101 protein-coding genes, 2 tRNA genes and 6 pseudogenes (1 of these 109 cut by a window edge) are annotated in these 112393 nt (G+C 70.3%); 49 read left to right on the top strand and 60 right to left on the bottom strand.

The window, feature by feature from the left end; all coding sequences use genetic code 11:
* The 8 genes and pseudogenes from ACIBQ1_RS37820 to ACIBQ1_RS37785 all read right to left on the bottom strand — a co-directional run.
* Positions 1–2877 carry the 5' portion of a S8 family serine peptidase gene (locus ACIBQ1_RS37820; protein ID WP_397284423.1) on the bottom strand. It extends 339 nt beyond the left edge of the window, so the window shows 2877 of its 3216 coding nt (coding positions 1–2877); the start codon lies at positions 2875–2877; its stop codon lies beyond the left edge, outside the window.
* A 341-nt stretch (positions 2878–3218) separates the two neighbouring features.
* Positions 3219–4544, bottom strand: a complete 1326-nt coding sequence (locus ACIBQ1_RS37815) for a cytochrome P450 (RefSeq protein ID WP_397284421.1) — start codon at positions 4542–4544, stop codon at positions 3219–3221.
* Positions 4541–5119, bottom strand: a complete 579-nt coding sequence (locus ACIBQ1_RS37810; protein ID WP_397284419.1) for a GTP-binding protein — start codon at positions 5117–5119, stop codon at positions 4541–4543. Before ACIBQ1_RS37810 ends, ACIBQ1_RS37815 begins: the two co-directional genes overlap by 4 nt.
* A complete protein-coding gene (locus ACIBQ1_RS37805; protein ID WP_397284417.1) occupies positions 5100–5450 on the bottom strand; it encodes a DUF742 domain-containing protein in 351 nt (116 codons plus the stop codon). The genes ACIBQ1_RS37810 and ACIBQ1_RS37805 overlap by 20 nt, the downstream gene beginning before the upstream one ends.
* Entirely contained in the window at positions 5447–5854 is a 408-nt protein-coding gene (locus ACIBQ1_RS37800; protein WP_397284415.1) for a roadblock/LC7 domain-containing protein, read from the bottom strand. The genes ACIBQ1_RS37805 and ACIBQ1_RS37800 overlap by 4 nt, the downstream gene beginning before the upstream one ends.
* A gap of 55 nt (positions 5855–5909) precedes the next feature.
* Positions 5910–7445 carry a hypothetical protein gene (locus ACIBQ1_RS37795; protein ID WP_397284413.1) on the bottom strand — a complete coding sequence of 512 codons (1536 nt, stop codon included), beginning with the start codon at positions 7443–7445 and terminating at the stop codon, positions 5910–5912.
* A 570-nt stretch (positions 7446–8015) separates the two neighbouring features.
* Positions 8016–8411 (bottom strand): hypothetical protein, encoded by a 396-nt coding sequence (locus ACIBQ1_RS37790; protein ID WP_397284638.1) that lies wholly within the window; start codon positions 8409–8411, stop codon positions 8016–8018.
* Positions 8412–8435: 24 nt separating this feature from the next.
* Positions 8436–8516 (bottom strand): annotated as a pseudogene (locus ACIBQ1_RS37785) (hypothetical protein); the annotation flags it as partial.
* Between ACIBQ1_RS37785 and ACIBQ1_RS37780 the strand changes: the two are divergent.
* A complete protein-coding gene (locus tag ACIBQ1_RS37780; protein ID WP_397284411.1) occupies positions 8481–9269 on the top strand; it encodes an aldo/keto reductase in 789 nt (262 codons plus the stop codon). The pseudogene ACIBQ1_RS37785 and the gene ACIBQ1_RS37780 overlap by 36 nt on opposite strands.
* 270 nt (positions 9270–9539) lie before the next feature.
* Here the strand turns inward: ACIBQ1_RS37780 and ACIBQ1_RS37775 are convergent, their stop codons facing one another.
* Complete coding sequence (locus ACIBQ1_RS37775) at positions 9540–9956, bottom strand: nitroreductase family deazaflavin-dependent oxidoreductase (RefSeq protein WP_397284409.1); 417 nt, start codon at positions 9954–9956, stop codon at positions 9540–9542.
* Between the two features lie 118 nt (positions 9957–10074).
* On the opposite strand from ACIBQ1_RS37775, the gene ACIBQ1_RS37770 reads away from it, so the two are divergent.
* Positions 10075–10725 carry a TetR/AcrR family transcriptional regulator gene (locus ACIBQ1_RS37770; RefSeq protein ID WP_397284407.1) on the top strand — a complete coding sequence of 217 codons (651 nt, stop codon included), beginning with the start codon at positions 10075–10077 and terminating at the stop codon, positions 10723–10725.
* A 16-nt stretch (positions 10726–10741) separates the two neighbouring features.
* Here ACIBQ1_RS37770 and ACIBQ1_RS37765 read toward each other — a convergent pair whose 3' ends face one another.
* Positions 10742–11605, bottom strand: a complete 864-nt coding sequence (locus ACIBQ1_RS37765) for a LysR family transcriptional regulator (protein ID WP_397284405.1) — start codon at positions 11603–11605, stop codon at positions 10742–10744.
* 139 nt (positions 11606–11744) lie between these two features.
* On the opposite strand from ACIBQ1_RS37765, the gene ACIBQ1_RS37760 reads away from it, so the two are divergent.
* A complete protein-coding gene (locus ACIBQ1_RS37760; protein ID WP_397284403.1) occupies positions 11745–12623 on the top strand; it encodes an MBL fold metallo-hydrolase in 879 nt (292 codons plus the stop codon).
* 142 nt (positions 12624–12765) lie between these two features.
* Here the strand turns inward: ACIBQ1_RS37760 and ACIBQ1_RS37755 are convergent, their stop codons facing one another.
* The 6 genes from ACIBQ1_RS37755 to ACIBQ1_RS37730 are packed head-to-tail and all read right to left on the bottom strand — an operon-like array spanning position 12766 to position 21380.
* Entirely contained in the window at positions 12766–14874 is a 2109-nt protein-coding gene (locus ACIBQ1_RS37755; RefSeq protein ID WP_397284401.1) for a dipeptide ABC transporter ATP-binding protein, read from the bottom strand.
* Positions 14871–15752: an ABC transporter permease gene (locus ACIBQ1_RS37750; protein ID WP_397284399.1), complete on the bottom strand. Its 882-nt coding sequence runs from the start codon at positions 15750–15752 to the stop codon at positions 14871–14873. The genes ACIBQ1_RS37755 and ACIBQ1_RS37750 overlap by 4 nt, the downstream gene beginning before the upstream one ends.
* Before the next feature lie 4 nt (positions 15753–15756).
* On the bottom strand, positions 15757–16704 hold the full coding sequence (locus ACIBQ1_RS37745; protein ID WP_397284397.1) for an ABC transporter permease: 948 nt from the start codon (positions 16702–16704) through the stop codon (positions 15757–15759).
* A 12-nt stretch (positions 16705–16716) separates the two neighbouring features.
* Positions 16717–18300 carry an ABC transporter substrate-binding protein gene (locus tag ACIBQ1_RS37740; RefSeq protein ID WP_397284395.1) on the bottom strand — a complete coding sequence of 528 codons (1584 nt, stop codon included), beginning with the start codon at positions 18298–18300 and terminating at the stop codon, positions 16717–16719.
* A gap of 51 nt (positions 18301–18351) precedes the next feature.
* Positions 18352–20790 (bottom strand): beta-glucosidase, encoded by a 2439-nt coding sequence (locus tag ACIBQ1_RS37735; protein WP_397284393.1) that lies wholly within the window; start codon positions 20788–20790, stop codon positions 18352–18354.
* The gene (locus ACIBQ1_RS37730) at positions 20787–21380 is read right to left on the bottom strand and encodes a TetR/AcrR family transcriptional regulator (RefSeq protein WP_397284636.1); all 594 of its coding nucleotides are present in this window, start codon (positions 21378–21380) and stop codon (positions 20787–20789) included. Before ACIBQ1_RS37730 ends, ACIBQ1_RS37735 begins: the two co-directional genes overlap by 4 nt.
* Before the next feature lie 100 nt (positions 21381–21480).
* Here ACIBQ1_RS37730 and ACIBQ1_RS37725 point away from each other — a divergent pair, with 100 nt between their 5' ends.
* The 7 genes from ACIBQ1_RS37725 to ACIBQ1_RS37695 all read left to right on the top strand — a co-directional run bounded on the left by ACIBQ1_RS37725 (position 21481) and on the right by ACIBQ1_RS37695 (position 30436).
* Complete coding sequence (locus ACIBQ1_RS37725; RefSeq protein ID WP_397284391.1) at positions 21481–23016, top strand: sulfatase-like hydrolase/transferase; 1536 nt, start codon at positions 21481–21483, stop codon at positions 23014–23016.
* Between the two features lie 145 nt (positions 23017–23161).
* Positions 23162–24946 carry a DUF5605 domain-containing protein gene (locus ACIBQ1_RS37720; protein WP_397284389.1) on the top strand — a complete coding sequence of 595 codons (1785 nt, stop codon included), beginning with the start codon at positions 23162–23164 and terminating at the stop codon, positions 24944–24946.
* A 487-nt stretch (positions 24947–25433) separates the two neighbouring features.
* The gene (locus tag ACIBQ1_RS37715) at positions 25434–26462 is read left to right on the top strand and encodes an LLM class flavin-dependent oxidoreductase (protein ID WP_397284387.1); all 1029 of its coding nucleotides are present in this window, start codon (positions 25434–25436) and stop codon (positions 26460–26462) included.
* A gap of 359 nt (positions 26463–26821) precedes the next feature.
* Positions 26822–27595 carry a DeoR/GlpR family DNA-binding transcription regulator gene (locus ACIBQ1_RS37710; RefSeq protein WP_397284386.1) on the top strand — a complete coding sequence of 258 codons (774 nt, stop codon included), beginning with the start codon at positions 26822–26824 and terminating at the stop codon, positions 27593–27595.
* Complete coding sequence (locus tag ACIBQ1_RS37705; protein WP_397284384.1) at positions 27592–28764, top strand: MFS transporter; 1173 nt, start codon at positions 27592–27594, stop codon at positions 28762–28764. Before ACIBQ1_RS37710 ends, ACIBQ1_RS37705 begins: the two co-directional genes overlap by 4 nt.
* A 300-nt stretch (positions 28765–29064) precedes the next feature.
* Positions 29065–29313 carry a hypothetical protein gene (locus ACIBQ1_RS37700; RefSeq protein ID WP_397284382.1) on the top strand — a complete coding sequence of 83 codons (249 nt, stop codon included), beginning with the start codon at positions 29065–29067 and terminating at the stop codon, positions 29311–29313.
* Positions 29314–29446: 133 nt separating this feature from the next.
* Entirely contained in the window at positions 29447–30436 is a 990-nt protein-coding gene (locus ACIBQ1_RS37695) for an aldo/keto reductase family protein (protein ID WP_397284380.1), read from the top strand.
* 51 nt (positions 30437–30487) lie between these two features.
* On the opposite strand, the gene ACIBQ1_RS37690 is transcribed toward ACIBQ1_RS37695, so the two are convergent.
* Positions 30488–31105: a TetR/AcrR family transcriptional regulator gene (locus ACIBQ1_RS37690; protein ID WP_397284378.1), complete on the bottom strand. Its 618-nt coding sequence runs from the start codon at positions 31103–31105 to the stop codon at positions 30488–30490.
* A gap of 95 nt (positions 31106–31200) precedes the next feature.
* Between ACIBQ1_RS37690 and ACIBQ1_RS37685 the strand changes: the two genes are divergently transcribed.
* The 3 genes from ACIBQ1_RS37685 (at position 31201) to ACIBQ1_RS37675 (ending at position 34501) form a co-directional block, all read left to right on the top strand.
* A complete protein-coding gene (locus tag ACIBQ1_RS37685; protein WP_397284376.1) occupies positions 31201–32157 on the top strand; it encodes an oxidoreductase in 957 nt (318 codons plus the stop codon).
* Between the two features lie 654 nt (positions 32158–32811).
* Positions 32812–33381: a hypothetical protein gene (locus tag ACIBQ1_RS37680; protein ID WP_397284374.1), complete on the top strand. Its 570-nt coding sequence runs from the start codon at positions 32812–32814 to the stop codon at positions 33379–33381.
* Between the two features lie 121 nt (positions 33382–33502).
* Positions 33503–34501, top strand: a complete 999-nt coding sequence (locus ACIBQ1_RS37675) for a hypothetical protein (protein WP_397284373.1) — start codon at positions 33503–33505, stop codon at positions 34499–34501.
* Positions 34502–34558: 57 nt separating this feature from the next.
* On the opposite strand, the pseudogene ACIBQ1_RS37670 reads toward ACIBQ1_RS37675, so the two are convergent.
* Positions 34559–34822 (bottom strand): annotated as a pseudogene (locus tag ACIBQ1_RS37670) (transposase); the annotation flags it as partial.
* Between the two features lie 126 nt (positions 34823–34948).
* Here ACIBQ1_RS37670 and ACIBQ1_RS37665 point away from each other — a divergent pair.
* Together ACIBQ1_RS37665 and ACIBQ1_RS37660 are read left to right on the top strand one after the other, a co-directional pair.
* Positions 34949–35107, top strand: a complete 159-nt coding sequence (locus ACIBQ1_RS37665; RefSeq protein ID WP_397284371.1) for a hypothetical protein — start codon at positions 34949–34951, stop codon at positions 35105–35107.
* 630 nt (positions 35108–35737) lie between these two features.
* Complete coding sequence (locus ACIBQ1_RS37660) at positions 35738–36778, top strand: hypothetical protein (RefSeq protein ID WP_397284640.1); 1041 nt, start codon at positions 35738–35740, stop codon at positions 36776–36778.
* 111 nt (positions 36779–36889) lie between these two features.
* Here the strand turns inward: ACIBQ1_RS37660 and ACIBQ1_RS37655 are convergent.
* Positions 36890–37228 (bottom strand): annotated as a pseudogene (locus ACIBQ1_RS37655) (dihydrofolate reductase family protein); the annotation flags it as partial.
* A gap of 747 nt (positions 37229–37975) precedes the next feature.
* Between ACIBQ1_RS37655 and ACIBQ1_RS37650 the strand changes: the two are divergent.
* Both ACIBQ1_RS37650 and ACIBQ1_RS37645 read left to right on the top strand, forming a co-directional pair.
* Complete coding sequence (locus ACIBQ1_RS37650) at positions 37976–38767, top strand: MerR family transcriptional regulator (protein WP_397284369.1); 792 nt, start codon at positions 37976–37978, stop codon at positions 38765–38767.
* A gap of 595 nt (positions 38768–39362) precedes the next feature.
* Positions 39363–39944 carry a hypothetical protein gene (locus ACIBQ1_RS37645; RefSeq protein ID WP_397284367.1) on the top strand — a complete coding sequence of 194 codons (582 nt, stop codon included), beginning with the start codon at positions 39363–39365 and terminating at the stop codon, positions 39942–39944.
* Between the two features lie 43 nt (positions 39945–39987).
* Here the strand turns inward: ACIBQ1_RS37645 and ACIBQ1_RS37640 are convergent, their stop codons facing one another.
* Positions 39988–40767, bottom strand: a complete 780-nt coding sequence (locus tag ACIBQ1_RS37640) for a maleylpyruvate isomerase family mycothiol-dependent enzyme (protein WP_397284365.1) — start codon at positions 40765–40767, stop codon at positions 39988–39990.
* A gap of 877 nt (positions 40768–41644) precedes the next feature.
* Between ACIBQ1_RS37640 and ACIBQ1_RS37635 the strand changes: the two genes are divergently transcribed.
* Complete coding sequence (locus ACIBQ1_RS37635; protein ID WP_397284363.1) at positions 41645–42100, top strand: hypothetical protein; 456 nt, start codon at positions 41645–41647, stop codon at positions 42098–42100.
* Positions 42101–42590: 490 nt separating this feature from the next.
* Here the strand turns inward: ACIBQ1_RS37635 and ACIBQ1_RS37630 are convergent, their stop codons facing one another.
* Positions 42591–43007: a hypothetical protein gene (locus ACIBQ1_RS37630; protein WP_397284361.1), complete on the bottom strand. Its 417-nt coding sequence runs from the start codon at positions 43005–43007 to the stop codon at positions 42591–42593.
* Between the two features lie 46 nt (positions 43008–43053).
* Between ACIBQ1_RS37630 and ACIBQ1_RS37625 the strand changes: the two genes are divergently transcribed.
* Positions 43054–43506: a hypothetical protein gene (locus tag ACIBQ1_RS37625; protein WP_397284360.1), complete on the top strand. Its 453-nt coding sequence runs from the start codon at positions 43054–43056 to the stop codon at positions 43504–43506.
* Positions 43507–44041: 535 nt separating this feature from the next.
* Here ACIBQ1_RS37625 and ACIBQ1_RS37620 read toward each other — a convergent pair.
* The gene (locus tag ACIBQ1_RS37620) at positions 44042–44419 is read right to left on the bottom strand and encodes a hypothetical protein (RefSeq protein WP_397284358.1); all 378 of its coding nucleotides are present in this window, start codon (positions 44417–44419) and stop codon (positions 44042–44044) included.
* 223 nt (positions 44420–44642) lie between these two features.
* On the opposite strand from ACIBQ1_RS37620, the gene ACIBQ1_RS37615 reads away from it, so the two are divergent.
* The 5 genes from ACIBQ1_RS37615 (at position 44643) to ACIBQ1_RS37595 (ending at position 48375) form a co-directional block, all read left to right on the top strand.
* Complete coding sequence (locus ACIBQ1_RS37615) at positions 44643–44984, top strand: YbaB/EbfC family nucleoid-associated protein (protein ID WP_397284356.1); 342 nt, start codon at positions 44643–44645, stop codon at positions 44982–44984.
* Complete coding sequence (locus ACIBQ1_RS37610; protein WP_397284354.1) at positions 44981–45292, top strand: hypothetical protein; 312 nt, start codon at positions 44981–44983, stop codon at positions 45290–45292. The genes ACIBQ1_RS37615 and ACIBQ1_RS37610 overlap by 4 nt, the downstream gene beginning before the upstream one ends.
* On the top strand, positions 45289–46251 hold the full coding sequence (locus ACIBQ1_RS37605; RefSeq protein WP_397284352.1) for a hypothetical protein: 963 nt from the start codon (positions 45289–45291) through the stop codon (positions 46249–46251). The genes ACIBQ1_RS37610 and ACIBQ1_RS37605 overlap by 4 nt, the downstream gene beginning before the upstream one ends.
* A 182-nt stretch (positions 46252–46433) precedes the next feature.
* On the top strand, positions 46434–47057 hold the full coding sequence (locus ACIBQ1_RS37600; protein ID WP_397284350.1) for a hypothetical protein: 624 nt from the start codon (positions 46434–46436) through the stop codon (positions 47055–47057).
* A 190-nt stretch (positions 47058–47247) separates the two neighbouring features.
* Positions 47248–48375, top strand: a complete 1128-nt coding sequence (locus ACIBQ1_RS37595) for an amidohydrolase family protein (protein ID WP_397284348.1) — start codon at positions 47248–47250, stop codon at positions 48373–48375.
* Between the two features lie 330 nt (positions 48376–48705).
* Here ACIBQ1_RS37595 and ACIBQ1_RS37590 read toward each other — a convergent pair whose 3' ends face one another.
* Entirely contained in the window at positions 48706–48918 is a 213-nt protein-coding gene (locus tag ACIBQ1_RS37590) for a hypothetical protein (RefSeq protein WP_397284346.1), read from the bottom strand.
* 260 nt (positions 48919–49178) lie between these two features.
* Between ACIBQ1_RS37590 and ACIBQ1_RS37585 the strand changes: the two genes are divergently transcribed.
* Complete coding sequence (locus ACIBQ1_RS37585; RefSeq protein WP_397284344.1) at positions 49179–49325, top strand: hypothetical protein; 147 nt, start codon at positions 49179–49181, stop codon at positions 49323–49325.
* Here ACIBQ1_RS37585 and ACIBQ1_RS37580 read toward each other — a convergent pair.
* From ACIBQ1_RS37580 to ACIBQ1_RS37570, 3 genes are all read right to left on the bottom strand, one after another.
* Positions 49294–49695, bottom strand: a complete 402-nt coding sequence (locus ACIBQ1_RS37580) for a hypothetical protein (RefSeq protein WP_397284342.1) — start codon at positions 49693–49695, stop codon at positions 49294–49296. The genes ACIBQ1_RS37585 and ACIBQ1_RS37580 overlap by 32 nt on opposite strands.
* A 102-nt stretch (positions 49696–49797) precedes the next feature.
* Entirely contained in the window at positions 49798–50715 is a 918-nt protein-coding gene (locus ACIBQ1_RS37575; RefSeq protein ID WP_397284340.1) for an aminoglycoside phosphotransferase family protein, read from the bottom strand.
* 98 nt (positions 50716–50813) lie between these two features.
* On the bottom strand, positions 50814–51104 hold the full coding sequence (locus tag ACIBQ1_RS37570) for an ArsR/SmtB family transcription factor (protein ID WP_397284338.1): 291 nt from the start codon (positions 51102–51104) through the stop codon (positions 50814–50816).
* Between the two features lie 59 nt (positions 51105–51163).
* Here ACIBQ1_RS37570 and ACIBQ1_RS37565 point away from each other — a divergent pair, with 59 nt between their 5' ends.
* Both ACIBQ1_RS37565 and ACIBQ1_RS37560 read left to right on the top strand, forming a co-directional pair.
* Positions 51164–51526: a putative quinol monooxygenase gene (locus ACIBQ1_RS37565; RefSeq protein ID WP_397284336.1), complete on the top strand. Its 363-nt coding sequence runs from the start codon at positions 51164–51166 to the stop codon at positions 51524–51526.
* Positions 51514–51663, top strand: a pseudogene (locus tag ACIBQ1_RS37560) (maleylpyruvate isomerase N-terminal domain-containing protein); the annotation flags it as partial. The gene ACIBQ1_RS37565 and the pseudogene ACIBQ1_RS37560, both read left to right, overlap by 13 nt.
* Before the next feature lie 98 nt (positions 51664–51761).
* On the opposite strand, the gene ACIBQ1_RS37555 reads toward ACIBQ1_RS37560, so the two are convergent.
* From ACIBQ1_RS37555 to ACIBQ1_RS37540, 4 genes and pseudogenes are all read right to left on the bottom strand, one after another.
* Positions 51762–51833 (bottom strand) — tRNA-Pro (locus ACIBQ1_RS37555).
* A gap of 7 nt (positions 51834–51840) precedes the next feature.
* Positions 51841–51916: transfer RNA gene (locus ACIBQ1_RS37550), tRNA-Lys, on the bottom strand.
* A gap of 42 nt (positions 51917–51958) precedes the next feature.
* A complete protein-coding gene (locus ACIBQ1_RS37545; protein WP_397284335.1) occupies positions 51959–53329 on the bottom strand; it encodes a hypothetical protein in 1371 nt (456 codons plus the stop codon).
* A 301-nt stretch (positions 53330–53630) separates the two neighbouring features.
* A pseudogene (locus ACIBQ1_RS37540) lies at positions 53631–53984 on the bottom strand (cytochrome P450); the annotation flags it as partial.
* A 249-nt stretch (positions 53985–54233) separates the two neighbouring features.
* Here ACIBQ1_RS37540 and ACIBQ1_RS37535 point away from each other — a divergent pair.
* Entirely contained in the window at positions 54234–54650 is a 417-nt protein-coding gene (locus ACIBQ1_RS37535; RefSeq protein WP_397284333.1) for an NUDIX domain-containing protein, read from the top strand.
* A 497-nt stretch (positions 54651–55147) separates the two neighbouring features.
* Positions 55148–56086: a cyclase family protein gene (locus ACIBQ1_RS37530; protein ID WP_397284331.1), complete on the top strand. Its 939-nt coding sequence runs from the start codon at positions 55148–55150 to the stop codon at positions 56084–56086.
* Positions 56087–56230: 144 nt separating this feature from the next.
* On the opposite strand, the gene ACIBQ1_RS37525 is transcribed toward ACIBQ1_RS37530, so the two are convergent.
* A complete protein-coding gene (locus ACIBQ1_RS37525; RefSeq protein ID WP_397284328.1) occupies positions 56231–57007 on the bottom strand; it encodes a (4Fe-4S)-binding protein in 777 nt (258 codons plus the stop codon).
* Between the two features lie 816 nt (positions 57008–57823).
* Between ACIBQ1_RS37525 and ACIBQ1_RS37520 the strand changes: the two genes are divergently transcribed.
* Entirely contained in the window at positions 57824–58612 is a 789-nt protein-coding gene (locus tag ACIBQ1_RS37520; protein ID WP_397284326.1) for a MerR family transcriptional regulator, read from the top strand.
* Between the two features lie 811 nt (positions 58613–59423).
* Here the strand turns inward: ACIBQ1_RS37520 and ACIBQ1_RS37515 are convergent.
* Positions 59424–59999, bottom strand: coding sequence for a hypothetical protein (locus ACIBQ1_RS37515; protein WP_397284324.1), 576 nt, complete (start codon positions 59997–59999; stop codon positions 59424–59426).
* Between the two features lie 254 nt (positions 60000–60253).
* A complete protein-coding gene (locus ACIBQ1_RS37510) occupies positions 60254–61126 on the bottom strand; it encodes an alpha/beta fold hydrolase (RefSeq protein ID WP_397284323.1) in 873 nt (290 codons plus the stop codon).
* Between the two features lie 46 nt (positions 61127–61172).
* On the opposite strand from ACIBQ1_RS37510, the pseudogene ACIBQ1_RS37505 reads away from it, so the two are divergent.
* Positions 61173–61280 (top strand): annotated as a pseudogene (locus ACIBQ1_RS37505) (Tn3 family transposase); the annotation flags it as partial.
* Between the two features lie 2 nt (positions 61281–61282).
* Here ACIBQ1_RS37505 and ACIBQ1_RS37500 read toward each other — a convergent pair.
* The 3 genes from ACIBQ1_RS37500 to ACIBQ1_RS37490 are packed head-to-tail and all read right to left on the bottom strand — an operon-like array spanning position 61283 to position 63684.
* Entirely contained in the window at positions 61283–62035 is a 753-nt protein-coding gene (locus ACIBQ1_RS37500) for a MerR family transcriptional regulator (protein WP_397284320.1), read from the bottom strand.
* Between the two features lie 30 nt (positions 62036–62065).
* Positions 62066–63064 (bottom strand): lysostaphin resistance A-like protein, encoded by a 999-nt coding sequence (locus ACIBQ1_RS37495; RefSeq protein WP_397284318.1) that lies wholly within the window; start codon positions 63062–63064, stop codon positions 62066–62068.
* Between the two features lie 56 nt (positions 63065–63120).
* Positions 63121–63684, bottom strand: a complete 564-nt coding sequence (locus ACIBQ1_RS37490; protein ID WP_397284315.1) for an integrase core domain-containing protein — start codon at positions 63682–63684, stop codon at positions 63121–63123.
* Between the two features lie 150 nt (positions 63685–63834).
* On the opposite strand from ACIBQ1_RS37490, the gene ACIBQ1_RS37485 reads away from it, so the two are divergent.
* The 6 genes from ACIBQ1_RS37485 to ACIBQ1_RS37460 all read left to right on the top strand — a co-directional run bounded on the left by ACIBQ1_RS37485 (position 63835) and on the right by ACIBQ1_RS37460 (position 71105).
* A complete protein-coding gene (locus ACIBQ1_RS37485; protein WP_397284313.1) occupies positions 63835–65145 on the top strand; it encodes an extracellular solute-binding protein in 1311 nt (436 codons plus the stop codon).
* A complete protein-coding gene (locus ACIBQ1_RS37480) occupies positions 65145–66074 on the top strand; it encodes a carbohydrate ABC transporter permease (RefSeq protein ID WP_397284309.1) in 930 nt (309 codons plus the stop codon). The genes ACIBQ1_RS37485 and ACIBQ1_RS37480 overlap by 1 nt, the downstream gene beginning before the upstream one ends.
* Before the next feature lie 29 nt (positions 66075–66103).
* The gene (locus tag ACIBQ1_RS37475; RefSeq protein ID WP_397284307.1) at positions 66104–66964 is read left to right on the top strand and encodes a carbohydrate ABC transporter permease; all 861 of its coding nucleotides are present in this window, start codon (positions 66104–66106) and stop codon (positions 66962–66964) included.
* 3 nt (positions 66965–66967) lie between these two features.
* Positions 66968–68566 (top strand): hypothetical protein, encoded by a 1599-nt coding sequence (locus tag ACIBQ1_RS37470; RefSeq protein ID WP_397284305.1) that lies wholly within the window; start codon positions 66968–66970, stop codon positions 68564–68566.
* Positions 68559–69809, top strand: a complete 1251-nt coding sequence (locus ACIBQ1_RS37465) for an alpha-L-fucosidase (protein WP_397284302.1) — start codon at positions 68559–68561, stop codon at positions 69807–69809. Before ACIBQ1_RS37470 ends, ACIBQ1_RS37465 begins: the two co-directional genes overlap by 8 nt.
* Before the next feature lie 306 nt (positions 69810–70115).
* Entirely contained in the window at positions 70116–71105 is a 990-nt protein-coding gene (locus ACIBQ1_RS37460; RefSeq protein WP_397284634.1) for a LacI family DNA-binding transcriptional regulator, read from the top strand.
* Positions 71106–71243: 138 nt separating this feature from the next.
* Here the strand turns inward: ACIBQ1_RS37460 and ACIBQ1_RS37455 are convergent, their stop codons facing one another.
* Positions 71244–72020, bottom strand: a complete 777-nt coding sequence (locus ACIBQ1_RS37455; protein ID WP_397284299.1) for an IclR family transcriptional regulator — start codon at positions 72018–72020, stop codon at positions 71244–71246.
* 132 nt (positions 72021–72152) lie between these two features.
* Between ACIBQ1_RS37455 and ACIBQ1_RS37450 the strand changes: the two genes are divergently transcribed.
* A complete protein-coding gene (locus ACIBQ1_RS37450) occupies positions 72153–73082 on the top strand; it encodes a U32 family peptidase (RefSeq protein WP_397284296.1) in 930 nt (309 codons plus the stop codon).
* Here ACIBQ1_RS37450 and ACIBQ1_RS37445 read toward each other — a convergent pair.
* Together ACIBQ1_RS37445 and ACIBQ1_RS37440 are read right to left on the bottom strand one after the other, a co-directional pair.
* Complete coding sequence (locus tag ACIBQ1_RS37445) at positions 73072–73200, bottom strand: hypothetical protein (protein ID WP_397284294.1); 129 nt, start codon at positions 73198–73200, stop codon at positions 73072–73074. The two genes, ACIBQ1_RS37450 and ACIBQ1_RS37445, sit on opposite strands and share 11 nt — an antisense overlap.
* 10 nt (positions 73201–73210) lie before the next feature.
* Entirely contained in the window at positions 73211–74092 is an 882-nt protein-coding gene (locus ACIBQ1_RS37440) for a helix-turn-helix domain-containing protein (protein ID WP_397284292.1), read from the bottom strand.
* A 140-nt stretch (positions 74093–74232) separates the two neighbouring features.
* Between ACIBQ1_RS37440 and ACIBQ1_RS37435 the strand changes: the two genes are divergently transcribed.
* Positions 74233–76617: a beta-galactosidase gene (locus ACIBQ1_RS37435; protein WP_397284290.1), complete on the top strand. Its 2385-nt coding sequence runs from the start codon at positions 74233–74235 to the stop codon at positions 76615–76617.
* Positions 76618–76706: 89 nt separating this feature from the next.
* On the opposite strand, the gene ACIBQ1_RS37430 is transcribed toward ACIBQ1_RS37435, so the two are convergent.
* A complete protein-coding gene (locus ACIBQ1_RS37430) occupies positions 76707–77621 on the bottom strand; it encodes a DMT family transporter (protein WP_397284288.1) in 915 nt (304 codons plus the stop codon).
* Between the two features lie 135 nt (positions 77622–77756).
* On the opposite strand from ACIBQ1_RS37430, the gene ACIBQ1_RS37425 reads away from it, so the two are divergent.
* Positions 77757–78215, top strand: coding sequence for an Lrp/AsnC family transcriptional regulator (locus ACIBQ1_RS37425; RefSeq protein ID WP_397284285.1), 459 nt, complete (start codon positions 77757–77759; stop codon positions 78213–78215).
* A gap of 163 nt (positions 78216–78378) precedes the next feature.
* Here ACIBQ1_RS37425 and ACIBQ1_RS37420 read toward each other — a convergent pair whose 3' ends face one another.
* The 9 genes from ACIBQ1_RS37420 to ACIBQ1_RS37380 all read right to left on the bottom strand — a co-directional run bounded on the left by ACIBQ1_RS37420 (position 78379) and on the right by ACIBQ1_RS37380 (position 91750).
* The gene (locus ACIBQ1_RS37420; RefSeq protein ID WP_397284283.1) at positions 78379–79776 is read right to left on the bottom strand and encodes an FAD-dependent oxidoreductase; all 1398 of its coding nucleotides are present in this window, start codon (positions 79774–79776) and stop codon (positions 78379–78381) included.
* A 312-nt stretch (positions 79777–80088) separates the two neighbouring features.
* Positions 80089–82080, bottom strand: coding sequence for an FHA domain-containing protein (locus ACIBQ1_RS37415; RefSeq protein ID WP_397284281.1), 1992 nt, complete (start codon positions 82078–82080; stop codon positions 80089–80091).
* 175 nt (positions 82081–82255) lie between these two features.
* Positions 82256–83086 (bottom strand): NAD-dependent epimerase/dehydratase family protein, encoded by an 831-nt coding sequence (locus tag ACIBQ1_RS37410; protein WP_397284278.1) that lies wholly within the window; start codon positions 83084–83086, stop codon positions 82256–82258.
* A gap of 4 nt (positions 83087–83090) precedes the next feature.
* Positions 83091–85283 (bottom strand): FAD-dependent oxidoreductase, encoded by a 2193-nt coding sequence (locus ACIBQ1_RS37405; RefSeq protein WP_397284276.1) that lies wholly within the window; start codon positions 85281–85283, stop codon positions 83091–83093.
* Positions 85280–87520, bottom strand: a complete 2241-nt coding sequence (locus ACIBQ1_RS37400; protein WP_397284274.1) for a hypothetical protein — start codon at positions 87518–87520, stop codon at positions 85280–85282. The genes ACIBQ1_RS37405 and ACIBQ1_RS37400 overlap by 4 nt, the downstream gene beginning before the upstream one ends.
* A gap of 21 nt (positions 87521–87541) precedes the next feature.
* Entirely contained in the window at positions 87542–88393 is an 852-nt protein-coding gene (locus tag ACIBQ1_RS37395; protein WP_397284272.1) for a carbohydrate ABC transporter permease, read from the bottom strand.
* Positions 88390–89316 (bottom strand): carbohydrate ABC transporter permease, encoded by a 927-nt coding sequence (locus tag ACIBQ1_RS37390; protein ID WP_397284270.1) that lies wholly within the window; start codon positions 89314–89316, stop codon positions 88390–88392. Before ACIBQ1_RS37390 ends, ACIBQ1_RS37395 begins: the two co-directional genes overlap by 4 nt.
* Complete coding sequence (locus ACIBQ1_RS37385) at positions 89313–90680, bottom strand: ABC transporter substrate-binding protein (RefSeq protein ID WP_397284268.1); 1368 nt, start codon at positions 90678–90680, stop codon at positions 89313–89315. Before ACIBQ1_RS37385 ends, ACIBQ1_RS37390 begins: the two co-directional genes overlap by 4 nt.
* Before the next feature lie 98 nt (positions 90681–90778).
* Complete coding sequence (locus ACIBQ1_RS37380; RefSeq protein ID WP_397284266.1) at positions 90779–91750, bottom strand: LacI family DNA-binding transcriptional regulator; 972 nt, start codon at positions 91748–91750, stop codon at positions 90779–90781.
* Positions 91751–91919: 169 nt separating this feature from the next.
* Between ACIBQ1_RS37380 and ACIBQ1_RS37375 the strand changes: the two genes are divergently transcribed.
* Entirely contained in the window at positions 91920–93056 is a 1137-nt protein-coding gene (locus tag ACIBQ1_RS37375) for a mandelate racemase/muconate lactonizing enzyme family protein (RefSeq protein ID WP_397284264.1), read from the top strand.
* 64 nt (positions 93057–93120) lie between these two features.
* Here ACIBQ1_RS37375 and ACIBQ1_RS37370 read toward each other — a convergent pair whose 3' ends face one another.
* The 5 genes from ACIBQ1_RS37370 to ACIBQ1_RS37350 all read right to left on the bottom strand — a co-directional run bounded on the left by ACIBQ1_RS37370 (position 93121) and on the right by ACIBQ1_RS37350 (position 98469).
* Positions 93121–95265, bottom strand: coding sequence for an FtsX-like permease family protein (locus ACIBQ1_RS37370; RefSeq protein ID WP_397284262.1), 2145 nt, complete (start codon positions 95263–95265; stop codon positions 93121–93123).
* Positions 95265–95951, bottom strand: coding sequence for an ABC transporter ATP-binding protein (locus ACIBQ1_RS37365; protein WP_397284260.1), 687 nt, complete (start codon positions 95949–95951; stop codon positions 95265–95267). Before ACIBQ1_RS37365 ends, ACIBQ1_RS37370 begins: the two co-directional genes overlap by 1 nt.
* Complete coding sequence (locus tag ACIBQ1_RS37360; protein ID WP_397284258.1) at positions 95951–96475, bottom strand: PadR family transcriptional regulator; 525 nt, start codon at positions 96473–96475, stop codon at positions 95951–95953. Before ACIBQ1_RS37360 ends, ACIBQ1_RS37365 begins: the two co-directional genes overlap by 1 nt.
* A gap of 71 nt (positions 96476–96546) precedes the next feature.
* On the bottom strand, positions 96547–97266 hold the full coding sequence (locus ACIBQ1_RS37355; protein ID WP_397284256.1) for a hypothetical protein: 720 nt from the start codon (positions 97264–97266) through the stop codon (positions 96547–96549).
* Between the two features lie 57 nt (positions 97267–97323).
* Complete coding sequence (locus ACIBQ1_RS37350; RefSeq protein ID WP_397284254.1) at positions 97324–98469, bottom strand: FAD-dependent oxidoreductase; 1146 nt, start codon at positions 98467–98469, stop codon at positions 97324–97326.
* A gap of 85 nt (positions 98470–98554) precedes the next feature.
* On the opposite strand from ACIBQ1_RS37350, the gene ACIBQ1_RS37345 reads away from it, so the two are divergent.
* Positions 98555–99091, top strand: a complete 537-nt coding sequence (locus ACIBQ1_RS37345; RefSeq protein WP_397284253.1) for a TetR family transcriptional regulator — start codon at positions 98555–98557, stop codon at positions 99089–99091.
* 190 nt (positions 99092–99281) lie between these two features.
* Here the strand turns inward: ACIBQ1_RS37345 and ACIBQ1_RS37340 are convergent, their stop codons facing one another.
* The 4 genes from ACIBQ1_RS37340 to ACIBQ1_RS37325 form a co-directional block, all read right to left on the bottom strand.
* Complete coding sequence (locus ACIBQ1_RS37340) at positions 99282–99854, bottom strand: rhodanese-like domain-containing protein (RefSeq protein ID WP_397284251.1); 573 nt, start codon at positions 99852–99854, stop codon at positions 99282–99284.
* A gap of 28 nt (positions 99855–99882) precedes the next feature.
* On the bottom strand, positions 99883–101217 hold the full coding sequence (locus ACIBQ1_RS37335) for an MBL fold metallo-hydrolase (protein ID WP_397284249.1): 1335 nt from the start codon (positions 101215–101217) through the stop codon (positions 99883–99885).
* Positions 101218–101294: 77 nt separating this feature from the next.
* Entirely contained in the window at positions 101295–101564 is a 270-nt protein-coding gene (locus tag ACIBQ1_RS37330; RefSeq protein WP_397284247.1) for a metal-sensitive transcriptional regulator, read from the bottom strand.
* A 120-nt stretch (positions 101565–101684) separates the two neighbouring features.
* Positions 101685–102788 carry an epoxide hydrolase family protein gene (locus ACIBQ1_RS37325; protein WP_397284245.1) on the bottom strand — a complete coding sequence of 368 codons (1104 nt, stop codon included), beginning with the start codon at positions 102786–102788 and terminating at the stop codon, positions 101685–101687.
* A gap of 85 nt (positions 102789–102873) precedes the next feature.
* On the opposite strand from ACIBQ1_RS37325, the gene ACIBQ1_RS37320 reads away from it, so the two are divergent.
* Complete coding sequence (locus ACIBQ1_RS37320) at positions 102874–103824, top strand: helix-turn-helix transcriptional regulator (RefSeq protein ID WP_397284243.1); 951 nt, start codon at positions 102874–102876, stop codon at positions 103822–103824.
* Between the two features lie 55 nt (positions 103825–103879).
* Here ACIBQ1_RS37320 and ACIBQ1_RS37315 read toward each other — a convergent pair whose 3' ends face one another.
* Entirely contained in the window at positions 103880–104680 is an 801-nt protein-coding gene (locus ACIBQ1_RS37315; RefSeq protein WP_397284241.1) for an NPP1 family protein, read from the bottom strand.
* A gap of 244 nt (positions 104681–104924) precedes the next feature.
* A complete protein-coding gene (locus ACIBQ1_RS37310) occupies positions 104925–105293 on the bottom strand; it encodes a hypothetical protein (RefSeq protein ID WP_397284239.1) in 369 nt (122 codons plus the stop codon).
* A 228-nt stretch (positions 105294–105521) separates the two neighbouring features.
* On the opposite strand from ACIBQ1_RS37310, the gene ACIBQ1_RS37305 reads away from it, so the two are divergent.
* The 6 genes from ACIBQ1_RS37305 to ACIBQ1_RS37280 all read left to right on the top strand — a co-directional run bounded on the left by ACIBQ1_RS37305 (position 105522) and on the right by ACIBQ1_RS37280 (position 112210).
* Entirely contained in the window at positions 105522–106685 is a 1164-nt protein-coding gene (locus ACIBQ1_RS37305; RefSeq protein WP_397284237.1) for an ROK family protein, read from the top strand.
* A gap of 72 nt (positions 106686–106757) precedes the next feature.
* Positions 106758–108080, top strand: coding sequence for an ABC transporter substrate-binding protein (locus ACIBQ1_RS37300; protein ID WP_397284235.1), 1323 nt, complete (start codon positions 106758–106760; stop codon positions 108078–108080).
* Between the two features lie 5 nt (positions 108081–108085).
* The gene (locus ACIBQ1_RS37295) at positions 108086–109060 is read left to right on the top strand and encodes a carbohydrate ABC transporter permease (RefSeq protein WP_397284233.1); all 975 of its coding nucleotides are present in this window, start codon (positions 108086–108088) and stop codon (positions 109058–109060) included.
* Entirely contained in the window at positions 109060–109956 is an 897-nt protein-coding gene (locus tag ACIBQ1_RS37290) for a carbohydrate ABC transporter permease (RefSeq protein WP_397284231.1), read from the top strand. The genes ACIBQ1_RS37295 and ACIBQ1_RS37290 overlap by 1 nt, the downstream gene beginning before the upstream one ends.
* Entirely contained in the window at positions 109953–111215 is a 1263-nt protein-coding gene (locus ACIBQ1_RS37285) for a 6-phospho-beta-glucosidase (RefSeq protein ID WP_397284229.1), read from the top strand. Before ACIBQ1_RS37290 ends, ACIBQ1_RS37285 begins: the two co-directional genes overlap by 4 nt.
* Entirely contained in the window at positions 111200–112210 is a 1011-nt protein-coding gene (locus tag ACIBQ1_RS37280; RefSeq protein WP_397284227.1) for an N-acetylglucosamine kinase, read from the top strand. The genes ACIBQ1_RS37285 and ACIBQ1_RS37280 overlap by 16 nt, the downstream gene beginning before the upstream one ends.
* Positions 112211–112393 lie beyond the last annotated feature (183 nt).

Below are 112393 nucleotides of genomic sequence, written 5' to 3'. Positions count from 1 at the left end.
CTCGGAGCGGAATGTCCAGGCGGCCGAGTTGCGGGTCGTCAGGGTGGCGGGTGCGCCCCGCTCGGTCTCCACGACCAGCCGGTAGTTCGCTGCGCCCGGTGGGACGCGGAACCCCTTTCCTCCCAGTTCGGAGTGTTCGGCGACCAAGACGCCGTCGCGGTAGAGCGCGACGCGCGCCCGGGTGGTAACCGACCAGCCGGCGTGACCGGCGCCGTCGCCGTACATGGGCACATTCGCCCGGATGGAGTCCCCGGAGCGGGTGAGCACGCCGGGGTCCTCGCCCCTCGCCAGGACGGGAGAGAAGACGCCCAGGTTCCACGATTCCCGGTAGGCGCGACCGGGTGTGTAGCCGGTGAGGCGTGACTCGAAGGCGGTCTCACCGCTCTCGGTGTCCTCCCAGAAGTAGCGGCGCCACTTCGCTCCGCCGTCGACGTTGACGTACTCGGTGCGTGTGGACGGCGTGGTGAACGTCGTCCCGGTCAGAAGGTCGGAGATCGGGCCGCCGGGCGGCTGGGCGGCGACGGCGGCGCGGCCCCTGCCGCCGGTCAGGTGGGCGGCATAGGTGGTGTGGACGGCCGCCAGATCACGGCGGGCTACCTCGCGGCGGAACCCGGTGACCATGCCGCCCTTGTGAAACCACGCGAGCCGGTAGATGCGGGAGCCGCCGCGCAGCGCCCACGTCCCGGTGATCTGGGTCAGCGACCCGTCGTAGGCCCGGTCGGGGCCGAGCTGCGCGGTCGCCAGGTTCTCGAACCTGTCCGACGCGAGGGGATAGGAGGCCTTCCCGTCGCTGAAAGTGACCTGGGCGCCGACCGGCCCGGCCGACGGGTCGGGCACGGTGACCGAGATCGGCTTGCCCAGGCGGGCGTCCAGGTCGAGGGTCTGGTTCTCGGCAAGGTCGAGGCCGGGGTGGATCAGCTGGGTGGCGTGGTCGCCGTCGAACAGGGTGCTCCTGATCATCCAGCCGCCCTTGGGCAGGCGGAGCGTGACGGTGCCGTCGCCGGGGTCTTGCACGGTGATTTCTTTGACGATGCCGGAGAGGTCGGTCCGGTGCAGCGTGGTGAGGAAGTCGGCGGCCGGGGTGCCGTCGCGGCCGGTGTGCTTGAGCGTCAGCGCGTAGGTCTCCTTCTCGTTCTCCAACGCCAGCGGCGTGCTGACCCGAACGTCACCGTCGGTGGCGACGAGGTAGCCGCCGAGGTGGCCCACCGGGGCCGCCGCGGTTTCGGCGGTGACCGAGACGTCGGCTTGCCCGCCCGCGGGCACCGTCACGGTCGTGGGATTCACGGTGAACGGCTTCGCGTCGCCCTGGTTCTCCACGGACAGCTCCAGCGTCACCGGTGCGGCACCGTGGTTGCGGTAAGTGACCTGGCGCGTGAGGGGCTCGTCGTCGTCGTGCGGCCACTGCTGCACGCCGAAGCCGACGCCGCCGGGCTCGGCGGTGACCGCCTGGGCTGTGGCCCGCCCCACGTCGACCCGGCCGGTGCCCTGGTCGAAGACGCCCGCTGCCGGGTTGGGCGATGCCGATCCCATCAGCGCCGCCTTAAGCGTGCCCGCGCTCCAGTCCGGATGCTGCCCGGCCAGGATCGCGGCGGCCCCGACGACGTGCGGGGTGGACATCGAGGTGCCGGACATCGCGACGTAGGAGCCCTCGCCGAACGGCGCGTCCTTGGCGCGGGCGGCGAGGATGTCCACGCCAGGCGCGGTGATCTCAGGTTTGAGCGCCGAGTCGGCGGCGCGCGGCCCCTTGCTTGAGAATTCGGCCAGCTCGTCGGACTTGGTGACGGCCCCCACAGCCAGGGCCGCATCGGCGCTGGCCGGCGACTCCACCGAGCGCTCGTTGCCGCTGTTGCCCGCGGCGACCACGAAGAGCATGCCGTAGCGCTGGGTGAGCGTCGCCACCGCTGACTCCAGCGGATCGATCTCGGGGGTGTCGGTGCCGCCCAGGCTCAGGTTGACCATCTTCGCGCCCTGCTCGCCCGCCCACTGCATGCCCGCCAGGATCGCCGACTCCTCGCAGAAGCTCACGCAGACCTTCCCGGCCAGGATGCTGACCCCGGGTGCGACCCCCTTGTACGTCCCTCCAGAGGCGGCGCCGCTGCCGGCGATGGTGGAGGCGATGTGGGTGCCATGCCCGTTGCGGTCGACGGCGTCGGAGGATCCGGTGAAGTCGGCCTGCGCGCTCACCCGACCGGCCAGGTCGGGGTGCGTGGCGTCCACACCGGTGTCGAGCACCGCCACCTTCACCCCGGCGCCGGTGTATCCCCGCTCCCATGCGACGGGTGCGCCGATCTGCTTGACACTGGTGTCCAGCGTCGGCTTGCGCAGGCCGTCCAGCCAGATCTTCGTCGCTCCGCCGGACAGAGCCCGCCCGCCGCCGACGACGCCTTGCCAGAACCGGGCCCGGTCCTGCGTCGCGGCCCGTACGGCCAGGCCGGACACCGCGCCCAGCTCCCGCGTAACGCGGGCGCCGTTCTCAGCCATCGCCGAGCGTAGCCCACCCGCGAGCGCCGGGCCGGAGCCGGTCACGATGAGCGGCAAGTCCTCGCGGCGGTCGTCGTAGCCGAACGCCACGAGCGTCGCCACGTCGAACAGTCGCGGATCGAGCCGTCCCCGGCGCACCAACGCGGCGGCGTCGCTGGGTAAGACCCGCAGCCGCCCATCCCGCTCATCGATGGCGAAGGAGACCCCGGTACGGCCCGCACCCCGCTCGACCAGGACGCCACCACCCGGGCCGCTCAGCGTCACCCGGTCGCCGGTGATCAGCGTGACCGTGACAGGAGCGGCGGCCGGCGCGGGCCCGTCCTCGGCCATCGCCGCCCCCGGCGCGGTGAGCGCCAGCACCATGGCCCCCGCCAGTAGCGAAAATCTGCTTCTCATATCCTCTTCCAGCCGGTGTCCCTGTGATCCGCCTCGAATGACGGATCACCTGTACTCCACCGGTAGCGGCGGTGACTTTCACGGGCCGTGAAAGCGGAACGCCTCATCGGTTGAGTAGGGGATGTGACTGCCAATTTCCACGGGGGACGATCAGCGATGAGGCTCTGGTGGAGCTGTCGCGCCGGACACCTGAACGGTTCGGTGAGATCTACGACCGGTACGCCTCCAGGGCAGGGGGCGTGTCAGTTGCCGTTTGTCCTTGCTCACCTGCGGATCGAGGATCAGCTGCTTGAGCAGAGCGTGCCGGGTGACGGCCCAGGCCGGGATGCCTCCAGCGAGCTCTACGAGGACCAGGGGGCCGAGGTCACGTAGCCGGCGGACCTCGCCGGGGAGGTCGGCGCCGACGGGGTCGAGGGCGACGGGGGCTGCGTTGCCCACGGGGATTCTCCTGGCCGATCAGGGCGAATGGGGGTGTAACGCACCGGCAGGTGTGCCAGCGCGCGGTGGAACGGGCCGGGCCGCCAGGGCAGTTCCTCCCGTGGCACGGTGAGTTCGAGGTCGCACAGGTGAGAGGTCAGGCGTTCGATCGCGGTCATGGCGATGAGCACGGCCGGGTCGCTGGCCGGGCAGCGGTGCGGCCCGGCGCCGAAGCCCAGGTACGCGCCGCCGTCGGAGCGCAGCTCCTCGGGAACGTTGGTGGGCTCGGTGTTGGCCGCGGCGTAGGAGACGAGGACCAGCTCGGCCGGCTGGATCCAGGTGCCGTGGAAGTGCACGGGCTGGCGCACGAAGTAGGGGCCGTAGTTCGACATGGCGGGCTCGGCGCGCAGGGCCTCCATCAGGGCGTCGTACGTGCTGAGCGCGCCGTTGGTCAGCGAGCTGTAGTAGCGGTCGTCGCTGACCATCCGGGAGATCGTGTTGGAGATCAGGTTGGCCGTGGGCTCGTAGCTGGCGGCCATCACCAGCACGATGTTCTGCGCCAGCTCGTCGGGGTTCAGCGCGGCCGGATGGTCGATGAACCAGGAGGTCAGGTCGTCGCCCCGCTGGGCGTACTTGGCCTGGATCAGCTCGCCGATGTAGCGGCTGAACGCGTCGCTGCCCCGCGCGGCCGTCTCGCCGTCGGCCTCCATCAGGTCCGCCAGGGCCCTGATCAGGCCGGCGCTGTCGGAGTCGGGCCGCCCGAAGAGCAGGTTGAAGACGCGCGCCGGGATGAGCTGGGAGAACTCGGCCACCAGGTCGGCCTCGCCCTTCGCGGCGAACCGGCTGATGAGCGAGTCCGACACCTCGATCACCAGCTGGCGCAGCTTGTGCGGCTGGACCAGCTGGAAGCAGTCGGAGATCACCTTCCGGTAGCGGGCGTGGTCGGCCCCGTCGGAGAACAGCGCGTTCGGCCGGTGGCCGAGCATGGCGATCGCCCCTGCGGCCTCCGGGGTTTCGGGGAGCCGCGTCTGCCAGGCGCTGGGGTTCTTGCGCCAGACGCCGCCGGCGTTGGTGAGCACGTCCACGGCGGCCTGGTAGCCGATCACCAGGTGGGCCTCGATGCCGGGGGCGATCTCCACTGGCGCGACCGCGCCGTGCCGCCGGCGCAGCTCCGCGTAGATCGCCTGCGGGTCCCTGGCGTACTCGGGCCCGTACAGGCGCCCGGCGTCGGGCAGGTAGCGCATGGTCATGACAGCACCAGCTCTCGGATGTGCTCCACCAGCGCGATCAGCGAGGCGCGGGCGGAGGCGGGGTCGCGGGCGTCGCACACCACCAGCGGCGTGCGCGGGTCCAGGTCGAGCGCTTCGCGCACGGACTCCAGCGGGTAGTCCGGGGAGTCGGGGAAGTGGTTGACGGCCACCGCGTAGCGGATGCCGGCGTTCTCCACCAGGTCGAGGACGGCGAAACTCTCGTCGATGCGGCGGGTGTCGGCCAGTACCAGAACCCCGAGCGCGCCGCGCACCAGCTCGTTCCACAGGACCTGGAACCGGGTCTGTCCCGGTGCCCCGAACAGGTAGAGCACGACCCCTGGCAGGGTGAGGCGGCCGAAGTCGATCGCGGTGGTCGTGGTCGTCTTCTCGTTCACGCCGGTGAGGTCGTCGACCAGCGTGCCCGCCTGGGTGAGCACCTCTTCGGTGTTGAGGGGCTTGATCTCCGAGAGCGCACCCACGATGGTCGTCTTGCCCACGCCGAAGGGCCCTGCGATGACCAGCTTGACCGGGATGTGCTCGGTACTGATACGGCTGTCAGAGAGCGCGGAGGCCACTGAGCACCAACTCCAAGATCTCGATGTCGGGCAGGTCGGCGGCCGGCGGATCGCGGGTCAGCAGCGTTCCGCCGCCGACCAGCCCGGCGACCAGCAACCGCACCACGCAGTACGGCAGGCCCAGGTGCGCGGCGCACTCGTACACCGATAACGGCCCGTCCTGCAGCAGGGCCAGCAGATGTGACCCCGGCGGGTCCAGCCCGTCGGTGGCGGCGTCGGGCGTGATGTAGACCAGGGTCGTGCGCTCGACGCTGATGTGCTCGGGCACGGTCAACCTCGCGGCGGCCATGTAGTCCGGGACGACCCGCCGCCGTTGCCGTCCGGAGGTCATGTCCGGACGCCCGGCACCCTGGCCGCGCTGGCCTCGTCGAGAGCCTTGATCAGCTTCTGCACCTGCAGCTGCACCTCGTAGGCCAGCGCGCCGATGTTGACCGCCGCGGTGGCGGCGACGACGATGGCGGCGCGGTCGCCGGCCGGCGCGACGTAGTAGTAGCCGCTGCCCGCGGAGATGACGATGTCCACCACCTCGCCGTCGGCACCGTTGCTGAGGCCGTCGCACAGGGCGCGGGCGGCCCCCAGTACGGAGCTCGTCATGGCGGCGGCACGCTCACCGCTCTCGGTCGTCACATCGGCGGAGCCGCCGAGGATGAGCCCGTCACGGCTCAGCACCACGCCACGGGCGACCCCGGGCAGGGCCAGGAGGGGCGACAGGACCCAGGACACGTCGAGGGACAACGGGCGACCCTTGTTTTGAACACGGCCTGAAGCGCTGTGAGTGTCCATGGAACGGTCAATTCCCTTCGGTGATGTCGTGCTGCTCGGTCGGGAGCGCTTCGCGGCGGCCCGCTTCGGCTCCGACCTGGAAGTCTCCCCACCGCTTCTGGGCCTCCTCCGGGGTGGTGAGCAACCTGCTGTCAGGGCCCTGAGAGCCGCCTCCGGCGGGCCTGGCGCGCGGCGTCGGCGGCGCCTGGCGGCGGCGTTGCGGCAGCGGCGCCAGATCCTCCCCCGACCGCTGCTGGGGCGCCGTCGCGGGCTCGGCCCGTACGGGCTCCGGACGGGGAGCCGCTGCCACGGGCTGGACGGGCGCGGTGGTCTGCGCGGTGGTCTGCGCGGCGGCGGTCGGCGCGGCGGCCACGGGCTCCGGCCGGAGGGTCGTGCCCGCCGACGGGACGGCGGCGCGGACCGGCTCGGGCGCCAGTACCGACGGCCGGCTGTCCTCCGGCATCTCCACCAGCAGGGCGGTGGGGATGTTCAGGACGGCCTGCACGCCGCCGAAAGCGCTCTTCTTGACCGTGACCTGCATGCCGTATTGCGCGACCTGGCGGCCGATCGCGGCCCAGCCGGTGTGGGGCGGGTTGCCGAGGTCGACCAGGCGGACCTGCTGGGCGCCGCCCAGCAGGCGCGTGGCGCGGGCGTACTGGTCCTCGTTGAGGCCGACACCGGCGTCGTCGATGACGATGGCGGCGCCGCTGTTGGTCTCGTGCACGGCGATGGTCACCTTGAGCGTGCCGTGGGAGTGGTGCACCGCGTTGACCAGCAGTTCGGCGGTGATGAACAGGATCGACTCCGCGGCGCGGGCGGCGACCCCGATCCGGCGGCGCAGGTGGTTGGCCGGGCCCTCGATGCGCAGCTCGAAGTTCTCGACCCGGGAGATGGCGCCCACCACCAGGTCCACCAGATAGGTGTCGTCACGCGACAGGCCGGTCGTGGCGCCGCAGGCGATGCCGGTGACCTGCACGCGACGGATGATGAGTTCGTTGAACATGTCGAGTCCCAACACCTCGCGCAGGAGCGCCGTGTGCTCGTCGCCGCTGTAGCGCTGTTGCACGCCGGCGAGCAGGTCCTGGGCACGCAGCGCCTGGGTCTGCACGCGGGACATCGCGCCCCTGATGACGGACTGGGCCGCCTCGTCGATGCGCTCGCCCTCCTCGCGGACGCCGCGGGTGAGCGCGTCGAGGAGGGCGCGGTGCTGCCTGTCGACGTCCGTGCCGGCCAGCGCCGGGTTCTGCACGCCGGGCACGATCACGTGCGGGGCGCGCAGGTGGGACAGCAGGGCGGGAATCCGCTTCGAGATCAGGTGCTCGGTCTCGGCGCGTACGTGGTCGTGCTGGGCACGGGCTTCGCGCAGCAGCTCCGTGCTCTCCTGGGCCTGGCGCTCCGCCTGCACCAGGCGCTGGTTCCTGGCGCTGGTCTCGCGCGTGACGTGCTCCTGCGCCTGACGGGCCTGGGCGAGCTGCCCCTGGGCCTGGGCGAGATTGCGGCGTACGCGCGTGTGGAGGATCAGGACGCCCACGAGGGCGAGGGCGAGAACTACGGCAACGATCACTATCGGGACGCTGAAGGAGTCTGGCGGCATGGCAAGTCCTGGGGTCGAGGAGAGCCGGCGGGGGAGTGTCGACCGCCGAAGAGCCCGCTAGCGACGCGGGTCGGTCTCGCGCAGCGGCCGGCGTGGACCGCGTCGGCGTGGCGCGCGCCCTTCCGCGACGTCGGCACGGTTGCGTGCCTGGTGCGGCTCTGCCTGAGGCATGGCGAGGCCAAGCGACATGGGCATCCTCGGTCTGAGTGGAGCGACGGCCAAACGGGAAAACCAGTATTCCCGTTTAGTCACGATAGTCAACCGTGCGTAAGGTCGTCGGCGCGCTCAGCTGTCATGAATTGTCCGCTTTGTCTGGATTGGTGGGCGTGTGGCTGCTGAGGCTCTGCCCGGGAGGCCGGCGCATCGCCGACGCCTGCGACGTCGAGGTGCCAGCCGTGGACTACCGGCGCGCCCGAGCATCCCTGCCCCGCGGCGGTCGAGGACGTGGCCGCGGTGCTTCGCTGGGCCCGTCCGGCGGCGGTGGCCGGAGATCGCGCGCCCGCGAGCCCGCTGCTCGCGCCGGACCTGGCGGGCATGCCGCTACCGGCCCGGCTTGGGCCGCAGGGCGTCGATGAGCAGGTCGAGGAGCCGGCCGGTCTGCTCGTGGGTGTCGTAGGCCGCGGTGGCGAGGAAGATCCCGACGAGCATCGTGGCGACGTCGTGGGGATCGACGTCCGCGCGCAGTGAGCCCGTGTCGGCTCCCCTGGCGAGGATCGTCATGATCGCGGCGGTGATGCGTTCCCTGGTGGTGGAGGTCGGTATGCGGCCGGAGGCGTGGCCGGCGCGCAGCGCGTCGGCCATGCCGCGTTTCATCGCGATGAACGCCGCGTAGCGGTCCATCCAGGCGCGCAGTGCGATCTCGGGTGGGAACTGTTCGAGCAAGGCCGGGGCGCTCGTGGTGATGGCGTCGAGCTCGGCGGCGTAGACCGCCTCCACGAGCGCTTCGCGGGTGGGGAAATGGCGATAGAGGGTGCCGATCCCGACGCCCGCCTCGCGGGCGATGCGGTGCTGCGCCGGGCGATCGACCTCGGCGTCGACCACATCGACACCGCCCAGTTCTACGGCGACGGCTTCGCCAACGAGCTCCTGCGCGAGGCGATCCGGCAGCATGACGACGTCATGGTCGTCACCAAGGTCGGTGCCACCCCCGACCCCGGCGGCCCGATCCCGCTGCGGCTCGCGCATCGGCCCGAAGAACTCCGCGCCGATGTCGAGGACAACCTCATCAGCCTCGGTCTGGAGCGGATCCCGGTCGTGAACCTGCGCCGCCCGGACTCCGGCCCCGGGATACGGGCCGAAGGCGAGCAGGTGGTCGACATCGACGACCAGCTCGCCGTGCTGACGGCGATGCGCGACGAGGGCAAGATCGGCGCGATCGGGCTGAGCAGCGTCACCCTCGACGGGCTGCGCCGGGCGCTCCCCGCCGGCATCGCCTGCGTGCAGAACGCCTACAGCCTCGTCGCCCGCGACGACGAAGCCCTGCTCCAGCTGTGCCGGGCCGAGGACATCGCCTGGGTGCCGTTCTTCCCCCTCGGCGGCTCCTTTCCCCGGATGCCGAAGGTGGCCGACGAGGCGGCCGTCCTCGACGCGGCGGCCTCCCTCGGCCGCACGCCCGCGCAGATCGGCCTCGCCTGGCTGCTGCACCACGCCCCCAACACCCTGCTCATCCCCGGCACCTCCAGCATCGAGCACCTCGAGGAGAACGTCGCCGCCGGTGCCATCGCCTTCGACCGCGCCATGCTCGACACGCTCGACGCCGTCCCCTCCCGCTCGGCCGAGGTCCCGCTCGGCTGATTCCTCGGTGGCGGAGGTCCCGGTTACGGGCGGAGCAGCACTTCGATCGCGCGGCGTTCGTCCATGGCGGCGTAGGCGGCGGCGACGTCGGTCAGGGGCAGCGCTGATGCCCGCCGGCAGGGCGGCCTCCTCCCGGCGCAGCCCCTTCACCCTGCGCCGCGGGTCGTGCCCGGGGATGCCGACGTCGCCGGGAGCCACGCGGGCGCGAGGAGTCACCAGGAAATCGCGGATCCGGGCGCGAATCTCCCTGTCGTCAGCCATATCTCCAGGCTATGAGCGTGGAAGGCCCGGCTGGGAGTCCCTGTCGGTGCTCCTCACCGCGGCGAGATCCATGCGGAGGAACTCGGTGATGCGGAGCAGCCTCGGCGGGCGCGCCACCTCGTCGGGGAGGGCCTGGAACGCCTCGTCCTCCCCGACGAGGCGTGGGGCGGCGAGTTCCACCTCCTGCCCGTCGACCCGAAGCCGCGCGCCGTCGGCCGCCAGGACGTTCCGCACCCAGTCCGAGCGCGATCCGTACACCAGAACGAACAGGTAGCCGCCGTCGACGGGGTACGCGTCGAGCGGGGTGCGGTACGTCGCGCCGGAAACGCGACCGACGTGAACCAGCACCGGCCATTTCCCGCCCGAGATCGCGCGCGGGTTGAACACCCTCTTGTTCACGTGCCCCCACCATTTCGGCATCGGCATGGGAATCTCCCTCTCCCGCCCCGGCGGGGCGCGTCTTGGATCGAGCGTCGCGGACTTACAGTCGTAAGGCTGTCTTACGCTTGTAAGACTGTCAACCCGCCTACACTCCGGAGCCGTCGTGTCGCCACCACCGCAACCGCTGAGCCGAGGTCTCGTCCTGGAAGCCGCGATCCGGGTCGCGGATCGCGGCGGCGCGGAGGCGATCACCATGCGACGGGTGGCCCAGGAGCTGGGCGTGGAGGCGATGTCGCTCTACCACCACGTGCCGAACAAGGACGCGATCCTCGACGGCGTGATCGACACGGTGTTCGCGGCGATCGAGCTCCCCGGTGCCGGGTGCGACGAGTGGCGCGACGCGATCCGTGCCCGCGCCTCCTCCGCGCGTGCGGTCCTGTCGCGGCACAGCTGGGCTCTCGGCCTCATGGACTCCCGCCGCAACCCGGGGCCGGCGACGCTACGCCACCACGACGCCGTCCTCGGCGTCCTCCGGGAGGCGGGGTTCACGCTGCCGATGGCGGCGCACGCGGTCTCGCTCATCGACAGCTACGTCGGCGGGTTCGTCCTCCAGGAGGCGAACCTGCCGATGGCGACGCGGGACGATGTCGAGGAGGTGGCCGGCGGCATCCTCGAACGCCTGCCGGCGGACGAGTTGCCGTACCTCACGGAGATGATCGTCGACCACGCCCTGCGGCCGGGCTACGACCACCTGAGCGAGTTCGCGTACGGCCTGGACCTGATTCTGGACGCGCTCGAAGCTCGCCGCGGGTAGAGCCCCGGCTCGCGCGTCAACGGGCCGGGGCGTAGGCGGCCGCGGCGATCTGGACGAACGAGCGGACGAGCGGGCTGCGGTTGGCGGCGGGCCAGGCGACGACGAGAGGGCTGGGCGGCATGTCGATCAGGGGGACCGACGTGAGGCCGTCGGGGAGGGGGTGGGCGAGCGGGGCCACGCCGACGGAGCCGTTCCAGAGGACCGCCTGCAGGCACTCGTGGACGGTTCGCACGACGGTGCGCTCGCGCTGGTGATCGCCCGGCCCGCTCCAGTACGCCCGCCAGATCGGGTCGGTGCCCTCCGGCAGCTGGAACCACGGGCGATCGGCGAGCTCGCTCGAGTGCAGGCCGGCGCGGCCGGCCAGGGGGTCGTCGGCGCGGAGGACGACACCGACCGGGTCGGTACGCAGGACCTGCACGGCGATGCCCGTGTCGTCGAACGGTGCCCGGGTGAGGGCTACGTCGACCAGCCCGGAGCGCAGCCCCGTCGTCGGATCGGTCAGGTCGGCCTCACGGATGCGGATGTGCACCTCGGGATGGCGCTGGCGAAAGACGGTGGCCAGCCGGGCGCCGGCCTGCTCGGCCCTTTCGGCGAGGGTGCCGACGGTGATGGTGGCCGCGCCGGCCGCGGCGGCCACCCTGGCGCGAGCCTGATCGGCCTGTGCGAGCAGCGTGCGCGCCTCGTCGTAGAGCGTGGCCCCGGCGGGGGTGAGGGCCACCCCGCTGGGTGAGCGGTGCAGCAAGGAGTAGCCGAGATCCGTTTCGAGCTGCTTCATGGCCCTGCTCAGCGGCGGCTGGGTCATGTGCAGCCGGGCGGCGGCCCGGCCGAAGTGGAGCTCCTCGGCGACCGCCACGAAGTAGCGCAGCTCGCGTAAGTCCATCACCAGCGATGATACCGGGGCGGTATCGGGGTTGCGGAATCGGGCTTGGACGCCCCGGACCGCCCCGCGATGAACTGGACCCACCATGATCCGCAACGCACGGCACGACGCCGGCCGGGCCCAGCTCGAAGGAGCCACCATGACCGAACCCCTTGTGCAGATCACGGGTGTTCGAGAGCTCGCCCACGACCTGGTGGTCATCCCCGACCGGCGCGTGCAACTCGTCCCGAACATCGGCGTCGTCGGCGGGCGGCACTCCGTTCTCGTCGTCGAGACGGGGTTGGGGCCCCGCAACGCCGAGACCGTGCTGAACTTCGCCACCGAGTACGCCCGAGGACGCAAGCTGTACCTGACCACGACGCATTTCCACCCCGAGCACGCCTTCGGCGCGCAGGTGTTCGCCGGCGAGGCGACCTTCCTGGTCAACCGCGACCAGGCCGAGGACCTGAAGTCGAAGGGGCCCGGCTACCTCGAGATGTTCAAGGGCCTCGGCGAGGCGGTCGCGCGCGAGCTCGAAGGCGTCGAGCTCGCCCGGCCGGACATCGTCTACGACCGGGAGTACGACCTGGACCTGGGCGGGCGGGTGGTGCGGCTGCGCGCCGCCGGCCGGGCGCACAGCAGGGGCGACCAGGTGGTCCGGGTGCCGGACGCGGACGTGCTGTTCGCGGGGGACCTCGTGGAAGCCGCCCAGTTCGCCATCTTCCCGTGGTTCCCGCCGCACGACACCGACGTCTCGGGCACCCGCTGGCTCGCGGTGATGCAGCGCCTCGCCGCGGAGGGCGCGCGGACGGTCGTGCCCGGCCACGGCGACGTCGGTGACGCGCGACTGCTCGCCGACGTACGCGACTACCTCCAGCTGCTGCGCGACGAGACGTGGGCGCGCCGCGATTCGGCGATGAGCGAGGAGACGATCGTCGAGGAGATCTCGGCGTTGATGATCGAACGGCACCCGGACTGGGCCGGCCGGGAATGGATCGAGAAGGGCGTCGGCTGCCTGTGCTCCGAGCACCCCGCATGATGACCCCGGCACTCACGAAGCCGGTCTGGCCGCGCGTCCGTACCACCAGGTCAGGATGGCCGCGGCCGCGGTGAGCACGGCCGCCGGCGGCGGGAGGAGCGCGGCGCCGAGCCGCAGCACCGCGGCTCGGCGCCGATGAGCGTCAGAGCGGACTGCCCTCCTGTCCCTGTCCGCCGGTCGCCACCAGCTCGCCGGCGAAGTGGCACGCGGCCAGCTGCCCACCCGGGGTCTCGGCGAGCTGCGGCTCCTGCTCGGCGCAGATCGTGCGCTCCGGACGGGCCAGCGGGCCGATGGGGCAGCGCGTACGGAAACGGCACCCCGAGGGCGGGCTCTTCGGGCTGGGCAGGTCGCCGGAGAGCACGATGCGTTCGCGGCCGCGCACCGTGGTGTCGGGCACCGGCGAGGACGACATGAGCGCGACCGTGTAGGGATGCTGCGGGGCCGCGTAGACCGCCTCGACGGGGCCGATCTCCACGATCTTGCCGAGGTACATGACGGCGACCCGGTCGGACAGGTGCCGCACGACCGAGAGATCGTGCGCGATGAACAGGTACCCGAGGCCGAGCTCGTCGCGCAGCGACTCCAGCAGGTTGATGATCTGCGCCTGGATCGACACGTCCAACGCCGACACCGGCTCGTCGCAGATCAGCACCTGCGGCTCGACGGCCAGCGCGCGGGCGATGCCGATGCGCTGCCGCTGCCCGCCGGAGAAGGCGTGCGGATAGCGGTCCAGGTGCGACTCGTTCAGGCCGACCCGGCGGATGAGCGCGTTCGCCTCCGCGGCCCGCTCGGCGATCGGCACGCCACGCATGTCGAGCGCCTCGTCGAGCGACTGCCTGATCGTGCGGCGCGGGTTGAGCGACGCGTACGGGTCCTGGAACACGTACTGCACCGTGGAACGCAGCGCCTTGGCGCCGGCGGGGGAGAACGCGTCGACGCCCGCGGACCCGACGCGGACCACGCCCCCGGCCGGCCGGTTGATCCCGACGACCGTCCTGGCCAGCGTCGACTTGCCGCATCCGGACTCGCCGACCAGGCCCAGCGTCTCTCCGCCGGCGACCGTCAGGCTCACCCCGTCCACGGCGTACACCGGCTCCGACCGCCCGAACAGGCTTCTGCGGCCGGAGGCGACGTCGACCCGGAGGTTCTCCACGGTCAGCAGCGGGGTCCGGGCCTGTTCGGCCCGCGCGCCCGGGTCGCCGGGGACCAGCGTGAGCGGGGGGATGGGCGCGCCCTGGTGGGTCACCCAGCACGCGGCGGCGTGCCCCGCCGTGGCCAGGGGCAGCAGCTCGGGGACCTCGGTGCGGCAGCGATCCTCGGCCAGCCGGCAGCGCGGGTGGAAGGCGCAGCCGGGCGGCAGCGCGGCGGGGTCCGGCGGGGCGCCGGGGATCGCCGGCAGCCGGTTCCCGCCCGCGGCGTCCATCCGCGGCATGGCCTTGAGCAGGTCGGCGGTGTACGGGTGCTCCTGACGCGCGAAGATCGTCTCGACCGGTCCCCGCTCCACGACCCGGCCGCCGTACATGACGACGACGTCGTCGCACATCTCGGCGACCACGCCCATGTCATGGGTGATCATGAGTACGGCGATGCCCAGCTCGTCGCGCAGCTGCGTGAGCAGGCGCAGGATCTGCGCCTGGATGGTGACGTCCAGAGCCGTGGTCGGCTCGTCGGCGATCAGCAGCGACGGCGAGCTCGCCAGCGCGATGGCGATCACGGCGCGCTGCCGCATGCCTCCGGAGAACTGGTGCGGATAGTCGTCGATCCTGCGAGCGGCGTCCGGGATCCCGACCTGCCGGAGCAGTTCGAGCGCCCGAGCGCGGGCCGCGCGCTTGCCCGTGCCGTGCACGGTGAGGGCCTCGACGATCTGGGCGCCCACGGTCAGGACGGGGTTGAGCGCCGACTGCGGGTCCTGGAACACCATCGCGATCTCGGCGCCGCGGATGCGGCGCATCTCCTCCTCGGACAGGCCGAGCAGGTCGCGGCCGCCGAAGCGGATCTCGCCGGCGGCGATCCGGCCGGGCTCGGGCACCATCCGCAGGATCGAGCGGGCGGTCACCGACTTGCCCGAGCCGGACTCGCCGACCACGCCGAGGATCTGGCCGGGTCGCAGGGTGAGGCTGACGTCGTTGACGGCGTGGACGACGCCCGCAGCGGTCGCGAACTCGGTGCGCAGCCCGCGGACCTCGAGCAGCGCGCCGGCGTCGTGCGGCGCCGGGGCCGCCGGCGCGACGCCATGGGGATGGGTGGTCATTTCCGCAGCACCGCCTTGTTGAGCGCGTTGGACAGCAGGGTGAACGCCAACGCGAGGAGCAGCAGCACCAGGCCGGGCCCGAGCACGTACGCGGGGTGCACCTCGATGTAGCGGGCACCGACATTGAGCATCGCGCCCAGCGACGGGACGGGCGGCTTGATGCCGAGACCCACGATGCTCAGGCCGGACACGATGAAGATCGCGACCACCATGTAGACGGCGGCGCCGACGACGATCGGGTCCATGATGTTCGGCAGCACGTGCCGCACCAGAACGGTGCGCTTGCGCACGCCGAGCACCTTGGCGGCCAGCACGTACTCGCGCTCCTGCTCGACCTGGAGCCCGGCCCTCGACAGCCGCCCGAACCCGGGCAGGCCGCTGATCAGCACGGCCACGAACAACGAGAGCCAGCCCGTGCCGAGCACGAGGACGACGCTCATGCCGAGCACCAGCCCCGGGAAGCCGAGGATGATGTCGAGCGCGCGCTGCATCGCGGCGCCGAGCAACCGCGAGACCACGCCGCACAGGCCCATGAGCGTCCCGACGGCGGCGCTCACCGGCACCGCGGTCAGGATCAGGCTCAGATCAGTACGAAGGCCGTAGACCGTGCGGGCGAGGATGTCGCGGCCCAGCTCGTCGGTGCCCATCCAGTGCGCGGCCGAGGGACCGGCCAGCGAGTCGCTGCCCTGGTGGTCGTAGCCGCCGGGGAACAGGACCGGTGCCAGCAGGGACAGCGCGACGAGGGCCAGCAGCAGCCCCGCGCCGAACGCTCCGCGCGGGGTGCGCAGCGCGGTGAGGTACTGCCGCAGCGCCCCGCCGCCGGCCCGGCGCGGCACCGCCGGCCGGGGTGCCGCGGGTGCGGTGGACGTGGTGGTCATGGTTTCACGCTCCCAACCTGACGCGGGGATCCAGGACCGCCATGGCGATCTCCGTGAGCAGTTGCACGACCACGGCGATCAGCACCGTGCCGACGATGATCACCTGTACGACGTTGTAGTCCGCGTTCAGCACGCCCGACACCGCGAGCTGCCCGATCCCGTTCCGCGCGAAGATCATCTCGATCACGACGGCACCGGCGAGCATGTCGCCGAACCGCATGCCGATCGTGACGGCGGCGGGTCCAAGGCTGTTGCGGACGACGTGGCGCAGGGTGATCAACCTTCGCGGCACGCCCTTGGCCACGGCGAGGTCGACGTAGTCCTGCCGCCACGCGTTCTCCATCGAGGACTGGACGAGCATGGCGACGTGGCCGCCCATCGGCACCGCCATCGCCACCGCGGGCAGTATCAGGTACTGCAGGCCGATCACCGGGTCGTCCAGCACCGCGACCTCCCCGCTGATCGGCAGCAGGCGGAACACCACCCCGAACAGGATGATCAGCAGCAGGCCGGCGAGGAAGGGCGGCATCGCCAGCAGCACCGTGTTGCTCGCGTCGGCGGTGAACCGGGACAGCCGGGAACGCGCCGACCCGGCGAAGATTCCGAGCCCGAGCGAGACCAGGACCAGGAGGATCGTGGACGCGACGGTCAGCTCGACCGTGCTCTCCACCCTGCTGGCGATCAGCTCGGAGACCGGGCGGTGGAACTGCAGCGACTGGCCCAGATCCCCGGTGAGCAGCCCGCCCATCCAGTGGACGTACTGCTCGACCATGGGACGGTCCAGCCCCATCTCGACGCGGATCGCCGCGACCTGCTCCGCCGTGGCCTCCGGCCCCGCCGCGATGGCGGCCGGGTCACCGGGAGCCAGGCGGGGGAGCAGGAAGGCGATGGCGGTCGTCGCCACCAGGACGAGCAGGACCGACGGCAGGCGCCGGACCAGAAAATGGATCATGTACGGCCCCGTTCACCGGGTGAGGTAGGCGGCACGCATGGAGCGGCCGTAGCGGCTGACCAGGATGTCCCGCGCGGTGCTCGCGCGCACGACCGTGGCCGGCACGATGGCGATGGTCTGGAGGAACGCGGCGTCGATCAGGTACTGCGAGAGCTCCTTCAGCCGCTGCGTCGTTTCGCTCTCGTCGGCGCTGTCGATCAGCGCCTGCGCGCGCTCGCGGTAACCGTCGTCGTCGTAGTTCGAGGTGTTCTTGGCCGGGCGCAGGTCCGGGTATCCGAACAGCGAGAGCGCCGGCGGCATCTTGGCCACCGCGGTCCAGGTCAGGAACGCGGGGCCCAGCTTGCCGGCGATCCGGCGCGGCTCGAACTCCGCCTGGGGCAGTTCGAGCGGCGACGGCTGGAGCCCGACGTCCGTCAGGTTGCGGGCCACGATCTCGATCACGTTGCGCGGCACCGGCAGCGCGTGCATGGCGATCTCGAAGCGGGCCCCGGCCGCCCCGGCGGCCTGGATCATCTGCTTCGCGCGGTCCGGCTGGTAGGAGTAGGTGGCGGCGAGCTCCGCGGGGTAGCCGGTCGCGTCGTCGCTCCATGGCAGGCTGGTCGTCGTCCCGACCCCGCCGAAGACCTGCTGGTTGATGCGCTGGCGGTCGATGGCGTAGCCGATGGCCCGGCGCACCTCGGGCTTGTCGAAGGGCGCCTTGGTGACGTCGAAGCCCAGCGCGTACACGAGCCCGTGGTTGAGGTCGAGGTGGAACTTCTTGTCGTCCACCACCGTCTTGGCGTCCTGGATGGTGAGCCCGTTCGCCAGGTGCGCCCGGCCCGACCGCAGCGCCGCCAGCTGGGCGGTGGAGTCGCCGATGACCGTGAGCTCGATGCCGTCGAGGTAGGGCAGCCCCTGCTCCCAGTACGCGTCGTTACGCGTCATCTTGATCTCCGTGCCGGCCTTGTAGCCCGACCACAGGAACGGTCCCGTGCCGATGACCTTCGACCCGTCCGCGATCCCCTTGTAGCTCTCGCGGTCGATGATCGGCGTCGAGTCGAGGATGTCCAGCACCACTTCCTGGAGCGGCCGCGGCGAGGTGATCGTGACCTCGTGCTGGCCGGTGGCGCTCGCCTTCCAGCCCTTCATCGCGCCGGTGAGCGTGGCCAGGCCGTCGCCGGCCAGCTCGCGTTCGAGGGTGAACACGACGTCGTCCGCGGTGAAGGCGCGGCCGCTGTGGAACTTGACGCCCTCGCGCAGCGACAGCACCAACGTCCGGTTGTCGTCCCGCAGCTCCCACTTCGTCGCCAGCAGGGGCTGAGGCTTGTTGTCCTGGTCGAGCATGACCAGCGTCTCCAGGACGTTGCGGTTCCAGAAGATGTTGCCGGGGCGGCCGGTGAAGTAGGCCGCGGGGTCCGGCGCCGCGGCGACCGTGGCGACCATGGTCCCGCCGCGGGCCGGGCCGCCGGCCGCAGCGGCTGTCTTGCTCTCGTTCACCGCGGAGCGGCAGCCGGTCAGGCCGGCCGCACCGAGGGCGGCCAGGCCGCCGAGGAGCGTCCGGCGCGACAGGGCCGACGCGCCGGGGATGGAATCGACATGGCGATTGCTGGGGTACATCGCTGCACCACCTCACTTACTTTCTCTCGGGCCGGGGGGAGACCCGGTTGATCACTCCTCGTGCACTTTGATCGAGGTCGTGCCACGGATGTCCGCGCAGGAGAATCCGATGGCGACTTCGAACGTTCCAGGCTCGACCGCCCAGTCGTGCCGTTCCGCGTCCCAGTGCTGGAAGGACCGCGGCGGCAGCGGGATCTCGGCGGTGCGGGTTTCGCCGGGTTCGCCTCGTACGACGGCGAACCCGGCCAGCCAGCGGGCGGGGCGGTCGACGCCCGATCCGGGCCGCGCCAGGTAGACCTGCAGCACCTGCTTGCCCGGCCGCGAACCGGTGTTGCGTACGGAGACCCGCACGGTCGCGTCCGGTCCGCTGTCGCTGTCGCTGTCGCCGTCAACGACGCTGTCGACGTCGACGAGCCCCCAGGACGTGTAGCCGACGCCGTGCCCGAACGGGTACGCGGGCTCGACCCCGGCGCGCAGCCACGCGCGGTAGCCGACGTGGAGTCCTTCGCCGTAGGCCAGCCGGCCGCCGGCGGGCGCCGTGTCGAGCACCGGCACGTCCTCGCCATGGGCCGGCCACGTCATCGGCAACCTGCCGCCGGGCTCGGCGTGGCCGAGGAGCACGTCCGCGAGCGCGGCGCCGGACTCCTGGCCGCCGAACCACGTCACGAGCACTGCCGCGACGTCATGGCGCCACGGCAGCAGCACGGGCGCGCCCGCGTTGACCACGACGACGGTGTTCGGGTTCGCCGCGGCGACCGCCCGTACCAGGTCGTCCTGCCCGTCGGGCAGCGACAGGTCCGCCCGGTCGAAGCCTTCGCTCTCGGTCTGCGAGCTGGTGCCGACCACGACGATCGCGACGTCCGCGGCCCTGGCCTGCTCGCGGGCCACGGCCAGTTCCTCCGCCGCGGTCCGCCGCGGCGGCCGGGAGCGGATCGAGACGGCGCAGCCGCTCTTCGGCATCCGCTGCCGCAGCAGCACGTCGACCGGCCTGCCCGCGTCGAGCGGCACGTCGAACGTGCGCACGGGCGGCGTGAGGATCTCCGCTCCCGGGCCCTCGTGCGTCGGCCGCACGTCGTCGTCGAGCAGCGTCCGGCCGCCGACGGTGAACACGATCCGGCCCGCCCCGCTGAGGCCGAGCTGCCACGTGCCCGAGACGTCGGGGACGATCCGGGTGGTCAGCTCGACGGTGGTGGCCCCCGCGGGCACGTCGGCGCCGAGCCGTACGAGGGCGGCGTTGCGGCGTTCCTCGCGCGCGACCTCGGCGTCCGCGTCGTCGAGCCAGCGGATCAGCACGGGCGAGCCGAGCATCCCGGGCGGCACCGGGGCGGGGTCGCCCTCAAGATAGCTGCCCGCGGTGTAGGTCAGCTGGACGCCAGGGGGCAGAGCGGCTTCGAGCCCGTCCAGCGGGGACACGACGTGGGTCGGCCGCACTTCGGCGCTGCCGCCGCCCTGGATGCGCGGGCTGCCGGCCAGCTCGCCGAACACCGCGACGCGGCGCAGGCGCTCCGGCGCGAGCGGCAGAAGGTCGCCGGAGTTGTGCAGCAGCACGGTTCCGTCCGCGGCGGCCGTGCGCAGCTCGCGGCGCGCGTCGACGGTGACCGGCGTGCGGGTCACCGGCACCGAGTCGAGGGCACCGAGCCGGGCGGCGAGCCGCAGGAGGTTCTTCACCTTCGCGTCCACCGCGGCCTCGCTGACCAGGCCGTCGGTGACGGCCTGCACCAGCGCGGGGCCCCACGGCCCGCCGGGGCCCGGCATGATGAGGTCGAGGCCCGCCGAGGCGGCGGCGGCCACCGAGCGGGTGGCGTACCAGTCGGACATGACGAGCCCGTCGAAGCCCCACCGCGTGCGCAGCGGGCTGTCGAGCAGGTCGTGCTCGGTCATCGCGGTCCCGTTGACCGCGTTGTACGACGCCATGACCAGCCACGGCCGCGCGTTCCGGACGATGTGCTCGAACGGGGCGAGATACACCTCGCGCAGCGTGCGCTCGTCGAGGCGAATGTCGACGGTGGCGCGTTCGGTCTCCGAGTCGTTGGCGACGTAGTGCTTCACGGTCGCCGCCACGCCGTGCCGCTGGAGCGTTCCGACCAGCGCGGCGGCCAGCCGGCCGGTCAGGACCGGGTCCTCGGACCACCACTCGAAATGCCGGCCGGCGAGCGGGCTGCGCTGGAGGTTCGCCGTGGGGGCCAGCACCACGTCGACGTCCTTGCGGGTGGCCTCCGCGGCGAGCACGCGCCCGGCCGCGGCGGCGCGGTCGACGTCCCAGCTCGCCGCGATCCCGGTCGGGCAGGGCAGGCACGCGGACGGGGAGCCGTTGTCCCACGCCGGGCCGCGCACTCCGGCGGGTCCGTCCGAGACGGTGATCGCGCGCAGTCCGACGGCCGGCTCCGCGTAGGTGCCCCAGTGGGACGCCCCGGTCAGCAGCCGCACTTTCCGCGGAAGGTCGAGCTTGCCGACCAGGGCGTCGAGGTGCTCCTCGAGTCCGCCGTTCACCGGTCCTCCTTGATGACGAGTCGTTCGAGATAGGCGGCCATGCGTCCGGGGAGGTCCATGGTGGGATCGAGCAGCCACTGGATCTGGAGCCCGTCCATCACGGCGATCATCTCGCCCGCCAGGACGTGCGGGTCGAGCGTGGCCGGCAGGCGGCGCAGCTCCTGGTCCCGGCGGATGCGCTCGGCCACGCGCTCACGGACCCGGGCGTAACGGCGCAGGAAGAACTCGCGCGCGGGGTGGCCCGGCTCGATGCTCTCCGCGGACTCCACGGCGTACAGGCGCATGGCCGTCGGGTCCTCGACGTTGTGACGGCACAGCGAGATCAGCGCGTCCGTGACCGACAGCTCCTGGAACATCGCGTCCATGTGATCCCGGCTGTCCTCGTCGCGCCGTTCGAGGGCCGCGAGCAGCAGCTCTTCCTTGTTCTTGAAGTGGTGGATCAGGCCGGGCTGGGAGATGCCGACCCGGGCCGCGATGTCGGCGAGCGAAACACCGCGGTAACCGCTGTCGCCGAACATCTCGGTGGCGACCCTCAGGATCTCCTCCCGACGCACGCCTGGCGGCCTGCGGTTACGCACCGACGGTGCCACTCCTGACAAGAGTTTCTCCTCGCTTCTCGCGGTTTCGGCAGACCTTACCGAGTACTCGGTAAGGTACGCTACCCCCCAATTAAGTAACAGGAGGATGACCATGACGTACCGCCCGAATTTCCTGGTGGTGGTCGCGGATCAGCTGAGAGCCGACGCGGTGGGCGCCTTCGGGAACTCGTCCGCGGGCACTCCGAACCTCGACCGCCTCGCCGCGGCGGGCACCGCCTTCACCAACGCCTACGCGCAGCACCCGGTGTGCTCGCCCAGCCGCGCGTCGTTCCTGTCGGGCTGGTATCCGCACACGGCCGGGCACCGTACGTTCGGGACCCCGCTGCGCGCCGACGAGCCGAACTTCCTGCGCACGCTCAAGGAGAACGGCTACCACGTGGCCTGGGCCGGGGACCGCGGCGACACCTTCGGCCCCGGCGCCACCGAGCTCGGCGTCCACGAGCACGGCTTCGGCCACCGGCCGACCAGCGGCCGGTGGGCCGGCGGCACCGGGCCGGCCACCGAGCTCCCGCCGATGGCCTCCGAGGTCGATCCGGACCTGTGGGACCGCCTGTACTACCAGGGCCGCGTGGTCGACGAGAGCGACGTCGACTTCGACGAGGCCGCCGTGCGCACCGCCGAGGAGTGGCTCGCCGACCCGCCGGAGGAGCCGTGGGTGCTGTTCGCGCCGCTGGTCGCGCCGCACTGCCCGTTCCGCGCCCCCGAACCGTGGTTCTCCCTGCACAGTCGCGACTCGGTGGGCGAACCCGTGTCGGGCAGCGGCCCGGAGCCCGCGTACCTGCAGGGGATCCGCGACTACTACGGCACTGACCGGGCGACGCCGGAGGTGTGGCGGGAGGTCCGGGCCACCTACCAGGGCATGGTCTCGCGGCTGGACGCGCACGTCGGGCGCCTGCTCGACGGCGTGCGCCGGGCGGGCGCGGCCGACCGTACCGTGACGGTGTTCTTCTCCGACCACGGCGAGTACGCCGGCGACTTCGGCGTGGTCGAGAAGTGGCCGTCGGCGCTGCACAGCTGCATCACCCGCGATCCGCTGATCATCAGCGGCGGCGGGCTGCCGGCGCACGGCGCGGTCGATGCCATGGTCGAGCTGATCGACGTCTTCCCGACCGTGCTCGATCTCGCCGAAGTGCGGGCGGCGCATCACCACTTCGGCCGCAGCCTGCTCCCGGTGCTGCGCGACCCCGCCGAGGGGCATCGCGAGTACGCGTTCAGCGAGGGCGGTTTCCTCGTCGAGGAGGAGCCGAAGTTCGAGCGCAGCGGTTTTCCGTACGACCGCAAGACGGCGCTGCAGCACGAGCGGCCGATGACCGTGGGCAAGGCCGCCGCCGTCCGCGACGGCCGCTGGACGTACGTGTGGCGCCTGTACGAGCCCGCCGAGCTCTACGACCGCTCGGCTGACCCGCACGAGGCGCACAACCTCGCCGGACGCCCCGACCTCGCCGAGGTCGAGGCCCGGCTGTCCGGCGCGCTGCTGCGCTGGCTGGTGGAGACCGCGGACACCCTGCCGGAGCAGGCGGACACCCGGATGCCCCACGTCTCCCTCCCCGCTCCGGGCACGCGTCCGCGGAAGGCCGCGTCCGATGCCGGCGTCTCCCATGGCGGGCCGGACACGAACGCGAGATGAGAGGAACACCGTTGCTCGACAGAAAGGTCCCGGCCCCGTCGCACCCCGGCGCCCGCGAGAGGGGCCAGGCGAAGCACCGGCCCCCGGGCGGAACTCCAGGCAGTGCTCTGGGCGGCACTTTGGGCGCTGGTCCGGGCGTCAGGGCATGAGCGGGCGGGGATTCGGACCGGACAGTCTGCTCGCCGACGTCCTGGACCACGCCGAGGCCCGCGGCGTCATCCGGCGCACACTGCCCGGCGTCGTGAACTCGCCCCTGCTCCTCCAACTGCGCCGGCGCACCCTCGGCAAGATCACGGCCGCCGGTCCGTACGCCCGGCTCACCCCCGAACAGCTCGACGACCTGTGGCGCGAGCTCGCCGCGCTCGATGCCGGCGACCCGGGCGTGCGCGCCGATCCGCCGGCGATCACGCCGGACCCCTGCTACGAGCCGGCCGGCACGCCGCGCGGCTCGGCCGGCGTGCTCTCCGCGCCCGCCACGGGCGAAGTGTGGGCGACCTGGGAGCTCGCCCTGGCCGGACCGAGCCATGGCAACCCGTTCGTCGACGTCGAGTTGCGCGCCCGCGCGACCGCCCCCGACGGGTCGACCCGCCGGCTCGGCGGCTTCTACGACGGCGACGGCACCTGGCGCGTCCGGCTGCTGCCCGACCAGGCCGGACGCTGGTTCGTCACGACGGAGGCGACCACGCCGTCCCTCGACGGCGTCACCGTCGAGCTCACGGCGGCGGCCGGTGCCGGTCGAGGGCCGGTCCGGGCGGCCGACGGGTACCACTTCGCGCACGCGGACGGCACGCGCCATCTGCCGCTCGGCACGACCGCGTACGCCTGGACCCACCAGAGCGAAGCGCTGCAGGAACAGACCCTGCGCACGCTTGCCGAGTCGCCGTTCACCAAGATCCGGATGGGGGTCTTCCCCAAGTCGTATCTCTTCAACGCCAACGAGCCGCCGCTCTACCCGTTCGAGCCGGACGGCGACGGCGGGTGGGACCACACCCGCTTCAACCCCGCCTACTTCCGCGCTTTCGAACGCCGGGTCGCGGAGCTCGCCGCGATCGGCGTCGAAGCCGACGTCATCCTGTTCCACGCCTACGACCGCTGGGGCTTCTCGGACATGGGCACCGCCGCGGACGACCGCTACGTCCGGTACGTGGTGCGGCGGTTGTCGGCATTGCCGAACGTCTGGTGGTCGCTCGCGAACGAGTACGACCTGCTGTTCTCGAAGACCGTCGACGACTGGGAGCGGCTGGCCGCGATCGTCGTCGAAGAGGACCCGGTCGGGCACCTGCTCTCGATCCACAACTGCTTCGGCTTCTACGACTACAGCCGGCCGTGGATCACGCACGCGAGCGTGCAGCGCATCGACGTGTACCGCACCGCCGAGAACATCGACCAGTGGCGCGACCAGTGGGGCAAACCCGTCGTCGTCGACGAATGCGCCTACGAAGGCGACATCGACCAGGGGTGGGGCAACATCACCGGCGAGGAGATGACCCGGCGGTTCTGGGAAGGCGCGGTGCGCGGCGGCTATGTCGGGCATGGGGAGACGTACCTCAACGACCGCGAAGAGCTGTGGTGGTCGAAGGGCGGAGAGCTCGTCGGCACAAGTCCGGATCGGATCGCCTTCCTCAGGCGGATCACCGAGGAGTCACCGACCGGCGTGCTCGAGCCGCTGCCGAGCGACTGGGACACCCCCTGGGGCGGCGTGGCGTCGCGTTACCTGATCGCCTACTTCGGCTTCAACCGGCCGTCGTATCGCGACGTCACGATGGAGCCCGGCACGGTCTGGACGGTCGACGTGATCGACACGTGGAACATGACCGTCGAAAGGCTGCCGGGCACCTACTCGGGCAGCTTCCGGGTCCCCTTGCCGGCGCGCCAATACATGGCGATCCGCTGCGTCGCCAGTGACGGGACCGCCGGGCATGGTGGGTGATCGACGGGCCGCAGCGGTGAGCGCTGCCTGGCGTTCCGGACGGCTGGGCTGACCGCCGGCGCTCGTACCGACGACCCCTCGCCACGCGGACGGGTCCTGTCACGCGGACGGCCTATCGCGCGGAGGGCCCCATCCTGCGGAGGGCATCCGTCGCGGTGACGGCTCCTGTCGCGCCGACGGAACCCATCGACCGGTGCACCCCGAGCCGCTCGCACCGCGCGGGGCGGCGCGGGGGGCAACGCATCCAGCACCCGCTACCTGGACCCCTGAGCGACCGCGACGCCGGCATCCGCGCCGGCCCCCAGGTACTGCCCGGCGTCGACATCGGCGCCGGGGCCGATCGCGGCCGGTGAGGTCCCGGGCCGCCGAGCCGGCCAAGTCTGTCCTGCCCCTCCGGGGATACTTCTCCCAGCCCGCGATACCGCGCTGGAGACGGATCCCTGGCACGGTGAGTCCCGCAGGCATGGCGTGACCGGAGAGGACGAGCATGCACGGGTGCCGACAGGCTGACGTACGCGTTTCGGTGCTGGACACCTCCCCGATCGTGCAAGGTTCCACACCCAGGCAGGCCCTGCACAACACGGTGGATCTCGCGATCCTGGCCGACGCGCTGGGCTACCACCGCAACTGGGTCTCCGAACATCACAGCATGCGCGGCGTCGCCGGCTCGGCCCCCGCCGTCCTCGTCGGCCACCTCGCGAACGCCACACGCCGCCTCCGCGTCGGCGCGGGCGGGGTGCTCCTGCCCAACCACGCCCCGATCGTGGTGGCCGAGCAGTTCGGCACGCTGGCCGCACTCCACCCGGGACGGATCGACCTCGGCCTCGGCCGCGCGCCGGGCGGGTCCAAGCCGGCCGCGGACGCGGTTCGTCCCGAGAAGGAGCGGACCGCGAAGCCCTTTCGCCGGCAGCTCGACGAACTCCTCGACTACCTCGACCCGCGCGACGACGCGCAGGTCAAGGCGATTCCCGTCCTCGGCGGAAACGCCCCGCCGATCTGGCTGCTCGGCTCCACGACCACCAGCGCCGAACTCGCCGCCGAACTCGGCTTGCCCTACGCCTTCGCCCACCACCTCAACGCGGAGACGGCGGTGGACGCCATGCGCACGTACCGGGAGCGGTTCCGCCCCTCAGACCACGCCGCGACACCGACGACGCTGGTCAGCGTGTCCGTCATCGCCGCCGAGGACGACGAACGCGCCGAATGGCTCGCCGGCTCCACCCGGCTGAAGGTGCTCAGCCGGGTCCGAGGGGACCGCATCCTGCTGCCCAGCCCCGAAGACGCGGCAGCGTACCCCTACACCGACGACGACCGCGCCGAAATCACCGCTCGCTCCGGCGGCGTCCTCGTCGGAAGCCCCGCCACGGTGACTGCGCTCCTGCAATCGCTGCTCGACGACACCGGCACCGGCGAGCTCCTGCTCACCACTCCGCTCTACCACCACGCGGACCGCCGCCGATCCTACGAACTGGTCGCCTCCATCGCCACCCGGCTCCACCCGAGCGCGAAACCCTAGCCCGGCCTGCGATCCCTGGCCGGCCATCCGGCGGGCAGGAAGCGGCCTGGGCATGACTGCGCACCGGCCGGCCCCTGGCGGCTGGTCGCCGCTCAGGTGGCGGAGATGTTCCAGACTCGGATGGTGCCGTCGTGGTGGCCGGTTACGACGGCGGGCTCGCCGTTGATCTCGGTGGCGGTCACGGCCGTCGGGGACGGAAAGCGGCGGCCATCCACCACGGCGGCGGCCGTCGCGCCGTTGCCCCGGGCGCGGCGCTGTCAAGATCGATGGGGTGTGCCACGCGTTCACCCGTGGTCGGATCGCAGGTCCACAGGGCGCGTCGCCGCGCCCGATAGGCTCACCCATTGAATTGCGCACATATGTCGTGTTTGTATGAACACGTGGACCGTTTGAGAGCCATCATGAACGCCTTGCGCACCAACGACAGCGTCTCGGTCGCCGAGCTGGCCGCTGAGCACGGTGTCTCGGAGATGACCATCAGGCGCGACCTGGACGAGTTGGCCCAGCAGGGCGTGGTGCGCCGGGTCAGGGGAGGGGCGCTGTCGCTGCTGCTGCGCGGCGAGGAGCCGCCGTTCGGCGTACGTGAGCGGGAGGCGGTGGAGGCCAAACAGCGCATCGGCGCGGAGGCCGCGACCCTGATCGCCGACGGGGAGGCGGTGGTGCTGGACGGCGGCACGACCGCGCTGGAGGTGGCCCGTGCCCTGCACGACCGCCGCCTGACCGTGCTGCCGCTGGCCCTGCAGTCGGTGTCGCTGCTGGCCTCCGCGCCACGCGTACGGCTGGTGCTGCCCGGCGGCGAGGTGCGCCAGGGCGAGCTGAACTTCATGGGCCCGCTGACCGAGAACTCGTTGAAGGCGTTGCGGTTCGACACGGCGGTGATCGGCTGCTGCGGCCTGTCGGCCGAGCACGGGCTGACCGCGCACGACCTGCCGGAGGTGGCGGTCAAGCAGGCGGCCATCGCCTCGGCGCGGCGGGTGATCGTGGCGTGCGACTCGGGCAAGTTCACGCGTACGGCCTTCGGCGCGGTGTGCCCGATCTCGCGGCTGGACGTGGTGGTGACGGACTCCGGCATACCGGGGGAGGAGCGCGACGCCCTGATGGCGGCCGGGGTGACGGTCAGGGAGGCCGGGTGAGCACCGCGCCCGGCGGCCGCCTCAAGCGTGAGCGTACGGCGGTCTACCTGCTCTTCTTCCTGGCCGGCACGGCCATGGGCACCTGGACGGCCCGCATCCCCGCCATCAAGGAGCACCTCGGGCTGGGAGACGGCGAGTTCAGCCTCGCCCTGCTGGCCATCGCCGGCGGGGCGATGGCCGGGATGACCGCGGTGGGCCGGCTGGTCGACCGGCACGGCAGCAGCCGCGTCATGATCCCGGCCGCACTTCTGCAGGGCGTCGTGCTCGTGCCGCCCGCCTACGCCCCGGGTCTGTGGGCGCTGGCGGGGACGCTGCTGGCGTTCGGGACCGTGCACGGGATCCTCGACGTGGCCATGAACGCCAACGCGGTGGAGGTGGAGCGGGCCTACGGGCGGCCGATCATGTCGTCGTTCCACGCGGTCTACAGCATCGGCGGGTTCGCGGGCGCCACGGCGGGCGGCCTGTTCGCGCATTTCGACCTCTCTGCCGCGGCCACGTTCGTGTCGATGGGGGTGGTGATCGCGCTGCTGGCGACCTGGGCCGCCCGCTGGGCCCTGCGCTCGGTCCCGTCCGCCGCCCAGCACCCGGCCTCGCATTCGGGTGAGGCTGACGCGCGGCCCACGGGAATCGTCTTCCTGGGCGTGCTGGCGTTCTGCTGCCTGGTGGGCGAGGGCGCCTCGGCCGACTGGAGTTCGGTCTACCTGCGCGAGGACCTGGCCGCCTCGCCGGGGTTCGCGGCCGCTGGGTATGCCGCGTTCTCCATCATGATGACGGTGGGGCGATTGATGGGCGACCGGCTGGCGGCCAGGTTCGGGGCGGTGCCGCTGGTGCGCTGCTGCGGGCTGCTGGCCGCCGCGGGGCTGGGGTTCGCGCTGCTGGGCGGGCATCCGGTGGCGGGGGTGATCGGGTTCGGCTGTTTCGGGGCCGGGCTGTCGTGCATCGTGCCGCAGGTGTTCTCGGCCGCCGGCCACCGCAATCCCGCCTTCGCGGGCCGGGCGCTGGCGCGGGTGGCCTCCATCGGGTACTTGGGGCTCCTGTCGGGGCCGGTGTTCATCGGGGCGGCGGCCCAGCTGGCCGGCCTGCCCCTCGCGCTGGTCATCCCGGCGGTGCTGGCCGCCTTCGTCGCCCTGACGGCCACAGCGCTACGCACGCGTACGCCTGTCCGCTAGCCTCGCATGGGCGTCCCACGTTCGGCCGCCTTCAGTTCCCGGGCGGAGAGCTCGGCGCTCTGCCTCGGGTACGCCGGCTCGCCAGTCGTTCACCGAGCTCTGCCCGCGCGGTCGCGATGACGGCGGCCGGGTCGTCGGCGGGGCGCAGTCCGAAGGTCCCTTCCAGCCAGGACAGGAACCTCTCGCGCCCGAGGGCGGTTCGCAGGCACGCAGGCACACCCGGGCCGCGACACACCAGATCTCGGTGTCGGTGAGCCCGGCGATCAGCTGGAGGAACTCCCGGACGTCACGGGCGACGACATGGGCGCCCGCCGTGCTCCCCAGCGCCACAACAGGCAGGTCGGCCAGGTCGGTACGGTCGTCGAGCCGCCACAGGGCGAAGAACGTGTCGGTGTCGTTGGTGGCGAAGGGCACCAGATCGCCGGTGAGCTCGGGATGGTCTTCCCACTGCTTGCGATCGCCGTACTCGCCGATCGGCCGGAAGCCGTTCGGGTGAGGCTGAACGCCTGCCGCAGCCAGGCCACACTCGGCCTCGAACCGGTCCCATGAATCCTCCGCGCGACATTTGACAGTTCCGCCGGAATATGCTCTCTTGATTTTCTCTCAGAACGCACTGAGTTGAATTTGTCAAATCGACTCGATAAAGGCTTTGGCGGTCGAAATCGAGGGTTATCGTAAACGCATGGAATTTCGTCGTCTCGGCCGTAGCGGCCTCTCCGTCAGCGCTGTCTCCTATGGGCACTGGCTCGCCTACGATGCCCCGGACCAGGAAGAACGCGCTCGGGCGTGCGTCACGGCGGCGCTGGACGCGGGCATCACCACGTTCATCACCGCGGACGCGTACGCGAACACCGCGGCCGAGTCGGTGCTCGGCCGTGCGCTGAAAGGACAGCGGCGGGAAAGCCTGGAGATATCCACGAAGGTGTTCTGGCCCACCGGGCCGGGCGGGCCCAATGACAATGGCCTTGGCCGCAAGCACATCATGGAGTCGGCGCGCGCCTCGCTGCGGCGGCTGGGCACCGACTATCTCGACGTGTACCAGGCGCATCGATTTGATCGGACGGTGCCGCTGGAGGAGACCATGTCGGCATTCGCGGACCTGGTCCGGCAGGGCCACGTGCTTTATGTCGGCGTCTCCGAATGGACGGCCGAGCAGATCACGAGGAGCGCCGCGCTCGCCCGCGACCTGCGCGTGCCGTTGGTCTCCAACGAGGCCCAGTACAGCGCGTTGTGGCGGGTGATCGAAGCCGAGGTCGTGCCGGCGTGCGAACGGGAAGGGCTCGGTCAGCTCGCCTGGTCCCCTGTCGCGCAGGGCGTGCTGACGGGCAAGTATCGGCCGGGACAGCCGCCGCCCACCGGGTCGCGCGGCGCCGACGTGAACGGTGCGGGCAGTTTCATCCAGCCCTTCCTGCGCGAGGACGTGCTGGTGCGGGTGCAGCGGCTGCGTCCCCTGGCCGATGAGGCCGGGTTGTCCCTGGGGCAGCTCGCGCTGGCGTGGGTGTTGCAGCGCCCCAACGTGGCTTCGGCGATCATCGGGGCGTCGCGGCCCGAGCAGGTGCGGGAGAACGTCATGGCGGCCGGGGTCCGGCTCGACGCCGAGCTTATGGGGCGTATCGATCAGGTGCTCGACGGCGTCGTCGAAACGGACCCGGCGCTGACGACGAGCCCGTGAAGGGCCCTTTGCCTCGGGGGACATGAGCAGGACGAGCGGAACCGCGCAGCCTCAAGAGCCGGGAACGGGTCGCCGCAGGGCGCCGGCGCGTGCGGCGGCGAGCGTGACGCGGACCGCCTGGTCGGCGGTCGTCTCGTCGACCGGTTCGGCGGTGATGAGCAGGCGCAGGTAGATCGGCGCGGCCAGGGTCTTCAGCAGCTCGGCGGGGTCGGTGCCCTGGGGAAGCTCGCCGCGCTTGATCGCGCGGGTGACCACCGGTTCGGCTCTGGCGAGCCGGTCGTCGAACACGTGGCGCCGGGCAGCGGCGATCTCCGGGAGGTGCGCGGCCCCGGTGAGCATGGCGGCGAGGATGGCCTGCCCGGTCGGGCTGGTGAACGCCTGGACGAGCGAGCGCGCCAGAGCCCGCAGGTCGCTCTCGATCGCCCCGGTGTCAGGGGCCGGGATGTCCAGCGCCATGTGTTCGGCCAGGGCGTCGGTGAGCAGGCTTTCGCGATCCTTCCACCGCCGGTACACCGTCGTCTTGTGGACTCCGGCGCGTTGGGCGACGTTCTCGACGGTCAGCGCGGCGTAGCCCTTGTCCACGAGTTCGGCGAGTGCGGCGGCGTGGACGGCGGCGCGTACTTTGGCGCCGCGGCCGACCGGTCGGGCGGAGGGCTGATCGGACTGCATTGCAACTCCAAGTTGCGATACCTGCGGGGCGGGTGACAGGATGAATGTATCGCAACTAGGAGTTGCGATCGGCTGCGTTCCTTAGGTGGCACATCATGCGCAAATCTCCTCCCTGGACCCTCCACGCCATGCCCGACCAGGCCGGTCGCGTTGCCGTGGTGACCGGAGCCAACAGCGGCATCGGCTTCATCACCGCCCGCGAACTCGCCCGCCTCGGCGCGCACGTCGTGCTGGCCTGCCGCGACCCCGAACGCGGCCAGGCCGCCCTGACCCGCATGCGCGGTGAGGTGCCCGGCGTTCACCTGGAACTGCGGCGGGTGGACCTGGGCAGCTTGACCTCCATCCGGGAGTTCGCCGCCGGATGGGACCGCGACCGGCTCGATCTGCTGGTCAACAACGCCGGGGTGGCGATGGTGCCCTACGCGCTGACCGCCGACGGGTTCGAGTCGCAGTTCGGCGTCAACCATCTGGGCACCTTCGCCCTGACCGGCCTGCTTCTTCCGCACCTGCTCGCCGCGCCCGAGCCGCGGGTGGTCACCGTCAGCAGTGAGGGGCAGCGTTTCGCCCGCTTCGACCTGGAAAACCTCAACGCCGAGCGTCGCTACCGCACGGCGTTCGCGTACGTGCAGTCCAAGCGGGCCAACCTCTACTTCGCCACGGAACTGCAGCGCCGGGCCGACGCCGCCGGGCTGAAGCTGCGCAGCATGGCCGTCGCGCCCGGGCTCACCCGCACCAACGTGCTCACCGGCGGCGCCAACAGCGGCAGGGGGCGGCTGTACACGACTCTCACGCGCCTGCTGGTGCGCGCGGCCTTCCGCCCCACCCCGGAGGGGGCGAAGACCTCCCTGTACGCGGCGACCGTACCGGACCTGCCCGGCGGCAGCTACATCGTTCCCGACGGGCCGCTGCAGTTGCGCGGTGAGCCCACGCGTCGTGCTCGCGAGCGCGCCATGCGCGACACGGACACGGCCACTCGCCTGTGGCAGCTCTCCGAACGCCTGACCGGCGTCACCTACGACCTTCCCGTCACCACCGGGACCCGCCTGCGGTGACGGGGGAGCGGTCGTCTGGCCCGCCTGGTGGGGGCCGTACCTTGCCGGTTGAGAGCCGAGGCGTGGGCTCTCCCGTCCGGACGGCGCACAGCAGCGGGCGGTCCGCGCGAAACTCGGCTTCTCCAAGCCGGCGGCCCTCCTCCAGTCCGGCACACCGCACCTGTACCACTCCAGCGACGAGGGCCGGAGGCGACCTGATCCACCTCGGTCCATACGCACGACCAGCTCGACGCCGTCGGCGCTGAATTGAACGCCAGGCCACGGAAGACGCTCGACCGGGACACCCCGGCCGAGCGTCTCGCCATGCTGCTCACCGCCGGGAACCAGGCTCGTCGATCGCGTCGGTGAAGGGCGGCAGCGTCCGCCGGGAGAGCAGGGACGTCCGGAGTACGGCGTCGTGACACCACGCCTGAACCGCGCGCCGAAGGTGATCGTTTGAGGGATATGAGATGGAGTTGGGTCGTCGCTCTGGTGTTGATACTTGCGGCGTGTAGCAGCACGGGAGTTCAAGAGAGCGGGACCATGCCGAGGCTGGAGCAGACCGGTCGGCCAGCCCCTGAGCCGGCCTCAACCGGACCTGCGCAGCGCCTTGTCGCCGAATGGCTGCGGGTGGGTGGTTTGATGGCCCCGGGCCTCCCGGCCGTGCGCCCTCCCATGCTGGCGGTCTACGCTGACGGCCGGGCCATCGCCAACGCCGCGCACGAGCTGCGCCTTTCACCCGCCGAGGTCAAAACCCTGGTCGAGGCCCTCAATCATGACCTGGCAGGGCAACCCGCCACTGCCTCGCCCCGGCCGGGAACGCCGAGGATCTATGACGCGCCTGCTACGGTCCTCGGCGTCCACAGCGGCAGCGGGATGCGCGAGGTACACGTGCCGTCTATGGAACAGGCCGCAGCCGGCTACGACGCCGAGCTCGTCACCGCCCGCGACCGCCTGGCCCGCTTGGCCGACCGCGTGACCACACAGGGCGGGAACTACTCCACCGACCGTGTACGACTGTCAGCCGAGCAGGTCACGGTTCCTGCGACGCCCGCCAAGCGCTTGCCGGGGGGCGTCCCCCTTCCGCCCGAGACACAGGCGCGCTCGGGGAGCAAGGACTACAAGGGCAACAAGGCGCGCACGATCACCCGGTTGATACCAGGTGACGGATCCTGGCACGTCTATCGCACGTCAACCGGCGAGCACATCGCGCTCTCGTGGCGTTATCTGCTCCCTCACGAGTAAGAGGTCGCGCAGATAGGCCGGTTCGGGTAGGACCAGGTACGGAACCGGCACAGACATCAGTCAGTGGTCATGAAGCCCGGACAGCGATCACGCCGGACGCTGGGCAGTATTGTGCGGCGCCATGACCGACTCCACACCGCCGCCGTGGGTTGATGATCTCTTTCCGTTTCCCACCCCGCCCGCACTCCGTACGCTGGTGGACATCGCCTGGCAGCATGCTTACGACTTTTACCTAGAGAATGAGTCCTACGATTACGGCCTGTTGGAAACCCACTACGATTTCATCTTCGACCTGGACATGTTTCCCCGCCCGCCCGATGGCTGCGACGTCGATCCGGAGTTCTTCCGGCAGCCGTCAACGCCGTTGTATGCCACGCCGGAGTTCGTACCCTTCGGTGCCCTGGGCGACGGCGGGTACGTCGGCTGGCTGGTGCCCGCGCCGGAACTCGGGCGGCTGGATCATCCGGTTGCCCTGGCCAGCGGTCATGACTACGGGGTGACCCTGATCGGGGCGGACACCCGTTCCGGTCTGGAGTTCATGTTGTCGTGGGCGTTGCGGCGGTGGCGCGAGCGGCCGACCCTGGAGCCGCCTGCGGGGCGCGATCCGGATGTGTGGCGCGCCCAGAATCAGTACCTCATCGATGCGCACGCCGAGGACAGGCGACTCCTCGATCGGCTGGCCGCCGAACTCGGCGTACAGCCGAGCCCAGATCGGACGTACCCCGGGTCGTCCTGGCACGGCTCTAGCGTCTCGCAGGACACCGAGTTCGAGATCGTGTTCGACGTACTAGAGGGGTGGCGGCACGAGCCCGGCGAGGACGGCATTGGCGTGCTCGCCCCAGCCACCACGTACGCAGATCGGAAGCCGGTGGCCGCGGAGGACCCGCTGCTCGAACGAGAGCTGATCGCCGCCGCACACTGGCTCGATGCCGGACAACCGGCGACCGCGTTGCTCGGGCTCAAGGACACATTCGTCAACGGACCGAGCTGCTACTTCGCTGACCTCAAGCCGTTGTGGGCACGCGCGTACCGAGATCTCGGCCGGCCCGAATACGCGGAGCGCCTCGACCTGATGACGCCGATGTACCAGGATTCGTGCTACTGCCGCACCCCGCACTGACAAAAGGTCAAGAGGATGGGTTGTGGATCACGGGCGTCGGTTAGGGCGCTTATCCCATTTGAGCTGCGCGAATACGCCGAGTCGGATCCACTCGTCGCGGCGGTTGCGGATCGTGCCGGCCGAACAGGTCGTGTCCGCGATCGACTGGTAGGAGCACCCGAAGCGCAGGACCTGGATGAGCTTGTCGAACACGATCCGGTCCGATATCCGCTGGCGGTGGCAGCCCAGGGGGTGGGTTGGGTCGACGGCGGGTCGGAGAGGAAGCAGCGCGGCGAACTGGTCCCACAGCGGGGTAGCCGGCCATGATGGGACAGCGGGCACAGACTCTCCAGCAATCACGAAGGCGTAAGTATCTTCATGATCACTGGCGGTGTGCGCCCGTTCCCACCTGAGTCGGCCGACGCGCGCACATTCGGCACCAATCGTGGTTCCTGATGAGCTGAGGAGATGTACCCGGCATGGGACGAGGTCGTCGACGACCTGGACGGCGACGAGGGCAGGATCGTCCAGGCCGCGTTGTACGCCTCGCCGGCGCGGGTCGCACATCCGGACATCGTCCGGGGGGCGGCCTACGCCTGGACGAGACGGTGTGGAGGACCAGTATGAGGTTCGGCCCGACCTCCTCCCGCTGGATCGGGCGGGGAAGCCCCACGGCGATCATGAAACGCGGGTGAGACATGTGGGGGGAGTACCCGGCTCCGCGGATGGTGGTGGACGACTGCGACAACAATGTGGGCGGCACAACTCCAACGGACTGTGCCTGGAAGCCGACCAATCCCTCACCTCCTTCAGGTGGGGTTTCTGTCATCGGAACAACACCTCACGCCACCGGATTATCGAAGCGGAATCCCCTCCGACCACTTCCAGGTCTATCTGACCAAGCAGCGGGTCGGCATCCGGAACGGGCAGCCAGCCCTTTACGGCCAATATGAGGCCGTCTATCCGCAGGCCCAGGCGGAGTGGTACGCCAGAAGCGTGTGATCCTCACGCGTCCGGGGGCAGGTAGACGCCACCTGGTCGATGTCGCGGAAGGTGTTTCGGCCGAAACGCTTGGTGGACTCCTGTTCAAGTCCCTCGCTGCCGCCGGCCCCGGGCTGGACTCATATCCTCCGATGCGAGGACCGGAATCGTTTCAAGCCCGTATCAGCAAAACAGCCGTACAGAATCTGTAGGGATTATGTACGGCTCTTTTCTAGGGTGCGATCACAGAGTCAAGATCCCCGGAAAGGAGCCGGCATGTTCGGTTGGTTGCAGGGTGGCGCTGGTGTGGTCCGAACGATCGCGGTCGTGACGGTCGCGACCAGCGCGCTCTCCGTAGGCGGGGTCGCGACGGCGGACGTCGCTCGCGAGGCCTGTACGTACAGTCCGACGCGTCTTCCCGGTATGCCGGGCTCCGGCAACGACATCGCCCATGTGACGTCGACGGACGGGTCGGGGCACTTCGCCGGAATGGGTTACTGGGGTCCGCCGGAGGAGCTTTCATCGCACATCGGCATGGTCTGGAAGGACGGCCAGGTGGTGGGCAACTTCGGTCCCCTCAGCACGGTCAGCGACGTCAACCGTGCCGGCACCGCCGTCGGCGGGACCGAGTCGCTGGAGCCGTTACTGCTGCACAACGGCAAGCTGAGCCAGATGGGCCGACCGCCGGGGAACACCCGGTATTTCGCCCAGGCGAGCGCCATCAACGACGCCGGTCTGATCGTCGGCGGCGCCAAGTTCGACGACGGCACCGAACACGCTGTGGCGTGGTCGGCCGACGACCCGCGCAACCCGTGGGACCTGGGCGTCACGGGCCGGCCCTGGGCACTGAAGGACATCAGCGACAGCGGCGAGCTCGCGGGCACCGTCCAGGCGGGCGCCCGGACCCGGGCGGTGACCGGCACCGTCGAGACGGGGCTGCGCCCGCTGGGCGGGGTGGATCCCGCAGCCGACAGTTCGGCGACCGACATCGCGGGCTCGTTCATCCTCGGCAAGGGGACCATTCCGGGCCGGGGCGCCGGTTGGGTGCTGTGGCGCGACGGCGTGCCGAGCCCGCTGTCCACGACGGCGACGCTCCAGGACGTGAACGGTTCCGGCGTCGTGGTCGGCTATGAGTCGACCAACGGCGTCCCCACCTCGGCCGTGGTCCTGAACGGCACCACCCGCACGGTGCTGCCCCCGCTGCCGGGGCACCGCTACGCCGACGCGTTCGCCATCACAGAGGACGGCAGCGTCGCGGGGCGGAGCCACGACGGCCAGTACTACCAGTCCACGGCGACCGTGTGGACCTGCCGCTGATCGCCCTCCCGACCGCCGGCTCCCCTGCCCGGCTTCAGACGTGGCCAGGCAGGGCCGCCTTCGCGTCCCCCTGATTTCGGCGCTTCCCGTCGTCGCGTCCGCGATGGCGGTCGCAAGGTCGTCGGACAGGACGGTGGTGCCCGGCCACGCCGGATCGGCGAGCGTGGTCGAAGCCACGTACTTGGGCCGTGTGTTCAACGCCCGCATGACGGGCTCCCAGCCAGGGACATCCTGGACCGTCCAGGACCCCCACGAGCCGGTGAACAGCTCGTAGGTCCGCCGGCCGAGCAGGAACGCGTCGGCGGGCTGGTAGCTCTGGTTGATGAACGCCTGGGTCTCGTTGTCGCCCTGCCCGCAGGCCCATCCGCCGCGCTCGAATCCGTTCCTGCGGTCCTCGTCCGACGCGCCGCCGTTTCCCTGCGTCACTCCATCGATGGTGACCTGAGTCATGGTCGTCAGCTTCATGATCGCGGTGCCTTTACCTCGGCGCCGCGCCCTTACGGGCGGCCTCACCCCTGCTACGGAGACCACCGCCCCGATCCGACAGCACGACAGTTTCGCGGCGACTGCGCTCCACTTCGTCGAGCGCGCCGGTGCGGACAAGCTCTTGGACCAGATCGATCGCGGAGTTCCTTCAGCTTCGTCGTCGTCGGCACCCGCCACCCCAGATACTGCGCCGCCAGCCGAAGATGTTCCGCGCGGGTCTTCGCCCGGCGCCCGTACGAGCGGGGGCTGAGACATGTGGATCTCCGAAGTGGCCGGAGACCCAGGTGTCAACGATGATCGTCAGTTCGGGACGCGCGCGGTGGCCTGAACCGCGAAGCACAGTCGGCCGACAAGAACGAGCGCCAGGACGACGGCTGACGGCGAATTGCCTTGGGGCTGAGGTTGGCCGATCGGCAGACTTCGGTTCCCGCCGGATCGGCTCTTCGGCCGGTCCCCGCCGCCGCCCGCCAGGCAGCGCCCACGATCCCCGGAAGCCGCCGGCCCTCACAGCTCGCGGACAGACCCACGCGCGCGCCCGCGACGACCCTGTCACACCACAGCATTGCCGGATGACGGCCGTCCCCGCAGAACAGGGTCCAGGCGCCAGAGCCCTGGTCAGGGCGCGTTTTCGGCTCTGGGACAGCCTCCAGATGATTGCTTCCAAGGCGTGGGCTTGAACCTCACGTAGCGAGAGGTTCTAGCGTTGCTGTCGTGATCGGGAAAGGCGACGCCAAGCGCCGATGGAGCATCGGCGAGCTGGCCCAGGCAACCGGTGTAACCGTACGCACGCTGCACCACTACGACGAGATAGGCCTGCTGCGGCCAAGCGAGCGCACCGCCGCCGGCCACCGCCGCTATACCGCAGAGGACCTGCGGCGGCTTTATCGCGTGCGTACGCTCCGTGCGCTCGGGATCCCCCTGGAGCAGATCAAGGGTGTGCTGGCAGCCTCGTCGGAGGATCTGGCGGGGATGCACAGCCTGCTGGTGGCCCAACTGGGCCGGCTGACCGTGCAAGCGGACACGATTCAGCAGCTCACCCACCAGGTCCGCGCACTGCTGCAGCGGCTGGAGGCGGGGTCGATGCCCGGTCCTGACGAGTTCATGACGACCTTGGAGATGATCTCTGTGCTGGACGACTACTTCAGCGAAGAGCAGCTTGAGCAGCTGGCCCGCCGGCGCGAGGCCCTGGGCCCGGAGGCGGTGGAGGCGACCAAGACCCGCTGGGCCGGGCTGGTCGAGCAACTGCTGGGCCATGTGCAGGACGGCACCCCGGTCGATCACCCGCAGGTGCAGGACCTCCTGCGCCAGTGGGACACGATCGGCGTGCCCTTCCAGCCCGAAGGCATCACCGATGAGCAGCGCGAGCAGATGCAGAACGCGGTCCGACAGCTGTGGCAGGACCACAGCAGCGACATCGTCCGGAACCTGCCCTGGCCGGCCGAGAAGATGACCGCGCTATACGCCTATCTGGACCGGGCACGGGCCGCCCGGGACAACAGCTGAGAACGGCAGTTCCCGGCCCCGCGGCCCGGCTGAGCCGGGCAATGCCTCATTCGGCTGGGCGCACGCTGTGAGGCACTCGGCCCGTACCCTGCCGATCGCCGGGCAGGCGACCGACTCGACCACCAGCGCCCGGCCAGGCCGGGGTCGGTGGCCAGCAACCGGCCGTCCGCGAACCAGCGCGACATGGAACACCACGCCAAATGCCACACCGAACATTGATCGCAGACCGTAGTGACGACTACGCAGGGCTACTTGGGTCTCGTCGCAGCTTCCCGAGTGGAGTGCCCAAGCGGCCCTGATCGTTCTCGGCGCCAACGGCTGTACCGATGTTCCGAATGCACGATGCGACCGGCCGGTCTGCCCAACACCCGAACGGCACGCCCGCTGCGATCCCTCGCGGTATGGGTCGCACAAGGGACGCTATCGCCGGCATCGGCGATGTCGGTGGGACCTGATGGAATTCGCGGGACCGGGTCTACGCCGGCTGGGATGAGCAGGACGCAGAACCCGCAGCGGCACGATCGTTGCTGATTTCCCTGGAGGCGGACGCCGGCGTTGTTTGCCTCGACCCGGGCGACGTCGACGGGCGCGGCAAATGGGCGGCTTACGACGTGTTCTCCTGGACGGCCATGGGCCCGAGCCGCACGGCTCGTTCTACGAGAAGATGTACGACTTCTATGCCGGATTCCACGCCCTCGACCGCCCTCGATGCGAAACCCGGCGTGAATGGGACGCCAAGGTCGAGGACGCCTGGCTGGCGAGCCTGCGCGGCGAGGTGGACCGCCCGCCGGCCGTATTCACAGATGCGGCGCGTTTCGGTCGCGACCGCGTCTCGTTCCTGAACTTCCAGATGCGGACCTTGTCGAGGGAGGAGCACGAGGACCCGTTCTACCGGCTGCTCACCCACGGCGAGACCCGGTCGTGGACCCTCGACGAGGACCTGTTCGCCGCGCACGAACAGGTTCGCCGCTTCGGCTCTGCTGCGGCAACCCGGTGTTCGACGTGGCCGTGCATGCCGCTCTCGACGCCGTCCAGGACGCCTGGCCACGCCCTTGTTCACTGGCGGCCGCTGCATGAGGACCATCTCGCACCGATCGCTCTGCTCGCCGACCCCCGGGCCGCCCGCCTGATAACGCCGGAGCGCGGACGCGAACCCCTGGCCACGAAACGGGGCTGAACGCAGGTCAGTTCGCCGTCGTGAGGTTGCATCCAAGCGTGGGTCAGCCGTTGGTGACCCAGTCCACGTGTTCGATCCAGTGGTCGAGCAGCGCCCGATCCCCCCGCAATTCCAGCGTGGAAGCCGCATCCAGTGGGCGACGCCTGCTGATCACGAGCAGGAGATCGACGGCTGGGCCGCGTACCACGACGTTCGCCTTGGCGTGCGTGCGCTCCAGCACGACCATGTCCGGTTCCCGGCGTGCCACCCACTCCCCAGGCGCGTCGGTTGCGTGGAAATGCAGAGTCTGACCGCCCCCGCGCATCGCATCGGCGAAGCCCGGCCTGTTCTCCCAATAGCCGCGGGAAGCCATCGTGTCCAGCCAGTCCTCGAGGGCCGCAACGGCAAGCTCCGGCGCCAACTCGTACCGCATGCCGAGCGCTGCAGCCGCGTCCGCGCGATGCACGCAAGCCTCGCCGAACAGCCGACGTGACCAGAACGGCACGCCTGCGGCGCCGCCCGACGGATCCCACACCTGCGTGTCATCGACGGCCGAAGCGAACGCCTGTCTCGCCTCGGCCGCGCCGTCGCTCAGCCAGGCGCGCCACTGGCCCGAATCGGTCGGACCCGGAACGTAGCCGGCGAACGCCCTGCTCGGCTCGGTCATCTGCTCACCCACGAGCATTGCCACCATACGCTGTGTCCCACCGACATGGTCGACAAGATCGGCCAGCGTCCACTTCGGACATGTCGGCACCGGGGCTGCCGCATCCCTGCCGTGCACCCAATCGGCGAACGTGGTCGTCTGTTCGACAACGGCCTTCAAATACGCGGATGTGTCCATCGCTGCACCTCCAAGTGCTTTGTGATCTTTCCGAAGTTCGCGGGCCAGTGTCACTCAATGCCGATCGCCGGTCGATGTCGATGATCAGGGGCTACCCGTGGTATCCGCACCTCGACCAGCTTTTCCAGACTGTCCGGCAACCACAGGAAGGTCCAGGCCAATAGCCGGACATTGGACGGACATCCCGCAGGCTCCGCTGAGCTCTGCCACCGCTCATGGTCACGCCGCTGAGCTGCACGAGCGATGCGCCGCACGCGGAATCGGACACGTCGACGTGTCAGCCCTCGCTCTTGCCCCTCCGATCGGTCACTCACCGCTACAACCGATCTTCACCTTCACCGTCCATGACAGGCTTGAAGGTGTCGTTGCTGGAGCGGGAGGTCACCGACACACCGACACACCGGCGCATCGCCGACGTACGTCTCGCGGCCCTTCGAGGTGATCGACTCCCTCGAGTCCGCAGCCCTGCTGCGGGACCGAGCCGCAACCTGCGCTTTCACCGCCGACCCACGCTGAAGCCGTCGCCATCGCCGGCATCGTAACGCTGCGGCCGCAGCCGGATCACAGGGTTGCTCAGGGCGGTTCTCCGCGCCCCCACTCCTCCCCGTCTCGGCTTCGATTTCAGGTACAGAGCTACCACCGGCCATAGGGCCAGCGCACCCCTGAGATCATCTGCCGGGGCGGAAGGATCGCCGGCTCGGGCGGGCAGAGTTTCCGCAGGTCACACGGACGGACTCATTGATATCAAGATCGCAATCTTTGCGATCACCGTGACCGCTGCCCTCATGCAACCGTCACACGCCACAAGTCTTCACCCTCAGCAACAGCCAATGACAATGAACCGTCCTCCGCCTCCGTCCGTGATGGAGGGCAGACAGTGCACGATCCGATCGATGTCGTATGTCCACCGGCAGATGGGAATCGCCAGATGTCTTCCCCCTCCCCCCGCCGCGGCGCGGCCGCCTTCGCAGTGGGCGCCTCGCTGCTCGCCTCACTGTTAGCCGGCCCGGCCGCGGCCGCGACCGACACCACCCCGCCGAGCGCCCCGACCCTGTTGACGGCGTTCGAGCAGCCGTTCCTCGAGTTGATGTTCAGCTACTCGCTGTCCACGGACGCCGTGACCCCCCAAGCTGACATCACGTACGAGCTCTACCTGGACGGCGTGTTCGAGAGCGACATCGTCGCACGCCCGCGTCCGCACTTCCCGAACATTTCCGTGGCCTTCGCGTACGCCGACAAACCAGGACCGGTTACCCTCACCCTGCTGGCAGTGGATGCGGCGGGTAACAAGTCTGCCCTGAGTAACGCGATCACGGTCAACGCCGTCGAATGACCTCTCGGGGCGCCGGTCTCGGGGAGACCGTGCACCCACGCGGTGACCGAAGGGAGACCCAGCGCGCCTGCCCCCTTGTCGGGCCGACGAGCTCGGCCAGGCGCGCTGGGCCCACCGTCTATGTGGCCTCGCTGCGATGCCGTGGGCGAACCCGCCGGGCGTACGCCACCCGGCCTGCGCCCCGAAGCGGCCCAACCCATCCCTGGCCGGCAACTCGCGCAGCACGAACACCGCCTCCACCGCCTGGACCTGCGCGGTGAGAACAGCGGTGGCACGCTCCGTAGCCGAGGCTGGCGCCGTCCATGCTGCCGACCGGGCCGGCCGCGTCACCGCCGCGTAGCTCCCGGCGTTCGTTGTCCTGGGCGCGCTTCTTGAGAACATCGCCGGTCGTCAGCGGGGTGGGCCGGGTTGTCACTCTGGCGAATTGTTGATCCGCTGGGCGTTCTTTCTCAAGAAGCCGGGGCTCGTCTCTGGCCGCTCCGCCGCCGGGTCAAGGCAGCCGCGGCGGTGAAGGCAAGGGCCGCGCACCCGAACTGGGCAAGGCCGTAGAGGTGGACACTGACGGCAGACCCCCAAGGTCGCCCAGGGCCGCCGCGGGCAGGAACGGCCACTGCGCCACGGCGACGGCCGGCCCGTCGCGCCAGGCGCCCGCCGAGACCGCGCCGAAGGTCCGCCGGGTGTGCACCCGCGCCGCGCCCCGCAGCAGGTCGACCACGTCAGCCAGGTCTGGGCGGGTCTGTCCGGGCCGTGCCCCCGCCTGGGGCTCGCGGAAGTTGCGCCGGTGAGAGTCCGCATGGTCCCCTGCCGTGGTGCCCCGAGCGGGTCGGGCCGCGGTAGGCGCGCACCCACCGACGATCAGGCGAAGGCTCTCCGACAGCCCCACGACAGCGGCTGTTGCGATGCTCATTGGGTCGGCAGTCGGCCGAAGCGCCACGCAGAAACAGGGGGATTCGGTGAAAGAACTCACGAAGGTCCACAATCGCTGGGCTGCAGTCGGCGCCTTGGCGGCCAGTGCGCTGGCGGTGGCGCTGTTCAGCCCGGCACCGGCTCGGGCGGCAGCGGCCCAGCAAGGACTTGCGGGCCAGTCGGTCTCGGCATCGACGAAGATCGCGGCCCTTCCGTGCACGATGCTGAGGATCGGTGGTTCCGCCGCGACGGTTCGTCTGTGGTGGTGTGACGGAACGCAGGGGACCGGGCGGGGCTATCACGGCCAGGCTTACCTCGCCGGGGGCGGCGCGGTCTGGCTGGTCAGCGGTGCCGGTACGCCGACGGCCTTCAGGACGAGCAGCGTGAGCGGGTGGTTCGACACTCCAGACGTCGGTGACTACGGCGCCCCGTGGAAGGCCTGCAAGCACAATGGCCCTATCACGAGCCCGACCGAATGCACCGGCTACGCCACCAAGTAGGGCTCCCGGCACGTGACCGCCTCGTACGCCCCCTCCCCGCGCGTCTGGGGGAGGAGGCGGCGGCTGGCCTGGATCAGGCCGGACTCGTAGGCGTACACCACCGCTTGCACCGGATCGTGGCACAAGGGTGGGCCCGCAACATCGGCGAGGGTGCGAGAGAAGACACCCCCTCAGCGCGTGGAGAAGGAGGCCACCTTCGCCGTCTGGGGCGCCCCATCCCATGGACAGCCCACAGCGGATCGAATGCGCGGCTGGTTCGGCCCGCGCGGCCTGGCACCGCGAGCAAAGCCCGAGGGATCGCGCAACGAGGCGGTACTCGGGTGCCGGACGTTCGTCCAGCGGTGCGACGGGCCAGTGCCGGCCCGCGTTGGGGCCACTCCTGCGTGGCCCGGCCGTTGAGCCTGCGGGTGACCATCAGCCGGATCGTGCCCTGCTGTGGCTCGTCGGCCTGCCAGACGAGCCAGTCCTCGCCGACCGGGGTGTTCCGCTTGCTGGGGTACATGACGCAGGGAATGCTGCGCGTGGCTTCGGGACCTCATCGGTCGCCCTCGGGACGGGGCTCCGTGATGAGATAGGTGACCTTGAGGCCGCGCTTCCCGATCTCCGGCCGGACCTGAGCGACGGTCTTTCCGAGCACCAGGTACCCCTCAAGGGACGTGGCCGGCCACGGAGACACGGCCGGTACGTTGTGGCGCGTGTCGTCGGGGACCGGCACGCACGTCGCCACGGGGTCGCGCATGAAGATGGTGCTGGTGGCGGGCCATCCGAAGACGGGATCGACCTGCAGGGTCCGGGCGAAGGTCTGGCCCGGCTTGAACGGGTTGGTGCCGATCTGCACCCGCCGGCCGTGGTCCTCGGTGTTGCCGGGGATCTTCGTCGGCGGGTTGTACAGGCCTCGCGGAATGTCCATCATGGCGGTCCCGCGTGCGGAGGAGATGGCGGAGATCGCTCATGTCGACCCTTTCCTGACGTAGTTGTCGAGACATGGACGAGCTCAACCTCACCCCGCCCGCCCAAGCCCCGACTGCCCGGCTTGACCTGAAATCCCGCGTTCTGTTCGCTCCCGCCTGACGGGCGCCCGGCCAGAGTGCTATACATGGAGCTGCCACAAAGATCACGGCTGTTGAGGCGGGTACATGGCTTCCGAAGGCGAGGATCTCCGTGGTTTTGGGGAGGCGGCACGCGGGCTGGTAAGCGCCACGGTCGGCGCCGACGGCCTGCTCGAGCGCGTGCGCATCGCCCCGCGGGCGCTCCGGCTCGATTCCCAGGAACTGGAGGAGCAGGTGCTGGCCGCCGTGCGGGCCGCGCAGCAGGACCAGCTCTCGCGAGGCGGGAAGCCCGCCGACGACCTGCCACCCGCCCTCGCGCCGGAGACCATGGCGAAGCGCCTTGACGAGTTCGAGACCGAGGCACTGGGCCGTTTCTCCCAGATGAACGCCTCACTCGACGAGCTGCTGCGGCGACTGGAGGGACTGTGAGCGAGATCCCGGACGTAGTGCACAACAACGACGGGCGGGCCAGGTCCGGGCACGCGGTGCAGGCGCTGGCCGACGAGCACGAGGAGTTCAACCGGTCGCTGGGCACCGCCGTGGCCGCCGCCGGGCTACTGCCGTACGTCGGGGTCGCGCTGGAGGCGCTGCTGCGGAACATGCTGGAGGAATCCGAGGACCTGCACGGTCGCACCCGCCTGGCGGCCGACGGGCAGATCGTGATGGCCGGGAGCAACGCCGCCACCGAGTTGGCCAGCATCCAGCGTGCCGAGGCCGTGCGCCGGATGCTGGCATGAGCGACGACCCGCTGGTCGCGATGGGCGCGCCGCTGCTGCCGGTCGAGCGGCCGCGCGACGTGCCGACCGGCGACCATCTCCCGCTGCTGGCACAGGGCGCGGGCTTCCACCGCGACCGGGGGGCCGAGATCGCGATCGCCCGGCGGCCCGCCCACGACGAGGCCGGCCCGGCGGCGCAGGCGTTCGACGCGCACACGGCGGACACCGCCACGCGGGCCGCCGACCTCGGCCGGCGGATGGATATCGCGTACGGCGGAGTCGAGGCGGCGGCGCTGGTCGCGGCGGCGGGCGGGGCGGCCTACCTGTTCTACGCCGCTTACGCCGGCATCGCCCGCCAGGTGGCCCCCCAGTCGGTGCCCGCCGTGCAGGCCGCCGCTCTGCGCACCGACGGCCAGATGCAGCTGGCCATGCGCAAGATCGCCGAGGCGTTCGACCGGCTGAAGAAGCATCGGTCGGGCGGGGCGGCCCGCCTCGGCGGCGGGGCGACCCCCGAGAACATTGTCCGGCTGCACCTCGACGCGGTGCGCGGCACTCTGGAGGCCGCGCAGCGCGTTGCCAAGGAGGCGCGCGGGACGCTGGAGGTGAGCCATGTCCGCATCAGGGACACGATCGTCGCCACGCGGTCCCGCTACCCGCACAACGTGGGCGACTACACCGTCCGCTACACCGGCGACTGGAACCGGCATCCCTTTCTGTCGCCCGCCGACCGGGAGGCCATGGTGGCCGCCCGCAACGGCCTGCGGGAGCAAGCCGAGCTGGTCGGCCACGCGGGAGAGCGGCTCGGGGTGGCCCGCGGCCAGATCGACGACACTCTCGCCGTGACGCGCGGCGAGGAGGCCGCGCGCTTCCGCCAGCTCCGGTTCGAGGCCGAGGGCCTGGCCGGCGAACGCGAGCGGTTGAACGAGCGCCTGCGGGTGCTCGCCCAGCGCTACGACGGCCGGGAAGGCTCTCCCGGCTAGGTGGATCGCCAGGAGGGTCACTAGGTGTTGCGGACCGTGGCCTCGGCCATGGCGAACGGCGGCAACGTCGCGGACGGCGGGGTGAGACGGGAGCTCCCGCCTCCTAGGAGATCTACATTGTAAAGGGCGTGGATTGAGGCGAAATCTCAGCTCAAATCAGCAAGTCATACACTGCCGCGGCCATGCAGGGCGTGCTGGCCGAAATGCGCGCCTACGTCCCCCGGACCTATGAGGAAACACTCTCGATCGTACTCACCGTATGGCTGCGGCTTTCCGTAGACGCTGCCAACCACAGCCAGGGCCGCCACCACGTGGGTATCTGGCTGCTCAGGCGGTCGAGCCTTCGGCTTGGGATCGTGCTCGCGTACGTACGCGGCCATCACCTGGGCGATCGTTTCACGATCACGCCGCGAATCCTGCGCCAGGCGTCGCAACGCGTAGATCGCGCCCAGGCGGACATCGATCTTCTTGGAGCCGGGCTGCTCGACCGCCTTGGTGTACCGGTCGCTGACCTTGACCCTTGGACGATTTCTTCCATCGTGAGCGAGCGCAGTCGCTCATCGCAGCCCCGCTGTGCTCGTCGAGCTCGTTTACGTAGTGGCTGGCCTGCTCGCACGGGCCGCAGCAGAACCTCGTCCCTTCCAGCACCGCCCGGCCTCAGTCCGCTCCTCGGCGGCCGGGCCATGCGCGGGATCGGTACGATGGCGGTCAGCTTGGGCAACCCGGTCTCCTCCTCCGGCGATGCGGGCGGGGGCTCAAGGAGGCGGGCGAAACGTCTGCAGCCGCGGCCGACTGGCCCGCCCTGACGATCCTCGACACCCCGCTGCCCGGCATCAGGCTCACGGCGGACTTCGGGCCGGGCCAGATCCGCGCGTTCCGGATCCCGCTCGACGATCCGCTCTCCGCGGTGGAGTCGGGCCTGGTCGAGCGGGCGCGGGCGAACTTGAGTAGGGGCATACTCAGGCGATCGGGGCGCGAGGGCGCGATGGTGGAGGCATGCTCGCCTTACGCGCCCGCCGTCTCTTCGACGGCCAGGAAATGCGCCACGACCAGGTGGTGATCGTCGAGGACGGCCGCATCACCGGCATCACCACCGATGCGCCGGCGGCGGTCGACCTGGGCGATGCCACGCTGCTGCCGGGACTCATCGACTGCCACGTCCACCTGGCCTTCGACGCCGGCCGCGACGTCGTGGCGATGCTGGAACCGCCGGGGCTCGCCGACCGGATGCGGCAGGCGGCGCGGCAGCACCTCGCGGCCGGGGTGACGACCGTGCGCGACCTGGGGGACCGGGACTATCTGGCGCTCGGGCTCGGGCTCGGGCTCGACGGGCCGGAGATCCTCTCCGCCGGGCCGCCGATCACCACTCCCAGGGGACACTGCTGGTTCCTGGGTGGTGAAGCGGCGGGCGAGCAGGGGGTGCGCCAGGCCGTACGGGAACGGGCGGCGCGCGGCGTCCACGTGATCAAGATGATGGTGACGGGCGGCGAGATGACGCCCGGCACGCACTCCCACCTCCTCCAGTACGGCCTCGCCGAGTTGAAGGCGGCGGCCGACGAGGCGCATGCGCACGGCCTGCCGATCACCGGGCATGTCCACTGCGCGGAGGGGATCGCGCACGTCTTGGACGCCGGGTTCGACTCGATCGAGCACTGCTCGTTCTTCACCGAGGACTCCTACGCGGTGGACCACGCCTTGATCGCCCGGTTGGCCGCCGCCGACGTCGTGGTGTCCCTCACGGTGGGAGTGGCGCCCGGCCCGGCGCCGCTGCCCCCACGCATCCAGCAGCGGATGGCGGGCATGAGGGAGGCGCTGCGGGCCATTCAGGCCGCCGGGGTGGACTTCGTCATCGGGACGGACGCGGGCATCGGGCCGCCCAAGCCCCACGGAGTGCTGCCGTACGGGGCGGAGATGCTGGTCGAGCACGGGTACGCGCCCTTGGACGTGCTGCGGGCGATCACATCGGCCGCGGCCCGAGTCTGCCGGGTGGGGGAGCGCAAGGGCAGGGTCGCGCCCGGGTTCGACGCCGACCTGCTGGTCGTGGCGGGTGACCCGCTCTTCAACATCACCGCGCTGCGGCGACCGCTGGCCGTCTACCGGATGGGGCGCCGCGTCCTGGACTGATGACACGCCGCGAATGGGTGAGCGGAGGGCTCAAGGACACGCCGCTCATCGGATCCCACAAGCGCGCGGTGCAGTCCTCACCACTGGAGGCGAGCATCGACTGGCCGTCGGCAATGGTGCCGAACGCCACGGCACTGATCCAGGAACTGTGGCAGCGGCGACCGGTGTCATGGCAATCGGGTCCCGCAACCGGACCCTTCCATCCTCGCCTCCGGACGCCGGCGGCAGGCGGCCTTGCGTGGTGATCCCGAAGGCCATTGAGATCACCGATTGGACCGAGCGGTCTGCAGAGGGCCGGGGAGCCGGTGGCCCGTCTGGCGATGGCCTCGGCTACAGCCGCGACCGCTTGGAGCGTTCCCGCCGGTAGGGAGTGGCCGCCTCCGGCTCGCGGGAGGCGATAAAAAGGTCCTTGACGTGGTGGCCGAGGGCTTGCGGGTCGAGGTACGGAGCGGTGCCCAGATCGATGATCAGCTCGCCTGCACCGATCCGGGCAGCCGGATACCGGGTGCCGATGACCACCTTGAGGTCGCGTCGGTTCGCCATCGGGCGGGATGTGGCCGAGCCGTCGTAGCGCCAGCACCGCCGCGCCGGCGGCGATGACCGCGGCGATGACGGCCGCCGTGTTCAGCCCGCTGGCGAAGGCCGCCCGGGCGGGTGCGAGCGCGGCCGAGCCGAGCTCACCGGGCAGGGTCTGCGCCGCGGCGACCGCGCCGTCGAGGCTGTCACGGCTCGCGGCGGCAGCCTCGGGTGGCAGGCCTGCGGGCAGCCCGGCGGCGACCTGGCCGCGGTAGACGGCGGCGGCGATGCTGCCGATGATCGCGATGCCGAGGGAGATGCCCAGGTTGCTGCAGGTGGTGGTCGGCCCGGAGGCGGCACCGGCCTTCTGGGGCGGCACGGAGCCGACGATCAGGTTGGTGGTCAACGCCGTGGACGGGGCGACGGCCGGGTAGAGGATGATGAAGCCCGCGACCAGAGGGGGAGCCCACCGGTGGCGCCGACCTGGGTGAGCATCAGGTAGCCGATCACCTGGACGGCGAGTTCGGCCGCGATGAGGCGTCCCGGGCGCACCCGCCGGGCCAGGATGGGCGAGGCCGTGGAGACGAGGACGAGCAGCGCCGCCGCGGGCAGCACCCACAGCCTCGCCCGCAGCGGCGACAGGCCCTCCACCAGTTGCAGGTACTGGGTGATGAGCAGGTAGACGCCGCCGAGCGCGGTCGCCGCGAGCAGGAACACGCCCAGGGCGCCGCTGACCACGCGGTGGGCGAACAGTCGCACGTCCAGCAGTGGCTCGGGCAGGCGCAGCCGGCCGTCACTTGCCACCGGCAGAACCAGTGCTCACCAGACCGGGCCACCCGCTGCAGCTCGTCGGTGGCTCTGCCTGGTCTCGTACGGACCCCACGCGGTCTGTTCGGCCCGGTTCGGTCAACGGGCCGTTTCGAGGAGGCGTCGCAGGGCGGCGTGGCCAGGTGGGCCCCAGGTGGGCTTGCCGCCGGGGCGGCCGTGGATGCCCGCGTCACCGATGAGGATGCCGCTGAGGGCCAGCAGCACCGCCCAGCCGCGGGCGGGACGCAGGGTCGCGGCGTCCGGGGCCGGCTCGTAGGCGTCATGGAAGCGGTCGGCGGCGCCGTCCGGCAGCAGTACCCAAGCGGCGGCGAGGTCGCAGGCCGGATCGCCCGAGCAGAGGTCGCCGAAGTCGATCACGCCGCAGAAGGTGCCGTCCGCGGTGACGACGTTGGCGGGATGCAGATCGCCGTGGAGCCACAGGGCCGGGCCCGCCCAGTCGGGCGCGGCGAGGGCGTCTTCCCAGACCGAGCGGACGGCGTCCGGGTCGGAGATCAGCCCCAGCCCGGTGGCGGAGGCGAGCAGCTTGCCGAAGTGCTCGGCGCGTCCGGCCAGCGGCCTGCCGCGGCCATGGCCGCCGGCGGGCGCCGTGTCGGGGGCGGGCCGGTGAAGAGCCGTCAGGAATCCGGCCAGGGCGTCGGCCGCCTCCGCGGCGCGCGTGGCGGGGGCGTGGTCGGCGGGCGTGCCCGGCACCCAGGTGGTGACGATCCACGGCCGCGGGAACCGCCCGGAAGGCTCGCCGAGGCGCTGCGGGACCGGGACCCGCAGCGGAAGGTACGGGGCCAGCGCGGGCAGCCAGGCGTACTCCTTGCGCAGCAGCCCGTCCGCGATCTGCGTCGCCCAGGGCAGCCGGACGGCGAGGTCGTCGCCGAGCCGCCACAGCTGGTTGTCCCAGCCCCGCGCGCCGAGCCGCAGAGGATGATCGGCCAGGTCGGGGTGCTGGTCGCGCAGGAGTTCCCGGACCAGCTCGGCGGTGATCTCGATCTCGGTGTGGGTCATGCCGATCAACGGTAGCTGGGCGGCCCTTCCCTGGTTCGGGGTTCTCGCCGTCGTTCCTTGTCGGTGGCGTTCTGGTAGCGCAGGGTGATCACGTCGCGTCATGCTCCGTCTTGGTGCAGCTCGGCGACGAGGATGTGCAGCAGGCCAGGGAAGTGCCGCTCGATGTCCGTCCTGCGCAGCCGCAGCGCGCTCCCGTTGCCGTGATCGCGCTGCGTGACCAGGCCCGCCTCCCGCAGGACCCGGAAGTGATGGGTACGGGTGGCCTTCGTCACCGGCAGGTCGAACGACCCGCAGGCGCGCTCCCGGTCCCCGGGGTCGGCCGCGAGCTCGGCCACCATCCGCCGCCGGGAGTCGTCGGCGAGCGCGGCGAACACCTTGCCGATCTCCATGTCCTCCCCTTCAGGTACGGCTTGCATCGTACCTCGACGCACGGCTAGCCTCCACAGGTATGAACATCGTCATACCTGAAGGAAACGGCCCCATCGGGATCTACGGATTCGCCCGCCCGCGTCCCGAGCGTGCCGAGGACCTGGAACGGCTGCTGCTGTCGTTCGTCGAGCCGACCCGCGCCGAGCCGGGCGCCTGGCAGTACCAGGTCCACCGCGACGCGTCCGACCCCACCACGCTGGTCTTCTACGAGCTGTGGCGCTCCAGGGACGACCTGCGCGACCACCTCGCCCAGCCCGGCCTCGCCGAATTCCAGCAGACTCGCATGGAGTACCTGCGCGAGGACCTGGAGATCCACTGGCTGACGCCGCTCAGCGTGGACGCCGCGGCGAAGCGCGGCTCGTCGGAGCCGTGGCCGCGTTGACCGACGAGCAGGTACGCGCTCCGTCGGCGCTCCCCGCTTGGACCCGCCGTCAGGTGCTTGTGCACCTCGCCCGCAGCGCCGATGCCTACACCTGGCTGCTGCGCTCTGGCCCGCGGGTACCCCGATCCCGCCCTCTGGCCGCGACCGCCCACTCCCGGCTGGGGCCGCGCACGCCACCCCTGACGGGTACGGTCGGCGACGGCGTGCCGGAAGCGGCGAGGGCAATGCCGTACGGCCTCGTTGACCGGGCTCGAACCGGCGTCCACCCGGTCCCGAGCCGGGCGCTCTACCACTGAGCTACAACGAGGACCGGCCGGCGCCGACCGGGCTCGAACCGGCGTCCACCTGGTTGAAGAGCCAGGCGTTCTACCACTGAACTACGGCGTGGCCGACTCCAGTCTCCTGGGCGCAGCCCGGTGCGCGCCACCCCTTTTATGCGGGATGGTCCTTCACCGGCAGGTCGCTGAGCACGACTCCGGACCGCAGCCCGTGCCGGGCTTCGGCGGCGAGTTCCTGCTTGACGTGCCTGCCGCTGAACACTCCGGCCCGGCGCAGCAGCGCCGCCCATACCGGGTCGCCGATGGTCACGCCGTGGACCAGCTCCGGCGTCGGCCGGAACACCGCCATGGCCCGCGGCGGCGCGGCCGCCGTCCAGCCGGAGGAGGCAGGATCGAGGCCGGCGCGGCGGCAGGCGGACTCGACCTCGGCGCGCGTACAGGTCGCGGCGCCGTCGAGCACCGCCCACGGCGGCGGCAGCGTCGCCCACACCCTCGTGTTGGGATCGACGTCGCCGCCGGAGGCACGGTGCCAGGCGGCCAGGTCGGCGGCCATCAGCCGCATCACCTTGCCGGGACATGCCGCGTCCAGCAGTTCGAGGGCGTTCAGCGCGGTCAGGCAGGACAGCCAGCCCGCGCGGGCGGCGTTGTAGGCGACGGCCAGGTTGTTCCAGGTGGTGGAGTCATGGCCGCGCCGGACGATCATCGTCTCCCGGTCGGTGTCCGGCTGCCAGCGCTCGCGCAGCATGGCCGCACTGTGCCGCAGGACCGACGACCAGCGGCCGAGCAGCAGGCCCCGCTCCTGCTCGCTCAGGTGCTCCAGCACGTCCGAACTGGTGCGCACCTGGGCGATCATCCACCAGTCGGAGCGGCTCGTACACCGGTCCAGCAGCAGCGAGGCGATCTCGTCGAACGGATTGTCCCGCCCGGCCAGGCTGAACTCCCTGCGCAACTTGCGGCGCGCGGTGTAGTACGCCACGAAGCAGGCGGCGTCGACGTCCGCGGCGAACCGCTCCAGCGGCACCTCCGCCGCGAAGCCGGTGACCCCGACCATGAGCAGGTGCCGCTTGTCCTGCTCGACGGCCAGGGTCCCGGCCTTGGCCGCGACTCTGCGCAGCATCCGGAACCGCCGGTTGTACTGCCGCTTGGAGAGGTCCATCCCGGCCTCGTCGCGGGCCTGCCGGTTGAGCCGGTCGGCCAGGAAGTCGCCGCGTTCGGGCGTCCACCGGATCGAGCGCCCCACGCTCGCGGCGAACTCCAGCAGCGACTCCGGATCGTCCGGATCCACCTCCGCCGACCGCCCGAACAGCCGGGTGGCCGCCGCCACCTGCCGTGCCCCGCCCACCGGGCGGGCGTAGTCGCTCGACATGGAGGAGAACCACGCCGCGCCTCGCGAGGAGTGCTTGGCGGCGCGTTCCAGCACCACACGCTCGCGCCGGGTCAGCCGCCCCTCCAACGCCTGCAGCACCAGGTCGGCGACATCTTCCGGGCGGTAGCGGCGGTCCAGCGAGCCGTGCAACTCGATCATGATCTCGCGATGGGATCGCGGCCGCGGGGTGCGGTTCCTCATGGGCTCCATGATTGCCGGATCCGGCGCGACGATCGACTGGTTTATCCCTGGCCGGCCCATCATGGGAGGCGTCTTCGCCGGCGCGCCAGCCGTGGGGAATCGGTCGGACCGTGAGCAGGGTGCCCCGGTCCGGTCCGCGAGACGGGTACTCCTGCTCGACGGCGCGCAGGTACACGGGGAGCTCCTGGCGACCGTTGCTGATGAGCGTGGGTATCGGCCGCAACGCGTCGGCCGGTGCCGCGAGTGATTTGGCGGGGAAGCGCTCGAAGAGCTGACGCAGAACCTCCGCGACTTCGAGGCGGGCCAGGGGAGCGCGGAGGCAGAAGTGCACGCCGTACCCGAACGCCAGGTGGTCCTTCACCTTGCGGGTGACGTCGAAGGTGTCGGCGTCCGGCCCGTGCCAGCCCGGGTGACGGTTGGCGGCCCCGTATGCGGCGGGGATGGGTTCTCCCGCGGCGATGACCTGTCCGTCGGGCAGCTTGATATCGGTCACGGCGAAGCGCAGCGGCAGGTACTTGATGGCGGGCTCGGCGCGGAGGGTCTCCTCCACCACGTCCTCCCAGGCGACCTGGTCGGCGCGGACGAGATCGAGCTGGTCGGAGGACGTGAGCATGGCGAAGATGGCCTGGTCGATGACGTTGACGGTTGTTTCGTATCCGGCGGGACGGTGCGTGGGTCTTGCCATCGACGAGTCCGGTCGGGGTCCACCGTCGTGTGGCTTTGTTCGTGAGTTCGGACGCCACCCCTCGGTGGGGGCGGGATACGTCTGTCGTCGGCCAGCGCACCGCTCACGCACGGTGACGGGTCTCGGAGGCGGGACGCGCCCTGTCTGCGGCAGATCCGCATGGGTCAGAATGGGCCGATGACGATCTCCGCTGACGGCTCCGGTCCGGTCCGGATTGTGACGGCCGTTCTGCGCGACGGCGATCGGGTGTTGCTGTGTCATCGAAGCGCCGGACGGCGTTGGTATCCCGACGTGTGGGACCTGCCGGGCGGTCATGTTGAGGAGGGGGAGGATCCGAAGGAGAGCCTTGTCCGCGAGCTTCGGGAGGAGTTGGGAATCACGGCATCGGGGCCGTCCGGCCCGCCGATGCATGAGATCCGGACCGCGACGTTCGACATGCAGATCTGGTTGGTCGACAGGTGGACCGGAACACCCGTCAACGCCGCGCCGGACGAGCACGACGCTGTGGCGTGGTTCGAGACGTCCGACCTTGACAGCCTGCGTCTCGCCCACGAGTCGTATCTCTCGATGCTCACCGCCGTGCTCGTCACGTGACGTCGCTCCGGAAGCCAGGGTGCGCGCTCACCGGCAGATCCGCGCACTCGCACCCGGCTCGGTTCATGATTGATTGCACGGAGGGTGAACGGGCTCCGGAGCTACCGCCGGCTCCACCGGCGGGCAAGATCCACAAGTGGTGCCGGTTCTCACGAACATCTCGGCACGCGGCGCCGGCAACGTGGCGCCGAAGTCGCGAACATCTGGCGCCCGATCTCGCGAACGAAGCCAGTCGTGGCAGCCGCCTGAGTGGTGCGAGACCACTGACCAGGCGAAACATCAAACTCAGCAACGTGAGGCGTACCGCGCGATGCTTCTCTACATCCACGTCGCTCAACTCATGCACCACCTCCGCGGACGCAACCAGCCCGCTGATCTTGTAGCATGCCGGCTCAGCGGGCCTTGGCATGTCAAAGGAGAGGGCGGGATACCTTGCCTTCGGTGCCTCGAACCGCGTGACCGGAGGAGCCGATGCTGGGATGACAGCAGAGCGACCGATGCCCACACAGGACGACGTGCTCGGGTATTTCAACACACTGTCGAACTGGGGACGGTGGGGCGACGACGACGAGCTCGGCACTCTCAACCACATCACCGACGACGTCCGGCTGGCAGCGGCGCGGGCCGTGCGCCACGGCAGGAGCGTGTCGTGTGCATGGGAGGTTGCCGTACCGCAAGACATGGAGCGGTCGACGACGACGTGCCCGTGCGCCGCCGACATGCCGGGTGCCGAGAACATGCCGGTGCCCGCATTCCACGCCGACCGGCGCTGGGGCTTTTCGAACGAGCGGCTCGGCATCATGTTCCACGGCAACACCATCACCCACGTCGACTCGCCGTGCCACATCTTCTGGGACGGCACGATGTACAACGGGCGGTCGCACTCGCTGGTCGACGCCGCAACGGGATCGGCGTGGGCGTCCGTCACGGCGGCGGCGAACGGGATCAGCACGCGTGGTGTCCTGCTGGACATCGCGAGCGTGCGGGATGTGCCATGGTTGGAACCGGGTCAGGGTGTGTTTCCCGACGATCTCGAAGAGGCCGAGCGTCGCCAGGGTGTGCGGGTGCGACCCGGCGACGCGGTACTCCTGCGGACCGGCTATGGCCGCGCCCGGCACGAGACCGGTGCGGTCAACGGCTTCACGCAGGCCGGCTGGCACGCGTCCTGCCTGCCGTGGCTGCATGAACGGGAGGTCGCGCTGATCGGCGCTGACACCCCCCAGGACGTTCAGCCGTCGGGGTACGAAGACGTGTTGATGCCGGTTCACGCCGTGAGCCTCGTCGCGATGGGTCTGTGGATGCTCGACAACTGCGACCTGGAGGCGTGCGCGACCACGGCCGCCGAGCTCGGCCAGTGGGACTTCCACCTCGCAGTCGCGCCGGTCCGCTTCGCCGGTACGTCCGGCAGCCCGGTCAACCCGATCGCCACATTCTGACCGCGGTTCACGAGGAGGTGCGACGCCATGAAGGATCCGGCCCGCAACTGGAACGCGGTCGTGGTCGGTGAGGACACGCCCACCCTGAGTCAAGCCTGGAAGACCAGGCAAGACCCACTGCATCAGTTCTGGCGCCGGACAGGGTCAGCCCGACGCTGTCTGACCGCATGGCCCCAGGTGGTCGCAGTACGGCTGAAGACGGCTCTGCCCGCAACCACACAGAATGACCCTGGTCTCCGCGCGTGGGCCTGCCGCCGTGTCCACGCTCAACTCGCCGCGCGCGATCAACTGTCCGACGGAGTTGCGCGTGATCTGCGTGGGCCGGTCCGGAATCTCCGCCCCTCCGTCCACGAGTTCGTACTGCAGCGCACCCGAGGGACAGCGCCGCACCACTTCGGCCAGACGCTCGGCCTCGGCGCCGTCCGGCCGGATCCACGGGCGCTCACCCGGGTCGAAGACCTCCGGCAAACCGCGGACGCATTCGGCGCGGCGGTGGACATCGCGCCGGACAGCGGCTTGCCGGTGGTGGAGCAGGCTCGGCCGTACTGCTCCGAGCCCTTGATGTACGCCCGCTTCTCGGCCTTGGTGACCGGGAACAGGACGCCGAGGTTGTCCAGGGCCGATGCCTGGTCCTCGCCCGATGCGAAGCACCGGACGTTCTGGCCGGATCCGATGCCGCGTGGATCCACGCCGACGATGTCGAACCGGTCGAGCAGCTCGTCGCTCATGAAGCTCGGCGCGGCGAGGGCGAGCTTGGTGGCCGGAATGCTGGGGCCGCCCGGGTTGACGAACAGGCTGCCGATCTTGTTCGCCTGGTCTTTGGCTTTGACCCGGAGGACGGCGACCTCGGTGGTGGCGCCACGCGGCTGGTCGTAGTCCAGCGGCAGCCGGACCGTGGCGCACTCGGCGATCTCGACGCATGCCGACCAGGCCGGCACGGGCGTCGGCACCGCGTCGACCTTACGGCTCTCTGCCGCGCTGGTCCGATCCGGCGAGAGCGTAGCGGCCGGCGACGGAGCGGTGGTATCCGCGAAGGCGCCGCCGGCAGTGACGATCGTGCCGGCCAGCGCCGCGATCACCGCGACAAGCCGTCTTCCGGCGTTCATGAGGCGTCCCTTCCGTCGATGAGCGAGCGACAGTGACCCACCTGATTTGCAGATGGTCGACGGCAAGCCGACAGTGTGTTGTAGGAACAGAGTCAAGTTCGCGACATGGAGATGGCCGGCGTTGCGGCTCTCGACTGACCCCGTGGCGGGAACACCGGATCCGCGATCGAACAGCGTGTGCACTGACCAGCGGTGCCGCCGGCACGATGGCCGCAGTCCGTACCCAGTCCGGCCCCTCGGGCCCGGAGGGGCGGTCGGTTCCCGTAGAGGAACGCGGTCGCAAATGGCGCACAAACCCACGCGTCGGCCGCCGACGAGCTCATGAGCACGGATCACTGGGCCGTGCATGGACACCGACGACCTCGTATGACGCTGTCGCGGTCACCTATGCCGATTATGTGCGCGGTGTCTTCGCCGCGGTGAGTACCTTCGCGCGGCCCGGCCACAGGCGGTGAGGAGCTTGCGTACCGATGGGATCCGCTGTGCTATCGTGCCCGCGAGGACCGATAGGAACACACAGTGTCGAGGACTCTCCTGCGGACTTGACTCGACGGTGGGATCACGTCAAATCCCGTGGACCCGCATCGCGATCATCGCGTGGACCTCCAGGCGCCGGCCACGATATGCATCCGTGTCCGATGTGATCCAGGAAGGGACAGACATGGCCTGGAGCACCCGGGAACTCGCCGAGCTCGCCGGCACCACGGTGAACACCATCCGGCACTACCACCGGCTCGGCCTGCTCGAGGAGCCGGAGCGCCGCTACAACGGATACAAGCAGTACGGCGTACCGCATCTTGTCTGCCTGCTGCGCATCCGTCGCCTTGTGGAGCTCGGGGTGCCGCTGTCCGAGATCGGCGTGGCGAAGTCGAACGGGGACGTTCCCCCGGAGGTGCTGCGCCAGGTCGACGCCCAGCTCGCAGCCGAGATGGAGCGCCTGCGCCAGGCCCGCTCCGACATCGCCGTCATTCTGCGCGACGGCGCGCCGGCGGACACCCCGGCGGGCTTCGAGTCCGCCGCTGGGCATCTGTCCGCGGCCGACACCTCCCTCATCCACGTCTACACCCGGCTGTACGACGACGAGGCTCTGAAAGACCTGCAGCGCATAGCGGAAACCGACACCGATCCCGTCAACGCGGAGCTGGACGCTCTTCCTCCGGACTCGGACGAGGCCACCCGGCAGAGCCTCGCCGAGAGGCTTGCACCGCTCATCGCCCAGAACCTCATCGACTATCCGTGGCTGACCAACCCTGAAGGGCGCCTGTCCAAGAGCGAGCACGCCACTCAGCAGACGGTGATCGACGCCGTAGCCGCGCTCCGCAATACCGCACAGATCGACGTGCTCACCCGGGCCAGCATCCTCGCGCACCAGCAACTGGGCCTCGCGCAGGCGGCCGAGGACGACACGAATCCCGCTTGACTCCTCCGGTCGGGAGACTCACGACCAAGGACAGTAATGCCCAGCAACTGCTGTAGTTCACGCCCGCGCACGGTGCTGTGGCCCGTCGAGCAGGTCGCGTTGGTCGGCGTCCACAGCCCAGAGGGCCTTGCCGTCGCGACCCAGCCCTCGTCTCCTCTGGACAAGCCATGATCCATGTTGGCCGCGTTGTCCGCGCCATACTCGGCGGTCAGCACGGCCAGGTCCACCGGAGGCAGCAAGGAGGCCATCTCGGTCGCGACATCTGCTGGCGTGTGGCCCCGGACCGCCGAAGCCATCTGTCCCACGAGCTCGCGCATCGCCGGTTCGCCGTGTCCGGCCATTCCGAACTGTGCGACGTTCTGTGCGCCCATGCCGTCGACGTAGTCGAGGCCTTCGGCGTCGAACGGCGCGAACGAGGCGACGAGCAGCACGTCCTCAATGCTCCCCAGGGGCCACCGCCGCGCTGGCCGGCGCATGCGGCCCGCCGGCCGACCACCCGACAACCAGGTAGCGCGTGACGCCAAGGTGGGTGAGCAGGAAGGCACAGCCGGCGGCCGTGCCGGTGACCGTCCGGCCGGTGGCGTGGCTTGATGCGCCGTATCCCGCCCTCGAGTACGTGATCATGTGCCGGCGACGTACAGGCGTACTGCTTGGGCACGGTGTGCATCGCCCGTGGGCCACGTCTCGGCGCACCGGGCACGGGCGGCGACGTCGAGCCGGCTGTCTCACCCCGGCCAGGAGGCCCGCCGACACCTGCCAGGGGCGGTCGCAAAGCGTCTCGGGCCACCCCACGGGCTGTGTCGGCGGTTGTTCAGACCGGAACGACGAGATGGAGCGCGAGCCAGGCCGAGACGGTCGCCATGGTCGTCCAGAGAACGATCGCTACAGCCTGCCAGAGCAACACCCACGCTCGCGGCGTCCCGCCGGCGACGAGCATCGCGGACATGAACTGGGTCGGGATGGCGAGAGGGCCGAGGAGGCTCGCGCCAGGAACCCCGAAACGGACAAGCCACTTCTTGAAGCGCTTGCGGCCCTTGGACTCGGGCTTGGCGGGCGTACCCTCCTGGTGAGCGGCGTCCGCCGCGGATCCGGGAACGCCCGCGGCTTCCCCGTCCGCCACGGTATGGGTCGTGAGGTGGTTCACGACGGCGGTGCGAGTCCTTGAGGTGAGGAATACCACGAGGAGAACGCAGATATAGTTCCCCGCGGCTGCGGCGATGCCCGTCACGATGGGATTGAGGCCCCCCACCACACCGATCAACGACGCCACCTCGCCCTCGATGAACGGGATCGCGCCGGCGAGCATCACGACGACAGGTTGGATGAGCTCGGGGACCTGTCCCACGAGATCTTGGAAGCTGCTGACGAGTTGCTCAAGTGGATTCATGAAGGGATTCCTTGTGGGTGCAGACCGTTATGTCGAGCCATCTCGACTCTGTTCCCAGTGGAAACCGCGTTCCCGGGACAGGGTCAAGCCACCCGGAGCACGCGACCTTTCCTTCGCGCGACAGGGGTGGCGGAACGCACCTGAGGTGTATTCGGCCGGGGCGACAACGACCTGTGTGCGAGTGCTTGAACTGTTCCGAACCGGCGTCGGTGACGTTTTGAACTGAACCTGGATGACGCGATGACCTCGACGACTCAGGCGACCGCTCTCCGCCGATCGGTGTCCTGCTTGTTGAGGAATGTGTTCAGTGCGGTGTTCACCTCGTCGGCGTGGGTCCAGAGCAGACCGTGTGGGGCGCCTTCGATCTCGACATAGTCGGCCTCGGGGAACGCCGCGTGGAAGCGACGCCCGGTGACGTCGATGGGGAGGATATTGTCCTTGGTGCCGTGCAGGATCAGCGCCGGCTTGCCGCTGGCGCGCACCGCCTCGATATCACTGCGGAAGTCCTCGATCCAGGACGGGACGACCGCGTACGCGGCGACCGGGGCGCTGCCGATCGCGACGTTCCAGCCGGCGGTGACGGCCTCCTGGCTGATCCGGGAGCCGAGGTTCTCGTCCAGGTTGTAGAAGTCCGAGTAGAACCGCGTGAACCAGGCGTACCGGTCGCCCTTCGCGGCCGCGGAGATGCCGTCGAACACCTCCTGTGGAACCCCCTCGGGGTTGTCGTCGCGGGCGACGAGGAACGGTTCGAGCGAGGCGAGGAACGCGAGCTTCGCCACGCGCTCATGCCCGTGGCGTGCCACGTACCGGGCCAGTTCCCCCGTGCCCATCGAGAAGCCGACCAGCACCACATCGCGCAGGTCCAGGGTCTCCAGGACCATGTTCAAGTCTGCGGCGAAGGTGTCGTAGTCATAACCGGAGCCGACCTTCGACGACTGCCCGAATCCACGACGGTCGTAAGTGATGACCCGGTACCCGGACCCGAGGAGTTCGCGCGTCTGACGCTCCCAGCTGTGCCCGTTCAGCGGGTAGCCGTGGATGAGGACGACCGGTTGACCCGCCCCTTGGTCCTCGTAATACAGCTCGACCGGCGTGCTGTTCTCGTTTCCAACGGTGATGTATCCCATGATCTTCCTTTTCGGATGCTGACCAGCCCAACGCTGGCCACTTGCTGGCGGCTATGGAGGCATCGCCTACCACCACATTGCCGACAACTACTTCGCGCTGTTCTCCAGGTTCGTGCCGTGCGGGGTGGGGGAGGCGGTCTACATCATCGAGGGGGGTCACGGGGCGTCGTCACCGGTGTCTGCACCGTCGTCGTCGGCCTCGTGGAGCAGGTGCGCTCGACGGAGCACGTCGACCTGCGCGGGGTTGTAGAGCGCCCTGAGGGCGTGACCGGCGGCGCGCCGCGCCGCCTCGGCCTGGCCTGGCGTGGTGGCCCGCGGCTCCAGCGTCACGCCGTGTGCGGTGGCGCCCGGGACGATGAAGGGCGCGAGCTGCTCGGCGAGGGCCTGCCGGGTGGCATCGTCGGCGTCTTCGGGCAGGTCGCGGAACGCCTCGTCGAGGTCGTCGTTCGGGTGTGCTTCGAGCGTCCGGCGCAGCACCTCCATCGACTCGTCCGAGAAAAGCTGGGCGTAGATCGTCAGCAGGGCGCGGTCGTTGTCGCGCAGGTCCTGGACGAGGCCGCTGAAGCTGGTCGGCACCTCCGGTGACGCACCCGGCTGCGCCAGGATGGCCAGCTCTCGCCGGATGCTCTCCAGCCGCCGGACCGTCGCCCCGAGCTCGGCGTCGACGGTCCGGAAGACGGAGGCCTGCCCTTCGCCGCTCGTGCCCATCTCGGCCACCTGCGCGAGCGGCACGCCGAGCCCGGTCAGGCGCTTGATCTGCAGGAGCCGCGTCAGGTGGTGCACCTCGTAGCGCTTGTAGCCGTTGGGCTCGCGATCGGGCTCGTCGAGCAGCCCGACCTGGTGGTAGTAGCGCACCGTCTTCACCGTGATGCCCGCCAGGTCCGCGATCTCGCGTGTGCTCCAGGTCATGGGTCCTCACCTCGTCGTCCGGTGCCGGTTCTAGGTCGTGATCCGTGTACGTCGCTCGCGTACCCAGACGAGGACGACCATGGCGATGTTGACGGCGGCGAGGATCAGGAGGGCCGCGTCACCGGTGTCGGTGGACCGGTCGATGGTGTATCCCTCGCCGTCTGCCATCAGCGTGTTGACGCTCGAGAACAGGACGTTGTTGGCGATGTGGAACGCGGCCGGCGCCTCGATGCCGCGGCTGATGATCGCCATCAGTCCCGTGGCCACGCCGATGAAGGTGTAGTAGCCGAACAGCCAGGGGTCGCTGGAGCCGTGAACGACCGCGAAGGCCAGGCTGGAGACCACCAGACCGACGGCGAGGGCCGGGCGAACCGCGCGCACCCAGGACGCGGCGGCGGGCAGCACGGCGCTGCGGAACATCAGCTCCTCGCCGACGGACTGGAGCGGGGTGCTCAGCACGGTGACCACCAGCATGAGGATCGTCGTCCCGGAGACACCGAACGCGACCCAGCCCGGGGACTCGGGGGCAACCAGCGCCACCACGCCGATGCCGGCGCCCACCAGCAGGGCCGCGCCGAGCAGGTACTGCGCCAGGCGTCGACCGTCGAACGCCCGTGGCGAGCTGATCAGGCTGCGCCACGGCACCTTCGCCAGCCGTGCCAGCAGCAGGATCGCCACCACGCCCGAGATGCCAATGCTCAGGTTGACGGCCAGGAGCTTCAGCGGGGTGAAGGTGGCGGACATCGGGTCGTCGCTGCCCTCGATGACGCCCACGACCTGGTACAGCAGGATCTGCAGGAGCACCATCACGACCGGCGGCACGACGAGGACGACCAGCGGCCTCCACCAGCTCATGCGGACGTGGGCACCGAACGGCCGGGAGCCGTCGACACCCGGCTCGCGACGTCCGGATGCCGGGTCGTCGGCCTGGTGCGGTGAGCTCGGGCGCGCTGCCGTGTTCGGGGTCTGGCCGGGTCCTGGCACGGACATCGGGTGGTCCTCCTGGGTCGAGATGGTTGTTGCACGCACCAGCGAACACCGTGTCCTGGGGGCACACTCAAGCGGTGTACCGCTCGAATATTGAGTTACATGGCCTGAGCTGCGGTTACGCGGCGTGGTGGTATTCGTTGATCGTGCCTGCAACGACGGATGGCTCGTAGGTCGTTGAGGTCGGTCACGTGCCGGGTAGGCTGCGCTTCGATGTCCGGGGAGCGTTGGTTCCGGGACTGATGCGGCTGGTGCCCGTTGTAGTGGATCAGATACTCATGGAGCACGCGGGTCAGGTGGCGTTCGTCGAGGATCAGGATCCGGTCCAGGAGTTCACGGCGCGGAGTGCCGATAACGCGCTCGCAGATGGCGTTCATCCTCGGTGTCCGCGGCAATGTGGTGATGATCCGCAGCCCTTCGCCTTCGAAGGCCTCCGGGAAGGCGGAGGTGAAGAGCGGGTCCCGATCGTGGATCACGAACCGCAGCCGGGCGATGCGGTCACCGATATCCATCACCAGATTGCGAGCCTGCTGCACCGTCCATGCCCCGCTCGGGTGCGCGGTCGCACCGGCCAGGTGCAGTCGCCGGGTATGGGGCCCGCGTGATGCCAGCCCTGATACCAGCCGGGCCTGGTGATGCTGGGCCCTCGGCGTGAAATACATCCGACCTCCGTCCCGCGCGCATGTGGTTCACCACCATCCAGAGCCGCCAGATCTTGACCTACATCCGATGTTTCCTCTACGTTACCGGGCATATCGAAGTTGCGAAAGGTTTCGCAACTCACTCCCTTCGCTTGAGGTATGGAGTGCCGTATGCCCTCCCCCCGCTGTTCGCTCGCCACCCTCGCACTGACCGCCGGTCTCATCGCCTCGACGTCAGCCTGCGGAGGTTCCTCATCGGCCGCCGACGACGATCTGCTCGAGGTCTGGAACCGGGCCTCGCCCGCGTCCGCCGAGGTGACCAAGAAGGTGCTGGCCGCGTTCACCGCCAAGACCGGCATCAAGACCAAGTACGTGCCGGTCCTCGACAACTGGGACGGCAAAGTGCAGGAGGCCGTCGCCGCGCGCAACCTGCCCGACATCATCATCAACGACTCAGGCATGCTCGGGACGAACGTCAGCCAAGGGCTGATCGGCCCGGTGGACCGCAACCAGATCGCGGGCCAGGGCGAGCTGCACGAACGCGCGTGGGAGCAGGCCAAGGGGTACGACGGCAAGTACTACGCGGTGCCGTACACCGTGCAGACCGTCGCCACGCTCGTCAGGAAGGACTGGCGGGAGAAGGTCGGCGCCGAGGTCCCGAAGACGTGGGAGGACCTGGTCGCCCTGGCCAGGGCGTTCCAGGAGAAGGACCCGGACGGCAACGGCAAGGCCGACACGTACGGGATGGTCGTCCCGGCCTCCACCGAGCGCGGGTACGCGTCCTGGTGGGCCTCCACCTACATCTGGCAGGGCGGCGGGGAGTTCCTGACCGAGTCGGGCGGCAAGTTCACGCCTGCCATCGACCAGCCGAAGTCCGTCGAAGCCGTCAAGTGGCTGCAGAACCTCTTCTGCAAGGACAAGCTCGTCATCCCCGGCGCGCTCACCCTGGTCACCAAGGACGCCCACCCGTTCTTCGAGACCGGCAAGGCCGGCATCTACCTGACCGGCCCGTACCTGTTCGGCCGGTTCGACAAGAGCCTGGGCAAGGACAAGTACGAGGTGATTCCCTCGCCGGCCGGCCCGGCAGGGGCGGCCTCGATGGCCGAGGGCGAGAACGTCTACCTGATGGCCGGCTCCAAGCTCCAGGACCAGCAGAAGAAGCTGGCCGAGTACCTCATCACGCCTGAGGCGCAGAAGATCGGCATGGCGGGCAACTCCGACGGCGCGATCGTCAAGCTGCCCGTGAACAAGAGCGTGGACGTGTTCACCGAACGCCAGGACGACCGTTGGACGGCCATCAAGGAGATCTACGAGAAGGACGGCAAGTACTTCCCGAACGTGCCGAACTGGCAGCCGTTCCGGCAGAAGTCGGCCGAGACGCTCAACAAGGTCTTCGCCGACTGCGGCACCGACGTGCAGGCGGCGCTGACCGAGCTGGCCGGGGCCTTCAAGACCGAGCTGACCGCGCAGAAGGTCGGCTGATGACGCTCACCACGGAGCGCGCCGCCGTCGCCCCGGCGAGCCGGACCGAAACAGCGCGCAGGCGGAACGCGGCCCTGGTGCCGTGGCTCTTCCTGGCGCCCGCGCTGATCCTCTTCCTCTACTTCAAGTACATCCCGATGGCCCAGGGCATGTGGCTGAGCTTCTTCAAGGTGCAGCCGTTCCTCGGCAACGAGTGGCTGGGGCTGGAGAACTATCGCCGGGTCTTCGCCGAGGAGGCCTTCCGCGACGCCACCGCGCACACCCTGGTGTACGCGGTGGGCCAGACCGGCGGCTCGATCCTCCTCGGGTTCGTGCTCGCGCTGCTGCTGGAGGGCAAGGCCAGGACGTTGTGGTTCGTCCGTACGGCGGCCTTCCTGCCGGTGGTCACGGCGACCGCGGTGGTGGCGGAAGTGTGGCGGTTGCTGTACTTCCCCGGCGAGGAGGGCATGCTCAACACCCTGCTCGGCTGGTTCGGCAGCGACACCCAGAAGTTCCTGGACGACCCGAACGGCGCTCTGGGCTGGGTGATCCTGGTCGGGATCTGGAAGGGCGCGCCGTACGACATGATGATCATCCTGGCCGGGCTGGCCGGGATCGACCGGCAGCTCTACCAGGCGGCCGCGATCGACGGCGCGGGCCTGTTGCAGCGGATCAGGTACGTCACGATCCCCGCGCTCCGGCCGGTCGTGACGATCCTCATCATCCTGGCCTGCGTCCGCAGCCTGCGCGTGTTCACCGAGATCTACGTGCTCACCGGCGGCGGTCCGGCGGGCGCCACCGACGTGATCATGACGCGGATCTTCGCCACCGGCTTCCGCACGGGCGACATGGGCTTCGCCACCGCCGCCTCGGTGGTGCTGTTCGTGGCGACGCTGCTGCTCACGGCCGCGGTCACGCTCTACCGCAGGCGGAAGGAGCTCAATGTCTGAGACCACGCTCGCCCAGGTGAGGGAGCTCGATGTTTGACACCACGCTCGGCTGGGCCTGGGGGCGCAAGCACCCCCTGGCGTCCGCGGCCCGGATCCTCATCTACGTCGTCGTGCTCGTCGTCTTCTGCGGGCCGCTGCTGGCGATCTTCACGGGGGCGTTCGACCGGAGCAACGACCCCAGCCGGATGTCGTTGTTCCCGTCGAACCCGACGCTGGTGAACTTCGAGGTGGCGGCTGATCAGGGTCTGTGGCGGTTCTTCATGAACTCGCTGTTCATCACCGGTGGCGGGCTGCTGCTGCAGGTGACGGTGAGCGTTTTCGCCGGGTACGCGCTGGCTCGCAAGCGGTTTCGCGGGCAGGCGTTCGTGCTGGTGGCCATCCTGGCCACGATGATGATCTCCGATGAGGTCATCGCGATCCCGCTGTCGCTGGTGCTGAACGATCTGCCGCTGCTGGGCGTCTCGCTCAGGGGGTCGCTGCTGGGGATGATCGTGCCGCTGGGCGCGTGGGGGTTCTCGATCTTCGTGATCAGCGAGTTCATGAAGGAGATCCCGGCCGAACTGGAGGAGGCCGCCCGCGTTGACGGCGCCGGTGAGTTGCGTATCTTCCTGCAGGTCATCCTGCCGTTGTGCCGTCCGGCGCTCGGCGTGATCACGATCTTCGGCTTCAACATGGTCTGGGACCAGTACCTGCTGCCGCTGATCGTGGCCGAGACCCCGGACAACTACCCGATCGGGGTGGGGCTGTCGATGTTGCGCACCAATCCGGAGATCGGGCCCGGCCCGCTGCTCGCCGGGGCGCTCGTCGCCATGTTGCCCAGCTTGATCGTCTATCTGGCCTTCCAACGTACGTTCCTGTCCGGCCTGGTGGCCGGGGCTGTGAAGGGATAGCTCATGACTCACGATCTCAGCCGCCGCACCCTGCTGGCGGCAGGCGGCGCACTCGCGCTCACCGGCATGGCCGGGGCGCCGTCCGCCCACGCCGAGGCCGGCTCCTGGCGCTCGACGCTCGTGTACCGCAGGCACGGCAGGCTCGTCTACGCCGAGGACGCCGAGCGCAACCGCGTCCCCGACTTCAGCCACGCCGGTTACCGCAACGGTGAGCGGCCGCTCCCGCGCCTGCGCGTGGTCAAGACGATCGGGCCGATCGAGGGCGACAACACCGCCCACATCCAGGCCGCGCTGGACGAGATCGCGGCGCTGCCCGAGCACCGGCGCGGGGCGCTGCTGCTCCTGCCGGGCCGCTACCCGGTGTCCGGGACGATCTACGTGCGCTCCAGCAGGACCGTGTTGCGTGGTTCGGGAGACGGCGAGGATCCGGCGGAGAACTCGGTCATCATGGCCACCGCCGCGGGAGCGGCGAACCGCACCGTGATCGTCGCGGGTGGCGAGGGGCCGGTGAACTGGTCGGCCTGGCGGGGCGAGGTGCCGGGCACCCGTACCGATATCGTCTCCGACTTCGTCCAGGTGGGCGCGCGCTCGTTCGAGGTCGCCGACGCCCGCGGGCTGCGGCCCGGCGACAACGTCATCATCTTCCATCCCTGCTCGGAGGGGTGGCTGAAGGCCATCGACTACGGCGGGCACGACACCGGCCGGCCGTGGAACGTGGATGAGGAGCCCATCCTCTACAACCGCTACATCACCGACATCCGGGGCAATCAGGTGACCGTCGACGCGCCGGTCTACAACCACCTGGACCGGTCGTTGTCCCAGTCGTACCTCTACAAGACCGACCGGGCCGGCGTGGTCACCCAGGTGGGCGTCGAGCGGCTGCGGGTGGACGTCGAGTTCACCGGCGACCCGTTCGTGGACAAGTCGGCGGTGCAGAACGCCATCCGCGTCTTCCGCGCCGAGGACGCCTGGATCCGCGACTGCACGGCACTGCGGTTCTGGCAGGTCGGGATGGAGGCGTGGGAGGCGACCCGGGTCACGGTCGACAACTGCCGCGCGCTGGAGCCGACCGGCGCGACCTCCGCGGGCGGGAACCGCTACAACTTCTGTGCCCACCCGTTCGCCCAGCTCGTGCTCTTCAAGGACTGCCACGCCACGAAGGCCAGGCACGCGTTCATCTGCAACGGCGCCGCCTCGAACTCGGGGATCGTCTTCCTGCGCGGGACCTCCGAGGAGACCTACAACACCAGCGAGGGTCATCGGCGCTGGAACACGGGCCTGCTCTTCGACGGCCACCGCGAGGTCAACCCGCATCGCACGCTGACGCTCGGCCTGTACAACCGGGGCTGGTGGGGTACGTCGCACGGCTGGTCGGCGGCCCATTCCGTGGCCTGGGGATGCGACATGTCCGGCACCCAGATCGTCGTGCAGAAGCCGCCCACCGCACAGAACTACGTCGTCGGCGCGAGGAACGCCGTGGTGAACGCCAGCGGTCCGTTCACGCAGCCGATCGGCCACGTCGAGGGCGTCGGCGAGGCCGACCTGCAGATCCCGTCGCTGTACGCGGCCCAACTCCACGAAAGAGGTTTCCGCCATGTCTAGGACCGACACCTTCAGGGAGCGGCGTTTCGGGTTGTTCGTCCATTGGGGGTTGTACGCGCTGGCCGCCCGGCACGAGTGGGTCAAGCAGCGCGAGCGGCTCTCCGACGAGCATTACCAGCGCTATTTCGAGCACTTCGACCCCGACCTGTACGACCCGGAGGCCTGGGCGGAGGCGGCCGACCGGGCCGGGATGCGGTACACGGTGCTGACCGCCAAGCACCATGACGGGTTCTGCCTGTGGGACTCGGAGCTGACCGACTACTGCGTCAGCGGCACGCCGTACGGCAAGGATCTGATCGGGCCGTTCGTGGAGGCGTTCCGGAGGAGGGGGCTGGGCGTCGGGTTCTACTACTCGCTACTGGACTGGCATCACCCGGACTTCCCCATCGACGGGCTGCACCCCGCGTACGTCGAGGGCGGGAACCTCCCCGAACGCGATGTCACGAAATATGCCGACTACCTGCACGGCCAGGTCGAGGAACTGCTGACCCGCTACGGCCCCATCGACACGCTGTGGTTCGACTTCTCCTACAGTAACCGGATCAGGCAGGGCAAGCCGGTGTACGGCGGCAAGGGCAAGGCCGAGTGGCGCTCGGAGGAGCTCGTCGAGAAGATCCGCGGCCTCCAGCCGGACATCCTGCTCAACGACCGGCTGGAACTGCCGGGCGACTTCACCACACCCGAGGCATACCAGCCGACCGGCCCCATCGGGGCGGTCTGGGAGGCGTGCCAGACCCTCAACGGGAGCTGGGGCTACTACCGGGACAACCACACCTGGAAGTCACCGGACATGCTGATCAAGATGCTGGTCGACTCGGTGTCCAAGGACGGCAACCTGCTGCTCAACGTGGGACCGAACGGCCGTGGCGAGTTCGAGCCGCGGGCGCTGGAGACGCTGCGCGAGATCGGCGACTGGATGCGGTCGCACAGCCGGTCGATCTACGGGGCGGGAGTCAGCGAGTTCGAGGCGCCCGCGGACTGCCGTTACACGCAGCGCGGCGACCGGCTGTACGTGCACATTTTCTCGTGGCCGTTCCGGCACCTGCACCTGCCGGGGCTGGCGGGCAAGGTCCGGTACGCGCAACTGCTGCACGACGGGTCCGAGATCCGCACCTGGGCGCCGGACCCGGCGTACGACAACGGGCACGTGCACTCGATCGCGATCCCCGAGGACACGCTGACCCTGGAACTGCCCGTGGAGCCGCCGGACGTCGCCGTCCCCGTGATCGAGCTGTTCCTCTGAGGTTCCCGGCCAGCCTCGATGTGGATGTTCTTGACGTAGACGTCGTTCCTGCTCGCCATGCCGGCGCGGCCGTAGGGCCCGCGCTTGAAGGAGTAGGTGGCATCGCCGTGGTCCTGGCGGAGCCGCCGAAGACCTGCATCACCGCTCCCGACGGGTTGCGAAAGATTGCGAAACAAGATCTGGCGGCAACGTTCGCCAAACGTCGGAGATCGTCAAGGGTCCGGCGGGCAGGCACATTTCTGATCGGGAAGGCGTTCCAGTGGAGGGCTTGAAGTGGACGACGTGACTGTCCCCCGCCGCAGGACCATGGCGGACATCGCCGCCCAGGCGGGGGTCTCACCTTCGACGGTGTCGAAAGTTCTTCACGGCAGGTCCGATGTCTCCCCCAAGACCCGCGGCCGGATCCAGCGGCTGCTCGGCCAGCACGGCTACACGCTGCCCGGCCACGGCGAGCACCCCGGCGGCCTGACCGAGTTCGTCATCAACGAGCTGGACAACCCCTGGGCCGTCGAGCTGATCCGCGGCGCCGAGGAGGCCGCGCAGGCCGAGGGCATGGGCCTGGTCGTGTCGGCCGTGCACCGGCGGAGCAAACTGGCCCGGCACTGGCTCGACGCGCTCGGCAACCGGGGCTCGCTCGGCGCGATCCTGGTCGTCTCCGAGCTCTCCGCCGAGCAGGAACGCGAGCTGGAACGCATGGGCATCCCGTTCGTCGTGGTGCAGCCGTCGGAGGACGAGAGCCCGGACACCCCCGCGGTCGGCTCGACGAGCTGGCAGGGCGGCTTGTCGGCCACGCGGCACCTGATCGAGCTGGGTCACCGGCGGATCGCGATGATCACCGGCCCGGCGGGGCGGCTGACCTCGCGGGTGCGGCTGGACGGCTACCGCGCGGCACTCGATCAGGCCGGGATCGAGCCCGCCCCCGAGCTGATCCGGCACGGCGACTACTCCCACGAGCCCGCCTACCGGCTGTCCCTGGAGCTGCTGAGGCTGCCCGACCGGCCGACGGCCGTGTTCGCGGGCAACGACCTTCAGGCGCTGGGCACGTACCGGGCGGCGAAGGAGTGCGGCCTGAGGGTGCCTGAGGACGTCAGCGTGGTGGGCTTCGACGACCTGCCGTTCGCCCAGTGGATCGCCCCGCCGCTGACCACCGTTCGGCAGCCGCTGGCGAACATGGCCGGCATGGCCGTCAGGCTGCTCGTCCAGCTCATCAACGGCGAGCAGCCGGAGACGCTGCGGGTCGAGCTGGCGACCCGGCTGATCGTCCGCGAGAGCACCGCCCGGATGCCGGGCTCGTAGAGGCAGCCCCGCGGGTCAGGCGCAGCCCCGCTCCCGGGCGCATAGAGGCGACCTCGGGTCCCGGGCTCAAAGGGGCGGCCCGGCCTCCAGGCGCGCCATGTCCCGGTTCTTCGCCGGGGGGCGTGGCCGCGCGTCGCGCTACGCTTGCGCGCCGTCGTGGTGACCCAGGCGCAGGGAGAGCGTGGCGGCGCCGGCGCGGACGAGGTCGGTCCACTGCTCTCGGCGCCGGTCGGTCCAGCGGAGGGTGGGCACCGAGACGCTCATCGCGGCCACCATGCGGCCGCTGTGGTCAAGCACGCCGACGGCGACGCAGGCGACCGCCTCGTTGGACTCGCAGTTGTCATAGGCCACGCCTGTGCGGCGGATCTCCGCCAGTTGCGCGCGTAGCCCGGCGTGCGTGGTGATGCTGTTCGCGGTCATCGGCCGGAGGGGCCGGTCGTGCGGGTAACGCGACTCGAGTGCCTCCGGGGTCAGGGCGGAGAGCAGCATCTTGCCGACCGCGGTGCAGTGCGCCGGGAGCCGGCGGCCGACCGCGGAGACCATCCGTACCGGATGAGTGCTGTCCACCTTGGCGATGTACACCACCTCGGCTCCGTCCAGTACTGCCACGTGCACACCCTCGTCGCAGGCGGCGGCCACCTCGGAGGCCGCGTGCCGGGCCTGCCTGGCCAGGTCCAGGCGGTCGGCGAAATGCCCGCCGAGCTCGAAGAGCTTCATGCCCAGCTGGTACCGGATCGGGGCGCTCGGCTCGGCTACCAGGTAGCCGCGATCGACCAACGTGTTCACCAGCTCGTGCACGGTGGTCCGGGGTAGTCCGAGCCGGGCGGTGATGTCGGAGGCGGCCAGTGCGCCTTCGGCGAGGAACAGCTCGAGAATGTCGAGCGCCCGGTTGACCGCCGGCACTGTTCGGGCCATCGCTGCCTCCTGCCGGCCGGCCGGAGCCGACGTCCGCCGGCATTGACGACTGCGAGCAGAGATGGCTAGCCTCCGCATGCCGATATGTCGAACCTTGTTCGAGATTTCGAACAATAGGGATACGGGAGCACCATGTCAATCACCCATGAGTTGCTCGTTCGCCTCGGGCTGCCTGCCGACGAGGGGTCCGCGCCGCCGTCTCCTGGCCGATTTCCCGACGGGGCCCACTACCGCGTGGAGATTCCCAGCGTGGAGGGCCCGGCCAGCCTCGACGCCGTCCTGCGAGAGGCGCGACGACTGGACGTACCGGTCACCCGGGTCTCCCAGGGAAGCGGGGTGGGTCTGCTCACCGACGGCGAGATCACCGAAATGGTGGGTATGGCCGGCGACGCCGGCGTGGAGCTGTCCCTGTTCGCCCGGCCGTGCGCCGGCTGGGACACCTCCGCCATGAGCCGCGCCCCTGCCGGCGGAGGCCTGGCCCCGGCGGTGCGCGGACAGGACCAGCTGGTCGCCGTGGTGGACGAGATCCGCAGGGCGGCCGAACTGGGGGTGCGCAGCGTCCTGATCGCCGACCTGGGCGTGCTCTCCGTGTTCGGCCGGCTGCGCGACAGCGGGGAGCTGCCCGCGGACATGCAGGCCAAGATATCGGTGATGCTCCCGATCGCGAACCCGGCCACCGCCAAGGTGATCGCCGGCCTCGGCGCGGACACTCTCAACCTGCCGACCGACCTCACCCTCGCGCAGATCGGGGCCATCCGCAGCGCGGTCGCCCAGCCGCTGGACATCTACGTCGAGTCACCGGACAACCTGGGCGGTTTCGTCCGCCACTACGAGCTGCCCCGGCTGGTGGAGCTGGCGGCACCGGTGTACGCGAAGTTCGGGCTGCGCAACGCCCCGGACATCTACCCGTCCGGCAGCCACTTGGAGGCGACCTCGGTGGCGCTGTCGATCGAGCGGGTCCGCAGGGCCAGGCTGGGACTGGATCTGCTGGCGCGGGCCGGTTCGACGGCCGTCTGCTCCCGAGCCGGCGCTGCCGGACTCGCCCTGCCCGTCACAGGTTGAGGAATCGGGCCGGCGCGGGTGCACCGCCGGCGGTGGGGGAGTAGCCGTAGGGGAAGAGCAGCCCGTCCTGCATCTCGTTGCCCCATGCCGCAGCGGGTGGCTGGGGCGCTGGGTGCATGCGATGCGCCTCATCTCGCGCGGTTCCGGTACGCCGTAGGGGCCAGCCCATGGATGCCCGTGAACCTACGGGAGAAATACAGAGCGTCGTCATATCCGGACTCGCGGGCGATGGCATTGATCGTGAGTCCGGAATGGTCGAGCAGCTCCCGCGCGCGCGCCATGCGGAGCTGGGTCTGGTACTTCAGCGGGGAGATCCCGAGCTGTTCCCGGAAGAGAGCACTGAGCTGGGACGTGCTCAGGCCGACCATCGCGGCCAGGGACTCCACGGAGGTGCGCTGAGGCGTGGTCGCACGCAGGTGCTCGACGGCGCGTTCGACCGGGCTGAGCGAGGTTCCGAGGGGACGGCGGCCGGTGGCGACCACCTGGGCGAGCGCGTTCCACGCTGCTCCGGCGGCGCGAACGAGGCCTCCCGTTGTCCCGGTGTCGAGGCCGTCGATCACTTGGGAGATGAGACTGGCGACGGGTGCGGGATCCCGAAGGTGCGTGACGATCCCACCGGCCGCTGCCCGCGCCGCGTCGACGAGTTCCGCGGCGTCGGCGCCCACGGCGTGGAACCACCACAGGGTCCAGGGATCGGGGTCCGAGGCTCCGTACTCATGGGCCATTCCTGCGGGCAGGAGGACCGCGTCGCCGCGCCGAACGGCGAAACGTCCATCGCCGGTCTCGCACCACCCTGAACCGTCGGTGCAGACCAAAAGGATGTGCTGTCCGGCGCCGTCGGGCCGGGAGCTTCCATGCCGTGCGGCGCGGAGAAAGCAACCGCAATCCGTGACCAGGAGCCGGTTGGTCACGGGTCGGCCGAGCGCCTTGCGCACGATCGGCCGGGGGACAACCAGCATCCGTCCGCCGGCGAACCCTTCAGGCAGCGGGCTGTCCTCCCTTCTGATCATCGTTTCATCCATATGAGGCAGTGAAACGCCTATCGGCCCGCCCGGTCAACCGGCCATACGCTCATTCACGTGCCTCATGGGCGGCCGGCGACGGTGCTCCCACGCGCCCCCCGGTCCGTGCAAACTCTTGAAGGAGAACGATGGACAATCACGAGGTCCGCACGTTGCGTGTCTCCCCGCAGTCCCCGCCCCGCCGGGGACACCTGCCGTTGGGTGACGCGCCGAGAACGGCGGACCGGATCGAGGTCACGAGCCGGTGGCTCGAACGCGGCGGCAAGCCGTGGTTCCCGGTGACCGGGGAGATCCACTACTCCCGCATCCCGCGCGAGCGATGGAACGAGATTCTCGGACACGCACGCGCCGGCGGCCTGGACTCCGTGGCGACGTACGTACTCTGGCAGGCCCACGAGCCGGAGCCCGGCCGGTTCCGGTGGGACGGCAACCTCGACCTGCGCGCGTTCATCGAGCTCGCCGCACGCCACGGCCTGGACGTCGTCGTCCGGATGGGCCCGTGGGCACACGGCGAGGCGCGCGGCGGCGGGTTCCCGGACTGGCTCGTCGAGCGCGGGCTCAAGACCCGCACCAACGACCCCGCCTACCTCGAACTGGCGCGCGCGCTCTACGCCCAGACGATCGGCCGGCTCGCCGGCCTCACCCATGCCGAGGGCGGACCCGTGGTCGGTGTCCAGATCGACAATGAGCTGTACGACCAGCCGCAGCATCTCGCCATGCTCCGGCGCATCGCCGAGGACCTGGGACTGCGGGTGCCCCTGTGGACGGCGACGGGCTGGGGCGGCGCTCTGGTGCCCGAGACGCTGCTCCCGCTCTACAGCGCCTACTCCGATGGATTCTGGGAGGACTCGCACACGGAGTGGCCTCCGTTCGCGGCCCACCACTTCCGCTACAGCGAGGTCCGCGACGACCTGTCGGTGGGCGCGGACCTGCGCGAGGCGCTCGACGGCATCGTGCTCGACCCCGGCGCGGTCCCGCTCAAGGACGACGACGCAACCCCCTACGCCACCTGCGAAATCGGAGGAGGCATGCACGTCGCCTACCACCGGCGCCCGCTGGTCACGGCCCAGGACGTGGCCGCGCTCGCGCTGGCCAAGATCGGGAGCGGGTCGACCTGGCAGGGCTACTACATGTACGCCGGCGGCACCCAGCGGGTCGGGCCGCACGGCACCGAGCAGGAGTCCCACGCCACCGGATACCCCAACGACGTGCCGAGCCTGAGCTACGACTTCTACGCCCCGATCGGGGAGCACGGCCAGATCCGCCCGCACCACCACCTGCTGCGCCGCCAGCACCTCTGGCTGGCCGAAGAAGGCGCCCGGCTCGCGACGATGGGCGTCACCGTCGGCGGTGGCAGCGACGACCCGGGCGAGCTGCGATGGGCCGTCCGTTCGGACGGGCACAGCGGCTACCTCTTCCTGACCACGTACCAGCCGCCCAAGCGGCCGCTCGACGCGCAGAAGGACGTTCAGGTCACGGTGTCGTTCGAGGACGCCGACCTTACCGTCCCGACCAGGCCGCTCGACGTTCCCGCCGGGGTGTCCCTGGTGTGGCCGCTTCGTTACCCGCTCACACCTGGGCTCATGCTGCGAAGTGCCACCGCGCGACTCCTCACCCGCATCACCGATGAGCACGGCGATCTCGTCGTCTTGTGCGCGACCGACGGGGTCCCCGTGGAGCTCGTACTCGACGGCGAGGTGGAAGCCGGCGGGACGGCGGCCCGTACACGGTCCGCCGGCGACACGACAGTGGTGGACATCGCCGATCCCGGAACGGAGTGCATCGTCGACCTGCCCGGCGTGCGGGTCCTCGTCCTCGACGAGGCGAGCGCGAACCGCCTGTACCGGCTGCGGGTCGCGGGCCGCGAGCGGCTCGTCCTGTCCGACGTGCCGGTGTACGCCCTGGACGGCGCGCTCGTGCTCCAACCGGACACCGATCGGTGCACCGTGTCGCTCCTGCCGGCTCCCGCCGGGCTGACCGCCGACGGCGGCGAGATCGACGGACCCCATGAGGGGCGGCCGTGGCGAACCTGGTCCGTGAGCGTTCCCGGCGCGGGGACCCGGACGATCGCCGCCGACCTGCGCCCGCACGCCCCCGCGCCCCCCGATCCGGTGCGTGGCGGGCCGATGGACCGGCTCAGCGCGCCCACCGACTACTCCGGTGCAGCACGCGTGCACCTGGACGTGCCGCTTGATGTGCTCGACGGCATCGACCGCGCGCTGTTGCGCGTGACCTGGACCGGCGATGTCGGCCGCGCGTACGTGGGCGACCGGCTCATCGGCGACCACTTCTGGCACGGGCGTACTTGGGACATTGACCTCACACCGTGGCGTGACGAGGTCGCCGAGCACGGAGTGCGGCTCGAACTGCTGCCTTGGCGCCGCGACACCGGCGTGTGGATCGACCCGGCCGTGCGGCAGGTCCCGGACGGCATCGTCGTCGCCTCCGTGGATGTGGTGCGGGTGGGCCGGGTGGTCCTCACGACGACGGAACTGTCGCAGTCACGGAACTGAGTTCATGGGTCTGGTTCATGGGGTCTACGACGCGAAGGCCGAAGGCCGGGTGTCTCGTGAACGAGGGCGAGGGGGCGGGCCGGGCCTGGTCACGCCCTTGCCTCGCGGCCTGGCTCTGAGCCGATCGCGGGTTGAGGACCGTGGGTGTCCGGCGCCGGCGGGGCCGGGGTGCGGACGGCCAGAGACGCTCCGAGCAGGACCAGGACTGTGCCGGCGACCATGCGGAACGTGACGGGTTCACCTTGGACGAGCACCCCGGCCGCGACCGCGACGAGCGGTGCCACGTACGTGATGAACGAGGCCCTGACCGGCCCGGCCGCCGAGATGAGGGCGAAGAAGGCGGTGAAGCCGCCGGCGGTGCACACCACCCCGAGGACCAGGACGGCGATCAGCACCTGGGTCGTGAGCTGGGGCGCGGGATCGGTCACGGCTGCGAGCGCCAGCAGCGGCGGCGTGGCCAGGAGCAGCATCGCGGTGGTGACCACGATGCCGGGCACGCCGGCGAACCAGCGGCGCACCAGGAGTGCGCCGAGGCCGTAGCAGGCGGCGGCCGCGATGATGAGCGGCATGCCGGGCCCCCCGCCGCCGACGCCGAACAACGTGATCACGCCCAGGAAGCCGGCCGCCACACCTGCCCACGCGCCGCTGGTGATCCGGTCGGATCCCTTCCACACCAGCCCGATGAGCAGTACGAACAGCGGTTCGGTGGCGATCAGCACTCCGGTGAGGCCGGACGACACGCTCAGTTCGCCGACGGCGATGAGCGTGAAGGGCGCCACGACCTCCACGAGCGCGAGGACGGCGAGGCGCGGCAGGTGGGCGCGCAGCGTTCGCGGCAGCCCGCGGCGCAGGGTCAAGGGCAGCAGGACGAGGGCGCCGAGCAGCACGCGGACGGCGACGACGGACACCGCGCCGAGGCCTTCCAGCGCCAGGCTGATGAACAGGTACGGCACGCCCCACAGCACGGACACCGCGCCGAACAGAGCCCAGCCACGGCGGCTCATGGCCGCATCCCGGAGACAGACAGGTAGGACATAAGGGCCACAGTAGGAATGACGCGACCAGCGACGGGATACAGAATATGCAGATATGTCGCTCTAAAACTTGTCGATTGTCAAGCCTGAGGACGTGATCACGATATGGCCGATCTCGATGCCGTCGACTGGCAACTGCTGGGCCTGCTGCAGGACGACGCCCGCCTGGGTTACCGCGAGCTCGGCCGCCGGATCGGCCTGAGCCCGCCGGCGGTCGCCACCCGCGTGCGCCGCTTGGAACGTCTCGGCGTCATCACCGGATACAGCGCCCGCGTCGATCCCTCCAGGGTCGGGCTGCCGGTCCAGGCCTTCCTCATCCTGTCGACCGCCGGCCGCCGCCAGTCCCTGACTGCCGCGCAGATCGCGCGCGACTCGCCGAACGTCCTGGAGGATCACCGGATCACCGGCACCGACGACCACCTCATGCGGGTCGTCGTCCCCGACATCGCCGCGCTGGAACCGCTGATCGACGCGCTCAACGAGCTCGGCAAGCCGGCCACCTCGTTCGTGCTCTCCTCCCCGAAGCCCTGGGCACCCGTCCCTCCCACGGGCCAGGCAACGTAGCCTCGCAGACCCAGGCTCCGCACGGCATGGGTCGGATACCGGCCGCGGTCGGCTCCTCAGCCGAGGCATTGCTCGTGCGGTAGATAACCGTTGAGCCCCACGATGACCGTGGTGAGAGATCCTGTGGCTTGTCATTCGCCGCAGATCGTACGCATCCAGTGGCTCACAATCTGTCGGCCAGCCGCCGGGCCGCGACCTGGACGATGTCCCACGCGGTGGCGAACGGCGGCGCGTAGGACAAGTCGGACCAGGCCAGGTCGTCAACGGTCGCGCCGTGCCACAACGCCGTGGCGACGGTGTCGATACGTTTGCCCGCGCCACGCCCGCCAACGATCTGCGCCCCCATCAGCCGATGATCCGACGGCGCTGCCAGCAACTTCACCGCGACCGGGTCGGCCTCGCTCATATAGCCGCTGGCCGTGCTGCCTTCGGTGACCAGGGACGTCACCTCGATGCCGGCGGCGGCTGCCTCACGCTCGTTCAGACCGGTGCGGGCGATCTCCAGGTAGGTCGTGCCCACGGCGAATCGGGTGATCGCGGTGCCCAGCACGCCGCCGAACCGCAGCGCGCCTGGTGTGACGAGGTTCGTGCCGACGATCCGGCCCTGTTTGTTGGCATGGGTGCCGAGCGGCATGTAGGTCCAGGTGCCGGTGAGCCGATGCCGGATCTCGCAGCAATCACCGGCGGCCCAGATCCCGTCGGCCAGGCTCCCGTCCGGCTCGGGTCGCAAACCGCCGCTTGGGCCGCTCGGCAACTTGTCGAGGTCAAGGTAACCGGTGTTCGGTGTGATCCCCAGTGCCAGCACGACCAGGTCCGCCGGACAGTGCTCGCCTTCGGCTGTGTACGCGCCACGCACCCGTCCGTCCGCCACGTCCAGCCGCACGACCGGTGAGCCGACCACGACCCGGACTCCCGCCTCGTGCATCCCCTTCTCGATCCGGGCGGACAGGTCCGGGTCCAGGGAACTCATCACCCGAGCGCGGGTGATCACGGTGACCTCGTGGCCACGCCTCCTGGCGGCCTCGGCCATCTCGACGCCGATGTAGCCGCCACCGGCGACAACCACCCGACCGCCGCCCTTGGGCAGTCCCGCGAGCAGGTCCAACCAGACAGCGCCGTCGGTGAGCGTTTTGACCGGCGCGACGCCGGCATACCGTTGCCCGGTACCGGGGTCGATGGCCCAGTCCGGCACCACGGCCGACGCACCGGTCGCGATCACCAGCTCGTCGTAGCCCAGCACCTGCTCACCATCGGCATCCTGGTAGGTGACGGTGCGGGCCTGCCGGTCGATCCCGGTCGCGGTGGCGCCGAGCCGCAGGTCGATCCCGGCTGCCCGGTGCTCCTCGGCGGTGCGGGCCACCAGGGAGTTGCCGCTGGACACGTCTCCGGCGACCCAGTAGGGGATGCCACAGGCGGAGTACGACGTATCGCCGGTCGCCTCCAGCGCGGTCACAGCCAGCTTGGTTCCGGCGAGCTTGGTCCCGGCCGCCCGGATCGCCTGGTGCGCCGCACTCATCCCTGCTGCATCGGCTCCGATGACCAGCAGACGGGTGGCGCTCACCGGGTCACGTCAATCGAGGCCATGGCTCGGAGCCTACCCAGCTCTGGACGGAGACGTAGCTCCCGCGAGAAGCGGTGAGCTGACCTGCGGCGATGCAGATCACGCCCTACAGGGGTTCTGGAGGGTAGGCGGGAGTTCGAGCGTCTTCAGGTCGGGGGAAGGCCCGCACGCGCTTGGGCGAGGACCGCGGCTGGAGCATCGCCCGCATGCGAGCGCCGTGGGCCGCCGGGTCAGGGGGGAAGCGGATCTGCCGGCGGTCCCGCGGTGATCAGGCCGGCCCCGGTCCACCTCCTCGGTGGGCCGGGCCGGGATCTACCGGGGGGCCTGTGCCGTTGGCTGTGGCGATCGGCTTGTCGATCTGGAGATCAGCCTGGTGTGCTGTTCGCGCTCGCTGGCGAGTCGTGGAGCCCACACAGGTTCTCCACCCGGAGCGGATTTGGGCTCCTCGCGGTAGAAGATGTCGATGTCGACCTCTTCACCACCCATGATCGCTGTGTCCCACGCGTTGCTGATGACCAGGATGCGCAAGGTCTCAGCCGACAGCCGGCCGAGGTGGGCACGCAGGGCGGCGTCGTCGGGCAGGCCGGAGACGCGCTGTGACAGACGGCCCCGGAAGATCCCGAGCCGGTCCATCAGCGTGTCGATGTCCGCCGCGGCCTGCGCGTCGGAACTCGGAGCGGCCTGCGCGTCGGCGCAGCCCTTGGCGATGTTGTCCTTGATGGCACGGGTGACGCCGTCCTCGTCGGCCGTGATCATCGCCTGCCAGGCACGGCTCTTGTGCCGGTACTGGAGCATCGCCATGGCCGCCTCGTGGCGGATGAAGTCCGCGTCGCGGAAGGCCCGCCCGCGCCAGGCCTGGCTGAGCGACCGGGCCAGAGAGATGGCCGAGGCCAGCCCGCTGTTGAGCCCGCGACCCGGCCAGAAGTGGATGGCGTTGGCGGCGTCGCCGAGCAGGAAGCCGTAGGTGCCCGGCGTGGCGGACGTCGGGGCGTGCAGGCGCGCGGTGAAGCGCGGCCGCTGCACCATGTCGAGCCGGAAGGCGGTGACGGCGCTGAGATTGTGCTCTGCCACGCCGAACATCGCCAGCCCTTCCTGCACCCGCCGCCACAGGGCGGACCCTTTGATCAGGGCCGGCAGGAACAAGGTGCCGTGGGTGGAGCAGTGGAAGTCGCCGTCGTCGGTACGGCCCATCATGCACGGGTTGGCGGCGACACACTCCTCGAACACGCGACGGACGGGATCGATGCCGATGACCTCCTCGGCCTCCTCGTCGGTGAGTCGCATATTGAGGAAACCCTCGCCGCCCAGGGCGTTGAGCAGGTAGCGGTTCTGGGCCACGGTCAGCAGGACCGACATGGCGTCAGGCAGGTCGGACTTGACGCGTAAGCCCAGCACGACATCCTGCAGGTGCCGGCCGTTCAGGGAGTAGATCGAGCTGTCGGCGGTGCCGAACTTGCCGGTGAAATGCTCCCGCGTGCGCGAACGGCCACCCTCGCAGATGGCGAGCACATGATCCTGCTTCGCGCTGTCGCCATGCTCGCCGGGATCGAAGCGGGTGGGGACGAGCCGGATGCGGTCGACCTTCTCGCCGGCCATCTCCAGCAGCGTGTCCTCGATGTAGGCGATGCGGAGGTTGCGCGGGGCGTGTCCTCGGATGGAGTCGGGGCCGGGCGGCCACATCTCGGAGTACGCCCCGGGCTTGAACAGCCGAGCCTGCACCGGGCCGGGGAGGTTCATGTACTGGCGGCTCTGAACCGTGACGACCTGCTGGCGCCGTACATTGCCCTGATCTTGCCCCTTCCACACGACCTGAGAACCGTTCTGGATCCAGCGGCCGTCATAGACGGTGACGGCGACCCGTGCGCCCATGAGGTGCTCCAGGAGGAGCGCGAAGCTCAGCCCGACGGGCCCGCCGCCGGAAACGGTCACCCGGAGTACCGGCCCCGGATCGACCGGCGGGGCGGGTCCGCTCGCCTGCGGCAGCGGGGGTGCGCCGTAGATCGTCGCGTCGTCGTCGGAGGGCAGGAAGCGGAACTGCTCGTCGCCGATCGTGATCAGGTCGCCCGGTTGGAGCACGTGTGAGGTGACGCGCTTGCCGTTGACCAGCGTTCCGTTGCGGCTTCCCAGGTCGTGCAGGATGTAACGCCCTGCCTCGTAGCGTATCTCGGCGTGGCGGCGCGATGCTCGTTCGCTGGAGAGCACCACGCTGCAGTCTTGCCTGCGGCCGAAGGTGGTCGGCGTGTCACCGAGCGGGAAGCGGCGGTCGGTGAGGGGGCCGTCGTGTCCGACGATGGCAGGGGGCATGATGCCTTCCTTATCGTGACAAGAGATCTAGCCATCGATGAGTTCAAGTCCATCATGTGCGACCGAAAGCAGCCGCGTAAGTGAGAAATACGCACATCGGCCCGGCAGGCTCGTCAGGTGGCGGTCCGGCGCCTGGGCGCGGCGGCGCATCATGCCCAGGGCCGGAAAGCGTTTTTCACACGCGGAATTCCGCGCTGAAGCCGAGAACCGTGGTGGCCTTGGCCAGGTTCAGGGGGACCGTGCGGCCGGGCAGGGGGTGGCGGATCTCGGTCGTGGGATGGAAACGGCGCAGCAGATCCTCGGTGGGGTGGGAGACGAGGGTTTCCCGGGCCGCCACGGTGATGACGTGGAAGCCGCCCGGGGCGAGTGCGAGCAGGCACGCCCGGGCCGCGTCGCGGGTTTCGAGGTAGGCCCACAGGCCCGCCGCGTGCAGGCCGGGATCCTGCTCGCATCTTGCCGCGAAGTCGCGCAGGCGCTCGTCGAAGCCGCCGACGTACGGCAGGCGCAGGGCGACCACCGACATGCCGTAACGCCGGGACATCATCCGGGCGGTCAGCTCGTCGACCTGCTTGGACAGGGCGTAGGGATCTTCCGGCAGGGACGGCTGCTCCTCGTCCACCGGCACGTACGGCGGGTGGAGGGTGCGCGCGGCGAACGGCAGCCCTGAGATCGCCGTGCTGCTGACCGTGCACACGTGCGCGATCCCGGCCCGGCCCGCCTGTTCGAGCACGGTGTAGGTGGCCTGCGTGTTGGTGGCGAAGACCTCCTCGGCCGGATGCCGTTCAGGCGTGGGGATCGCCGCGAGATGGACCACCGCGTCCGCTCCCGCGAGGGCCGTCCGTACGGCGTGCGCGTCCGTCGCGGTCCCCTCCACGACCAGCTCGGCCCGCAGGTCCCCGGGATCTTCCAGCACCAGGGCGTTGGCCGCGATGCCCTGCCGGCCGAGCAGGTCCAGGACGGCCCGGCCGATCCGGCCGGCCGCCCCGGTGACCAGGACACGTGTCATGCGTCTACTCATACAGCCGAAGCGCCACGACGTGGGCGTACGGCGTCCCGTTGGTGGACTCGACCACGATCCGCAGCGCGTCGGTGGTGACCGGCTCCAGGTCGTGGACGTTGCGCCGCCGCCGGTTGTCGCGCACCTCGGAGACCGTCCGCCAGCCGTCATCCTGGCGCACCTCCAGCCGGTAGTCGCGGACCAGCGTCGGCATGACCTCGAAGGGCGTGCGGTGGTGGTGCAGGTTGATCAGGTCCTCGTTCACGTCGTCGTCGGCCAGCACGTCGACGCGGCCGATCGTCACCGGCGACGGCCAGGACAGCTCAAGGGTGGCGGGGAGCTTGCCCGACACCCACATGTGGGGTCCCTCGTAGGGACGCTGGAAGCCGTCGAGCGCCTTGGCCGGCGAGAACGCCTCCGTCGGCGTGGTCCGGAGGCAGAACGTACGGCGCAGCAGGCCCGCGTCGGACCACTCCCGCAGCAGCTGGGGCGCCTCGTCCTGCGGGCGCAGCGGAACCCGGGTCAGGCACAGCACGCCGGGGGTGGGCCGGTCGGCGACGTGGAGAGCGACGTCCGGGTTCGCGCGGATCAGCAGGAACGCGTTCTGCGCCCGGTCAGGCTGGAAGGACAGATCCACGCGGACCCACTGATTCTTGCCCGCCTCCACCGGAACGGCATACGAGGCGATCAGTTCCCGCGGCACGTAGTTCTGGCCCAGCACCGGATCGCAGAGATCCACGACCAGTTCGGTCCCGTCGGCCGCGTCGAGCATGAGCTCCACCGCGTCCAGAGCCGGGTCGACGGGCAGGATCACCCCCGCGTCCGCGTCCAGCGGCCAGCGCTCGGCGGAGGTCTCCACCGCCAACCGGGACAACGTGCTCGACGCGCAGGCGGTTGCCGTCCGAGCGAGATCCGCCGGATCCTCGTACGGCAGGCCGATCATCGAGGCGTCCTCCCGCAACAGGGTCGTCCGCAGGTCGCGCACGCCGAGCTCCCGGGGCGAGAGGCCGGCGGCCACGCAGAGCGCGGCCGCCGTGCCGGCCGCCTGGCCGATCGTGGCACAGGTGGCCATCACCCTGGTCGAGCCGAACGCCACGTGCGACGCCGAGATGTTCCGCCCGGCCATGAGCAGGTTGGGCACGTTCTGCGAATAGATGGACCGGTAGGGGATGTGATAGATCCCGTCGGCGTAGCGCTGTTTCGCGCCGTCCTCTTTCGCGTACATGCCCTGCGGCGGGTGGAGGTCGATCGACCACCCGCCGAAGGCGATCCTGTCCTCGAACGGCGCCTGGCCCAGCACGTCGTGCTGGGTGAGCACGTAGTCGCCGAGGAGGCGGCGGTACTCCCGCTTGCCGGGCAGCGCACCCACCCACTCCAGGGTCATCGTCTCGGCGTCGAACCTCCCGGAGTTCTTGATGTGGTCCCAGATGCCGTAGATGACCGACCACAGCTCGTCGCGGATGCGGTCGTTGTCGTGCACGGTGTCCAGCTCGCCGCCGAACTCGATCCACCAGTAGGCGCAGCCGTTGTCGCCCGCCCTGATGATGCGCCGCTCGGGGATCGACGTCCCGGTGATGTCCTTGGCGAAGCTCGGCGGGACATAACGGACCGGCTCGCCCGCGTCCTTGGTGTAGAAGAGCAGCGTGCTGCCGAGCGTGATGTCGTCGGGCGTCTCGGGCGCCCACGGCTCGCCGTACTCCGCGCGACCCTCGCGGCCTATCCGGTAGCGCGCACCGGCCAGGTGGCCGACCAGCCCGTCCCCGGTGCAGTCCAGGAATATCGGCGACTCGAAGGTGATCAGTCGTTCCGAGCCCATCATCCAGCCGGTCACGGAGCTGATCTGCCCGTCCGAGCACGACACCTCCCGTACGTCGGTGTTGAGGAAGAGCGCGATGTTCGGCTCCTGACGCACGAGGTCGAGGACGGTCGTGTCCCAGAAGTACGGATTCCCCTGCGGGTTGCGGTACTGGTTCTCCAGGAAGAGCTCGCCCATGATGCCGCCCTCGCGGGCGTTGTGGTTCTTGCCGTGCCCCGTCGCGCCCACCACCCAGACGCGCACCTCGCTGCTGGAGTTGCCGCCGAGCACGGGCCTGTTGGTGATCAGGGCGACCGTACGGCCCAGCCGGGCCGCGGCGACGGCGGCGTTGACACCGGCCAGGCCGCCGCCGACCACGGTCACATCGTGGGAAAGGGTTTCCGATCTCATAGCTCCAGCCCGTAGTAGAGACGCGGGGCGCCGTCCAGCGTGACCTTCACGCGGCGGCCGCGGGCGGTGATGGTGCGTTCCTGCCCGATGCAGTCGATCTCCCGGACCGCCGGCCCGGAGGTCTTCAGCGACACGGACGTCTTGGTGGGCCAGTGGTCCACCCAGGCCTCGGGGTGCGGATACCACTGGTCCGCACCGTGGTCCCGGTTGAGGATGTAGCCGTCCTTCCGGCTCCACAGGATCGCCAGCCTGCCCCGCGGCGTGTCGAACAGCAGGCCCTTCAGGTCGGGGTCGGCGAAGGTGTGCCAGCGTTCGAAGGTCGCGCCCTCCAGGTGGCGCGTGGCCGTCGCGAACGCCAGCAGCACGGGCTTGGCGCTGGTGTCGCGATTCAGCAGCCCGAAGTGGTATTCGGGGTTCTTCGGATCGGCCTCCTGCGGGTGGTGGATGGTGCTGTCGTGGGGCTGGTACCAGTTGACGCCGTCGACGCCTTCCGACAGGCACAGCGCGAGCTGGAGCAGCGTGTTCTCGGCGGCCTGGCGGTGGGTGTCGTTCCACCAGTGGTTGGGCCGGGTGCAGGCGTAGGCCTCGGTCAGCCAGAGCTCCTTGTCGCCGCCGTACTCGTCGAGGGTCTGCCTGGCCTTGCGCAGCGCGCCGAGGAAGTTCCAGTAGGAGCCGTTCGAGCCCTGCTCCCACTCCTCCGGCGGAGGGGCGTAGTCGGCGGTGAAGTTGCCCCGGCCCGGGTGGAAGGCGAACACGTCGATCAGGTCCCAGCCTCCGGCCGCGTGGAAGTTGGCCGTCCAGCGGTGGTCCATGCCGCCGAGCCCGCAGTTCATCAGCTTGATGCCGGAGTCCTTGAGCCGGTCGTGGATCGGCTTCAGGCCGTCGCGCACGTATTCGGCCGCCTTCTGCCCCGACATCCACGGCTGGTTCAGCTCGTTGGCCACCTCGAAGTAGGCCGCCCCGGATTGACGCGCGATCCGCGCGCGGTCGTCCGCCCACGCCGCGATCTGCTCCGCCGTGCCGTTGAAGATCACCCCGCCGAGCTGCACGTTGTGCCCGATGCCCAGCGTGTCCAGCTCGGCCGGCGAGATGCCCGGCGCGCCGTCGTAGGCGATGCGCACCCACTTGACGCCGATCTTCTGCATCAGCCGGCCGACCTGCTCCTTGTCGGGGACGAGCAGCCAGGTGTAGTTCGCGATGCCGAACGTGCCGTCGCTCTGGTAGTCGTACGGCCGCAACGTGGCCAGGTTCGTCCGCGCGAACGCCTCTTCCTGCCCTGAGGTGGCCTTGACCTCGATGAACACGATGCCCTGCGGGCAGCCTCGCACGGCGAACGTCTCCAGCCACGCCTCGCCGGGCCCGAGGGTCTTGCCGAGCCGGCCCGTGCCGAGCACGGTGCCGTTGAAGTCGCGGGCCCACCAGGTCAGGGTGACCGGCTTGGCGGCCGCGCCGCCGTTGACCACCTGGGCGTTGACCGACATGGTCGCGCCGGGATCGTAGAGGCCGAAGGGCTGGTCGTTCCACACGTCCACGCCCAGCGGCGTGCCGGCCGCCACGGCGTTGGCCACGCCCGGCCGCATGTCGCCGACGACCAGGTCCACCTGCGTCGCGCCGTCCCCGCCCGCCGGCGCGTGGATCCAGCCGGCGTTGGTGAACGACGGATTGGAGGAGGCCAGCCGGAAGTAGGCGCTCGTGTCGGCCCACGTCTCCCGGTACAGCGAGCCGGCGTTGATCTCGTACGGCACGCCGCCGCGGGCGTCCTTCGTCCAGACCGTGGCGGGCACGTACTTCTCCGGCGCCGTGTTGCCGATCAGGGTGCGGGAGAACATGTAGCCGGTGGGAGTCAGCGTGGCGCTGCCGCTCGCCTCCCACCTCAGGCTCGCCCGGTGGGCGGCCACGGTGAACGTCCCGCGTACGGTCACCGCCGAGGCGCTCGCCGACATCCGGTAGGCGACCTGGAGTGCGGGCTTGCCGTCCACCGTGGTCAGGCTCGGCGTGCCGCCGAACGTGCGCTGCTGCCCGAGCACAGTGTCCTTGATCATGAAATGCGCGATCCTGAGGCGATCGGCTCCCGAACCGTCGCGGACCACGATCGAGCCGTCGGCCTCGGCGACGAGCGTGATGCCGTCGGCCGAGATCGAAAGGCCGTCCGCCTGGGCGGGGGTGGCGGTGAGCGCGGAAGCGGTGCCCGCGAGCGCGGCGGCCTGGATGAGGGTACGGCGGGAGACTTCAGGCATAGGGGGTTCTGCCTTTCGTGATTAGCCTTTGACGCCGGTGAAACCGAGTCCGGCGACGACGTACTTCTGGAAGACCAGGAACAGCAGGACCGGCGGGGCCAGCGCCATCGCCATGCTGGCGATGAGGACGTCCTGAGGCGCCTGGTCGGCCAGCGTGGCCAGCGCCACGCTGATCGGCTGCTTGTCCGGGTCGGTGATGGCCACGAGGGGCCAGATGAAGTCCTTCCAGCTGTGCATGATCGCGATCAGGCTGATGACGGCCAGGATCGGGCGGCTCATCGGCAGCACGATCCTGGTCAGGAGCTGCCAGGAGTTGGCGCCGTCGACCCTGGCGGCGGCGAAGAGCTCCGGCGGCAGCGCGTCGAAGAACCGCTTGGCCAGCAGGACGTTGAAGGCGCTGGCCCCCGCGGGCAGCCAGATCGACCAGTAGGAGTCGACGAGGCCCAGGTCGATGATGGTCAGGAAGAGGCTGGCCATCGACACCGTGTAGGGCACGAACATCGTGGCCAGGATCGCGCCGTAGATCAGCTTGCCGAGCGCGGGTTTCAGCACCGACAGGGAGTAGCCGGCGGTGATCGCGACGAGGAGCTGGACGGCCCAGGATCCGCCGACGACCTGCACCGTGTTGAGCAGGTAGTGGCCGATGCCCAGATCGTTCCAGGCGGTGCCGAAGTTCTCCGGCCGGGGGTCGCCGGGCCAGAGCTCGAGCGGCTTGGCGATCAGGTCGGTGGCCGGGGAGACCGCGCCCTTGACGGTCATGTACAGCGGGCCGATGCCCATCACCAGGAGCAGGGCCAGGGTGAGCCACTGGATCGTGCGCACGGCCGCCCTGACCGCCGGGCGGCGCTCCTCGACGTGGGAGATCAGGCTCATGAGGAGCTCCAGCTGCGGGTGGCCCGCAGGTAGATCATGGACATCAGGCCGAGGAAGATCGCCAGGAGGAAGGCGAGCGCGGCGGCCTGGCCGTAGGCGCCGTCGCGGAAGGCGTACCTGAAGATCAGCAGGAGGATCGTGAGGGTGCTGTTCTCCGGGCCGCCGTCGGTGAAGACGTAGGGCTCGGTGAACACCTGGGTGGTGCTGACCAACTGGAGGAGCAGCAGCAGGCCGATGGTGGGGCGGAGCTGGGGCAGGGTGATGTGCCACAGCCTGCGCCCGATCGACGCGCCGTCCATCTGCGCCGCCTCGTAGAGCTCCGAGGGGATGGTGACGATGGCGGCGAGGTAGATGAGGACCGTGCTGCCCATCCACGCCCAGGTCGACTGGATGACCAGGCTGAGCATCGCGGTCCTGGGCGACTCCAGCCACGGGAAGGGACCCATGCCCACCAGGCCCAGCAGTCCGTTGAACAGGCCGTGCCCCGGATCGTAGAACCACTTCCACAGCAGGATCGCCACCACCGGCGGGACCACCACCGGCAGGTAGACCAGGAACCGGTAGACCCCCGCGCCCTTCCGCACCGTCGACATGACGGTGGCCAGGATCAGCGGCGCGGGAAACCCGATGAGCAGTCCGAGCCCGACGAACAGCAGGGTGTTGGCGGTCGCGGTGTAGAGCAGCGGGTCCCGGACGAGCGCGGTGAAGTTGTCCAGCCCCACCCACGTGGCCGGGTCGACCAGGTTCGTCTCCTGGAAGGAGATGAGCAACCCCCGGATCATCGGCCAGTAGGAGAAGACGCCGAAGGCGACGAAGGCCGGGACGAGGAAGAGGAACGCCATGACGGAGTTCCCCCGCCTGCCGGTGCGCGGGGCGACCGTCACCGCCGGTTCGCGGCGGGCGAGGCGCGGGGCGAGCGTCACTGCCGGCTCGCGGCGAGCTTGGCGTTCACGTCGGTTTCGGCCTTGGTGAGCAGGGCGGTGACGTCGGCGTCCCGGTCGGTCAGTACGGCCTGCACCACGCTGTCGAGCACGGCGTAGACGGCCTGGGCCTGCGCCGGCGGTTCGGCGCGGAGCTGGAGCTTGGGGGTGCCCTCGATCCACGGCCGGAAGTGCTCGAGCTTGACGTTGACGTAGGGCTTGACGGCTTCGTCGATCTGGGCCTGCCGGGCCTCGTCGAACATCGGCAGCGTCGGCACGCCCACGGCGGCGTTCGGGTCGGCCGCCAGCGCCTTGGCCCGTTCGGCGGCGGAGCCGGTGTCGTACTGGGGCTGGGCGTAGGCGAACAGCAGCCACTTCGCGGCCGCGGCCGTCTTCTCGGCGGAGGTCGACTTGGGCACCATGTAGACGTCGCCGCCGGTCAGCGTGGCGTTCCCGCCTGCCTGGGGAAGCGGCCCGACGCCGAACGCGTCGGTGTTCCGCATGCCGTAGGTCATCTTGGCCAGCCGGTAGGTGCCGGGCGTGCCCATGTACATCCCGACCTCGCCGGCAGCGAACCGCTTGATCACGTCGTTCTGGTCGTTGAGCTGGTTGGCTCCCATGGAGTCGTCGGTCCAGCGCATCTCCTTGAGCAGGGTCAGCGCCTGCCGGGCCGGTTCGGCGTTGAACGCCGCCACCCACCCGCCGCCGTCCTGCTTCTCGATCTCTCCGCCGAAGGCGTAGGTCAGCTTCGTGAGCTGCCAGCCGCCCTGGTTGTTCTTGGACTCGTGCACGAATCCGGCCTTGCCGGTCTTGCCGGCGATCTGCTTGGCCTGGGCCCGGACCTCGTCCCAGGTCGTCGGCGGCTTGTCGGGATCGAGGCCCGCCTTCTCGAACAGCTCGCGGTTGTAGACGAGCCCCATCGCGAAGGGCGACTGGGGCACGCCGTACACCTCGCCGGCGGAGTCGCTCAGCGGTCGCAGCACCTGCGGATTGAACTCCTTGTAGTGCGCCCACTTGGCCAGCTCCGCGGTCAGCGGCTTGACCTGCTTGCGGGCGATGAGCCCCTGCGGCTCGGTGAGCGGCACCTTGATCACGTCTTCGACCTTGCCGCCGGCCAGCTTGGCGGAGAACGTCAGCGGGTCATAGGCGGCCGAGGAGCCTTCGACGGCGATGCCGGGATTCTGCTTCTCGAAGTCGGCGACCATCTTCTCGAACGAGGCCAGGCCCGGCTTGTCGGTCGCCGGGGGCATGCCCTGGACCCTGAGGGTGATGGTGCCGGACTCCTGCCCGGGCTCGGAGGACGATCCGCACGCGGCGACGGCCGTGGCCAGGGCGGCGACACCGAGGCAGGCGGTGATCTTCTTCATCTGAACTCCCGCGTTCAGGTCATAGCATGAAAAATGGTGCTAAAGACGGCATGACGGATAGCGGTACGGCGTGCCGTACCGAAGGGCCGGATCTTCGGTCAGCGGCGCACGGGCCCGGTCGAGGATCTGGGGATGAGCCGGGAGCCGATCTCCACGACGCGCCCGCCGCCCCGCCCGCCGATGGCGTCGAGCAGGAGGTCGGCGGCCTGGGTGGCGAGATCGTCGGCCGAGATGCGGATGGTGGTCAGCGACGGGGTGGAGGTCTCGGCGAGCAGCGTGTCGTCTATGCCGATCACGCTGACGTCGCCTGGCACGGTGATGCCGAGCTTGGCGAGCTGGTGCAGGACGCCGAGCGCGACCAGGTCGTTGTGGGCGAGCACCGCGGTGGCGCCGGAGGAGGCGACCAGGGTGGCGGCGTGCACGCCGGTCTCGAAGCGCGGCTCGTAGGGACCGAGCTCGACGAGGGACAGGTCGTGCGCCTCGAACGCCTCTCTTATCGACTTTCCTCGGCTGAGCTCGGGCCGGGAACCGTTGACGAAGACGCACCCGGTGTGGCCGTAGGCCTTCAGGTGCTCGGCCGCCTGGGAGATGCCGGCGGTCAGGGAGATGTGGATCTCGGGAATGCCGGGCACGTGCCGGTTCACGAGGACCACCGGCATGGTCTCGGCCAGCGTGGCGAGCCTGTCCTCGGAAAGGGTGGAGGCCCAGAGGATCATGCCGTCGACCCGCTTGGAGACCGCGGTGATGGTCTCCAGCTCGTCGGACTCCCGCTCGTCGGTGTCGGCGGCCAGCACGGTGTAGCCGAGCCTGCGGGCACGGGCCTGCATCGCCTTGAAGATCGGCGGGAAGAACGGGTTGGCGATGTCCGGGATGATCAGCCCGAGCGACTCGGTCTTCCCGCCGCGCAGCGAGCGGGCCGCCGGGTTCGGCGCGTAGCCCAGCTTCGCGGCCTCGTCCCGGATGCGCTGCAGGGTCTGCGGCTGCACCTGATCGGGGGCGGTGAACGCGCGGGAGACGGTCGAGACCGACACCCCTACCGCCTGTGCCACCTGCCGGATCGTCACTGCCACGCTGCCCTCCTGGTCATCGATAGGGAGGATCGTTGCAAACGTTCCCGGAAGCGTCAAGAGGGTTTCTTCACGGTCACCAACACGTTAAATCCCCTCTGGCTCCCGTCTGCAAGATGATGCATGATGGAGTTCTTGAGAATCCCGGTAACGTTCTCATTGGAGATCATCTGTGAAGATCACTGGTTGGGAAGTGCTGACCCTGCCCGAGCACGGCGACAGCATGATGCTGGTCGTCGTCGACACCGACGAGGGCGTGCACGGCATCGGCGAAGTGGGCATCCGTTCGCGGCAGAAGGCGGTCGCCGGGGCGATCGAGCATCTTGGCGAGCTGCTGCTGGGCGAGGATCCCGCCAGGATCGAGCACCTGTGGCAGGTGATGTTCCGCCGGGGCTTCTTCCCCGCGGACCGGATCCTGTCGTCCGCGATCGCCGCCATCGACGTGGCGTTGTGGGACATCCGCGGCAAGACGCTCGGGGTGCCGGTCTACGACCTCTTCGGGGGACGGGTGCGCGACCACGTCCCCGCCTATGCGCACCTGGGCGACGACTACCACGACCTCGATGCGTTCCTGGACCGGGCCCGGGCGCTCGTCGGGGACGGCTGGCGGCACCTGCGCTTCGCCGTGCCCCATGACGCGGACGGCACCCTGGACCAGCGGGCTTCGATGCGCTGGGGCATCGAACTGTTCCACGCCGTACGGCAGGCCGTGGGCGACGACGTGGAGCTGATCCTCGACGTGCACACCCGGCTCGACCTGCCCGAGGCCGTGACGTTGTGCCGCGAGATCGAGGCGGCCAGGCCGTACTTCGTGGAGGACCCGCTGCGCTGCGAGGGCCTGGAGGTGTATCGATCGTTGAGATCCCGCACGGCGGTGCCCCTGGCGGCGGGCGAGCAGTTCGGGTCGAAATGGGAGTTCCAGCGGCTCATCGAGCAGGACCTCATCGACTACGCCAGAGTGGACGTCGCCGTGGCGGCCGGGCTCACCGAGGCCAGGAAGATCGCCGCCATGTCCGAGGCGCACTACGTCAAACTGGCCACCCACAACCCGCTCGGCCCGGTGACGGCGGCCTCGTCGCTGCACCTGAACCTGGCCTCGCCGTACGTCGGCGTGCAGGAACACCAAGCCCTGCCCGAGCTGCCGGACGTGTTCACCGCCCGCCCGGTGGTCCGGGGAGGTCGCTTCGAGGTTCCCGACCTTCCGGGCCTCGGCGTCGACATCGACCGGGCCGAGGCCCGGAAATATCAGGCCGTCGCCGACGAACGCCCCCACCTGCGCACTCGCGACGGCGCCTTCACCAACTGGTGAGCCGGCCGCGCGGCCTGGCTGTCCGAAGCTGCGCTGGGACACCCGCGTCAACCGATGGCCTTCACTACTCGAAGCGGACGGCGTCGTGCCTGGTAGCGCTGTCGATCAGGGGCAGCGTCAGCGTCGTCATGGCCAGGGCCGCCAGCACGCCGCCGCCGAGGAGCGCGGCGAAATCCCAGCCGGGCGCCGCGTACGGCTGCGCCGCGATGATCGAGATCGCAAAAGGAGGCACCGATGCCAGCCCGGCCGCCAGGAGCACCATGAACACCAGGGGCACGGCCGTCTCCAGCAGCGCGATGCGGCGCAGCTCGCCGAGGCCGAGCCCGGCGGCGCGCAGCAGCGCGAAGGGCCGGCGCCGTTCGGCCAGCCCCCCGATGAGAGAGATCGTCAAGCTGCAGCCCGCCACCAGGAGGACGAAGAGCATGGCGATGCGCATTCCGGTGCCTATATCGGAGAAGACGTGGAATTCGATGGTCTGGCGGAAGACGTCACGGCTGGTGCTGACGATCGCCCGCGGCAGCAGGGCTGATGCCTGCGTGCGGACGCGTTCCTCGGCGGCGACGCTGCCGTCGGTCTGCACGTACAGGGCGTGCACCGGCAGACCGGCGGCGTCTGACCCGGGTTCGACCACCGCCCCGCCCGAGGCCCACATGCCCATGGCGGCGGTGCTGGGCATCTGGAGTTCCGTGCCCGATCCCAGCGCCAGCGGGCAGCTCACGCGGACGACCCGGGCCAGCTCGGCACAGGTCACGGCAATGCCGCCGCCGGGTACGGCACGTGTCACGACCACCCCGCTGGACATCAGCGGTGCCAGCACGGTGGCGGGCCGGCCGCCCGCGTAGATCTCCACCACGCCGGGGCGGAGCCGTAGATCGGACGACGCGCCAGGCGTGGCCCCAGCCGAACCGATACCGAAGAAGCTGGCCATCAATGTGGTGACGAACACGGCCAGGGCAACACCGCCGACCGACCGGTAGGCCGCCCGCGGATCGCCCGCGATGCGCCGAGCCGCAATGAGGGTGGTGGCACGCCGGCAGTACCGGACCATGGCCCGGCCGACGACCAGACACGCCCACGGCCCGATCGTGACGGCACCTGCCAGGGTGCACAGCAGCAGGACGTTGATGACCCAGTCGTTGGCGGCCATGAGGTCGGGCCGGATGCGCAGCACGACGGTGTCGACGACGAACCCGGCGACGCCCACCGCCAACGGCAGCGCCCGCCAGGCCGTAGGCGGCTTCCGCGGTACGCGGCTGCCGACTCTCAGCGGGGTGATCTGCACCCGGCGCAGCGAGAGGAGCGTGGTGAGCGTCGCCAGCACCGGCACCCCGGCAAGCACGACGATCAGCTGGTCGAGCGGCACGACGAGGTCGGCGGGGAAGAAGCGACCTCCCTGATAGCCCCCGTATTCCACGATGTTCGCCAGGATCGGCCGCACCGCCAGATAGCCCAGCGAACCGGCGATGGTGCCGGCCACCGCGCTCAGCCCGGTCTCCGCGGCTGCCATCGCCGCGGTCTGCAGCCTGGTCGCCCCGACCATGCGCATCGCGGCGAGGCGTTGCTCATGGCGGGCCCCGGCGAGCCTGGCGACCATGATCATGAAGATGAGGATCGGGACAAGCATGAGGATCGTCGCCATCATGAGGCCGGCTTTGAGGAACTCGATGAGGTCGAGAGACTGTGTCTCTATCCCGTGCACGACCTGGGCTCCGCCAAGCCGGCGCAGTTCCTCGGGCGTATGGCCGACAACCGCCACGAGGTGGTCCGGATGGCGGAGCCCGGCATCACCGATGGTCATGGTGACCCGGCCGGGGATCCGGTCGTCGAGTTGATCGTCCGGCGTGGCCGCGAGAAGGTCACGCAGCGCGGGTGAGACGGCGACCTCGCCCGCCGATGGCAGCCGATCCAGTCCTGGCGGGACAGGGGGACGCGGCCCGAGCGCCGCCACGTGGACGCGGTGCAGCGGCCGGTCCGCGTAATGATCGCTGACCGCGAGCCACAGCGCCGGATCGGGCGCCGTGGCCTCGGTCGAGGCCTCCGTGTCCTGCCACGCCGACCTTTCCAGCCGCCCCTGGAGCGCGGACTGGCCGGCCAGACCGAACAGGAGCAGCATGACTCCGGCAGCGACGCCGACGGCCGTCAGCACCAGCCCGGGCAGGCTCCTTCGCCGGCCGACGAACGTCATCCTCAACCCGAGCAGCACACTCATCACACGACCTCCCAGCTCCTTGCGGGGTGGACGACCCGTCCGTCTCGCACGGTGATCGTCCGATCGGCGTAGGCGGCGACCCGAGGTTCGTGGGTCACCATGAGCACGCAGGTGCCCTGGGCCCGGACCTCGTCCATCAGCACCTCCATGACCTGGTCGGCCGCCACGGAGTCCAGCGCCCCGGTCGGCTCGTCGGCGAACAGCACCCGGGGGCCCGCGATCAGCGCCCGGGCGATGGCCACCCGCTGTGCCTGCCCTCCCGACAGGTCGGCGGGCAGCCGGTCGTGGAGCCCGTCCAGCCCGAGCCGCGGCAGCCAATCCCGGGCGGCGGAGAGCGCGGCCCGGCGGCGGTCTCCGGCCAGCAGCAGCGGCAGCGCGATGTTCTCCGCCACCGGAAGCTCGGACACCAGCTGCCCGAACTGGAAGACGAAACCGAAGATCGTCCGCCGCAATCGGGTACGCCGGTGGTCACCCAGAAGGTCGACCCGCATGCCGTCGAGGGTCACCTCGCCGGCGTCGGGGGTGAGAATGCCCGCCAGGCACTGCAGTAGCGTCGACTTTCCGGATCCGCTGGGGCCCATGACCGCCAGCACCTCTCCGGCACTCACCGAGAGGCTGGCGCCGCGCAACGCGTGGGTGAGGCCGAAACTCTTGTGCAGGTCGCGGCAGGCCAGCACGTCCATCATTACCGCACCTCCGCTGCGAGCGAGGCCAGCCGGCCGGCCGCGTGGTCGATCCAGCGCAGGTCGGCCTCGATGTGAAAGAGCTCGTAGTCGGCGAGCAGCGCGCCGTGCGTCTCCGTCATCTCGCGCCGCAGCTGGGTCAGCTGACGCATCCTGGCCATGTGGCGCTCCCGCTGAGCGTCGAGGAACTCCTCGGCCGGGCGACCGGAGATCAGCGCCAGCACGACCTTGGTGAACAGCACATTCTGGAGCTGGGGCTGTGGATCCTCCGGCTCGGCCAGCCAACGGTCCAAATCGGCCACTCCCTCCGGGGTGATCGCATACCGCTTGCGGTCCGGCCCGGCGCCCGGCTCCACACCGACGATCTCGGCCAGCCCATCGCGCACCAACTGGGCGAGGACCCGGTAGATCTGGCCGAACCGGATCGGCTTGGCATCGCCGAATCGGCGGTCGTAGGACTGCTTCAGGTCATAGCCGTGGCGAGCGTTCTCCTCGATCAGTCCCAGCAGCGTGTATGGAATGGACATGCTGGTCACTATACCTTGCGAGTATACTCATTGGGTAGAGTTCTTTTTGCGACGGATGAGGGCGGTCGGCGTCAGACCCGCCGGTAGATGATCGGCTGGGCCGCGATGCCGTTCGCCTTGAAGTTCGCCAGTACGAAGCGGCGGAAGGTGGGCCGGAAGATCAGGCCGGGCAGGAACGTGCGCAGGCGAGGCCAGCTCGCGTGGTTGATGATGCCGTAGTCGGCGCGCTCGCCTTCGAGCGGCTGCAGCAGGACCGAGTTGGGCAGCGCGGTCTTGGCCTGGAACCAGCCGGCGGTGTACTCCCAGACCTTCAGCAACACCTCATCGTTGTCGGCGTAGAAGTAGTTGAACAGGAAGGCGTGGTCCGGGCGGTGGTCGACGTCGCCCAGCCGGGCCGCGTTGCGACCGGCGATCTGGTGTGTGCGGCGGGCCGGCAGCACGGTCGTGGCCTTGCCGTACAGGGGGTCGTCGCGCAGGGCCAGCGCGCTGGCGAGGCCGGTCGTGCGGACCAGCAGGACCACGTCGTAGCGGGCGGGCGAGAGGCCCCGCGCGGCCAGGAGGGCCTCGCCCTCGCCGGGCGGGCGCAGCCGGCCGCGGAAGACGGTGGCCTCCTCGACCCCGGGGCGGGCGGCAAGTTCGGCGGCAATGGCCTTCAGCGGGTCGAGTGAGGGGATGGATGTGGGGAAGGGGCCGCGCCAGGTGCCGGTTTCGGCGGCGAAGAGCAGGTAGCCGCGGTCGTTCGGCTCGGCGAGGCGGGCCTTGACGGCGAGGCGGTCGTTGACGAGTTTCACGATGTGTCCCTTCGGGTGACCGGTGTCATGGTGCGCGTCCCTCCTGGTGAGGAGGGTTCACGAGGCTTGCCTTCTGTTCAGGCCGGACAGCTGCCAGGCCAGGCGCCTGCGTACGGCGGGGATGCGGCCCGCCAGCCCGAGGACCAGGTTGCGCAGCACGCGGCGGCCCGAGGAGGCGGTGGCCAGCGCGGTGAGCCGTCCGGCGAGGGCGACCACCTGCTCGGCCTGCGGGCGGCGGGCGGCGGCATAGGCGTCGAGCAGGCTGTCCGGCTCGCCGCCGAGCACCCGGGCCAGCGCCTCGCCCAGGTGGACGGCGTCGTCGATGCCCAGGTTCATGCCCTGGCCGCCGGCCGGCGAATGCACATGGGCGGCGTCGCCGGCCAGCAGGATGCGGCCCTGGCGGAAGGTGTCGGCGATGCGGTGGTGCACCCGGAACCGCGATCCCCAGATCAGCTCCTGCACCCGCGCGGGCTCGGCCTCGGGTCCGCGGGTGTCGAGCAGGTGCTGCACGAAGGGGATGCCTGGCTCCTTGGGGGCTTCCTCCACGGTGGCGACGATGCGGTGCAGGCCGCCGGGCAGCGGGGCGACGACCACCAGTCCGGCGGGCGAGAAGTACAGGATGACCTCGTTGTGCGGCACCCCGCCCGACAGGCGGACGTCGGCCAGGACGAACGACTCGTCGTACGTGCCGCCGGTGAAGCCGATCCCGGCACTCTCGCGGACCGTGCTGTGCAGGCCGTCGGCGCCGATCAGGTAGGCGGCGCGGATCCGCTGCCCGTCGTCCAGGGTGGCGGTGACGCCGTCGGCGTCCTGCTCGACGCGGCTGACCCGGGCGGGCCTGATCACCTTGCCGCCGAGCTCCTCCAGGCGGGCCAGCAGGTACGCCTCGGTGTCGGCCTGGGAGATCATCAGCGTGTACGGGTAGGCGGTGGGCAGGCCGCCGAACGGCACCGGCACCAGGACCTTGTCGCGGTCACGGATGGTGAAGATCGGGGTGTGGATGCCGTGCGCGACCATCCGCTCCGTCACGCCGTACGGCTCCAGCACCTCCAGGGTGCGCGAGTGCACGACGGCGGCGCGGGAGGTGTTGGAACCCTTGGCCTGCGCGTCCACGATCACGACCTGCCTGCCGAGCTGGGTCAGGACGATCGCGGCGGTGAGCCCGGCGGGCCCGGCTCCGGCGATCAGTATTTGGGTGTCCACGGCGTCTCCTTGGTCAACGGCTGTTGGCATAAAAGTAGGTCGCCATGATGGCTATGTCAACACGTGTTGGCCTACACTTGTTGACATGAGGAGATCCTCCACCGAGACCAAGGCCCTGATCCTGGCCGCGGCCCGCGAACGCTTCGCCGCCGACGGCTACGACAAGGCCACCATCAGAGCCATCGCCGCCGACGCCCGGATCGACCCGGCCATGGTGATGCGCTACTTCGGCAACAAGGAGAAGCTGTTCGCCGCCGCGGCCGTGTTCGACCTGGAGTTGCCCGACCTGCCGCCCGGCCAGGCGGGCGGCGGCCTGGTCCGGCACTTCCTGCGCAAGTGGGAGGCCGACGAGGGGCTGCAGGTCCTGCTGCGGACCGGGGTGACGAACGAGGCCGCCGCGGAACGCATGCGCACGATCCTCGGTGGCCAGGTGCTTCCGGTCGTGGTCAAGCTCACCGGCGATCCGGAGCGCGCTCCCGCGCGGGCTTCCCTTGTCGCCTCACAGCTGCTGGGCCTGGCCCTCACCCGCTACATCCTGAAATTTCCTCCGATGGTGGCGATGTCGGAGGAAGAGCTGGTCGCCTGGCTCGGTCCCACGATCCAGCGATATCTCACGGATTGACTTCCTCCCCCGCCTGAGGAACGGCGGACTCCACCAGCAACTACCCCACCAGGGGGAGGTCGCATTGAGGTTCACGGTTCTTCGGTCACGCCGACCAGGACGGCGGCGGCCAGGGTCAAGACGACCACAGATACTCCCGGGGGTATGTAAGAGTCATGGTTCGGCCCACTGCGTGACGGCAGGGTGCGGCTCAGGCGGTAGAGGAGGCGCGGCGCAGGCGGGCGATGGCGGTCTCGACGTCGACGCCGCCCGCCCGGTTGTACGGCAGCTTGGCCAGCAGCATGCCCATGGCACAGGTGTCGGTGAGCGCGGCCACCGCCAGGCCCGCCCCGACGAGCGCGGCGACGAGCGCCGCGGCGGGAACCCACAGACCGGCCACGACCGAGGCGAACACGAGGCTGCCCGCGACGAGCCGGACCTGCCGCTCCAGCGCCCAGCGCACCCGGCCGCGGTTGACGGGCGCTCCGGAGGCGATCCAGGCGTTCATGCCGCCCTCCAGCACCACGACGTCGGCCGGCCCGGCGTCGTGCAGCGCCGACCTGGCGCGCTCGGCGCGGCTGCCGGACTGGCAGATGAGCAGCAGGCGGCCGCCCGCCTCGGTGACGATGCGTCGCAGGTGCCCCTCGATCTGGTCGAGGGGCAGGTTGATGGCGCCGTCGATGTGCGCGGAGGCGAACTCGGCCGGAGTGCGGACGTCCACGACGGACACGTCGGGGTTGGCCGCGATCAGCGAGCGGGCGCAGGCGGCGTCGATGTGGGACACGAAGGTTCTCCTGTTCTTCGAGGGGCTGTCAGGCGGCGTGGCGCTTCTTGAGCGCGGCCACGACGTCGCCGACGCCGGCGCCGGTGAGCGCGATCGGCCGGTAGCCGCGGCGGGCCAGGTGGCTCGCGGCGATGGCCGCCCGGCGACCGGAGGCGCAGGCGACGAGGACCGGATGTGCCGGGTCGAGTTCGCCGGGGACGCCGCCGGTGAACAGCTCGGGCAGGAAGCGCTCGATGGCGCCGTCCAGCCGCGTCTCCTCCCGTTCGCCGTCCAGCCGCACGTCCAGCAGCTGAACGTGCGGCCGGGCCAGCCGCTTGACGAAGTCGTCGAGCTCCACGAGCTCGTACGTCTGTGTGGCGGCCCGGCCGAGGTCGCGGACGACGCCCTGGACGGTGTCGATGCCGATCCGGGCGAGCTGGGTGACGGCCTCGGCGACGTCCTGACGGGGCCCGGCGACCAGTGTGATCGGCTCGGCGTACGGCAGCAGCCAGCCCACCCAGCTGCCGAAGTCGTCGTCCAGTTCGATGCCGAGCGAGCCGGGCAGCATGCCGTCGGCCTGCGCCCGGCGGGGCCGGACGTCGACCACCCGCGAGGTCGCGGGCACGGCGCTCAGCTCCGGAACCTCCACGGGTGGCATGGGCGGCACGCCGAGCGTGTTGGCCGGACCCATGTGCCGGTAGAAGGCGGGGATGGGCATGGGGGCGGCCAGCAGCGCGTCGGCCAACGCCTCCGGCTCGTCGATGGCCAGCAGTGGGTTGCCGGCGCGTTCGGCTCCGATGGTGGAGGTCAGGCGGCCGGCGCCGGTGGCGGTGCACAGGGAGCCTTCGCCGTGCGTGGGGTACAGGCCGGTGCCGGGCGGCAGCGCGGCCAGGCGGTGCAGCGAGGTGTGCTGGAGGCGCGCCAACGTGCGGGCGCGCTCTGGGCCGAGCAGGTCGGTCCGTCCGGCCGAACCGACCAGCAGGCTGCCGCCGGAGAACACCGCGACCGGCTCCCCGTCGAGGAGCACCAGATAGCTGGTGTGCTCGGGGGTGTGGCCGGGGGTATGGACGGGCCGGATCGTCAGGCCGCCACCACCGTCGATCTCCTCCAGGTGGAAAGCGGGGGTGTGCCGGTACGTGGCCGCCGCGGCGGCGGGCAGCACCAGCTCCGCTCCGGCGCGCGACGCTGCCTGTTCGGCGCCGGAGACGTAGTCGTTGTGCAGGTGCGTCTCAAGGACGAACCGCAGCTCCACGTCATGCTCGGCCGCAGCCGTCAGGAAGCGGTCGATGTCACGCTGGGGATCGACGAGGATGCCCCTGCCCTCGTGCGTCAGCAGGTAAGTCTGGTCGCCCAGACCTGGGGTGCGGAACGACATGACGTCCATGCGCTTACTTCCTCTCTATACCCCCGGGGGTATCGTTCGAGCAAAAACAGGCGGCCGCGGAGTCCGCGGCCGCTGGTCTAAGCGAGGGCGAGAAAGAGCTTCTCCAACTCGGCGAGGCTCATCGGCGGCTGCTCGCCGCGGTTCTGGGCGTCCTGGCAGTGGCGTAGCCCACTGGCCACGATCTTGAAGCCGGCCCGGTCGAGAGCCTTGGAGACGGCGGCCAACTGGGTGAGGACCTTCGCGCAGTCCTCGCCCGCCTCGATCATCGCGATCACCCCGGCGAGCTGGCCGTGCGCCCGCTTCAGCCGGGTCAGCGCGTCTCCCACCATGCCCTCGTTCAGCTCCATGCCGCGACTATACCCCCGGGGGTACCCTGCTGGACAAGCCGGGCGCAGTGGCATGCGTCACGCCGATCGGGGACCAATGTCCGGCCCCGGGTGTCGGCCTTCACTTCATGCCGGACCGCGTCACTTCAGGTCGCCGAAGAAGGTCCGCAGGTCCGCGGCCAGCACTTCCGGCGCCTCCATAGCGGGGAAGTGCTTGCCCCGCTCGTACTCGGCCCAGTACGCGCCCGCGGGCGGGTCCATCAGCTTGCGCACGGTGGGGTCGGCGCCGAACACCGCGAACCCCTGCGGCACGGCCGGCGGCGCACCCCAGTCGGTGGAGTGGGCCTGCTCGTACAGGAAGCCGGCGGCGGTGACGCCGGAGCGGGTGAACCAGTAGAGGCTCACGATGGTGAGCAACTGGTCCCGGTCGTACGGCAGGTCGGTCCACTCCTCGAACTTCTCCGCGATCCAGCACAGCTGGCCGGCCGGGGAGTCGTTGAGCAGGTAGCCGATGGTCTGGGGGCGGCTGTTCTGGATCGCCAGGTAGCCGCTGCCGTCACTGCGGAACTCCGCCATCCGGTCCAGGACCAGCTTGTCCACCGGGTCCTCAGGGTCCAGCCGATCGGCCAGGCCGGGGAGGAAGGTGGCCGTGTTCGCCGCGGTCAGCGGGTCGGTCACCACGTGGACGCCCACGACGTGCTCACCGTCGAGGCCGCCGACCACGCCCGAGACGCCCGCGCCGACATCGCCGCCGTGGACGCCGTACCGTTCGTAGCCGAGGCCGCGCATCAGCTCGGCCCAGGCCCTGGCCGTGCGGGTCATGGTCCAGCCGGGCTCACGCACCGGGGTGGAGAAGCCGAAGCCGGGCAGCGACGGCACCACCAGGTGGAAGTCCTGCCGCAGCAGCCTGACCAGCGTGCTGAACTCGGCGAACGAGCTGGGGTACCCATGGGTGAGCAGCAGCGGCAGGGCGTCGGGGTTGCCGGAGCGCGCGTGCGCGAAGTGGATTCGCTGCCCATCGATCTCGGTGGTGAACTGCGGGAACTCGTTGAGCTCCGCCTCGGCGGCGCGCCAGTCGTAGCTCCTTTCCCAGTACGCGGCCAGCTCCCGCAGGTACTCCACCGGCAGGCCGCTGCGCCCGGCGGCGCCGGGCAGGGCGTCGGGCCAGCGGGTCCTGGCCAGCCGGTCGGCCAGGTCGTCGACGTCGGACTGCGGTATGGCGATGGTGAACGGCTCGATGCGCATCGCAGGGCTCCTTCGGCTTCGGATGCACCAACGCTATGAACCAAAGTGGAACAGTTCTTTCCTATATGGGTGGCAGACTCGAAGAATGTTGGAAACCTCGGCCAGGCTGCTGAAGTTGCTGTCACTCCTGCAGGCGCGACGGGCCTGGACCGGTACCGAGCTGGCCGAGCGGCTGGAGGTCACCACGCGAACCGTGCGCAACGACGTGGAGCGGCTGCGTGGCCTCGGCTACCCGGTGGAGACCACCCGCGGGCCGGCGGGCGGCTACCGGCTGGGGGCGGGCGCGAGCCTGCCGCCGCTGCTGCTGGACGACGAGGAGGCCGTCGCGGTCGCGGTCGGCCTGCGTACGGCCGCCGGCGGCACGGTGACGGGCATGGAGGAGACCTCGGCCAGGGCGCTGGTCAAGCTGCAGCAGGTGCTGCCGTCGCGGCTGCGCAGGCGGGTGGAGGCGGTGCAGGCGTCGACGGTGCCGGCGCCGTGGGCGGGGCCGAGCGTCGACGCCGACGTGCTGACCGTGATCGCGACGGCGTGCCGGGACTGCGAAGGGCTCCGGTTCGACTATGAGTCGCACGACGGCGGCTCCTCGGTGCGTGACACCGAGCCGCACCGGCTGGTGCACACCGGGCGGCGCTGGTATCTGGTGGCGTGGGATCTCGATCGGGGTGACTGGCGTACGTTCCGGGTGGACCGCATCCGGCCCCGCACACCGCCAGGCGCGCGCTTCACTCCGCGCCCGCTACCCGAAGGGGGCGATGTCGCAGGGCACGTCGCCCGTGGGGGTGCCGCGGCGACCTGGCGTTACCGGGCCAGGGTGGTGGTACGCGCGCCCGCGGAGCGGGTGCGGCGCAAGCTGCCGGTGCCGGCGGAGATTCTGCCGCTGGGCGAGGACCGGTGCGTGTTCGAACCGGGGTCGGACAATCCGCTGATGCTCGCGAGTTACCTGGCCATGCTGGGCGAGGACTTCACGGTCGAGGGCTCGCCTGAGCTGGTGGCGGAGCTGCGTGCGGTCGCGGAGAGGTTCCTGCGGGCCATCTAGCGGGCCATCTGGCGCACCCGCCCACCGGCGTCGCGAGTGGGCGGGTGGCGACGCGTCAGGCGTAGGGGTCGAACGGGATGCCGGCCGGCTTGGCCTTGGCGAGCTCCCCGTTGAACGAGGAGTCCCTGAGCCCGAACTGGGCCGAGCCGAAGTCGTGCGCGACCAGCCGGTCACGGAAGCCGGGCGGGTAGTCGTCCCAGCCGATCAGCGGTGGGAACTGCCATGAACCTTTGTGGTTCTCCGGCTGCTCGTCGAAGCCGGCGAAGCGGAAGGCGTGGGTGGAGAGCCCGTCCTTGTGGTAGATGATCTTCGGGTGGGTGCCGGTCTCGTCCCAGGCGACCTGCGAACGCGGGCGGATGCTGTAGTTACCGTGCGCCGAGGCCGCCACGTACTGCCCGTGGTCGCCCTGGACCCACACCACGACGTGCTCCCAGTCGTGCCGGTGGCCGCAGCACCCGGGCAGCGTCTGGTCCTTCTCGAAGTAGAGCGCGTACACGTACGCGCACCAGCCGTTGTTGCACTTGGAGCGCGAATAGGAGTTGGTGTTGTCGAGGTCGGACAGGTCGTGGCACTGCCCGTTGACCGCGCCGCCCAGGGCCAGCCCGGGGGCGATGGTCCCGTCGCGGCCGATGGCTGGCGTGGGGTAGCAGCCGTCCCCGTCATAGTCGAAGGCCGGCTGGTGCGTACGGTCGGTCCAGGGCGCGGCCCAGTCGAGGGCGGTGGGCGGCGCGGCGTGGGCGATGCCCGGGACGGCCACGACGATCGCGATGGCGGCCACCAGCACGCGTAACGCGAACGACACCCTGCGCCTGCGGTGTCCCCGCGGGGACGCGTTGCCCGGTCTGTCCTGCGGCATGGCTGATCTCCTCGTCGAGTTGGGGGTGATGCGACAGGGAGGAACGGCCCGAAGATCTCGACAACGGGGTTGACTGAAGATCTTCCGGGTCGGTCATGCCTCTATCAGACGACGGCAGACCCGTGCTCGTCCAAGGCTTTCCGGCGAACAGAACGCGGCCAATGTGTTTACCGCGATACCAGGGCCCGACGGGCCGCGCGGCCGGTGATCGGCGGCCGGGGGAGGGGGCCGGGGGAGGGGCCGGTCACCGGCCCACGACGATGGCCGCCTCGGTGCTGCGGCAACCCACGCAGAAGCGGTAGAGGTCCACCCGGGTGAGCGTGCCGGCCGGGTTGTACCGCCGTTTGCAGTAGGCGCGCCAGATGCCCGTGGCCTCGAGCCTGGCACCCGCCTCCTGGCACTTGGCGCACGCGTTGGGATTGTGGTGCGAGGAGTCGAAGTACCAGTCGGCCGACAGCGAGCCGTCACCGCAGGTGACCGCGAGCGCCGCGCCCGAGAGCGCCTGGTCGGCGCTCGCGGGCCCGCCCGTCATCAGCGCCAGGGCCGTGCCCAGCAGGACGGCCGTGCTCAGGACGATGCTCGGCTTCCTCGAACGCGATCCCGTGTGTGCCATGTCCGCCTCCTCAGGTTCTCCAGCACCGATTCTCGGCGCGGGGATGGGGGCTGAACAGGGCAGCGGCAGGACATACGACGGACTTTTGCCGGGCCCGCGCCCTGGTGGCGGGTTGATATGTCGGATTTTTTGGCCATTACCGCGACAACCTCTTGACGTGGGCCGACGTGCATGGGGTACATTCCTCGGCAACCGTCTGGGAAGTTCCCAGACAGTAGGGAGGCCCTGGTGGAACAGCGTGCCGGCAGCCCTCAGCTGTTGCGCCGGATCAACGACCGCGCCGCGTTGCTGGCCCTCCTCGACCGCGGGCCGCTGACCCGCCTGGAGCTGGAGTCACAGATCGGGCTGTCGAAACCGGCGACGGCCGACCTGCTGCTCCGGCTCGAAGAGAGCGGGCACGTGCAGCGGGCCGGTTTCCGGGAGGGTGGGAAGGGGCCGCGGGCGCAGCTCTGGGCGGTCAACGGCGCGCTCGCCCACGTGGCGGCCGTCGATCTCACCCCGCGGCTGCTGGACATCGCGGTGTCCGACATCCGCGGCGAGATCGTCGCAGAGTACCGGTACCGTCCCGACGTGGAGGCGGACCTCGGTGTGGAGGATCTGCGTCGTGCGGTCTCCGCCGCCGCGGGCGAGGTCGGCCTGGGCGTCGAGCAGTTGCACAGGGTCGTCGTGGGCCTGCCCGGATCGGTCGACAAGCGCACCGGGCACCTGCGCTTCGCGCCGCACCTGTCGGCCTGGCAGGGCTTCGACGTCCTCGACCGGCTCTCCGGAGCGCTCGGCACGTCGGTGGCGGTGGCGGTCGAGAACGACGTGAACCTGGTCGCCCTCGACGAGATGGCGGTCGGCAGGGCGGTGGGGGTCGACGACTTCGTACTGCTCTGGATCGGCCGGGGCATCGGCGCCGCGGTGGTCTCCGAGGGGCGATTGCTGCGGGGTGCCTCCGGCGGTGCCGGCGAGATCGACTGGATGCCCTGCCCGCAGCCCGGCGTGACAGGCGCCCAGCGGGTCGGCGACGTGCTCGGCACCAGGGCGGTGACCGCGCTGGCGCGCGAGCACGGCCTCGCCGCCGACGACCTGGACAAGCTGCTCGCGCAGGATCTCGGCCCGGACCGGGACGCCCGCGCGGCCTTCCTGCGGGAGCTGGCCCGCCGGGTCGCGCTGGCCGTGGCGGGCGTGGTGTCGGTGGTCGATCCCGAGCTCGTGGTCCTCACGGGCGACGTCGGCCGGGCCGGCGGCGGCGCCCTGTGCGACCTGGTCGTCGAGGAGCTGGGACAGCTCGTCCTGCCCCGGCCGGCGATCCTGCCAAGCCTGGTGACCGGGAACCCGGTCCGCTCCGGCGCGCTGCGGCTGGCCCTGGCCGGGGCGCGCGACGAGGTCTTCGCCATCCCCTCCTGATGGCCGCCTCCACCCCCTTTGACCTGGCCATGGCGGCCGGTCAGCAGCAGTTCACCCCCTTGGAGGATTTCCATGCGACGAATCGGTGTCGCGGCGGCGTGCGCGGTCCTCGCGCTGCTCGCAAGCGCGTGCGGGGCGGTAGAGACGGGGTCGTCGGGTACGGCCGCCGCGCCCTCCGCCGACGAGAAGGTGTCCCTGTCCGTCTGGAGCAAGTTCAGCGGTCGCGAGCTCGGCGTGCTCCAGAAGGCGCTGGACGGTTTCCACGCCAAGCACCCCAACATCACCGTCAACAACCAGGGGAGCCAGGACGACGACAAGGTCGCCCAGGCGATCAGAGGAGGCAACCCTCCTGACGTCGCCATCTCCTTCTCCACCGACAACATCGGCCAGTTCTGTTCCAGCGGGGCCTGGCAGGACCTCAAGTCCTACATCGCCCGCGACAAGCTGGACCTGAACCTGCTTCCCACCGCCACCCGCACGTACACCGAGTTCAAGGGCACCCGGTGCGCGATGCCGCTGCTCGCGGACGTGTACGGCCTCTACTACAACAAGGCGATGTTCGCCAAGGCCGGTCTCGACGGGCCGCCGAAGACGATGTCGGAGCTGTTCGAGTACGCCAAGAAGCTGACGGTCTTCAACCCCGACGGCTCCATCAAGGTCGCCGGATTCGTGCCCACGGTCGGCTTCTACGCCAACCACGTGCAGATGTGGGCGGCGAACTGGGGCGCCCAGTGGACGGGCCAGGACGGTAAGTCGGCCCTCGGCGCCGACCCTCAATGGCAGGCGATGCTGGAGTGGGCCAAGAAGTTCACCGACTTCTACGGCAAGGACAAGCTGGCGAAATTCACCGCCGGCCTCGGTCAGGAGTACTCACCGGACCACGCCTTCGAGAAGGGCCAGATCGCCATGATGATGGACGGTGAGTTCCGCACCGCCTTCATCGCGGCCGAGGCGCCCAACCTGGAGTACGCCACGGCTCCGTTCCCGGTCGCCGACAACAAGCCCGAGCTCTACGGCGGCGGCTACACCACGGGCACGATCATCGGCATCCCGAAGGGCGCCAAGAACGCCGGCGCCGGCTGGGAGCTGGTCAAATACCTGACGACGGATCCGGCTCCCCTGCAGGAGCTGGCCCACGGCCTGAAGAACGTCCCCTCCACGATCCCCGCGCTCAAGGACCCGGAGTTGCAGGGGGACGCCCACTTCAAGACCTTCCTCGACATCTTCGCCAACCCCAACCTGGCCACGAACCCGGCCAGCGCGAACGGCGGCGCCTATCTCAAGACCACCGAGGACTTCGCCATCGCCTACCAGGGCGGCGGCGTCCCCGACCTGAAGGCGGGCCTGACGAAGACGGCCACGCAGATCGACGCCGACGCCCAGCTCGGCAGCTGAAGACCATGACCGTCACACCGCACGTGGCCGGATCCGCCCTCGTCGGGCGGTTCCGGCCCCGGCCGGGACACTGGATACGGCCGCTGATCTTCATGGCCCCCGCGCTGGCCGGCCTGGCGCTGTTCTTCGTCTACCCGCTCGGCGCCCTGGTCTTCTACTCCTTCACCCGCTACGACCTGCTCAACGACCCGGTGTGGGTCGGGCTGCGCAACTACGTCCACCTGCTGGCGGGCGATCCGCTGGCCAGGAAGGCGGCCTACAACACGGTGTGGCTGGTCGTCGTCATCACCGTGCTCCGCCTGGTCTTCGCCACCGGCGTCGCGGCCGTGCTGGCCCGCGTCAGGAGCGGCGCCGGGCTGTTCAGGACCCTGGTCTACCTGCCCGCGCTGGCCCCGCCGGTGGCGGCGACCCTGGCCTTCACCTTCCTGTTCAACCCGGGCACCGGGCCGGTGAACACCGTGCTCGGCTGGTTCGGGATCTCCGGCCCGCTGTGGTTCAGCGACCCCGCGTGGGCCAAGCCCGCGCTGACCCTGCTCACCCTGTGGGTCTCGGGCGAGCTCATCATCATCCTGCTGGCGGGGATGCTCGACGTGCCCGCCGAGCTCTACGAGGCGGCCGGGCTGGACGGCGCCGGGCCCGTGCGGCGGTTCTGGCACATCACGCTGCCGTCGATCGCGCCCGTGCTCGTCTTCGGGGTGATCAACTCCATCATCCTCGGGCTGCAGTACTTCACCCAGGCCGTGGTGGCCGCGTCGGTGGCCTCCGGGTCGGCCGACGTCGCCGGGAGCCAGCGGGTCATCGGCTATCCGGACAACTCCACGCTGACCTTCCCGGTCTGGCTGTACCAGCAGGGATTCCACTACTACAACATGGGCTACGCGTCGGCGATGTCGGTCTTCCTGTTCGTCGTCTCCACGCTGTTCACGGTGATCTTCGTGCAGCGTCTGCGCCGCGCCTCCCACGCCGAGGAGATGAGCTGATGGCCGTCCTCACCGCCCGCGGCGTCGACTCGGGCCACGCGGCCCCGGACCGGACATCGCGGCGCCGGCGGCACCGGCGCGGCCTCATGCGCTGGATCGCGGTGCACAGCATCGCGCTGGCGATCGGGGCGATGTTCGTCCTGCCGCTGGTCTTCGTCGCGCTCACCGCGTTCATGTCCGACCGGCAGGCGCTGACGGCCGACCTGTGGCCGCGCTCGTGGCACCCGGAGAACTTCGCGGAGGTCTTCCGCACCGCGCCGCTGCTGACGTACCTGGTCAACAGCATGCTGTATTCGGTGCTGGCCACGGCGGGGATGCTCCTGTCGAGCGTGCCGGCCGCGTACGCGCTGGCCCGGATGCGGTGGCGGGGCCGCCAGGCGGTGTTCCTGATGGTGATCGCCGCCATGATGATCCCGCCGCAGGTGCTGTCGGTCCCGCTGTACATCCTGTGGGCCCGCCTCCACCTCACCGGCACCCTGTGGCCGCTGATCCTGCCGTACTTCCTGATCGACGCGTTCAGCATCTTCCTGCTGCGGCAGTTCTTCCTCACGGTGCCGCAGTCCTACCTCGACGCCGCCCGGGTGGACGGCTGCGGCGACCTGCGCGCGCTGCTTCGCGTGCTGCTCCCGATGACCCGGCCCGGCATCGCCGCCGTGTCCCTGTTCTGTTTCATGTACACCTGGAACGACTACTTCGGGCCCCTGCTGTACGCGGGGGAGAACCCGGACCAGTGGACGCTTTCGCTGGCGCTGGCCTCGTTCCGGGGCGCGCACCAGGTGCAGTGGAACCTCACCATGGCCGTGACCGTGGTGGTCATGCTGCCCGTCATCCTCCTTTTCGTGTTCGCGCAGAAGTCCTTCGTCCGAGGCATCACCTTCACAGGAGTAAAGGGTTGAAACTCACCGTCGTCGGGGGCGGCTCCACCTACACCCCGGAGCTGGTCAGCGGGATCGCCAATCGTCGTGCCGCCGTCGAGATCGAGGAGATCGCGCTGGTCGACCCCGACCTCGACCGCCTGGAGGTCGTGGGCGGGTTCGCCCGCCGCCTCCTCGACCAGGCCGGTCACCCGGCCAAGCTGCGTCTGACCGCCGACCTGGAGGCCGGCGCGGACGGGGCCGCCGCCGTACTGCTCCAGCTGCGCGTCGGCGGGCAGCGCGCCCGCGCGGGCGACGAGACGGTGCCGCTGGAGTGCGGCTGCGTCGGACAGGAGACCACGGGCGCGGGCGGCCTGGCCAAGGCGCTGCGCACGGTGCCGGTCGTCCTCGACGTGGCCGAACGGGTGCGGCGCGTCGCCGGTGACAAGACCTGGATCGTCGACTTCACCAACCCGGTCGGCATCGTCACCCGGGCGCTGCTCGACGCCGGTCACCGCGCGGTGGGGCTCTGCAACGTCGCCATCACCTTCCAGCGCTGGGTGGCCGAGCTGCTCGGCGTCGCCCCAGACCGGGTCGCCCTGGAGCATGCCGGGCTGAACCATCTGACCTGGGTACGCGCCGTGCGGGTCGACGGGGTGGACGAGCTGCCCCGGCTGCTGGCCGAGCACGCCGACCGGCTCGCCGACCACGTCGGGCTGCCCGCCGCGGTGATGCGCAGGCTCGGCGCGGTGCCGTCCTACTACCTGAAGTACTACTACCGGCACGACGCGGTCGTGGCCGAGCAGCGGGCCCGCCCCTCACGGGCCGAGACCGTGGCCGGTATCGAGGACGGCCTCCTTGAGCTGTACCGCGACCCCGGCCTGGTCGCCAAGCCGGCGCTGCTGGAGCAGCGGGGCGGCGCCTACTACTCGGAGGCGGCCGTCCAGCTCGTGGCCTCCATCCTGACCGACAGGGGAGACGTGCAGGTGGTCAACGCCCGCAACGGCTCCACCCTGCCGTTCCTGCCGGCCGACGCCGTGGTGGAGGTCCCCGCGCGGATCACCGGCGAGGGTCCCGTACCGCTGCCGTCGCCCCCGCTGCCGCCGGCGGTCGCGGGGCTGGTGGCGCACGTCAGCGCGTACGAGAGCCTGGCCCTGGAGGCGGCGTTGCACGGCGGGCGGGACCGGGTGTTCGACGCGCTGCTGGCGCATCCCCTCATCGGCCAGATCGACCAGGCGGAGACCCTGGCCGACCGGCTGGTCTCGGTCAACCGCGACTTCCTGCCGTGGGCGGCGGCGTGATCGACGCGGTGCTGGCGCTCGACGGCGGCAACTCCAAGACGGACGTCCTCCTCGTCGCACCCGACGGCACGGTGCTGTCCCAGGTACGCGGCCCCGGGGCGTCGGCGCAGCGGGTGGGCCTCGCGGCCGGCGCCGCCACTCTCGACGCGCTGGTCAGGCAGGCGGTGGGCGAGTTCGACCCGGCGCTGCGGGCCCCATACGTCCGGCACACGGCGGCGTACCTCGCCGGAGTCGACTTCGGCCGGGAGCAGCAGGCGCTGACGCGGGCCCTGGCCGAGCTGGGCTGGTCCGAACGGATCACTGTCGACAACGACACCTTCGCCCTGCTACGTGCCGGCACTCCGCGCGGGCACGGGGTCGCGGTGGTCTGCGGGGCGGGCATCAACTGCGTCGGCATCGCGCCCGACGGCAGGACGCTGCGGTTCCCGGCGATCGGCCGGCTGTCCGGCGACTGGGGCGGCGGCCTGTTCCTGGGCGACGAGACGTTGTGGCGGGCGATACGGGCCGAGGACGGCCGCGGACCCGACACCGCGTTGCGCTCTCTCGTGGCCGCGCACTTCGGGGTGTCCTCCGTGGTCGAGCTCGCCGAGCAGGTCCACTTCGGGGAGGTTCCCAGGAGCCGGCTCCAGGAGCTCAACCCGCTGCTGCTGGCGGCCGCGGGGCGCGGTGACGCCGTGGCCAGGAAGGTGGTGGATCGGCTCGCCGAGGAGGTGGTCCTGCTCGCGTCGGCGGCGCTGCGCCGGCTGGATCTCCTGGACGTCCCCGTCGACATCGTGCTCGGGGGCGGCATCCTCGCCAGCGGCGACGCGTACCTGCTCGGCCGCGTCCACGCGGGCTGCGCCCGTACGGCTCCGAAGGCGACGCCCCGCGTGGTGGACGTGCCCCCGGCCGTCGGCGCCGCGCTGCTCGGCCTGGACGAGCTCGGCGCGAGCGCCGGCGCGGAGGACCGCCTGCGCGACGGCTACCGCACCGGCGCCGCGGGCCGCGAGCCTTAGTGGTCGTCTGCGTAAATCTCTCGGGGGTTACGCGGCTGCGTCGAGTAAGGCAGGCTGATGGTCGCAGCCGGTGAGCTGCTGGGAGTTACGCTCTTTCTGTTCGTGTCGCTCGATCCGGGTCAGTAGGTCCTCGAGGTCGGCCGGGGTGAACTTCCATCTGAAGGGCCGGGCGGTCTCGTTGTA

It is taken from the genome of Nonomuraea sp. NPDC050153 (genome assembly GCF_044460125.1).
In the GTDB taxonomy this organism is placed as follows: domain Bacteria; phylum Actinomycetota; class Actinomycetes; order Streptosporangiales; family Streptosporangiaceae; genus Nonomuraea.
This window is presented reverse-complemented; position numbering and strand designations above follow the sequence as displayed.

Bases quoted from the DNA above. Each gene is read 5' to 3' on its own strand.
- ACIBQ1_RS37325 (WP_397284245.1), bottom strand. From the start codon at position 102,788: ATGCGCATCGAGCCGTTCACCATCGCCATACCGCAGTCCGACGTCGAC.
- ACIBQ1_RS37765 (WP_397284405.1), bottom strand. From the start codon at position 11,605: ATGGACTTACGCGAGCTGCGCTACTTCGTGGCGGTCGCCGAGGAGCTC.
- ACIBQ1_RS37645 (WP_397284367.1), top strand. From the start codon at position 39,363: ATGGGCGGCTTACGACGTGTTCTCCTGGACGGCCATGGGCCCGAGCCG.
- ACIBQ1_RS37475 (WP_397284307.1), top strand. From the start codon at position 66,104: ATGTTTGACACCACGCTCGGCTGGGCCTGGGGGCGCAAGCACCCCCTG.
- ACIBQ1_RS37745 (WP_397284397.1), bottom strand. From the start codon at position 16,704: ATGATCCATTTTCTGGTCCGGCGCCTGCCGTCGGTCCTGCTCGTCCTG.
- ACIBQ1_RS37620 (WP_397284358.1), bottom strand. From the start codon at position 44,419: ATGATGGACATTCCGCGAGGCCTGTACAACCCGCCGACGAAGATCCCC.
- ACIBQ1_RS37700 (WP_397284382.1), top strand. From the start codon at position 29,065: ATGGGCGCCCGCCGTGCTCCCCAGCGCCACAACAGGCAGGTCGGCCAG.
- ACIBQ1_RS37455 (WP_397284299.1), bottom strand. From the start codon at position 72,020: ATGGCCCGAACAGTGCCGGCGGTCAACCGGGCGCTCGACATTCTCGAG.
- ACIBQ1_RS37315 (WP_397284241.1), bottom strand. From the start codon at position 104,680: ATGCCGCAGGACAGACCGGGCAACGCGTCCCCGCGGGGACACCGCAGG.
- ACIBQ1_RS37710 (WP_397284386.1), top strand. From the start codon at position 26,822: ATGTCGTGTTTGTATGAACACGTGGACCGTTTGAGAGCCATCATGAAC.
- ACIBQ1_RS37440 (WP_397284292.1), bottom strand. From the start codon at position 74,092: ATGATCAGAAGGGAGGACAGCCCGCTGCCTGAAGGGTTCGCCGGCGGA.
- ACIBQ1_RS37815 (WP_397284421.1), bottom strand. From the start codon at position 4,544: ATGACCATGCGCTACCTGCCCGACGCCGGGCGCCTGTACGGGCCCGAG.
- ACIBQ1_RS37425 (WP_397284285.1), top strand. From the start codon at position 77,757: ATGGCCGATCTCGATGCCGTCGACTGGCAACTGCTGGGCCTGCTGCAG.
- ACIBQ1_RS37695 (WP_397284380.1), top strand. From the start codon at position 29,447: ATGGAATTTCGTCGTCTCGGCCGTAGCGGCCTCTCCGTCAGCGCTGTC.
- ACIBQ1_RS37775 (WP_397284409.1), bottom strand. From the start codon at position 9,956: ATGCCGATGCCGAAATGGTGGGGGCACGTGAACAAGAGGGTGTTCAAC.
- ACIBQ1_RS37370 (WP_397284262.1), bottom strand. From the start codon at position 95,265: ATGAGTGTGCTGCTCGGGTTGAGGATGACGTTCGTCGGCCGGCGAAGG.
- ACIBQ1_RS37430 (WP_397284288.1), bottom strand. From the start codon at position 77,621: ATGAGCCGCCGTGGCTGGGCTCTGTTCGGCGCGGTGTCCGTGCTGTGG.
- ACIBQ1_RS37760 (WP_397284403.1), top strand. From the start codon at position 11,745: ATGACCGAACCCCTTGTGCAGATCACGGGTGTTCGAGAGCTCGCCCAC.
- ACIBQ1_RS37405 (WP_397284276.1), bottom strand. From the start codon at position 85,283: ATGAGATCGGAAACCCTTTCCCACGATGTGACCGTGGTCGGCGGCGGC.
- ACIBQ1_RS37335 (WP_397284249.1), bottom strand. From the start codon at position 101,217: ATGGACGTCATGTCGTTCCGCACCCCAGGTCTGGGCGACCAGACTTAC.
- ACIBQ1_RS37400 (WP_397284274.1), bottom strand. From the start codon at position 87,520: ATGCCTGAAGTCTCCCGCCGTACCCTCATCCAGGCCGCCGCGCTCGCG.
- ACIBQ1_RS37725 (WP_397284391.1), top strand. From the start codon at position 21,481: ATGACGTACCGCCCGAATTTCCTGGTGGTGGTCGCGGATCAGCTGAGA.
- ACIBQ1_RS37360 (WP_397284258.1), bottom strand. From the start codon at position 96,475: ATGTCCATTCCATACACGCTGCTGGGACTGATCGAGGAGAACGCTCGC.
- ACIBQ1_RS37485 (WP_397284313.1), top strand. From the start codon at position 63,835: ATGCCCTCCCCCCGCTGTTCGCTCGCCACCCTCGCACTGACCGCCGGT.
- ACIBQ1_RS37300 (WP_397284235.1), top strand. From the start codon at position 106,758: ATGCGACGAATCGGTGTCGCGGCGGCGTGCGCGGTCCTCGCGCTGCTC.
- ACIBQ1_RS37570 (WP_397284338.1), bottom strand. From the start codon at position 51,104: ATGGAGATCGGCAAGGTGTTCGCCGCGCTCGCCGACGACTCCCGGCGG.
- ACIBQ1_RS37630 (WP_397284361.1), bottom strand. From the start codon at position 43,007: ATGAGCATCGCAACAGCCGCTGTCGTGGGGCTGTCGGAGAGCCTTCGC.
- ACIBQ1_RS37535 (WP_397284333.1), top strand. From the start codon at position 54,234: ATGACGATCTCCGCTGACGGCTCCGGTCCGGTCCGGATTGTGACGGCC.
- ACIBQ1_RS37755 (WP_397284401.1), bottom strand. From the start codon at position 14,874: ATGACCACCCATCCCCATGGCGTCGCGCCGGCGGCCCCGGCGCCGCAC.
- ACIBQ1_RS37585 (WP_397284344.1), top strand. From the start codon at position 49,179: ATGCTGCCGATGATCGCGATGCCGAGGGAGATGCCCAGGTTGCTGCAG.
- ACIBQ1_RS37365 (WP_397284260.1), bottom strand. From the start codon at position 95,951: ATGATGGACGTGCTGGCCTGCCGCGACCTGCACAAGAGTTTCGGCCTC.
- ACIBQ1_RS37565 (WP_397284336.1), top strand. From the start codon at position 51,164: ATGAACATCGTCATACCTGAAGGAAACGGCCCCATCGGGATCTACGGA.
- ACIBQ1_RS37295 (WP_397284233.1), top strand. From the start codon at position 108,086: ATGACCGTCACACCGCACGTGGCCGGATCCGCCCTCGTCGGGCGGTTC.
- ACIBQ1_RS37605 (WP_397284352.1), top strand. From the start codon at position 45,289: ATGAGCGACGACCCGCTGGTCGCGATGGGCGCGCCGCTGCTGCCGGTC.
- ACIBQ1_RS37590 (WP_397284346.1), bottom strand. From the start codon at position 48,918: ATGGCGAACCGACGCGACCTCAAGGTGGTCATCGGCACCCGGTATCCG.
- ACIBQ1_RS37410 (WP_397284278.1), bottom strand. From the start codon at position 83,086: ATGACACGTGTCCTGGTCACCGGGGCGGCCGGCCGGATCGGCCGGGCC.
- ACIBQ1_RS37640 (WP_397284365.1), bottom strand. From the start codon at position 40,767: ATGGACACATCCGCGTATTTGAAGGCCGTTGTCGAACAGACGACCACG.
- ACIBQ1_RS37290 (WP_397284231.1), top strand. From the start codon at position 109,060: ATGGCCGTCCTCACCGCCCGCGGCGTCGACTCGGGCCACGCGGCCCCG.
- ACIBQ1_RS37600 (WP_397284350.1), top strand. From the start codon at position 46,434: ATGCAGGGCGTGCTGGCCGAAATGCGCGCCTACGTCCCCCGGACCTAT.
- ACIBQ1_RS37750 (WP_397284399.1), bottom strand. From the start codon at position 15,752: ATGACCACCACGTCCACCGCACCCGCGGCACCCCGGCCGGCGGTGCCG.
- ACIBQ1_RS37740 (WP_397284395.1), bottom strand. From the start codon at position 18,300: ATGTACCCCAGCAATCGCCATGTCGATTCCATCCCCGGCGCGTCGGCC.
- ACIBQ1_RS37615 (WP_397284356.1), top strand. From the start codon at position 44,643: ATGGCTTCCGAAGGCGAGGATCTCCGTGGTTTTGGGGAGGCGGCACGC.
- ACIBQ1_RS37675 (WP_397284373.1), top strand. From the start codon at position 33,503: ATGACCGACTCCACACCGCCGCCGTGGGTTGATGATCTCTTTCCGTTT.
- ACIBQ1_RS37595 (WP_397284348.1), top strand. From the start codon at position 47,248: ATGCTCGCCTTACGCGCCCGCCGTCTCTTCGACGGCCAGGAAATGCGC.
- ACIBQ1_RS37525 (WP_397284328.1), bottom strand. From the start codon at position 57,007: ATGCGTCGAGATCGCCGAGTGCGCCACGGTCCGGCTGCCGCTGGACTA.
- ACIBQ1_RS37715 (WP_397284387.1), top strand. From the start codon at position 25,434: ATGCACGGGTGCCGACAGGCTGACGTACGCGTTTCGGTGCTGGACACC.
- ACIBQ1_RS37805 (WP_397284417.1), bottom strand. From the start codon at position 5,450: ATGACCTCCGGACGGCAACGGCGGCGGGTCGTCCCGGACTACATGGCC.
- ACIBQ1_RS37330 (WP_397284247.1), bottom strand. From the start codon at position 101,564: ATGGAGCTGAACGAGGGCATGGTGGGAGACGCGCTGACCCGGCTGAAG.
- ACIBQ1_RS37680 (WP_397284374.1), top strand. From the start codon at position 32,812: ATGCTGGCGGTCTACGCTGACGGCCGGGCCATCGCCAACGCCGCGCAC.
- ACIBQ1_RS37450 (WP_397284296.1), top strand. From the start codon at position 72,153: ATGTCAATCACCCATGAGTTGCTCGTTCGCCTCGGGCTGCCTGCCGAC.
- ACIBQ1_RS37320 (WP_397284243.1), top strand. From the start codon at position 102,874: ATGTTGGAAACCTCGGCCAGGCTGCTGAAGTTGCTGTCACTCCTGCAG.
- ACIBQ1_RS37470 (WP_397284305.1), top strand. From the start codon at position 66,968: ATGACTCACGATCTCAGCCGCCGCACCCTGCTGGCGGCAGGCGGCGCA.
- ACIBQ1_RS37445 (WP_397284294.1), bottom strand. From the start codon at position 73,200: ATGCACCCAGCGCCCCAGCCACCCGCTGCGGCATGGGGCAACGAGATG.
- ACIBQ1_RS37345 (WP_397284253.1), top strand. From the start codon at position 98,555: ATGAGGAGATCCTCCACCGAGACCAAGGCCCTGATCCTGGCCGCGGCC.
- ACIBQ1_RS37435 (WP_397284290.1), top strand. From the start codon at position 74,233: ATGGACAATCACGAGGTCCGCACGTTGCGTGTCTCCCCGCAGTCCCCG.
- ACIBQ1_RS37660 (WP_397284640.1), top strand. From the start codon at position 35,738: ATGTTCGGTTGGTTGCAGGGTGGCGCTGGTGTGGTCCGAACGATCGCG.
- ACIBQ1_RS37490 (WP_397284315.1), bottom strand. From the start codon at position 63,684: ATGTATTTCACGCCGAGGGCCCAGCATCACCAGGCCCGGCTGGTATCA.
- ACIBQ1_RS37460 (WP_397284634.1), top strand. From the start codon at position 70,116: ATGGCGGACATCGCCGCCCAGGCGGGGGTCTCACCTTCGACGGTGTCG.
- ACIBQ1_RS37415 (WP_397284281.1), bottom strand. From the start codon at position 82,080: ATGCCCCCTGCCATCGTCGGACACGACGGCCCCCTCACCGACCGCCGC.
- ACIBQ1_RS37510 (WP_397284323.1), bottom strand. From the start codon at position 61,126: ATGGGATACATCACCGTTGGAAACGAGAACAGCACGCCGGTCGAGCTG.
- ACIBQ1_RS37665 (WP_397284371.1), top strand. From the start codon at position 34,949: ATGTACCCGGCATGGGACGAGGTCGTCGACGACCTGGACGGCGACGAG.
- ACIBQ1_RS37465 (WP_397284302.1), top strand. From the start codon at position 68,559: ATGTCTAGGACCGACACCTTCAGGGAGCGGCGTTTCGGGTTGTTCGTC.
- ACIBQ1_RS37530 (WP_397284331.1), top strand. From the start codon at position 55,148: ATGCCCACACAGGACGACGTGCTCGGGTATTTCAACACACTGTCGAAC.
- ACIBQ1_RS37310 (WP_397284239.1), bottom strand. From the start codon at position 105,293: ATGGCACACACGGGATCGCGTTCGAGGAAGCCGAGCATCGTCCTGAGC.
- ACIBQ1_RS37500 (WP_397284320.1), bottom strand. From the start codon at position 62,035: ATGACCTGGAGCACACGCGAGATCGCGGACCTGGCGGGCATCACGGTG.
- ACIBQ1_RS37480 (WP_397284309.1), top strand. From the start codon at position 65,145: ATGACGCTCACCACGGAGCGCGCCGCCGTCGCCCCGGCGAGCCGGACC.
- ACIBQ1_RS37395 (WP_397284272.1), bottom strand. From the start codon at position 88,393: ATGAGCCTGATCTCCCACGTCGAGGAGCGCCGCCCGGCGGTCAGGGCG.
- ACIBQ1_RS37515 (WP_397284324.1), bottom strand. From the start codon at position 59,999: ATGAATCCACTTGAGCAACTCGTCAGCAGCTTCCAAGATCTCGTGGGA.
- ACIBQ1_RS37385 (WP_397284268.1), bottom strand. From the start codon at position 90,680: ATGAAGAAGATCACCGCCTGCCTCGGTGTCGCCGCCCTGGCCACGGCC.
- ACIBQ1_RS37720 (WP_397284389.1), top strand. From the start codon at position 23,162: ATGAGCGGGCGGGGATTCGGACCGGACAGTCTGCTCGCCGACGTCCTG.
- ACIBQ1_RS37545 (WP_397284335.1), bottom strand. From the start codon at position 53,329: ATGATCGAGTTGCACGGCTCGCTGGACCGCCGCTACCGCCCGGAAGAT.
- ACIBQ1_RS37685 (WP_397284376.1), top strand. From the start codon at position 31,201: ATGCGCAAATCTCCTCCCTGGACCCTCCACGCCATGCCCGACCAGGCC.
- ACIBQ1_RS37690 (WP_397284378.1), bottom strand. From the start codon at position 31,105: ATGCAGTCCGATCAGCCCTCCGCCCGACCGGTCGGCCGCGGCGCCAAA.
- ACIBQ1_RS37575 (WP_397284340.1), bottom strand. From the start codon at position 50,715: ATGACCCACACCGAGATCGAGATCACCGCCGAGCTGGTCCGGGAACTC.